General features: G+C 69.9%; 105 protein-coding genes and 3 pseudogenes (1 of these 108 cut by a window edge). 54 read left to right on the top strand and 54 right to left on the bottom strand.

Annotated elements, in window-relative coordinates:
* The 3 genes from ACTMTI_RS16950 to ACTMTI_RS16940 all read right to left on the bottom strand — a co-directional run.
* Positions 1–413, bottom strand: partial view of an ABC transporter permease gene (locus tag ACTMTI_RS16950; RefSeq protein WP_441121309.1) — the 5' portion only. It extends 376 nt beyond the left edge of the window; only the first 413 of its 789 coding nucleotides appear in the window; the start codon lies at positions 411–413; its stop codon lies off the left edge, out of view.
* Positions 406–1,101 (bottom strand): ABC transporter permease, encoded by a 696-nt coding sequence (locus tag ACTMTI_RS16945; RefSeq protein WP_441121308.1) that lies wholly within the window; start codon positions 1,099–1,101, stop codon positions 406–408. The genes ACTMTI_RS16950 and ACTMTI_RS16945 overlap by 8 nt, the downstream gene beginning before the upstream one ends.
* A 235-nt stretch (positions 1,102–1,336) precedes the next feature.
* On the bottom strand, positions 1,337–2,167 hold the full coding sequence (locus tag ACTMTI_RS16940; RefSeq protein ID WP_441121307.1) for a helix-turn-helix transcriptional regulator: 831 nt from the start codon (positions 2,165–2,167) through the stop codon (positions 1,337–1,339).
* A gap of 117 nt (positions 2,168–2,284) precedes the next feature.
* Here ACTMTI_RS16940 and ACTMTI_RS16935 point away from each other — a divergent pair, with 117 nt between their 5' ends.
* Positions 2,285–4,012 (top strand): glycoside hydrolase family 35 protein, encoded by a 1,728-nt coding sequence (locus ACTMTI_RS16935; protein WP_441121306.1) that lies wholly within the window; start codon positions 2,285–2,287, stop codon positions 4,010–4,012.
* 103 nt (positions 4,013–4,115) lie between these two features.
* Here the strand turns inward: ACTMTI_RS16935 and ACTMTI_RS16930 are convergent, their stop codons facing one another.
* Together ACTMTI_RS16930 and ACTMTI_RS16925 are read right to left on the bottom strand one after the other, a co-directional pair.
* Entirely contained in the window at positions 4,116–4,952 is an 837-nt protein-coding gene (locus ACTMTI_RS16930) for a siderophore-interacting protein (protein ID WP_441121305.1), read from the bottom strand.
* 87 nt (positions 4,953–5,039) lie between these two features.
* On the bottom strand, positions 5,040–5,912 hold the full coding sequence (locus tag ACTMTI_RS16925; RefSeq protein WP_441121304.1) for an alpha/beta hydrolase: 873 nt from the start codon (positions 5,910–5,912) through the stop codon (positions 5,040–5,042).
* Between the two features lie 471 nt (positions 5,913–6,383).
* Here ACTMTI_RS16925 and ACTMTI_RS16920 point away from each other — a divergent pair, with 471 nt between their 5' ends.
* The 3 genes from ACTMTI_RS16920 to ACTMTI_RS16910 are packed head-to-tail and all read left to right on the top strand — an operon-like array spanning position 6,384 to position 8,234.
* The gene (locus tag ACTMTI_RS16920) at positions 6,384–7,307 is read left to right on the top strand and encodes a TauD/TfdA family dioxygenase (protein ID WP_441121641.1); all 924 of its coding nucleotides are present in this window, start codon (positions 6,384–6,386) and stop codon (positions 7,305–7,307) included.
* 49 nt (positions 7,308–7,356) lie between these two features.
* Positions 7,357–7,731, top strand: coding sequence for a metalloregulator ArsR/SmtB family transcription factor (locus ACTMTI_RS16915; protein WP_441121303.1), 375 nt, complete (start codon positions 7,357–7,359; stop codon positions 7,729–7,731).
* A complete protein-coding gene (locus ACTMTI_RS16910; protein ID WP_441121302.1) occupies positions 7,728–8,234 on the top strand; it encodes an SRPBCC family protein in 507 nt (168 codons plus the stop codon). The genes ACTMTI_RS16915 and ACTMTI_RS16910 overlap by 4 nt, the downstream gene beginning before the upstream one ends.
* A gap of 18 nt (positions 8,235–8,252) precedes the next feature.
* Here the strand turns inward: ACTMTI_RS16910 and ACTMTI_RS16905 are convergent, their stop codons facing one another.
* Genes ACTMTI_RS16905 through ACTMTI_RS16885 form a run of 5 tightly spaced genes read right to left on the bottom strand, consistent with a single transcriptional unit; the run spans position 8,253 to position 15,175 of the window.
* A complete protein-coding gene (locus ACTMTI_RS16905; RefSeq protein WP_441121301.1) occupies positions 8,253–10,904 on the bottom strand; it encodes a sugar-binding protein in 2,652 nt (883 codons plus the stop codon).
* A 15-nt stretch (positions 10,905–10,919) separates the two neighbouring features.
* Positions 10,920–11,720, bottom strand: a complete 801-nt coding sequence (locus ACTMTI_RS16900) for a carbohydrate ABC transporter permease (protein WP_441121300.1) — start codon at positions 11,718–11,720, stop codon at positions 10,920–10,922.
* The gene (locus ACTMTI_RS16895) at positions 11,717–12,595 is read right to left on the bottom strand and encodes a carbohydrate ABC transporter permease (protein ID WP_441121299.1); all 879 of its coding nucleotides are present in this window, start codon (positions 12,593–12,595) and stop codon (positions 11,717–11,719) included. Before ACTMTI_RS16895 ends, ACTMTI_RS16900 begins: the two co-directional genes overlap by 4 nt.
* A 2-nt stretch (positions 12,596–12,597) precedes the next feature.
* Positions 12,598–13,974 (bottom strand): ABC transporter substrate-binding protein, encoded by a 1,377-nt coding sequence (locus tag ACTMTI_RS16890; protein ID WP_441121298.1) that lies wholly within the window; start codon positions 13,972–13,974, stop codon positions 12,598–12,600.
* Between the two features lie 4 nt (positions 13,975–13,978).
* Complete coding sequence (locus tag ACTMTI_RS16885; RefSeq protein WP_441121297.1) at positions 13,979–15,175, bottom strand: carbohydrate kinase family protein; 1,197 nt, start codon at positions 15,173–15,175, stop codon at positions 13,979–13,981.
* Between the two features lie 132 nt (positions 15,176–15,307).
* On the opposite strand from ACTMTI_RS16885, the gene ACTMTI_RS16880 reads away from it, so the two are divergent.
* Together ACTMTI_RS16880 and ACTMTI_RS16875 are read left to right on the top strand one after the other, a co-directional pair.
* Positions 15,308–16,066 carry a DeoR/GlpR family DNA-binding transcription regulator gene (locus ACTMTI_RS16880; protein WP_441121296.1) on the top strand — a complete coding sequence of 253 codons (759 nt, stop codon included), beginning with the start codon at positions 15,308–15,310 and terminating at the stop codon, positions 16,064–16,066.
* Positions 16,067–16,076: 10 nt separating this feature from the next.
* On the top strand, positions 16,077–17,432 hold the full coding sequence (locus tag ACTMTI_RS16875; RefSeq protein ID WP_441121295.1) for a 6-phospho-beta-glucosidase: 1,356 nt from the start codon (positions 16,077–16,079) through the stop codon (positions 17,430–17,432).
* Between the two features lie 166 nt (positions 17,433–17,598).
* Here the strand turns inward: ACTMTI_RS16875 and egtE are convergent, their stop codons facing one another.
* From egtE to egtA, 5 genes are all read right to left on the bottom strand, one after another.
* Positions 17,599–18,867, bottom strand: coding sequence for an ergothioneine biosynthesis PLP-dependent enzyme EgtE (egtE, locus tag ACTMTI_RS16870; protein ID WP_441121294.1), 1,269 nt, complete (start codon positions 18,865–18,867; stop codon positions 17,599–17,601).
* Positions 18,868–18,989: 122 nt separating this feature from the next.
* Complete coding sequence (gene egtD, locus ACTMTI_RS16865; RefSeq protein WP_441121293.1) at positions 18,990–19,970, bottom strand: L-histidine N(alpha)-methyltransferase; 981 nt, start codon at positions 19,968–19,970, stop codon at positions 18,990–18,992.
* Between the two features lie 21 nt (positions 19,971–19,991).
* Positions 19,992–20,711, bottom strand: coding sequence for an ergothioneine biosynthesis protein EgtC (gene egtC, locus ACTMTI_RS16860; RefSeq protein WP_441121292.1), 720 nt, complete (start codon positions 20,709–20,711; stop codon positions 19,992–19,994).
* Position 20,712: 1 nt separating this feature from the next.
* Entirely contained in the window at positions 20,713–22,005 is a 1,293-nt protein-coding gene (gene egtB / locus ACTMTI_RS16855; RefSeq protein WP_441121291.1) for an ergothioneine biosynthesis protein EgtB, read from the bottom strand.
* Positions 22,002–23,225 carry an ergothioneine biosynthesis glutamate--cysteine ligase EgtA gene (gene egtA / locus ACTMTI_RS16850; protein ID WP_441121290.1) on the bottom strand — a complete coding sequence of 408 codons (1,224 nt, stop codon included), beginning with the start codon at positions 23,223–23,225 and terminating at the stop codon, positions 22,002–22,004. Before egtA ends, egtB begins: the two co-directional genes overlap by 4 nt.
* Before the next feature lie 683 nt (positions 23,226–23,908).
* Between egtA and ACTMTI_RS16845 the strand changes: the two genes are divergently transcribed.
* Together ACTMTI_RS16845 and ACTMTI_RS16840 are read left to right on the top strand one after the other, a co-directional pair.
* The gene (locus ACTMTI_RS16845; protein ID WP_441121289.1) at positions 23,909–25,516 is read left to right on the top strand and encodes a DUF1996 domain-containing protein; all 1,608 of its coding nucleotides are present in this window, start codon (positions 23,909–23,911) and stop codon (positions 25,514–25,516) included.
* 236 nt (positions 25,517–25,752) lie between these two features.
* A complete protein-coding gene (locus ACTMTI_RS16840; protein WP_441121288.1) occupies positions 25,753–26,226 on the top strand; it encodes a hypothetical protein in 474 nt (157 codons plus the stop codon).
* Between the two features lie 97 nt (positions 26,227–26,323).
* Here ACTMTI_RS16840 and ACTMTI_RS16835 read toward each other — a convergent pair whose 3' ends face one another.
* From ACTMTI_RS16835 to ACTMTI_RS16825, 3 genes are all read right to left on the bottom strand, one after another.
* Complete coding sequence (locus tag ACTMTI_RS16835; protein ID WP_441121287.1) at positions 26,324–29,236, bottom strand: DUF4132 domain-containing protein; 2,913 nt, start codon at positions 29,234–29,236, stop codon at positions 26,324–26,326.
* Between the two features lie 12 nt (positions 29,237–29,248).
* Positions 29,249–29,506, bottom strand: coding sequence for an anti-sigma factor family protein (locus tag ACTMTI_RS16830; protein ID WP_441121286.1), 258 nt, complete (start codon positions 29,504–29,506; stop codon positions 29,249–29,251).
* A gap of 81 nt (positions 29,507–29,587) precedes the next feature.
* Positions 29,588–30,214: an RNA polymerase sigma factor gene (locus ACTMTI_RS16825; RefSeq protein ID WP_441121285.1), complete on the bottom strand. Its 627-nt coding sequence runs from the start codon at positions 30,212–30,214 to the stop codon at positions 29,588–29,590.
* A gap of 144 nt (positions 30,215–30,358) precedes the next feature.
* On the opposite strand from ACTMTI_RS16825, the gene ACTMTI_RS16820 reads away from it, so the two are divergent.
* The 3 genes from ACTMTI_RS16820 (at position 30,359) to ACTMTI_RS16810 (ending at position 33,719) form a co-directional block, all read left to right on the top strand.
* The gene (locus ACTMTI_RS16820) at positions 30,359–30,892 is read left to right on the top strand and encodes an NUDIX hydrolase (protein WP_441121284.1); all 534 of its coding nucleotides are present in this window, start codon (positions 30,359–30,361) and stop codon (positions 30,890–30,892) included.
* Positions 30,893–31,076: 184 nt separating this feature from the next.
* A complete protein-coding gene (locus ACTMTI_RS16815; RefSeq protein ID WP_441121283.1) occupies positions 31,077–32,195 on the top strand; it encodes a hypothetical protein in 1,119 nt (372 codons plus the stop codon).
* Positions 32,196–32,522: 327 nt separating this feature from the next.
* A complete protein-coding gene (locus ACTMTI_RS16810) occupies positions 32,523–33,719 on the top strand; it encodes an FAD-dependent monooxygenase (RefSeq protein ID WP_441121282.1) in 1,197 nt (398 codons plus the stop codon).
* Positions 33,720–33,812: 93 nt separating this feature from the next.
* On the opposite strand, the gene ACTMTI_RS16805 is transcribed toward ACTMTI_RS16810, so the two are convergent.
* A complete protein-coding gene (locus ACTMTI_RS16805; protein WP_441121281.1) occupies positions 33,813–34,832 on the bottom strand; it encodes a YeiH family protein in 1,020 nt (339 codons plus the stop codon).
* Between the two features lie 87 nt (positions 34,833–34,919).
* On the opposite strand from ACTMTI_RS16805, the gene ACTMTI_RS16800 reads away from it, so the two are divergent.
* On the top strand, positions 34,920–35,828 hold the full coding sequence (locus ACTMTI_RS16800; RefSeq protein ID WP_441121280.1) for a LysR family transcriptional regulator: 909 nt from the start codon (positions 34,920–34,922) through the stop codon (positions 35,826–35,828).
* A gap of 482 nt (positions 35,829–36,310) precedes the next feature.
* A complete protein-coding gene (locus ACTMTI_RS16795; RefSeq protein WP_441121279.1) occupies positions 36,311–36,502 on the top strand; it encodes a hypothetical protein in 192 nt (63 codons plus the stop codon).
* Positions 36,503–36,658: 156 nt separating this feature from the next.
* Here the strand turns inward: ACTMTI_RS16795 and ACTMTI_RS16790 are convergent, their stop codons facing one another.
* On the bottom strand, positions 36,659–37,900 hold the full coding sequence (locus ACTMTI_RS16790) for an FAD-dependent oxidoreductase (protein ID WP_441121278.1): 1,242 nt from the start codon (positions 37,898–37,900) through the stop codon (positions 36,659–36,661).
* Positions 37,901–37,994: 94 nt separating this feature from the next.
* Here ACTMTI_RS16790 and ACTMTI_RS16785 point away from each other — a divergent pair, with 94 nt between their 5' ends.
* Positions 37,995–38,774, top strand: a complete 780-nt coding sequence (locus ACTMTI_RS16785) for a TetR/AcrR family transcriptional regulator (protein ID WP_441121277.1) — start codon at positions 37,995–37,997, stop codon at positions 38,772–38,774.
* Between the two features lie 156 nt (positions 38,775–38,930).
* On the opposite strand, the gene ACTMTI_RS16780 is transcribed toward ACTMTI_RS16785, so the two are convergent.
* Positions 38,931–39,287 carry a hypothetical protein gene (locus tag ACTMTI_RS16780; RefSeq protein WP_441121276.1) on the bottom strand — a complete coding sequence of 119 codons (357 nt, stop codon included), beginning with the start codon at positions 39,285–39,287 and terminating at the stop codon, positions 38,931–38,933.
* A 14-nt stretch (positions 39,288–39,301) separates the two neighbouring features.
* Here ACTMTI_RS16780 and ACTMTI_RS16775 point away from each other — a divergent pair, with 14 nt between their 5' ends.
* Both ACTMTI_RS16775 and ACTMTI_RS16770 read left to right on the top strand, forming a co-directional pair.
* Positions 39,302–40,453, top strand: a complete 1,152-nt coding sequence (locus ACTMTI_RS16775; RefSeq protein ID WP_441121275.1) for a hypothetical protein — start codon at positions 39,302–39,304, stop codon at positions 40,451–40,453.
* Positions 40,454–40,594: 141 nt separating this feature from the next.
* Complete coding sequence (locus tag ACTMTI_RS16770) at positions 40,595–41,032, top strand: hypothetical protein (RefSeq protein WP_441121274.1); 438 nt, start codon at positions 40,595–40,597, stop codon at positions 41,030–41,032.
* A 923-nt stretch (positions 41,033–41,955) separates the two neighbouring features.
* On the opposite strand, the gene ACTMTI_RS16765 is transcribed toward ACTMTI_RS16770, so the two are convergent.
* Entirely contained in the window at positions 41,956–42,411 is a 456-nt protein-coding gene (locus tag ACTMTI_RS16765) for a hypothetical protein (protein WP_441121273.1), read from the bottom strand.
* A gap of 252 nt (positions 42,412–42,663) precedes the next feature.
* On the opposite strand from ACTMTI_RS16765, the gene ACTMTI_RS16760 reads away from it, so the two are divergent.
* Positions 42,664–42,906, top strand: a complete 243-nt coding sequence (locus tag ACTMTI_RS16760; protein WP_441121272.1) for a hypothetical protein — start codon at positions 42,664–42,666, stop codon at positions 42,904–42,906.
* Positions 42,907–43,123: 217 nt separating this feature from the next.
* Here ACTMTI_RS16760 and aceA read toward each other — a convergent pair whose 3' ends face one another.
* Positions 43,124–44,407 (bottom strand): isocitrate lyase, encoded by a 1,284-nt coding sequence (gene aceA, locus ACTMTI_RS16755; RefSeq protein WP_441121271.1) that lies wholly within the window; start codon positions 44,405–44,407, stop codon positions 43,124–43,126.
* A gap of 238 nt (positions 44,408–44,645) precedes the next feature.
* Here aceA and ACTMTI_RS16750 point away from each other — a divergent pair, with 238 nt between their 5' ends.
* From ACTMTI_RS16750 to ACTMTI_RS16740, 3 genes are all read left to right on the top strand, one after another.
* Entirely contained in the window at positions 44,646–46,118 is a 1,473-nt protein-coding gene (locus ACTMTI_RS16750; protein WP_441121270.1) for a helix-turn-helix domain-containing protein, read from the top strand.
* A 60-nt stretch (positions 46,119–46,178) separates the two neighbouring features.
* A complete protein-coding gene (locus ACTMTI_RS16745; protein WP_441121269.1) occupies positions 46,179–47,105 on the top strand; it encodes a glucosyl-3-phosphoglycerate synthase in 927 nt (308 codons plus the stop codon).
* 175 nt (positions 47,106–47,280) lie between these two features.
* Entirely contained in the window at positions 47,281–48,489 is a 1,209-nt protein-coding gene (locus ACTMTI_RS16740) for an acyl-CoA dehydrogenase family protein (RefSeq protein ID WP_441121268.1), read from the top strand.
* A gap of 165 nt (positions 48,490–48,654) precedes the next feature.
* Here ACTMTI_RS16740 and ACTMTI_RS16735 read toward each other — a convergent pair whose 3' ends face one another.
* From ACTMTI_RS16735 to ACTMTI_RS16725, 3 genes are all read right to left on the bottom strand, one after another.
* Positions 48,655–49,305, bottom strand: coding sequence for an NADPH-dependent F420 reductase (locus tag ACTMTI_RS16735; RefSeq protein ID WP_441121267.1), 651 nt, complete (start codon positions 49,303–49,305; stop codon positions 48,655–48,657).
* Between the two features lie 360 nt (positions 49,306–49,665).
* Positions 49,666–50,502, bottom strand: a complete 837-nt coding sequence (locus tag ACTMTI_RS16730; RefSeq protein WP_441121266.1) for a hypothetical protein — start codon at positions 50,500–50,502, stop codon at positions 49,666–49,668.
* A gap of 521 nt (positions 50,503–51,023) precedes the next feature.
* Positions 51,024–51,494, bottom strand: coding sequence for a hypothetical protein (locus tag ACTMTI_RS16725; RefSeq protein ID WP_441121265.1), 471 nt, complete (start codon positions 51,492–51,494; stop codon positions 51,024–51,026).
* Between the two features lie 608 nt (positions 51,495–52,102).
* Between ACTMTI_RS16725 and ACTMTI_RS16720 the strand changes: the two genes are divergently transcribed.
* Positions 52,103–52,771, top strand: coding sequence for a Type 1 glutamine amidotransferase-like domain-containing protein (locus ACTMTI_RS16720; protein WP_441121264.1), 669 nt, complete (start codon positions 52,103–52,105; stop codon positions 52,769–52,771).
* 36 nt (positions 52,772–52,807) lie between these two features.
* Here ACTMTI_RS16720 and ACTMTI_RS16715 read toward each other — a convergent pair whose 3' ends face one another.
* Together ACTMTI_RS16715 and ACTMTI_RS16710 are read right to left on the bottom strand one after the other, a co-directional pair.
* Complete coding sequence (locus tag ACTMTI_RS16715) at positions 52,808–53,134, bottom strand: transposase family protein (protein ID WP_441121263.1); 327 nt, start codon at positions 53,132–53,134, stop codon at positions 52,808–52,810.
* Between the two features lie 455 nt (positions 53,135–53,589).
* The gene (locus ACTMTI_RS16710) at positions 53,590–54,204 is read right to left on the bottom strand and encodes a TetR/AcrR family transcriptional regulator (RefSeq protein WP_441121262.1); all 615 of its coding nucleotides are present in this window, start codon (positions 54,202–54,204) and stop codon (positions 53,590–53,592) included.
* 79 nt (positions 54,205–54,283) lie between these two features.
* On the opposite strand from ACTMTI_RS16710, the gene ACTMTI_RS16705 reads away from it, so the two are divergent.
* From ACTMTI_RS16705 to ACTMTI_RS16695, 3 genes and pseudogenes are all read left to right on the top strand, one after another.
* Positions 54,284–54,694 carry an organic hydroperoxide resistance protein gene (locus tag ACTMTI_RS16705; RefSeq protein ID WP_441121261.1) on the top strand — a complete coding sequence of 137 codons (411 nt, stop codon included), beginning with the start codon at positions 54,284–54,286 and terminating at the stop codon, positions 54,692–54,694.
* Positions 54,695–55,050: 356 nt separating this feature from the next.
* The gene (locus tag ACTMTI_RS16700; RefSeq protein WP_441121260.1) at positions 55,051–55,452 is read left to right on the top strand and encodes a helix-turn-helix domain-containing protein; all 402 of its coding nucleotides are present in this window, start codon (positions 55,051–55,053) and stop codon (positions 55,450–55,452) included.
* A gap of 713 nt (positions 55,453–56,165) precedes the next feature.
* A pseudogene (locus ACTMTI_RS16695) lies at positions 56,166–56,501 on the top strand (hypothetical protein); the annotation flags it as partial.
* 104 nt (positions 56,502–56,605) lie between these two features.
* Here ACTMTI_RS16695 and ACTMTI_RS16690 read toward each other — a convergent pair.
* Positions 56,606–56,722: pseudogene (locus tag ACTMTI_RS16690) on the bottom strand (cation:proton antiporter regulatory subunit); the annotation flags it as partial.
* 455 nt (positions 56,723–57,177) lie between these two features.
* Positions 57,178–57,855: a helix-turn-helix domain-containing protein gene (locus ACTMTI_RS16685; RefSeq protein WP_441121259.1), complete on the bottom strand. Its 678-nt coding sequence runs from the start codon at positions 57,853–57,855 to the stop codon at positions 57,178–57,180.
* 129 nt (positions 57,856–57,984) lie between these two features.
* Between ACTMTI_RS16685 and ACTMTI_RS16680 the strand changes: the two genes are divergently transcribed.
* The 4 genes from ACTMTI_RS16680 (at position 57,985) to ACTMTI_RS16665 (ending at position 60,701) form a co-directional block, all read left to right on the top strand.
* On the top strand, positions 57,985–58,827 hold the full coding sequence (locus ACTMTI_RS16680) for a universal stress protein (RefSeq protein ID WP_441121258.1): 843 nt from the start codon (positions 57,985–57,987) through the stop codon (positions 58,825–58,827).
* Between the two features lie 107 nt (positions 58,828–58,934).
* On the top strand, positions 58,935–59,270 hold the full coding sequence (locus ACTMTI_RS16675; RefSeq protein ID WP_441121257.1) for a hypothetical protein: 336 nt from the start codon (positions 58,935–58,937) through the stop codon (positions 59,268–59,270).
* A gap of 151 nt (positions 59,271–59,421) precedes the next feature.
* The gene (locus ACTMTI_RS16670; protein WP_441121256.1) at positions 59,422–60,072 is read left to right on the top strand and encodes a potassium transporter TrkG; all 651 of its coding nucleotides are present in this window, start codon (positions 59,422–59,424) and stop codon (positions 60,070–60,072) included.
* Complete coding sequence (locus tag ACTMTI_RS16665) at positions 60,039–60,701, top strand: potassium channel family protein (RefSeq protein WP_441121255.1); 663 nt, start codon at positions 60,039–60,041, stop codon at positions 60,699–60,701. The genes ACTMTI_RS16670 and ACTMTI_RS16665 overlap by 34 nt, the downstream gene beginning before the upstream one ends.
* 153 nt (positions 60,702–60,854) lie before the next feature.
* Here ACTMTI_RS16665 and ACTMTI_RS16660 read toward each other — a convergent pair whose 3' ends face one another.
* From ACTMTI_RS16660 to ACTMTI_RS16630, 7 genes are all read right to left on the bottom strand, one after another.
* A complete protein-coding gene (locus tag ACTMTI_RS16660; RefSeq protein WP_441121254.1) occupies positions 60,855–61,523 on the bottom strand; it encodes a response regulator in 669 nt (222 codons plus the stop codon).
* Positions 61,520–64,060: a DUF4118 domain-containing protein gene (locus ACTMTI_RS16655; protein WP_441121253.1), complete on the bottom strand. Its 2,541-nt coding sequence runs from the start codon at positions 64,058–64,060 to the stop codon at positions 61,520–61,522. Before ACTMTI_RS16655 ends, ACTMTI_RS16660 begins: the two co-directional genes overlap by 4 nt.
* The gene (locus tag ACTMTI_RS16650) at positions 64,057–64,917 is read right to left on the bottom strand and encodes a potassium-transporting ATPase subunit C (protein WP_441121252.1); all 861 of its coding nucleotides are present in this window, start codon (positions 64,915–64,917) and stop codon (positions 64,057–64,059) included. The genes ACTMTI_RS16655 and ACTMTI_RS16650 overlap by 4 nt, the downstream gene beginning before the upstream one ends.
* On the bottom strand, positions 64,918–67,044 hold the full coding sequence (kdpB, locus tag ACTMTI_RS16645) for a potassium-transporting ATPase subunit KdpB (protein ID WP_441121251.1): 2,127 nt from the start codon (positions 67,042–67,044) through the stop codon (positions 64,918–64,920).
* 2 nt (positions 67,045–67,046) lie between these two features.
* Positions 67,047–68,708 (bottom strand): potassium-transporting ATPase subunit KdpA, encoded by a 1,662-nt coding sequence (gene kdpA / locus ACTMTI_RS16640; RefSeq protein WP_441121250.1) that lies wholly within the window; start codon positions 68,706–68,708, stop codon positions 67,047–67,049.
* Positions 68,708–68,797 (bottom strand): potassium-transporting ATPase subunit F, encoded by a 90-nt coding sequence (locus tag ACTMTI_RS16635; protein WP_441121249.1) that lies wholly within the window; start codon positions 68,795–68,797, stop codon positions 68,708–68,710. Before ACTMTI_RS16635 ends, kdpA begins: the two co-directional genes overlap by 1 nt.
* A 445-nt stretch (positions 68,798–69,242) precedes the next feature.
* A complete protein-coding gene (locus tag ACTMTI_RS16630; protein WP_441121248.1) occupies positions 69,243–70,391 on the bottom strand; it encodes a DUF418 domain-containing protein in 1,149 nt (382 codons plus the stop codon).
* A 266-nt stretch (positions 70,392–70,657) separates the two neighbouring features.
* Between ACTMTI_RS16630 and ACTMTI_RS16625 the strand changes: the two genes are divergently transcribed.
* Positions 70,658–71,365 (top strand): MarR family transcriptional regulator, encoded by a 708-nt coding sequence (locus ACTMTI_RS16625; RefSeq protein ID WP_441121247.1) that lies wholly within the window; start codon positions 70,658–70,660, stop codon positions 71,363–71,365.
* 294 nt (positions 71,366–71,659) lie between these two features.
* Here the strand turns inward: ACTMTI_RS16625 and ACTMTI_RS16620 are convergent, their stop codons facing one another.
* Positions 71,660–72,355, bottom strand: a complete 696-nt coding sequence (locus ACTMTI_RS16620) for a DUF998 domain-containing protein (protein ID WP_441121246.1) — start codon at positions 72,353–72,355, stop codon at positions 71,660–71,662.
* Between the two features lie 63 nt (positions 72,356–72,418).
* Between ACTMTI_RS16620 and ACTMTI_RS16615 the strand changes: the two genes are divergently transcribed.
* The 3 genes from ACTMTI_RS16615 to ACTMTI_RS16605 all read left to right on the top strand — a co-directional run bounded on the left by ACTMTI_RS16615 (position 72,419) and on the right by ACTMTI_RS16605 (position 74,312).
* Positions 72,419–73,081, top strand: a complete 663-nt coding sequence (locus ACTMTI_RS16615) for a TetR/AcrR family transcriptional regulator C-terminal domain-containing protein (protein ID WP_441121245.1) — start codon at positions 72,419–72,421, stop codon at positions 73,079–73,081.
* A 295-nt stretch (positions 73,082–73,376) separates the two neighbouring features.
* Entirely contained in the window at positions 73,377–73,742 is a 366-nt protein-coding gene (locus ACTMTI_RS16610; protein WP_441121244.1) for a hypothetical protein, read from the top strand.
* Positions 73,743–73,991: 249 nt separating this feature from the next.
* Complete coding sequence (locus tag ACTMTI_RS16605) at positions 73,992–74,312, top strand: hypothetical protein (protein ID WP_441121243.1); 321 nt, start codon at positions 73,992–73,994, stop codon at positions 74,310–74,312.
* Positions 74,313–74,434: 122 nt separating this feature from the next.
* Here ACTMTI_RS16605 and ACTMTI_RS16600 read toward each other — a convergent pair whose 3' ends face one another.
* On the bottom strand, positions 74,435–75,268 hold the full coding sequence (locus ACTMTI_RS16600) for an alpha/beta fold hydrolase (protein ID WP_441121242.1): 834 nt from the start codon (positions 75,266–75,268) through the stop codon (positions 74,435–74,437).
* 106 nt (positions 75,269–75,374) lie between these two features.
* On the opposite strand from ACTMTI_RS16600, the gene ACTMTI_RS16595 reads away from it, so the two are divergent.
* Entirely contained in the window at positions 75,375–75,827 is a 453-nt protein-coding gene (locus tag ACTMTI_RS16595; RefSeq protein ID WP_441121241.1) for a MarR family winged helix-turn-helix transcriptional regulator, read from the top strand.
* A 138-nt stretch (positions 75,828–75,965) separates the two neighbouring features.
* Here ACTMTI_RS16595 and ACTMTI_RS16590 read toward each other — a convergent pair whose 3' ends face one another.
* Positions 75,966–76,562 (bottom strand): cysteine hydrolase family protein, encoded by a 597-nt coding sequence (locus tag ACTMTI_RS16590; RefSeq protein WP_441121240.1) that lies wholly within the window; start codon positions 76,560–76,562, stop codon positions 75,966–75,968.
* A complete protein-coding gene (locus ACTMTI_RS16585; protein WP_441121239.1) occupies positions 76,559–77,815 on the bottom strand; it encodes an MFS transporter in 1,257 nt (418 codons plus the stop codon). Before ACTMTI_RS16585 ends, ACTMTI_RS16590 begins: the two co-directional genes overlap by 4 nt.
* Before the next feature lie 126 nt (positions 77,816–77,941).
* Between ACTMTI_RS16585 and ACTMTI_RS16580 the strand changes: the two genes are divergently transcribed.
* Positions 77,942–78,883 (top strand): LysR family transcriptional regulator, encoded by a 942-nt coding sequence (locus ACTMTI_RS16580; protein WP_441121238.1) that lies wholly within the window; start codon positions 77,942–77,944, stop codon positions 78,881–78,883.
* Positions 78,884–79,154: 271 nt separating this feature from the next.
* Here the strand turns inward: ACTMTI_RS16580 and ACTMTI_RS16575 are convergent, their stop codons facing one another.
* The 3 genes from ACTMTI_RS16575 to ACTMTI_RS16565 form a co-directional block, all read right to left on the bottom strand.
* A complete protein-coding gene (locus tag ACTMTI_RS16575) occupies positions 79,155–79,892 on the bottom strand; it encodes a VOC family protein (protein ID WP_441121237.1) in 738 nt (245 codons plus the stop codon).
* Between the two features lie 179 nt (positions 79,893–80,071).
* Positions 80,072–81,283 (bottom strand): MFS transporter, encoded by a 1,212-nt coding sequence (locus ACTMTI_RS16570; RefSeq protein ID WP_441121236.1) that lies wholly within the window; start codon positions 81,281–81,283, stop codon positions 80,072–80,074.
* A gap of 2 nt (positions 81,284–81,285) precedes the next feature.
* On the bottom strand, positions 81,286–82,053 hold the full coding sequence (locus ACTMTI_RS16565) for an SDR family NAD(P)-dependent oxidoreductase (protein ID WP_441121235.1): 768 nt from the start codon (positions 82,051–82,053) through the stop codon (positions 81,286–81,288).
* Between the two features lie 55 nt (positions 82,054–82,108).
* On the opposite strand from ACTMTI_RS16565, the gene ACTMTI_RS16560 reads away from it, so the two are divergent.
* Together ACTMTI_RS16560 and ACTMTI_RS16555 are read left to right on the top strand one after the other, a co-directional pair.
* Positions 82,109–83,065, top strand: a complete 957-nt coding sequence (locus ACTMTI_RS16560) for an ArsR/SmtB family transcription factor (RefSeq protein WP_441121234.1) — start codon at positions 82,109–82,111, stop codon at positions 83,063–83,065.
* Positions 83,066–83,083: 18 nt separating this feature from the next.
* Positions 83,084–83,140, top strand: a pseudogene (locus ACTMTI_RS16555) (hypothetical protein); the annotation flags it as partial.
* Here the strand turns inward: ACTMTI_RS16555 and ACTMTI_RS16550 are convergent.
* Both ACTMTI_RS16550 and ACTMTI_RS16545 read right to left on the bottom strand, forming a co-directional pair.
* On the bottom strand, positions 83,133–83,462 hold the full coding sequence (locus ACTMTI_RS16550) for a hypothetical protein (RefSeq protein WP_441121640.1): 330 nt from the start codon (positions 83,460–83,462) through the stop codon (positions 83,133–83,135). The pseudogene ACTMTI_RS16555 and the gene ACTMTI_RS16550 overlap by 8 nt on opposite strands.
* A gap of 101 nt (positions 83,463–83,563) precedes the next feature.
* The gene (locus tag ACTMTI_RS16545; protein WP_441121233.1) at positions 83,564–84,676 is read right to left on the bottom strand and encodes a MerR family transcriptional regulator; all 1,113 of its coding nucleotides are present in this window, start codon (positions 84,674–84,676) and stop codon (positions 83,564–83,566) included.
* Between the two features lie 477 nt (positions 84,677–85,153).
* On the opposite strand from ACTMTI_RS16545, the gene ACTMTI_RS16540 reads away from it, so the two are divergent.
* A complete protein-coding gene (locus ACTMTI_RS16540) occupies positions 85,154–89,035 on the top strand; it encodes a metallophosphoesterase (protein ID WP_441121232.1) in 3,882 nt (1,293 codons plus the stop codon).
* Between the two features lie 45 nt (positions 89,036–89,080).
* On the opposite strand, the gene ACTMTI_RS16535 is transcribed toward ACTMTI_RS16540, so the two are convergent.
* A complete protein-coding gene (locus ACTMTI_RS16535) occupies positions 89,081–89,212 on the bottom strand; it encodes a hypothetical protein (RefSeq protein ID WP_441121639.1) in 132 nt (43 codons plus the stop codon).
* Positions 89,213–89,285: 73 nt separating this feature from the next.
* Between ACTMTI_RS16535 and ACTMTI_RS16530 the strand changes: the two genes are divergently transcribed.
* The 11 genes from ACTMTI_RS16530 to ACTMTI_RS16480 all read left to right on the top strand — a co-directional run bounded on the left by ACTMTI_RS16530 (position 89,286) and on the right by ACTMTI_RS16480 (position 102,354).
* Positions 89,286–90,239 carry a HupE/UreJ family protein gene (locus tag ACTMTI_RS16530; RefSeq protein ID WP_441121638.1) on the top strand — a complete coding sequence of 318 codons (954 nt, stop codon included), beginning with the start codon at positions 89,286–89,288 and terminating at the stop codon, positions 90,237–90,239.
* Between the two features lie 179 nt (positions 90,240–90,418).
* Positions 90,419–90,631 carry a hypothetical protein gene (locus tag ACTMTI_RS16525; protein ID WP_441121231.1) on the top strand — a complete coding sequence of 71 codons (213 nt, stop codon included), beginning with the start codon at positions 90,419–90,421 and terminating at the stop codon, positions 90,629–90,631.
* Between the two features lie 230 nt (positions 90,632–90,861).
* Entirely contained in the window at positions 90,862–92,484 is a 1,623-nt protein-coding gene (locus ACTMTI_RS16520) for an ABC transporter substrate-binding protein (protein ID WP_441121230.1), read from the top strand.
* Positions 92,481–93,437, top strand: a complete 957-nt coding sequence (locus ACTMTI_RS16515) for an ABC transporter permease (RefSeq protein ID WP_441121229.1) — start codon at positions 92,481–92,483, stop codon at positions 93,435–93,437. Before ACTMTI_RS16520 ends, ACTMTI_RS16515 begins: the two co-directional genes overlap by 4 nt.
* Positions 93,434–94,351, top strand: coding sequence for an ABC transporter permease (locus tag ACTMTI_RS16510; protein WP_441121228.1), 918 nt, complete (start codon positions 93,434–93,436; stop codon positions 94,349–94,351). Before ACTMTI_RS16515 ends, ACTMTI_RS16510 begins: the two co-directional genes overlap by 4 nt.
* A 46-nt stretch (positions 94,352–94,397) precedes the next feature.
* On the top strand, positions 94,398–95,429 hold the full coding sequence (locus ACTMTI_RS16505; protein ID WP_441121227.1) for an ABC transporter ATP-binding protein: 1,032 nt from the start codon (positions 94,398–94,400) through the stop codon (positions 95,427–95,429).
* The gene (locus ACTMTI_RS16500; protein ID WP_441121226.1) at positions 95,416–96,210 is read left to right on the top strand and encodes an ATP-binding cassette domain-containing protein; all 795 of its coding nucleotides are present in this window, start codon (positions 95,416–95,418) and stop codon (positions 96,208–96,210) included. The genes ACTMTI_RS16505 and ACTMTI_RS16500 overlap by 14 nt, the downstream gene beginning before the upstream one ends.
* A 50-nt stretch (positions 96,211–96,260) precedes the next feature.
* Entirely contained in the window at positions 96,261–97,967 is a 1,707-nt protein-coding gene (locus tag ACTMTI_RS16495) for an asparaginase domain-containing protein (RefSeq protein WP_441121225.1), read from the top strand.
* 160 nt (positions 97,968–98,127) lie between these two features.
* Positions 98,128–99,768: an amidase gene (locus ACTMTI_RS16490; RefSeq protein ID WP_441121224.1), complete on the top strand. Its 1,641-nt coding sequence runs from the start codon at positions 98,128–98,130 to the stop codon at positions 99,766–99,768.
* Between the two features lie 141 nt (positions 99,769–99,909).
* Positions 99,910–100,677, top strand: coding sequence for a GntR family transcriptional regulator (locus ACTMTI_RS16485; protein WP_441121223.1), 768 nt, complete (start codon positions 99,910–99,912; stop codon positions 100,675–100,677).
* Between the two features lie 72 nt (positions 100,678–100,749).
* Entirely contained in the window at positions 100,750–102,354 is a 1,605-nt protein-coding gene (locus ACTMTI_RS16480) for an MDR family MFS transporter (protein ID WP_441121222.1), read from the top strand.
* A gap of 28 nt (positions 102,355–102,382) precedes the next feature.
* Here ACTMTI_RS16480 and ACTMTI_RS16475 read toward each other — a convergent pair whose 3' ends face one another.
* Positions 102,383–103,246, bottom strand: a complete 864-nt coding sequence (locus tag ACTMTI_RS16475; protein WP_441121221.1) for a substrate-binding domain-containing protein — start codon at positions 103,244–103,246, stop codon at positions 102,383–102,385.
* A 601-nt stretch (positions 103,247–103,847) separates the two neighbouring features.
* Here ACTMTI_RS16475 and ACTMTI_RS16470 point away from each other — a divergent pair.
* Complete coding sequence (locus tag ACTMTI_RS16470) at positions 103,848–104,975, top strand: AI-2E family transporter (RefSeq protein ID WP_441121220.1); 1,128 nt, start codon at positions 103,848–103,850, stop codon at positions 104,973–104,975.
* A gap of 33 nt (positions 104,976–105,008) precedes the next feature.
* Here the strand turns inward: ACTMTI_RS16470 and ACTMTI_RS16465 are convergent, their stop codons facing one another.
* The 5 genes from ACTMTI_RS16465 to ACTMTI_RS16445 form a co-directional block, all read right to left on the bottom strand.
* Positions 105,009–105,854 (bottom strand): cytochrome c biogenesis CcdA family protein, encoded by an 846-nt coding sequence (locus ACTMTI_RS16465; protein WP_441121219.1) that lies wholly within the window; start codon positions 105,852–105,854, stop codon positions 105,009–105,011.
* A gap of 25 nt (positions 105,855–105,879) precedes the next feature.
* Positions 105,880–106,455, bottom strand: a complete 576-nt coding sequence (locus ACTMTI_RS16460) for a TlpA family protein disulfide reductase (protein ID WP_441121218.1) — start codon at positions 106,453–106,455, stop codon at positions 105,880–105,882.
* 35 nt (positions 106,456–106,490) lie between these two features.
* Positions 106,491–107,069: a carboxymuconolactone decarboxylase family protein gene (locus ACTMTI_RS16455; RefSeq protein WP_441121217.1), complete on the bottom strand. Its 579-nt coding sequence runs from the start codon at positions 107,067–107,069 to the stop codon at positions 106,491–106,493.
* Complete coding sequence (locus tag ACTMTI_RS16450) at positions 107,069–107,662, bottom strand: TetR/AcrR family transcriptional regulator (RefSeq protein WP_441121216.1); 594 nt, start codon at positions 107,660–107,662, stop codon at positions 107,069–107,071. The genes ACTMTI_RS16455 and ACTMTI_RS16450 overlap by 1 nt, the downstream gene beginning before the upstream one ends.
* Before the next feature lie 123 nt (positions 107,663–107,785).
* Positions 107,786–108,457 carry a TetR/AcrR family transcriptional regulator gene (locus tag ACTMTI_RS16445; RefSeq protein WP_441121215.1) on the bottom strand — a complete coding sequence of 224 codons (672 nt, stop codon included), beginning with the start codon at positions 108,455–108,457 and terminating at the stop codon, positions 107,786–107,788.
* A gap of 39 nt (positions 108,458–108,496) precedes the next feature.
* On the opposite strand from ACTMTI_RS16445, the gene ACTMTI_RS16440 reads away from it, so the two are divergent.
* Genes ACTMTI_RS16440 through ACTMTI_RS16420 form a run of 5 tightly spaced genes read left to right on the top strand, consistent with a single transcriptional unit; the run spans position 108,497 to position 113,500 of the window.
* Positions 108,497–109,927: an MFS transporter gene (locus ACTMTI_RS16440; protein WP_441121214.1), complete on the top strand. Its 1,431-nt coding sequence runs from the start codon at positions 108,497–108,499 to the stop codon at positions 109,925–109,927.
* The gene (locus tag ACTMTI_RS16435) at positions 109,924–110,922 is read left to right on the top strand and encodes a saccharopine dehydrogenase NADP-binding domain-containing protein (protein WP_441121213.1); all 999 of its coding nucleotides are present in this window, start codon (positions 109,924–109,926) and stop codon (positions 110,920–110,922) included. The genes ACTMTI_RS16440 and ACTMTI_RS16435 overlap by 4 nt, the downstream gene beginning before the upstream one ends.
* Entirely contained in the window at positions 110,919–112,136 is a 1,218-nt protein-coding gene (locus tag ACTMTI_RS16430; protein WP_441121212.1) for a DUF418 domain-containing protein, read from the top strand. The genes ACTMTI_RS16435 and ACTMTI_RS16430 overlap by 4 nt, the downstream gene beginning before the upstream one ends.
* Positions 112,137–112,170: 34 nt before the next feature.
* Entirely contained in the window at positions 112,171–112,890 is a 720-nt protein-coding gene (locus ACTMTI_RS16425; protein ID WP_441121211.1) for a DsbA family protein, read from the top strand.
* Positions 112,871–113,500 (top strand): vitamin K epoxide reductase family protein, encoded by a 630-nt coding sequence (locus tag ACTMTI_RS16420; RefSeq protein ID WP_441121210.1) that lies wholly within the window; start codon positions 112,871–112,873, stop codon positions 113,498–113,500. Before ACTMTI_RS16425 ends, ACTMTI_RS16420 begins: the two co-directional genes overlap by 20 nt.
* A 48-nt stretch (positions 113,501–113,548) precedes the next feature.
* On the opposite strand, the gene ACTMTI_RS16415 is transcribed toward ACTMTI_RS16420, so the two are convergent.
* On the bottom strand, positions 113,549–113,770 hold a 222-nt coding region (locus ACTMTI_RS16415), incomplete at its 5' end, for a C40 family peptidase (RefSeq protein ID WP_441121209.1).

The raw sequence follows: 113,770 nt of genomic DNA, 5'->3' as shown, positions 1-113,770 counted from the left end.
CGCCCGTCGACACCGAGCGCGGCGACGGCGTAGCCGAGGACGAGACCCGCCTGCACGATCCGCCCCAGCTTGTTGGCGTTGAAGCGGTCGGTGGCGAGCTGGATCCACGCGCTCACCGGCCGGATCAGGAACGTGTCGAGCGTGCCGGCCCTGATGTGCTGGCCGACCCGGTCGACGTTGCTGACGAACATGTCGCAGATGGTGAAGGAGATGCTGGCGGCTCCGTACAGGAAGAGGACCTCCTCGCGGGAGAACCCGCCGAGGTCGGTGGTGTTGGCGAAGACGACCAGGATGACGGCCACGTCGAGGGTCGCCGTGACCAGGCCGCCCACGTTCATCAGCCAGAACGAGAGCGGGTAGGCCGCGGCGGCCCGGATCCACGTCCAGGCCAGCAGGAAGTACGTCCTAACCACCCTGGATCACCACCTTGTGGCGGATCGCCCGGGTGCCCAGCGCGCCGAGCCCGAGCAGGACCGCGGCCCACAAGACCTGGAAGGCGAGCGTCTCCAGGACCGGGGCCTTGCCGAGGTAGAGATCGGTGGGCAGCTGCACCATGGCCGCCCACGGCAGCACCGCGGCCAGGTCGCCGAGCCAGCCGGGGAAGATGTGCAAGGGCACCATCATGCCGCTGAAGAACGTGGTCAGGACCAGCGACGCGACCGCCACGCCGCGGTCGTCGACCAGCCAGCAGACCGACAGCGCGACCAGGTAGCGCCAGCCGAAGCTGACCACGACCGCGATCGCGAACCCCGTCAGGAACGCCAGCCACCGCCCGGGATCGGCGGGCACGACGATGCCGAACAGCGCCGCCCCCAGCAGCATCGGCGGGATGCCGCGGACGAGGAACAGGTAGGCGGCCCGGCCGAGGTCCTCGGCCAGCGACCACAGCTGGAGCGAGGCCGGGCGGACCAGGTCGAGCGCGATGTCGCCGCTGCGGATGCGCTCAGGAATGCCGAGACCACCCCCGAACAGCTGCATCGGCCCGATGAACGCCTGGGTGACGAAGCAGAAGGTGATGGCGTCGGTCAGGTCGTAGCCGGCGAGGCCGGGGCGGGCCTGCCAGAGTTCGATGAGGAGGTAGGCGCGCAGGACGCCGAACACGCTGTTGGTGAACGCGCCGGCGAGCGCTGCCCAGACGTAGGTGGAGTGCTTGCGGAAGCCGTACCGGACGAGCCGGGCGTAGAGGGGGAAGGTTTTGCACCTCCGGTGTGTGAGGACACGGACACGCGCCGTGTCCGGACCCGTGCACGGGTCCGCCGATGGAGAGCATGGAATTATGCGTCGCGGCGGCAGCGGTCCGCAACGGGATAAACGCAGTGCAGGGCCGGCCAGGACGCTACGACCGCGGGAAACCTCGATACTGCTGGGCCCGGAACTCGCTGGGCAGGAGGCCGGCGCGGCGGGTGAACAGCCGGGTGAAGTAGGCGGGGTCGTCGTAGCCGACACGCCGGGCCACTGCGGCGATGGGGAGATCGGTGGTGGCCAGCAGGTCCTTGGCCTGGTTGAGCCTGACCGACAGCACGTAGTCCTTGGGGCTGAGCCCGGCCAACCGCCGCACCGCCCGGCGCAGCTCGGCCAGCGGCATGCCGAGGCGGCGGGCGTGCTCGGAGATCGGGACGGGCAGGCACGCGTTGCGTGCCAGGCTCTCCAGGATCGGGTGGCCGAAGGGGTCCTCGTCGGCGCGGGCGTGCCGCAGCGCGACGAGCACCTCGTGCACGATGGCCGACGTCTCGACCTCCAGGTAGGGGCCGCCGCGGCGGACCGTTTGTGCGATGCGGCCGATGGCGTGCACGGCCGGCTGGGCGGTCGTGAGCGGCGTCACCGGACGTTCGGGATCGACGAAGCCCAGGTCCTGGTAGGCGTGCGCGGCCGGTCCCGCGAAGTCCACGAACCACTCGCTCCAGCCGGGGGCGCGCGGTGCGTAACGGTGTTCGACGCCGGGCAGTAGCCAGATGACCGCGGGCGCCTCCACCTCGGCGGGCGGCCCGCCCGCGTGCGAGAACCAGCCCGAGCCCTCGTCCACGACGACCGCGACGTGGTGGGGCAGGACGCGCGGTCCCACCGTGGGCAGCATGCCCTGCTGGTGGCCGACGCCGAGGCAGACCAGGCCCAGCCGGCGGTGCCGGGGGTCTGGTGTGAGGTAGCGCATCCACTGCTGGAACGCCATCGGTTGGTTCTCCCAGCGCACACGTCAAGTCCAACAAGGGCCGAAGGTTTGTCCATGGCCGGCCGCCGCCCGCTCGGCCAGGCTTGAGACCGCGAAATCTTATCCAGAAGAGGACAAATGCGTAATTTCACGATAGAAGCGGGCGCGTTCCGCCTGGACGGTGAAGAGTTCCGGGTCCTGTCCGGGGCGCTGCACTACTTCCGCGTGCACCCCGAGCAGTGGCGGCACCGCCTGGCCATGCTCAAGGCGATGGGGCTCAACACCGTCGAGACCTACGTACCGTGGAACCTGCACGAGCCCCGTCCCGGCGTCTTCGACCGGGTGGCAGACCTCGGAGCCTTCCTGGACGCGGCGGCCGAGCACGACCTTCTGGCCATCGTGCGGCCGGGGCCGTACATCTGCGCCGAATGGGACAACGGCGGCCTGCCCGCCTGGGTCACCGGCCGGATCCGGACCAGCGACCCCGAATACCTCGCGCACGTGGACCGGTACTTCGACCGGATCATCCCCGAGGTGGCCGGACGCCAGGTCACCCGAGGCGGCAATGTGATCATGGTGCAGGTGGAGAACGAGTACGGCTACTACGGCACCGACCGCGCCTACCTCCGCCACCTGGCCGACGGATTGGCCGCCCGTGGCGTCGAGGTCCCCCTCTTCACCTCCGACGGCCCCGGCGACGTGTTCCTGACCGGCGGCACCCTGCCCGGTGTGCTCGCCACCGTGAACTTCGGCTCCGACCCGGAGACGGCCTTCGCCACGCTGCGCGCGCACCGGCCCGGCGATCCGCTGTTCTGCATGGAGTTGTGGGGCGGCTGGTTCGACCACTGGGGGCAGCAGCACGTCGTGCGCGACGCCGGGGACGCCGCCGACGTGCTCGATCGCGTGCTCGCGGCAGGCGCCTCGGTGAACCTCTACATGGCGCACGGCGGCAGCAACCCCGGCACCTGGGCCGGGGCGAACCGGGCGGGCGAGATGGCGACCGGTGAATGGCGGCCGATCGTGACGTCCTACGACTACGACGCGCCGATCGACGAGCGCGGCGCGCCCACGGACAAGTACTGGCGCTACCGCGAGGTGCTCTCGCGCTACGCGAAGGACCTGCCGGACGTGCCGCCCACGCCCGCGACCCTGCCGCCGGCGACGTTCGCGCCCACCGCGTCGGTACGGCTGCGCGACGCGCTGGAGGCGATCGCCCTGCCCGAGGTGACGGCCCCGGCCCCGCCCTCGTTCGAGGATCTGGGCCTGGACCACGGCCTGGTGCTCTATCGGATGACCGTGCCAGGGCCGCGCGAGCCGTACCCGCTGACCGTGCCGGACCTGCGCGACCGCGCCCACCTGTTCGTGAACGGCGAGCTCGTGGCGGTCCTGGAGCGGGACCGGCCCGCGCCGGAGGTGCGGGTGCCCGGGAACGCCACCGTGGAGCTGCTGGTGGAGTCCATGGGCAGGCCCAACTACGGGCCGCTGATGGGTGAGCGCAAAGGGCTGCTCGGCGGGGTGCTGCACCAGCAGCAGTACCTGCACGGCGGCACCGCGACACCGATCCCCCTGCGCGACGTCTCAGCGGTGCCGTTCCGGGAGGAGGTGACCGGCGAGGCCCGCTCGTTCTTCCGCTGCGAGCTGGACGTCGCCGAGCCCGCAGACGCGTTCCTCGCGCTGCCCGACTGGGGCAAGGGGTACGTCTGGGTGAACGGCGTCCTGCTAGGCCGCTACTGGGACAAGGGCCCGCAGCGCACCCTCTATATCCCGGCGCCGCTGCTGCGGGCCGGCCTCAACGAGATCGTGCTGCTGGAGTTGGATCGGCCCGGCACGACCCTGCAGCTCCGGCAACGGCCGGACCTGGGCTGACGCGCCGGTCCATCTGGTCACGCCGGCGCAGGTTCCCCAGCGGAGCTTGTGACCCGCCTGGACGGCGGCGACGCCAAGGTGCCGAGCTGAGGGGCCGACGGCCTCAGGAGGCGATGGCGGCCGCCTCTTCCGCATCGACCTGCTGGTTCCAGTCGCGCTTGACCGCGCGCCAGCCCTCGTCGTCCACCCCGGCACGCCAGTAGCCGGAGATCGACAGCTGATCGAGGCCGATCCCCCGGTCGATGCGCAGGTGGCGGCGGAGCTGCTTGACGAACCCGGCCTCGCCGTGCACGAACGCGTGCACGGCGCCGTCCGGGAACTCCAGCCCGCGTACCGCGTCCACCAGCGCCTCGCCCACGGGACGGCCGCCCCGGTGGAGCCAGGTGACGCGCGCGTCGGCGGCCGTGCCGAGTTTCTGCTCCTCCTCGGGCCCGTCCACCTCCACCAGGACGTGCGCCAGCACGCCTTCCGGCAGCGCCTCCAGCGAGGCCGCGATGGCCGGCAGCGCGCTCTCGTCGCCCACCATGAGGTGCCAGTCCGCCGCGGGGTCGGGCGCGTAGCCGCCACCGGGGCCGAGCAGGTAGACGACGTCCCCGGGCACGGCGCGCTCGGCCCACGGCCCGGCCAGTCCCTCGTCGCCGTGGACCACGAAGTCGATGGTCAGCTCGCGGGTGTCCGGGTCCCAGGCGCGCACGGTGTAGGTGCGCAGCCGCGGCCACAGCTCGCGCGGCATCGTCTCCCGGCACGCCTTCACGCTGAACGGCTGGGGATAATCGGCACCTTCGACGAGAAAGACGATCTTCACGTAGTGGTCGGTCAGGCCGTAGGTGGCGAAGTCGGCCAGCCCGTCGCCGCCGATCACGACGCGGACCATGTGCGGCGAGAGCCGCTCGGTCCGCAGCACGACACCCCGATGATGATCTGCCGGCTTCTCAGCCATATGGGAAGGCCCCCTGACGAATTTAGGTATACCTAACCTTATCGTCTGCCGGGCGTGCCTCGCCAGTCGTACCGGATCGGCGATCTATCAGGCGGCCGCCGTGTCATCCATCGACGCGGGGCGGGCGCCCACCGCGCGCAGGAAGCGCGCCATGTGCCGGAACGCCAGCCGCGCCTCGGGCAGCACGTCCGCCAGGATCGGGAAGACATGCGGCATCCGGTCCCATTCCTCGTACCAGACCGGCACCCCGTGGCACCGCGCCCGCTCGGCCACCCGCCTGGCCTCGTCCCGCAGCACTTCCGTCGAACCGGTCACGATCATGAGCGGCGGCAGCCCGGTGAAGTCGCCGTGCACCGGCGAGACGAGCGGATCGCGCGGATCCAGTCCCGAGGTCCACCGGCGCGCCAGCCAGCGCACGCGGCTGGCCGGGAGCAAGGGGTCCTGCCAGCGGTTGCCGCGGCGCGGGGAGTCGGTCAGGTCGGCCCACGGAGACAGGCAGATCGCCGCCGCGGGCAGCGGGCGCCCCTGGTCGCGCAGCGCCAGCAGGGTCGCCAGCGTCAGATGGCCGCCCGCGGAGTCCCCTGCGAAGATGATGTCCCCGGGGGCGTGGCCGCGGCGCAGCAGGCAGTCATAGGCGTCCAGCGCGTCGGCCAGCGAGTCCGCCAGCTTGTGCACGGGGCCCTGGCGGTAGTCGAGGGCCAGGACCGGCCGCCTGGCCGTCACCGACAGACGCCAGGTGATCGACCGGTGCGTACGCGGGGAGCAGGAGAAATAGCCTCCGCCGTGGAAGTAGAGCACCGCTTTGCGCTCGTCGAGCCCCTGACCGCCGCGCACCCACTCACCACCGCACGACGAGAAGGCGGCGGGCACGATGGTGACGTGCGCCGGATGGGGCACCTGGATCAGCCGCGTGACATCGCCGAGCATGGCCGCCCCGACCAACGCGAGGTGATGGCGCATCAGGAGGCTGGAAACCGGCTTCAAGGTCCCGCGCATCAGGCTGGTCAACGCACGGGCCTGCCAGCTCAAGGGGTAGCCCGGAACCACATCCCCATCGATTTGCATTATTTGCCCTCCGATGACCTTCTTCCCCTCTTGGCCATCGTCCTACCGGCCAGTAAGTATCTCGTGCCTTACGGGGATATTTCGGCGTTGTGTCGGGCTGATGGGCGTCATCGCCCTCTTCTGCCCCGCCAGAGCCAACTTTCACAAAACTTTCCCGCCGCCATGCCGTATCGGGAGACGAAGGGCGGCTCGCGTTGCCGGGCGCTGACCTTCCTCCCCGCTGCCGAGCCCGCTGCTCAGCCGGAGGTGGGGCGTGTTTCCGCTCTCGGAGAAGACGTTCCGCCGTGGGCGATGAGGCGGTGCCGCGACCGAGCCAGGAAGGCATGGTGAGGAAACGGACTGACCCGCGGAGAGGCGGTGGCTCGGATGGTGGCCGTGGAAATGCTGGGCTCGGGGGAGTGGCTGGGAGCGGAGATCCGCGACAGCGACGCCTGGAAAGTGGTGCTCGACGAGAGGCACCGGCAGGAAGTGCTCGACGCGGTCCGGGCGGTGGAGGCTGACGAGATCGACCGGAACGCGTTCCCGCTGCCGGCACTGGGGCCGGTCCTGCGGCGGGTCCGGGACGAGCTCGTGGGCGGTCGCGGATTCGCGCTGATCCAGGGCGTGCCCGTCGGCGCGATGAGCGAGCGCCAGTGCGAGATCGCCGCGCTCGGCCTGGCCGGCCACGTCGGCGCGATCGTCCCGCAGGGACCCGGCGGGGAGCCGCTGATGCACGTGCGCGACACCGGGGCCGACCCGTCCCGCGGTCAGACGCGCAGCTACCAGCACAGTGGCCGGCTCGGCTATCACAGCGATCCCACGGACATCGTCGCCCTGCTCTGCCTGCGCCCCGCGAAATCCGGCGGGCTGAGCGCCGTCGTCAGCTCCGTGGCGGTGCACAACGAGGTGGTGCGGACGCGCCCGGACCTGGCCGAGGTGCTCTACCAGCCGTGGTGGCACGACAGGCGCACCGGTGACGGCCCCGACAGCTTCTACACCAAGCCGATCTGCACGCCGCGCGCCGGCGGCGGCGTGTCCATCGCCTACGGCCCCGACTACATCCGCTCGGCGCAGCGTGGCGCCTGCGTGCCCCCGTTCACCCCGGCGCAGGAGGAGGCGATGGACCTCCTCGACCGGCTGTCCGACGACTCCCGGTTCGCGCTCACCATGGACCTGCGTGAGGGCGACATGCAGTTCCTCGACAACCACGTCGTCCTGCACAGCCGCACCGCTTATGAGGACCACCCGGAGCCGGAGCGCCGCCGCCATCTCCTCCGCCTCTGGCTCGACGCCGCACGATCGGACCGGTGAACGCCCGGACCCCTTGGCAAACACGTAACCAGTAGGTTACGTTTCTTGGGTGGACGAGATTGCAGGGGCCATCGCGGACCCGGTGCGGCGGAGCATTCTGGTGATGCTCCGGGATGGGCGGCTCTCCGCCGGAGAGGTCGCCGAGCGGTTCTCGATCAGCCGGCCCGCCGTGAGCCGTCACCTGCGCGTGCTGAGAGAGAGCGGGCTGGTCCGCGCCGAGCTCGTCGGCAGGCAGCGCTTCTACATGCTCGATCCCGAGCCGTTCACCGAGCTGGTCGCCTGGCTTGTCCCGTTCGTCCGGCCCGCCGGGTGGGAAAACCGCCTCGACGCGCTGGAGACAGAGGTTTACCGAACCCGCCGCGAACGCCGCCACAACGGCCCCGGCACCGCCACGGCGGACGACAGGAAGGAAGGCACGGCATGAGCCCTCGCCCCACCGGCAGGCTGTTCGGGACGAGCACGGGAAGCGATCTCGTGCTCGTCCGGACCTTCCGCGCGCCCATCGAGGACGTGTGGGCCAGTGTCACCGAGTCCCACCGCACGGCCCGCTGGTACGGGCCGTGGGAAGGCGAGGCCGGGCCCGGCCGTACGATCAAGGTGCAAATGCTGTACGAGGAGGAGCAGCCCTGGTACGAGCTGCACATCGACGCGTGCGAACCACCGCGCCGGCTGGCCGTTTCCGCGCTCGACGAGTTCGGCGCCTGGCGGCTCGAGTTGCTGCTGTCCGAGACGGACGGCACGACGGAGCTGCGGTTCGTGCAGCACCTCGACAGCGTGGACGGGCTCGGCGAGGTCGGCCCCGGCTGGGACTACTACCTCGACATGCTCGCGGCCGCCTTTGACGGCTCGCCCCAGCCGGACTTCGCCGACTACTACCCCGCGATGCAGCACTACTACCGAGACCTGTCCGCGGGAACCGGCGACTGAGCTCCCGCGGAGCGGCCCTCAGCGCACCCGGACCTGGGAGGCCGCCGTCCCCCCGCCGGACGCCTGCCAGCCCGCCACCACCGCCGGGGAGGCGGCGAGGGCACGGGTCAGGGCCACGGTCACGGTCGTCGTCCCCTTGCCGGAAACGGTGACGACGCGGCTGCCCGCCGTCCCCTGAGCGTCGCGGACGAACAAGTGCGCCTTGCCGGCGGCCCCGGCCCGCAGCGTCACCTTCACCGCGTCCTGGCCGCGCACGGCGGAGATCACCCGGCCGCTCTCCGACGCCTTCGCCGCCGGCCCGCCCGCGAGCGGGACGTGGATCCGGACCGCCTGCTCCAGCGACTGCGGGGAGTCCAGGCTGGACAGGGCGGTGTCCGGGATCACCGGGTCGGGGACCGGCCGGTCCGCGGGCGGCCGGTAGCCCGGCAGCGTCGCGACGCCCCACCGGTACGGGTCGCCCTGCACGCCGCCCCACGTCGACCAGCCGATCCGGGTCTGGCCGGTCTTGTTCTGGGTGTCGGAGTCGTACACCAGGATGTTGAGGCCGAGGTGCGCGGGATCGACGGCGCCGGGCAGGAGCTCCATCGGGATGGCCAGCTCGACGGCGTACTCGCCGGCGGACACCTTGGAGGCGATCCGCACGCTGGTGGCCGGGCCCTGGCGGTTGTCGGCGTCGCGCAGGGCGCACGGCGGCCCTTCGGCCGTCACCGGCAGCACCGCCGCCTTGAACGTCGTGGAGGTGTTCTCGGACGTGCCGCGCGGATCGAGGGTGACCTCCACCGAGTCGGTACGCCAATGCCGCTTGCAGTCGGCGCCGGCCAGCCGCGTGCCGAGCACGTCGTCCTTCACCTGGACCAGCGCGTACAGCGTGTCGTCGCGCCAGGCGAGCCGGGCCGTGCCGGAGCAGTCGGCCGCCGACGCGCACGCGGCGCCCTCCCACAGGCGGGAGAGGTCCAGCGCGGGCCCGGCGTATTCGCCCTCGCCGGCCACCCCGTCGACGGTGAGCTCTGTCGTGGCCTGCGGGATCGAGGCCGCGGGGACGAGCTCCAGCGCGGGCCGGCCGGTGACCGTGCCGTCCACGGTGATGGTGTAGGCGTAGTCGCCGCCCTCGTTGGAGGTTTTCAGCGAGGGGTCGGAGTTGGTGACGGTGAACGGCACCGTCGTCGAGGCCCCCGCGGCCAGGCCGCTGTAGGCCGCCTCGGTGCGGTCGGCGGTGAACCCGGCGGGCAGGTCGATGCGTACGGTGCCGGACCGTGTGGCGTCGCTCACGTTGGTGACCACGACGCCGACCTGCCGGGAGCCGCCGGACGGGAGGGTGAGCACCGGCGTGACCAGGCCGCGCAGCTGCTCCACGCCCAGCTCGGCGACCCATTTCTCGTACTGGGCGACCTGGGGGAGGAGCTGCTGCCCGCCGCGCACGGCGGGACCGGCCTCGACCTGCCGGTCGGTGTAGCCGCCGCCCCGCTCGGTGGTCAGCACGGCCCCGATGCGGGCCCGCCCGGCGGCGCCCTGCGGCGGCGTCACCGTGAACGCCGCCGACCCGGCGCGCCCGGGAGCGATCCTGCCCAGGTCGCCGGAGCCGCTGACCTGCCAGCCCGCGGGCACGCGCAACGCCGCGGACGAGCGGCCCAGCGCCTCACGAGGCGGCGCGGCCGCGGTGACCTCGACGCTGAACGACGTTCCCGGGCGGACGTCGAAGGCGCTGGTCCGCAGGCCGAACCGGGTGCCGAGCGGTACGGCGCCGGGCGATCGGGTCAGTGCGCCGTCGAGGATCGCCGTGGGCGCGGCCGCCGCCGCGGTGCCCGGCTCGGGAACCGGCACCCGGGCGTCCACCTGCGTGAAGAAGTCGCAGCCGAGCTGGTTGGGGTCGGCGGGCACGTCGGGGAAGACGGCCCAGCCCTGGGAGGCGTACGTGCGCTGGGCCTCACGCTCGATGGCGGCCCACGTCCGGCCCTGGCCCTGCGAAGCGCGCCCGCTCCACACGCCGTACACGTTCTGCGCCGGGTTGGCGGGACGGAACGTCGCGGCGCAGGACGGCCCCGTCTGTGAGGTGCCGCGCGCCCCGCCGGTGAGCAGGCGGGCGGGCGCGAAAGCCCGCAGTCCCTCGCGGGTGATCTGCTCGGGGAACGCCTTGGGGTCGGCCGCCGCGTAGAAGGCCTGGATGGCCAGCCGCGCGGCCTGCTGGTGGTTGCCGTGGTTGCCCGGCGTGGGAGCCGGGTCCATGGTCAGCAGGATCTCGGGCCGGGTCTGGCGGACGATCCTGACGACCTTCTCCAGGGTGTCGCCGCCCCAGACCTGGTCGGTCAGCGGGGCGCTCACCGTGTAGTAGAAGTCGACGTCGTCGAGGTTGAACACCTCTTGCACGCCGGCCTTCGCCACCGCCGTCCGCTCCTCGGACTCGCGCAGCAGGCCGAGCGCCGGTCCCTCCTCGGGACCGACGGCGTTGCCGCCGCCCTCGCCCCGGGTGACGGTGACGACGCCGGTCCGCACGCCGTGGTCCTCGTTCCACTGGCCGAGCGTCGACAGGGTGAACGCCTCGTCGTCAGGATGCGCGCCGACGAACAGCGCGTCGAGGTCCACGGGCGAGTCCGCGTGCGAGCCGGCGGGGGCGGCGGGGGCGGGTAGGACGGCCAGTACGGCCGCGGCGGCCAGAACCATGAAAGTGCGCACGGAACCTCCGGAGGTCTACTCGCGGACTGCCCCCTGGAGCAGCCCGCGCACGAAATGTCGCTGGAGGAACAGGTAAAAGAGCACGACCGGGGTCGCGACGATGACCGAGCCGGCCGCGAGCAGGGTGAAGCCGGAGGTGTACTGGCCCTGGAAGAAGGCCAGCCCCAGCGGCGCCGTCCGCAGCGACTCGCTGGTCACCATGATCAGCGGGATCAGGAACTCGTTCCACGTCCACATGAAGACCAGCACGGTCAGCGTGACGACCGCGGGCCGGGCCGGCGGCACCAGCACCTGCCACAGGATGCGCCAGGTGGAGGCCCCGTCGATGCGGGCCGCCTCGACGATCGCGCGGCTGGAGGCGCGGAAATACGCCCGCATCCAGAACGTGCCGAACGCCACCGACAGCGCCACCTGCGGCAGCGCGACCGACCAGAACGTGTCGATCAGGCCGAGCGTGCGCAGATCGAAGTAGAGCGGTACGGCGATGGCCTCGCTCGGCATCATGATCCCCAGCATGAACAGGTAGAACAGCACCGACTGGCCGCGAAAGCGCATCGTGCCGAACGCGTACCCGCTCATGATCGACAGGATGACGCTGACGACCACGACGAACGACGACACCGCCAGGCTGCTGCGCAGATAGGTGTCGAACCGGCCGATCTCCCACGCCGCCGTGAAGTTCCCGAGCCCGGCCGTGCCGCCGCTGTCGGCGGGGCCGAGCGCGGCCGCCAGGATCGTCACGATGGGGAAGAGCGCGAACCCGGCGAACACCGACAGGATGACGTAGTTGGCCACCCGCTCCCCGCGCGAGATCACGAGACCCTCCTGTCCGCGAACCGGTTGATCCCGAACGAGATCGCGAAGATGACGACCGTCAGGGTGACGCCGATGGCCGCCGCCGAGCCGACCTGGCCGAGCCCGAAGGCCCGGTGGTAGACCTCGTACGACGGCACCGACGTGGAGTCGCCCGGCCCGCCCCGCGTCGTGACGTACACCAGGTCGAACGTCCGCAGCGCGGCGATCACCGTCAGCGTCAGGGCGACCGCGATCTCGCCGCGCACCGACGGCAGCGTCACCGCGAAGAACTCCCTGACCGCGCCCGCCCCGTCGAGCCGCGCCGCCTCGTACAGCTCCGCCGGGACGCGGCTCATCCCCGCCAGCAGCAGCACGGTCACCAGCCCGCTCTCGAACCACGTGCCGACCACCCCGACCGCCGGCAGCGCGAAGGTGTAGTCGCCCAGCCAGCCCCGCGTCAGCGAGTCGAGCCCGAGCGCGCCGAGCAGCGCGTTGAGCGTGCCGTCCGGGGCGTACACGCGCCGCCACGCGACCGCCACCACCACCATGGCGATCACCTGCGGCAGGAACACCACCGTGCGGAAGAACCCCAGCCCGCGCACCTTGGCGTGGTTGAGTATCGCCGCCAGCGTCAGCCCGATGACCAGCGGCCCGGCCGCGTAGAACACGATGAGCACCAGGGCGTGGCCGAAGGCGGCCCGCAGCCCCTCGTCCGCGACGATCGCGACATAGTTGTCCAGCCCGGCCCACCGGCCGAGGGACAGCCCGTCCCAGTCGTACAGCGACAGCTGCACCGCCCGCCCGATCGGGTAGAGCAGGAACACCGCGTAAACGGCGAAGGCGGGCAGCAGGTAGAGGTAGGCGACGCGGCGTGGCTCCCCGGGAGGCCGGGCCATGCTCACCCGTTGCTCTCGGCGAAGGTCTTGTAGTCCTTCTCCAGCGTGGCCAGGAACTCCTGCGGCGTCGCCTTCTTCGCCAGGAGGTCCTGCAACGCCGCCCCGAGCGTGTCGGCGAACGTCGGGGTGGCGTAGTCCAGGTACGGCACCAGCCCGTTCTTCGCGGTCACCGTCCCGAACGCGGTGAAGACGTCCTGCTGCGGCCCCGCCGGCACGGTCTGCTTCCCGGTGTCGGCGACCGGCAGGTTGCCGGTGCCGGTGAGCACCTTCATGGCGTCCGCGCTGGTGATGAAGTCGATGTACGCCGCCGCTGCGTCCGGGTTGGGGCTCTTGGCGGTGATGGCGAACGGCAGCCCCGTGCCGCCGGTGGCGACCGGCGCGGCGTCGGGCGTGCTGCCGGGCGGCAGCATGAAGCCCAGGTCCTTGCCCAGGTTCTTCTGCAGGTCGGCGAGCAGCCAGGTGCCCGCGATCAGGAACACCCCCTGGCCCTTGCCGAACGCCTGCCACGCCGGGTCGTAGCCCTGGCCGTTGAAGCCCTTGTTGAAGAAGCCCTTGTCGGCCCAGCCGGTGAGCTGCTCGGCGGCCTGGGTGTTCTCGGGCGTGTTCCAGGAGGCGCCCTTGCGGCCGAAGGCCAGCGTGCTGATCTGATCGGCGGGCACGAGGCGGCTCTGCACGGTGCCGAACACGTGGATGGCCGGCCACTTGTCGAGGTTGCCGAGCTGCATCGGCACCTCGCCGGCCGCCTTGGCCGTGGCCAGCGCCGTCTCGAAGTCGGGCCAGGTCTTCGGGGGCCGCAGGCCCAGCTTGGCCAGCTTGGCCCGGTTGTAGAAGATGCCGACGACCTCGCCGACCTGCGGCAGGCCGTACAGGTTGCCCTCGCCGAACAGCTTGCCGTCGGCGCTGTAGCGCGAGTACCGCAGCACCGACTCCGGGTAGCGCTGCTTCCATCCGTACGCCTCGGCGTAGGCGTCCAGCGGGCGGAGCTGGCCGGCCTTCACGAACGCGCCCATCGACGAGCGGCCGTTGTTGGCCTCCACCACGTCGGGCGGCTCGTTGCCGCTCAGCGCCAGGCGCAGGGTGGTGTTGAGATCGTCGAAGGAGCGCGAGACCCGGTTGAGCTTGATGTTGGGGTATTTGGCCTGGAAGGCGGTGTTGAGCTGCGTCATCTGGGCGGCCTGCCCGCCGCGTACCTCCTGGTCCCAGACGGTGAGCGTGACGTTGCCGAGGGCCGCGGCGTCGGTGCGCACCGCGCTCGGCTGCGCGGACGACGGCGTGGGCGGGGCCGAGGAGCCGGGCGCGCACCCGGCCAGGGCCACGGCGCCCGCGACGAGCACGGCGATCGTCATGGAACGGCGTGGCTGTCGCGTCGGGGGGATCATGGCGTTACTCCTTTTGCGCAGGCACGCGAGGCGTGTCCGGGTCCTCGGGCTCGTCGGGGCGCTTTGCTGATGCCTGGGAGGCCGTCCCCACGTCGGCGTACCGGGCGATGGTGGCGGCCGCGCGGCGCACCGCGCCCACCGGGACGCTGGGCACCAGCCGGTCGAGGAAGGCGTAGCGGCGGGCCAGCGAGCTGCCGTAGGCGCCGCTGCGGCCGGCCGCGGCCCGCACCTCGTGCCACCAGTCGGCGATGTCCCCCCACCCCGGGGCGGCCAGCGAGCCGCCGAACTCCTGCACGGCCAGCGCCGCGCAGACCCCGGCGAACGCCAGCCGGTCGGCCAGCGGCCAGCGGGACAGCGTGCCGAGCACGAAGCCCGCGCCGAAGACGTCGCCCGCGCCGGTCGGGTCGAGCGCCGTGACCCGCGGCGCCGGCACGAACGCCTCCTCGCCCGTCACGGAGTCGATGGCCATGGCGCCGTTGGCCCCGTCGGTCACCACGGCGAGCGGCACCTTGTCGGCGATCGCGTACAGCGCGTCGCGCGGGGTGTCGGTGCCGGTGTAGGCCATCGCCTCGGTCGCGTTGGGCATGAACGCGTGGCAGACCGAGAGCTGGTCCAGCAGCGACCGCGACCAGGCGCCCGACGGATCCCAGCCCACGTCCGCGAAGATGAGCGCGCCGTCGCGATGCGCCAGCTCGGCCCAGTTGGACGCGGCGCCGGGCGTGCCGAGCGGCTCCTTCGGGGAGAGCGTCACGATCACCGCCTTGGAGCGGGGCGGCGTGCCGATCATCTCCGACGCCGGCATGGGGGCGGGGTGGCCGTGCGTCACCATGCTGCGGTCGCGGTCGACCGCCATGGAGACCGTGACCGGCGAGTGCCAGTGCTCGAAGCGCCGCGACCTGGACAGGTCGACCGACTCCTGCTCCTCCAGGGTGCGCCAGCAGAAGTCGCCGTAGTCGTCGTCACCGAACGCGGCGGCCAGCGACGTGCGCAGGCCCAGCCGGCTGGTCGCGATGGCGAGGTTGGCGATGCCCCCGGGACACGAGCCCATGCCTTCGGCCCAGATCTCGGTTCCGGCGGCGGGCATCGCGGGCAGACCAGTGAAGATGATGTCCAGGAAGACCGTGCCGGCCAGGAACACGTCGAACTGCGGCCCCTCCGGGGTCCGTTCGCCGGCGAGAGGGTCGTACGCCTGGACAGCCACGGGTATGGATCCTCCTCGACACATCGAGATGTGCGCAATCTTGCACGTTTACTCGCTCACTTCAAGTGTTTCGCGCGAGCAGGTGGAGCAAACTGCTTACTCATGCGCGAATATGACTGATACACTCCGAGCGTGCTTCAGCGCCTCAGGCATGCCGAGATCATGCGCCGCGTCCGGCTCTCAGGCGCCACCAGCGTCCGCGATCTCGCCAGCCAGCTCGGCGTGAGCCCGTCCACCATCCGCAGGGACCTCGAGGTGCTCGACCGCGACGGCACGCTGCGGCGCGTCCGCGGTGGCGCGCTGGCCGGCGTCGACGCCGACGCCGAGCGGCCCTTCGCCGCGGTGGCGGCGGTCGACGAGCAGGACAAGGAGGCCGTGGCCGAGCGGGCCGCGCAGCTCGTCGGCGACGGCGACGTGATCCTGCTCGACATCGGGACGACGACGATGCGCCTGGCACGCAGGTTGCGCGGGCGCCGCGTCACCGTGGTCACCTCCAGCCTCGCCGTCGTCGACGTGCTCCGTGCCGATCCGGAGGTCGAGCTGCTGGTGCTGGGCGGCATGGTGCGGCGGCCGTACCACTCGCTGGTCGGCGTGCTGACCGAGGCGGCGCTGAGCCAGGTGGTCGCCGACCGGGTGTTCCTGGGGGCCAGCGGCGTACGGCCCGACGGGCAGCTCGTCGACACCACGCTCGCCGAGGTGCCGCTCAAGCGCGCCATGATCGCGGCGGCGGAGCAGGTGGTGCTGCTCGTCGACCGGCACAAGTTCCCCGGCACCGGCGCCCTGCGGGTGTGCGGTCCCGACGACATCGACGTGATCGTCACGAACGCGGGCGCCGACGAGGCGACGCTGCGCACCTGCGCGGCCGCGGGCGCCGAGGTGCTGCTCACGTGAAGGGGTGCCGATGAGACTGGCCGTTCTCGGGGGCGGGGGCTTCCGGGTCCCGCTCGTGTACGGCGCGCTCCTGCGCGACAAGGGCAAGCCGCGCGTGGAGGAGGTGGTGCTCTACGACGTGTCGGCCGAGCGGCTGGAGGCCATCGGGCACGTGCTGCGCCAGCTCGCCGCCGGGCACGAGGCCCCGCCCGAGGTGCGGATCACCACCGACCTGGACGCCGCGCTGCGGGGGGCGTCCTTCGTCTTCTCGGCCATCCGTGTCGGCGGCCTGGCGGGCCGCACCGCGGACGAGCGGGTCGCGCTGGACCTGGGCCTGCCCGGCCAGGAGACGACCGGGCCCGGCGGCATCGCCTACGGCCTGCGCACCATCCCGGTCGCGATGCGCGTGGCCGAGCGGGTCGCCGCCCTCGCGCCCGAGGCCTGGGTCATCAACTTCACCAACCCGGCCGGCATGATCACCGAGGCCATGCGGCAGGTGCTCGGCGACCGCGTGATCGGCATCTGCGACTCGCCGATCGGGCTGATCCGGCGCGCCGCCGCGGCGCTCGGGCTCGACCCGGCCCGCGTGTCGCCCGACTACGTGGGGCTCAACCACCTCGGCTGGCTGCGCGGCCTGACCCACCAGGGGCGCGACGTGCTGCCAGACCTGCTCGCCGACGACGCGGCGCTGCGGCAGGTCGAGGAGGCCCGCGTCTTCGGCGCCGACTGGGTGCGCACGCTCGGCGCGCTCCCCAACGAATACCTCTACTACTACTACTTCACCAGGGAGTCGGTCGCCGCGATCTCCGGGCAGACCCGCGGCGAGTCCCTGCTGAGACGGCAGGACCGCTTCTACGCGACCGTGCGCGCCCGGCCCGGCCAGGCCCTCGCCGAGTGGGACCGGACCCGCAGGGAGCGCGACGCCACCTACATGGCCGAGGCCCGCGACACCGCCGCCGCCGGCGCGCGCGACGCCGCCGACCTGGAGGCAGGCGGGTACGAAGGCATCGCGCTCGCGCTCATGGCCGCCATCGCCCGCGGCGAGCCGTCCACCATGATCCTCAACGTCCGCAACGGCGCCGCCGTGCCCGGCCTGCCGGCGGACGCGGTCGTGGAGATCCCGTGCGCGGTGGACGGCGCGGGCGTCCGGCCGTTGGCCACCCGTCCGCTTCCCGGTCGCTTCTTGGGCCTGGTCCAGCAGGTGAAGGCGGTGGAGCAGACGGCCATCGAGGCCGCGCTGACAGGCTCCGCGCGGTTGGCCGTGGCGGCGTTCGCGCTGCATCCGCTGGTGGACTCGGTGGCGACGGCGCACAAGCTGCTCGACGGCTACCGGGCCCGCATCCCGGAGCTGGCCGCGGTGTTCCCCGGCCGAGCACCCGCCGGCTAGCGCGGCACGCGGGCCGGTCCCGTCAGCCGCACGCTCCGGTGTGGCGTCGCGCCTGGCGTTCCCCGGCGGGGGCGTCGCGCCTGCCGTTCCCCGGCGGCTCGCACGGCCAGCCTGATGCGGTGTCTCGCCTGCGCCGAGGAGACCGGCCGCCGTGGAACCGCAGGGCTCACGTCACGCGGTGGAGGACACGGGCCAGCGTGTGCAGGGTCTCCGCGGGCGTGCCGGGCGGCGGGGAGACGCGGAGCACGGGTTCGCGCAGGTCCAGCGGCGCCCTCTCGATCGGCACGACGTTGACCAGCAGGGACGCCGCGGCCGCGCGGGCGGCGGCGTGCTCGGCCGTGTCACCCGGCGGGGGCCGGAGCGTGACGAGGGCGGACGGCTCGTCGAGCGGCTCGGCCACGCGCCAGCCCCCGGCCCCATCCAGCACGGCGCGTGCCATGCGGCCCAGATCGGCAAGGTGCGCGTGGACCGCCGGCGGACCGAGCGCGTGGTGCTCCACCACGGCCACGCCCAGCCCGACCCGCGCCGCGACGGCGGCCTCCGAGCTCTCATACCGAACCGCGCCGGGCCGCGGCACCGGCCCGCCTTCCGGCGCCGCGCGCTCGCCGCCGTCCGGCGTCGCGTGCGGATGACCGTCCCACGGCATCGCGCGCCCGTCGCCGTCCGGCGCCGCGCGCTCGTCGCCGTTGGCCGGCGGCGGTTCGTTCCAGAGGTGTCCGCCGAGCGTGGGGGCCGGGGCGTCCATGGCGGGCGTGAGGCCGGGAACGATCAGGAAGCCGACGCCGCGCGGCCCGGCCAGCCACTTGCGCGAGGTCCCCACGTACGCGTCGGCGCCCGCCCCGCGTACCTCCACGTGCCCGAGCGATTGACAGACGTCCAGCACGAACGGGACCCCCGCCGCCCGGCACAGCGCCCCGATCTCTCTGGCCGGCTGCACGACGCCGCGATGGGAGCCGATGTGCGAGACGACCACCAGGTCCAGCCCCGCCGCCAGCCCGGCCCGCAGTCCTTCCAGGTCGAGGCGCGCATCGCCGTCCACCGGCAGTTCGGCGAGCCGCCAGCCGCGCCGGGCGGCCAGGCGGCGCAGCAGCATCAGCGTGCTGCCGTACTCGGTGCGCGGATAGCCGACGCGGCTGCCCGGCGCCAGCCGCCACCCGCCCAGCAGCGCCGCCATCGCCGCCGTCCCGCTCTCGAGGAACGCCACGTCCTCCGGACCGGCGTCGACCAGCGCGGCCAGGGCGGCCTTCGGCGCGGTGAGGTCAGGGGCGGCCGCGTAGCCGCCGCGCTCCCGTTCCAGCCGCAGATGCGCCGTGACCGCGTCGAGCACCCGGTCGCTGGGCACGTTGCAGCCGGCCGCGTCGAGATGCCCGGGCGGCGCCACACTCCGCGCCGCCCGCCACGTCTCGCCGATCGGCGCCGTTCCGGCGGTCCCCACCTGGCTCGTCGCGCCGATCCGCGTCCCCGCTGTCTGTCGCGTCGCGCCGATCCGCCTCGTCCCCGCTGCCTGTCGCGTCTCGGCGCTCCGCGCCGTACCCGCCGCCGGCCCGGTCTCGGCGTTCACGCTCCGGCCAGGACCAGGGTGAAGTCGCCGGCGGGGTCGGTGTAGCGGCGGCGCACCTCGAAGCCCGCGGCGACGAGCTCCTCCCGCAGCCCATCCGGCCGGAACTTGGCGCTGATCTCGGTCCGCATCTCCTCCCCTTCGGCGAAGTCCACGATCAGCCCGAGCCCGCCGACCCGCACCCGCATGTCCCGGCTCGCCCGCAGCCGCATCTCGATCCAGTCGTGCCGCGCGTCGTACACCGCCACGTGCGCGAACGCCTCCGGGTCGAAGTCCGCCGCCAGGTCCCGGTTGATCACCCGCAGCACGTTCCTGTTGAAGGCCGCCGTCACGCCGGCCGCGTCGTCGTAGGCCGCCACCAGCCGCCCGGTGTCCTTCACCAGGTCGGCCCCGAGCAGGAACGTGTCCCCCGGGCGGAGCGTCGCGCGCAGTTCCTTCAAGAAGACCCCGCGGGCATCCGGTTCGAGGTTCCCGATCGTGCCGCCGAGGAAGGCCACCATCCGCCGGCCGGTACGCGGCAGCAACGCCAGATGGCGCTCGAAGTCGGCGCACACCGCCCGCACGTCCAGCCCCGGGAAGCTCCCGGCCACCCGCCGGGCCGCGGATTCGAGGGTGACCGCGTCCACGTCCACCGGCGTGTACGCGCGCAACGTGCCCGCCGCGGCGAGCGCCTCCAGCAGCAGCACGGTCTTCTCGCTGGTGCCCGAGCCCAGCTCGACCAGCGTGTCCGCACCGCAGGCCACCGCCAGGTCCGCGGCCCGCGCCTGCAAGATGGCCAGTTCGCGCCGGGTCGGGTAGTACTCGGGCAACCGGGTGATACGGGAGAACAACTCGCTGCCCGCCGCGTCGTAGAACCACTTGGGCGGCAGCCACTTGGGCGACGCCGTCAGCCCGGTCCTGACGTCGGCTTCGAGCGCCTGGCGCAGATAGTCACGGTCAAGATGGTTGATCACATGCACGGTCGACTGGCTGACAGGCACAGAGCCTCCTGGGGATAGAGATCACAACGGCTGGACGCGTACGTCCGTCTGGGTGACGATCAGCAGGCTGCGCTCGGGCACGGCCTGCCAGCCGGGCAGGTTGTCGAGCGGCTCGCTGGCCACCCGCACGCCGTCGTGCAGCCGGTGGTAGAAGAGCGTGTCGCCCCAGACGGTCGCGGCGATCGACGTGCCGTCGCAGGCGAGCAGGTTGAGACGGGCGCCGGGGTCCTTCTCCCCGGCGCGGACGACGACCTCGGTCAGCGCCTCGCCCAGGCCGAGCCCGGCGCGCCCGTGCAGGAACACGGCGGCGGCGACCCAGGCGGCATCGCACGAGCTCTCCGCGCGATCGGGCAGGTCGTCGGCGAGGTCGCGGAGCGCGTCCCTGGTGACGCGCCCGTTGTGGCTGAGCAGCCACTGCCGGTCGGTGAACGGCGCCGTGGCGCTCTCCTCGATCGGCATGCCGACGGTGGCGCAGCGCACGGCCGCCAGCAGGCAGGCCGAGCGGGCGATCTGGGCGAGCGCGGGCAGGTTGGCGTCGGCCCAGATGGGCACGGTGCGGCGATAGCGCACCGGTTCGGGGCGGTCGGGGTCGTACCAGCCCATGCCGTACCCGTCGGCGTTGACCAGGCCGTGCCGCTGGTGGCGGGGCGCGTACGACTGCTTGAGCAGGCCGTGCTCGGGTTCGTGGATGAGTGAGGTGAGCGGGCGGGCGGTGCCCAGCCAGGCCGCGTGCCTGCACACCTCAGACCAGCTCCGAACGGGCGCAGCGAAAACCGGTGAAGATCTGCCGGCGGATCGGGTAGTCCCAGTTCCTGAACGTGGTCCGCACCGCCGCCGGATCGGCCGCCCACGAGCCGCCGCGCAGCACCCGGTATTCGTGCCCGAAGAACACCTCGCTGTACTCCTTGTAGGGGAAGCTGCGGAAGCCGGGGTAGGGCTGGAACCAGGAGGCGGTCCACTCCCACACGTCGCCCACCATCTGCTCGGCCCCGTACGCGCTGGCCCCGGCCGGATAGGCGCCGAGCGGCGCGGGACGGGCGGCGCGGTGGCCCAGGTTCGCCCGGTCCGGGCCCGGATCCTCCTCACCCCACGGGTACCGGCGGGCCCGCCGGGCCGCCGGATCCCAGCCGCAGGCCTTCTCCCACTCCGCCTCGGTGGGCAGCCGCTTGCCCGCCCAGCGGGCGTAGGCGTCGGCCTCGTACCAGCACACATGCTGAACCGGCTCGTCCATCGGGAGGGGCTCGGTGCGGCCGAAGCGGCTGCGCCACCAGGTGCCGCCATCCTTGGCCCAGAACAGCGGGGCCGAGGTGCCGCTCCGCTGCCGCCACTGCCAGCCCTCGGGCGTCCACCAGCGCGGGTCGTCGTAACCTCCGTCCTCGATGAACGCGGCGTACGCGCGGTTGCCGACGGGGAGCCGGTCGATCCAGTACGCGGGCAGGTCCACCCGGTGGGCCGGCCGTTCGTTGTCGTAGGCCCACGGCAGCGTGCCGGTCCCCATCAGAAAGGGGCCGGCGGGAACGTACACCTCCTCGGGGCCCGCGCTGCGGCCCGGCGGCAGGTCGCCCTCGCGCACCAGCCCTGGCTGACCGGACAGCTGCAACGTGGCGAGCATGGTCTCGTCGTGCTGGTGCTCGTGCTGGATCACCAGGCCGAACACGAAGCCGTCGCGGTGCAACGGGGAGGGACCGTCCAGGTCGATCGCGTCCAGGACGTCGAGCACCCGCCCGCGCACGCCTTCGATGTAGCGGCGGGCCTCCGCCGGGCCCAGGATGGGCAGGGTGGGACGGTCCTTGCGCGGATGCTTGAACGCGTCGTAGAGGTCGTCGATCTCGGGGCGGAGCGGATCGATGCCCGCAGCCTCGCGCAGCACCCAGAGCTCCTCGTAGTTGCCGACGTGCGCCAGATCCCACACCAGCGGCGACATCAGCGGCGAGTGCTGGCGTACCAGCAGGTCGTCCTCCGCCTCCGTGTAGGCGAGCGACCGGTCCCGGACCGCGATCAGCTCGGCCGCGATCCGTTCCTTGAAGTCGTTCATTTCGGTCCTTCGTCGTTCAGCCAGGCCGGGACGCGCTGCCCCGACACGAGGTCCATCAGGTCGGCCGCGGGGGAGCGGCCGGTCGTCACATGCCGGTCGGCGAACGCGGCCACCTCGCCGACCAGGCCGGGGCCGGCGCCGAGGCGTGGCAGAGCCTCCAGCGCGGCGCGGAAGCACGCCTCGGCGGCCGCGCGCAGCCGCGGGTCGGCCAGCCCGCACCGCGCGGCCACCGCCCAAAGCCCCTGGTACGGCTCCACGGCGGCCAGCGCCGCGGCGGCGGCGCGGTCGTCGGTGACGAGGGCGTGGGTCACCGCCACGCACACCGGCCAGGTCGCCGGATGCTGGGCGTCGAGGTAGCGGATCTCCAGCCAGCCCCGGGGCCGCACCGGGGGGAAGACCGTCGTGGCGTGGTAGGCCAGATCCTCGGCGGTGGGCCGGCGCTCGCCGCCGCCTTCCAGCCAGTCGCGGAACGTCGAGCCATCGCGGACCGGGCGATAGCGCTCCTCGCCCTCGCGTACCAGCATGAGCCGGGCATCCAACAGATATTCCGCCCAGTCCGCGGCAGGGTCGCCCGACGCGGGCACGGGCGCGGTCCTGGTGCGGTCGAGGCGATCCCAGACGGCCTGGCGGCCCGACATCCAGCCGCATGGCCGGCCGCCGCTCAGCGGCGAGTTGGCGAAGGCCGCCATCAGCACGGGACCGAGCGCGTGCGCCCGCTCCCACCGGATCGCCGGGCGCTCGCCCAGGTCCAGGTTGATCTGGATCGACGCCGTCGAGCACATCATCAGCGGCCCGTACGGCTCGCCGAGGAACTCGGCCATCGCCTCGTAGCGGGGCAGGCGCAGCTGGCGGCGGGCGGGCCGTACCGGGTCGAGGCCCACCCCCGCCAGCGCCAGTCCCGCCGCTCGCAAGGCGTCGCGCACCGCGGCCACATCGGCGGCCAGGCCGGCCACCGTGTCCGGCAGCGGGCCCGCGGGGCCGGACAGTTCGAGCTGGCCGCCCGGCTCGAATGTCACCCGGCTGCCGCCCGGCAGCGCCGGCAGGGCGCGCTCGACCCTGGCCAGCGGGACGTGCCCGGCCGCCTCGGTGCTGTCGAACACCAGGAACTCCAGCTCGACACCCACTTGGTCGGCGGCGGCTGGACGGAAGCAGCGGCGCGCGTAGTCCGCCACCTCCGAGGCATCCCGCAGCGGCGTGCCCTCGACGGTCAGCCCGATCATCGTCTCCCCTTCGCGTGGCGCACGGGTCTATAGACCCGCGAACCGCGCGAGCGTTACGGGCGATTTTTCGCGTAGCGGATGGGACGTGACCGGAACTTCGCCAACCAGCCCATCCGGTACGGCGCCCTCGTGGCGTTCTCCACGGTGCCGCGTCATGGGAGACCGCGCTGCCGGGGCGATCCTGGCGCGCTCGCGTTCGGCCGGGCGGCGGCCACCTCCAGGGCCCACACGGCCACCGATAACGGGGTGTCGGGGAGACCCCGCCAATCGTTCTCGCGTGATCACGCTTGGTGGTCAAATCTTACGAATTTCGTGAAGTGAATGTTCGGCTGACCCCTCACAGCAGTCGGGCGCGTATCTGCGCTCGAAGGCGGATGTCCCGTCGACCTACAGGCTCAGGCGGCCGCCTGGGACAGAGCCTGAGGGCCGGGTCGCATCTGCAGGCAAAGAGAGGGATTGTGATGAGACACCAAAATGGCTCACGGTTCCGCAGAAAGACGGCGGCCATGCTCGCGGCACTGGCTGTCACGTGGGGTGGCCTCACGGCCGGCGCCGCGGAGGCGGCGGCAAGCGGGGCATCCGGCACGGCCTTCGCGCCGACCATCGTCTGCCCCTCTGTGGCGGACAGGGTGGGTCAAGTCCCCGCTCGCGCCCAGGCGGAGGTGCAGAGGAACCTGCAGCAATTGGAGAATCAGATTGCTGAGGCGAATCGGCGGCTGGCGACCTCGGCGGGGCAGGGTGGCCCCAACTTCGTGCAGAACGCGATCCTTGGCCCGCTGCGGGACAAGCGGGTAGCCGCCATCCAGCGGATCCAGATCGCCTTCCAGCGTGTCGGCGCCCAGCCACCGGCCGGCCTGGAGGGCCTGGCCACCTGCGCTGTGCAGGATGACGGGACCGGGAACAACGACGGGGACCAGAACGACGGGGACCAGAACGACGGGGACCAGAACGACGGGGACCAGAACGACGGGGACCAGAACGACGGGGACCAGAACGACGGGGACCAGAACGACGGGGACCAGAACAACGGGGACCAGAACAACGGTGGTGCCGCCGGCCAGATCGTCTGCCCCTCTGTGGCGAACAGGCTGGGTCAAGTCCCCGCTCGCGCCCAGGCGGAGGTGCAGAGGAACCTGCAGCAATTGGAGAACCAGATTGCTGAGGCGAATCAGCGGCTGGCGACCTCGGCGGGGCAGGGTGGCCCCAACTTCGTGCAGAACGCGATCCTTGGCCCGCTGCGGGACAAGCGGGTAGCCGCCATCCAGCGGATCCAGATCGCCTTCCAGCGTGTCGGCGCCCAGCCACCGGCCGGTCTGCAGGGCCTGGCCACCTGCCAGCTTGGTAATGGCGACCCCGGGAACGGCAACAACGACGGCAACGACGGGAACGACGGGAACGACGGCAACGGTGGGGACCAAGCCAGGGGGCCCGTCCCGGAGGACTTCGTCGACATCCGTTCGGTGCAGCCGAACGTGAGAACCCCCCGCACACAGCAGAACGGATCCAGGGGAACCTTCAGCGTGGACTGTGGGCGCAACGAGGGGCGGATCTTCAACTCTGACAACGTCATCGTGGCGCCCGGCGTGCCCAACGGTGCGCAGCACACGCACGACTACGTGGGGAACGAGTCCACCAACCACCGGTCCACCAATGAGAGCCTGGCAGCGGCCGGCACCACCTGCCGCAACGGTGACAGGTCCACGCACTACTGGCCCGTGCTGAGGGCGCTGGGTCAGCAGGAGTTCGACGCCAACCAGCGAGGTGGCGGGCTCGACCTGAACGTCGGCAAGATCCTCACCCCGGTTTCGGTGCAGATCACTTTCAAGGGCAACCCGTCCAGCAAGGTAGTGCCGGCTCCGCGCTTCCTCCGCATCATCACCGGTAACGCCCGGGTCGGCGGGGCCGAACCCAACGCCGGGTGGACCTGCACCGGCTTTGAGAATCGCCAGTTGACGGACAAATACCCGCTCTGCCCGCGAGGTAGCAGGCTCGTGCGGATCTTCGACTTCCAGAGTTGCTGGGACGGCGCCAACATCGACAGCGCCAACCACCGGACCCACGTCACCTTCCCGCAGGCCGACGGTAGCTGCCCGCAGGGCTTCCAGCCCATCCCGGCACTGGAACACCGGCTCGTCTACAACGTGCCGCAGGGCCCCAACTTCGCCGTCGACGGCTTCCCTGAGGAGCTGCACAAGCCGATCACCGATCACAGCGACTTCATCAACGTGATGACGGAGGAGCAGATGCAGCAGATCGTCGACTGCATCAACAGCGGCAGGCGCTGCCGCTGACTCGAATGAAGCAGGGTTCCGCATAGAAGAGGAGGCTCGGTACGGCCAGGCGACTGGCCGCGCCGACCTCGTACGCGGCCTATCAGGAAGTGGCCGGATCCGGCGGTGAACTACGACCATGGCGCCCGCGTATCGCTAAGAGGAAGGCCAAATCAGCTATGGGAAAGGGCGAGATCGTGGCTGGCTTCTCCCACCCGCGATGCGCTCGGGGCGCCGCGCCAGAGACTGCGGCGCGGGTGACCGGCGTCGTCATGAGGCGCGATTACGGAGGCATCGTCCTGTCGCTGCTGGCCATCGCCGCGGCGCTCGCGCTCACCGGATGCGGCGTGCAGGCCGAGGCGAAGAGCGGGCCGAAGCCGGCGGTGAGCACCGCCGGCTCCAGCGAGAAGACTCCACGGACCTATACCGTTCAGCAGTTGGCGGCCGCCATCGGCTGCACGGCCGAGATCACCCTCAAGGCCATGGATTACCGGCAGGGGGAATGCACGCGCGACGGGGTCGCCTATGTGTTCCTCGACTTCGATACGGCCGAAGGCCAGCGCGAGTGGCTTGACTACGCCGAGATGTACGGTGGCGTCTACCTTGTGGGCGATCGATGGGCGCTGGCGGCCGAGTCCAAGTCCTTCATGCAGGAATTGAGCAGGAAATTCGGGGGTACGGTCGAAGAACGTGGCCCTGACGGCTCCGCCCCGTCCCCGAGCTCCTACTGATGCATGTCGACGTCGCCTCCGCTCGCAAAAATCACGCGATGGCCGTCGCCGTTTCCCGACGCCACGCCTGTGACCAGGTCAAACCCGTCTGCTTTGATCAAGCCCGGAGCTGGCGGCTGATGGAGGGGTCGGTGATGGCGGTGTCGTTCGCCAGGAGGAAAGCCTTGCTGAGGATGAGCGCCAACCGGCCGTCCTCCTCGAATGGCAGGAACAGTCCGGCGTGGGGGTCGCCTGCGGAGACGATGCACAGGTAGGCGTCGTTGGGTTCCATCAGGATGTTCGCTGATCCCAGGTGGATCTTGTAGGTGCGTAGATCGCCCCGAACCACCAGGAAGCGGTCGGTTATGGTGCACCGGTCGGCGATAGCCGTACGTCCGATCAATCGAGACAGCGCGTCGCGGCGCACCTCGGCCGAGGGCGGCAGCGCCGCGAAAGAGCTGGTCCGCCAGTAATCCTGCAGCCGGTCCGGCCCGTGGTCGGCCCACCGGGGATCGACCATGATCGAGGTGACGGCCACGAACAGGTCGACGTCCCGCATGGCCTCGCTGAACACCAGCGCCGGGACCTCCGCCAACGGCGCCTGGTCCCACCGGCCCTCGGCCAGCCGGTGGAAGCGGACCTGGTCGGTGACCGCGTAGCCCTCGTCGTACAGGCCGTGGCTCAGTGTCACCCGCCACCGTCCGCCCGCCATCACCCGCTGGGCGTCCCCCTCGTGGCCGCCGTCCCACTGCCCCAGGAAGTCGGAGGCCCAGCCCCGATCCTTGAACAGCGCACGGAGCCTGCGGTAGTCCACCACGTGCCCGGCGAACCGATTGGAGTAGGTGCCGGTCGCCTCCTCGGCGGGGGTGAGCAAGTAGATTTCGCGGAAGGCCTGCTTGAACGGCTGGCGCAGCTCCTTGCCCTGCACCACCTCCCGCCAGGTGCGCACCTCCTCCTGGGACGCGCGGGCCGGATGCCACAGCCGCACCGGCAGGTCCGGCACGGTCAACCCCAGCTCGCCGCGCCACACGCCGGGCGAGACCTCGAACTCCCAGATCAGCCGATCGGTGACCGAGCGACCCTCCAACTGCCGGTACGGCGGAACCGTCTCGCCGGCGTACCCGGCTTCCAGTGCCCTGATCAGGGTGGCCTGCTGCTGCCGGGTCTGCTTGGCCAGCTCGCGCAGCCGCTTGACCTCGTCGGGGTGCTCCCGCCTGACCGCGGCCGGGACCGCCTTCAGTTTCTTGTCCCCGTGCCACCACGACAGCTCGACCACGCCGTCGGTCGAGATCACCGCCGTGTGCTCGCCGACGGCCTGCCGTACCCGCCCGTCGGGCAGCCGGAACGCCACCTCCAGCCGGTTGGCCAGGGCGGGCTCGATGCGCTTGAACTTGCGGTCCAGTTGCTTCGACACCCCGGCGTGCCGGGTGGCCCGGCGGGCGGCGCGCAGCGCGGAGATCGCCTCGGGAGTCGGGTGCTCCTCCGCCGCGCGGGCGATCTCGAACAGCACTCCTTGCGAGGGCAGGGTCTTGGCCTGGGTGGGCGCCACCGCGATCCCGCGCAGCAGCCTGTCCAGCAGCTCGGGCAGCCAGGGTTCGTCCCGGAAGAGCGCCAGCCGGACGGCGCGGCCGATGGCCGCCTTCTCCCCGTCCTCGAACGCCTTCTCCGCTTTGTAGGGAATCTCGCCGGCGTGGATCGCCGCGACGCGGGCCTCGGCCATCTCCAGAGCCGTCCGGGCGAAGTCCAGGTAGCCGGGCAGGCCGCTGAGCCATTCGACCACGCCGGGCAGCTGCGGGGTGCCGTATGGCGGTTCCCGCACCGCCTCGGCGAACAGCGCCCGCCGCTCCACGTCCCAGCCGAGCAGCACTTCCATCTCGGCGACCGCGATCGGCCCGCGCACTTCGGCGTGCCGGGAGCGCACTTCGGCGTCCATGCCCGCCAGCCCCGCCGCCACCAGCACGGAGAAGGGTTCGCCCGATCGTCTGTCGTCCTGCAGCAGGAATTCGACCAGCTCGCGGGCCGGTGTGACCATCCGCTGCCTGACCTGCTCGTCGAGCGCGTACCGCGCCGCTATCGAGCTGCCGACGCCGGCCTGGACCTGCGCGACCAGCCCGACGCTCAGCTGGGAGGCTTCGGGCCAGTAGCTGGGATCGTTCGCGGTCCCGGTGAGCAGATTGAACAGGCGCTGCGCGAGGGGGGAGAGGTGCATGCCGATGGTTCCTGTCAGAGGTGGATCTGGCGGGCGATGGACGGGTCGGTGATGGTGGCGTCGGCGGCCAGGAGGAACGCCTTGGACAGAACGATCGACAACATGCCACCGTCCTCCTCGAAGGGCAGGAAGACCCGATCGCCGGTGCCGCGGGGGACGATGCACAGATAGGCGTCGTTGGGCTCCATGAGGATGTTGCCCGAGCCGAGATGGATCTTGTACGTGCGCAGGGTCGCCACGGACAAGCAGGAACCGGTCTTCCAGGGAGCAGCGGTCGGCGATGGTCAGGCGGGGCAGCAACCTGGTCAGGGCGTCGCGCCGGACCTCGGCGGTTCCGGTCAGGTCGCCGAAACTGTAGGACTGCCAGTATTCGCCGGTGCCGTTGGGGTCCAGGCCGGTGGAGGTGACGCCGACGGCCAGGTCAGCGTCGCGCAGCGCTTCCGACAGGATGAGCGGCGGCACTTCGGCCAGCAGGATTGTCTCGCCGGCGGAGGTGAAGCGGAGGTCGCCGCTGACGCAGATGGAGGCGGTGTTGCCGTAGCCGTCGCGTTCGTAGGAGTGCTCGTCCAGGTGGAAGTCCCAGGCGGCGGTCAGGCCGTCGGGCAGCTCCTTGGTGGCGGTGCACCAGCCGGACCCTCCGGCGCCGTCCCAGTGGCCCAGGGTCATGCCGGTCCAGCCACGCCCGGTCAGCAGCGCCTTGGCCTGGCCGTACCGGAGCAGGTGGTCGAACAGGCCGAGGTGCTGCGTGCCCTGGCCGGGGGCGACGAGCCCTGACCGGCTCGAGATGATGACCAGGTTATGTACCGGTGAGGCCGAACTCACAGCTTCCCCGCCTCATGACCGGTGCCGCTCGCGGAAGGCGGCCAGAAGCCGGTCGCGGGTGCCGGCGGACAGCTTCTCCGGGGTTTCGCGGTCCCCCCGAGGCAGGTCGCCGAGGGCGCCGATGGTCGCGCGGAACTGCTCGACGTAGCGCGCACACCCCTCGCAGCAGGTCAGATGGGTCTGTACGCCGTCGCGCTCCTGCCGGTCGAGGGCGTCATCGAAGTAGGCGGTGATGAGTTCCACCAGTTCATCGCAGGTGAACCGCTTCACGACGTCGAACCGCCCTTATCTCTGAGAATGAACCGTTTCACTTATTGTGGCCGCTGAACGGACCGGATGGGGGTACGCGAGCTATTCTGGCTGCTTCACGGCCTCGAAGTAGTCCGCGAGCCGATCGCGCACCGTGGCGCGGGCACGATGCAGCAGGACCCGCTGGTTGGCCGGGGAGATCTCCAGGAGCGCGCACACCTCGTCGGAGGTGCATCCCTCGACGTCGCGCAGGGTGATCACGATGCGCTGCCGCGGCGGCAATCTGGCCAGGGCGGCGGCGATCAGCTTGCGCACCTCCGACGCCAGCGCCTCGCTCTCGGGCGTCGGCCAGAGCGCGGGGGGCTCCTGCCAGCCGCCCGGCGGCACCGGGCTCGCGGTGAACCCCGCCTCCTGGTCGAAAGAGCTCCACGGCAGCGTGCGGCTCTCGCGCACGACGCGCTTCTTCGCGGTGTTGATCAGAATGCGGTAAATCCAGGTCTTGACCGAGGAGCGGCCCTCGAAGCCGTCGATCCCGCCGATCACCGCCAGCCAGGTGTCCTGGACGATCTCCTCCGCGGAGTGGTCGGTGGACACGTAGGATCTCGCCACCCGCAGCATGCCCTGGGACCAGGTGTCGAGCAGCACCGCGAACATCGCCTCATCGCCGGCGCGCAGGGCTGTGACGACGACGTCATCCGGGGGTAGCCCTCCGCCCGTGAAAGACCCCACAATCTCTTCCCCTCCGGTCGAGCGCTGGGACGACACCGCCCCAGGCTAATCTCTCCCTCCGACGTTTCCGTGGCGCCGCCGGGGCCCGGCCGCGTTGTGCGTATTCTCGGAGGGCATGTCCCGGCGAATCGGTGAGGAGCATCCATGCGGCGCTCGGAAAGGCTGCTCTACGCGGCGAACGGGGTCGATCTCCGGGTCGCGGACGTCGAGCTGACCGGTGGCGGGCATGTGGAGCGGCCCTTCGTCCGCACGCCTCCGGCCGCCGGAGCGGTGGTCTTCCATGGCGGCCGGGTCTTACTACTGTGGCGGCACCGTCTCATCACCGACACGTGGGGATGGGAGATCCCGCTCGGCGAGATCGGCCCGGACGAAGAGCCCGAGCAGGCCGCGGCCCGCCACGTGGAGGAACAGACCGGCTGGCGGCCGGGGCCCCTGCTGCCGTTGATCCGGACCCGCCCGGGCGGCGACGTCGCCGACTGCGACCACCTGATCTTCGTCGCCCACCAGGCATCCCCCGGGGCCGCACCGGCCGCCGGCGCGGATGGGGAGCGGGCCGAGTGGCAGCCGACGCTGGACATCCAGCGGCTGATCGGCGAGCAGGCCATCACCTCGGCGACCACCTCGGCGGCCCTGCTGCATTTCCTGGCCGACCTCCTGCGGGCCCGCCCATCACATTAGGCGGGGCCTGAGGCGGGCGGCCCGCTCACGCGACCTCGTACCCCATCCATGATCGCGCCTTTGACCGCGAACAAGCGCACAAGCCGTGCCGCAGCGGCACACGCATCGGGCGCTATCGCGCCGCTGGAGGACTTGCAGCGGTCCGCCAGTGAGCTTCAAGAGCGCCCGCTTAGCCTCGTGCCCCATGCGAAGAGTGGGGGCGGCGCTGACGGCGCTGCTGGTTCTGACAGGGTGTGCCCGAGAGGCCGCCGACACCGTGGTGGAACGCCCGAAGGGCGCGCCGTCCCCGGCCGTCTCGGGAACGTCCGATGCCGTGAGCGGGCTGCTGGACGCGCTGGCGGACGTCTCTGGCGAGGGACCCGCCGCCGCGTACGTCGAATACGGCGAACCGGCCTGGTGGCGCGGCCTCGGCGTCAGCGGCGGCTCCGGCGACGGCCGCCGCTGGCTGCCTGCGGCCGGTTCCGGCCTCGGGAGCCTGGCCCACGCCTCGGCGCTACTGCCGAAGGCCACCGGCATGACGCCCGAGGCGGGCACGCGGGCGATCTCGATCGGCGTGCCACCGAAGCAGGCGTTCCGGTTCGACGGCGGCGTCGATGCGAGCGCCGTACGGGCGAAGCTCACCGCCCTCGGAGCCAAGCCCCGCCACCTGGGCGGCCACGACGGGCTCTCCTTCGCCCCGGGCGCCGAGATCAACCTCTCCCGCACGATCGTCCCGGGGGTGACCAACCAGCTCAACCAGGTCGTAGTCACCGACGCCATGGTGGCGACGGCCTCGGCCCCCGGGCCGCTGGCGGCCGTCATGGGAGGCAGGCCCTCGCTGGCCGACAGCCCGGATCACGCCGCCGTGGCCGCCTGCCTCGGCGATGTCGCCGCCGCCACGATCATGGCCTCGCCGGCGGCCGGCGCCGTCACGCTGTACGGCGTGGGGCTGCGCCGCCCGGCCACCCTGAACGACCGGCCGGTCAACGTGATCTGCGTGTTGCCCGCCGCGTCCGCCGCCGCCGACGTCGAACAGGCGCTGACGACCCGGCTCACTCCAGCGGGGAGCACGCGCAACGGCGGTACGTACGGCGAGCACGCACCGGAGATCGCCCACGATCGGGTCCCGTCCGGCGGGCGCACGGTGCTGCGGGCAGCCCTGACGCTGAACGACAAGACAGACGTGCTGTTCGCCAACCGGCTGCTGTACCAGGGCGAGCTGGAGGCGCTGACCGCCCCGTCCCGGCCAGGCGCCCCCGCGCAGGCGGTCGCCCCGTCCCGGTCCGGCACCCCCGCACAGGCGTTCGCCCCAGGCCCGTCCTGACCGGCTGCCCGCCGTAGGGGGACCTGGCGCGTGCCGCGGCTGGGGAGGGTCCGGCTGCGGCCCGCGCCGTCGCCCTCCCCACCACCGCACAGATTCCTGTCTCCGGATGTACGGCAAGGCCGGGCTCCCGCTCTCGCCGACCCATCGGTGCAGCGCATGGGGGATGGTCGCCGCGACCGCCGGGCCGGCGCCTGATCGAAGCCTGGCAAGCGATATCGGCGCTACCGCGAGGGCTGATCTGGGGGTGATTTATCCCTCAGGTGGTGCCAAAGCGGTGCGATCATTTCACAATGAGGGTCTGCCTAAGGGGGCAGATCGGGGGGTGCTGTGGCGTTACGGGTGGCGATCGTGGGCGGGGGGCTCGGCGGGCTGGCGACGGCGCTTCACCTGCGCCGGGCCGGCGTGGACGCCGTCGTGTACGAGCAGGCGCCGGTGCTGCGCGAGGTCGGTGCCGGGGTGATGATCGCGCCGAACATGGTGCGGCTCATCAGGCGTCTCGGCTTGGGGGACGCCCTTGCCCGGTGCGCGGTCTGGCTGGAGGCGGCGTGGGAGTACCGGCGGTGGGAGGACGGGGAGGTCCTCTACTCGCAGCCGATGGGAGAGGCGTGCGAGCGGATGTACGGCGCCAATCTGCACACCGCGCACCGCGCGGACCTGCTCGCGATGTTCCAGAGCGCGCTGCCCGCGGAGACCGTTCGCCTCGATCACCGTTTCGTGGCGCTCGACCAGGACGACGCGGAGGTCCAGTTGACCTTCGCGCATCGGACGGGCGGCGTGACGAAGGTGCGCGCCGATGCGGTGATCGGAGCCGACGGCATTCATTCGGCCGTCAGACCGTTGATCGTGACCGAGGTGGAGCCGCACTTCTGCCGCCTGAGCGCCTTCCGCGCGCTGATACCCGTAGAGAAGGCGCCCGAGCACGCACAGCGGAAGGTTCAGTCGATCTGGCTCGGCCCCGGGCGGCACGTCGTGCACTATCCCGTGTCGGGCGGGCGGCTGGTGAACGTCGTCGCCATCGTGCCGGCCGGTGAATGGCTTCTCGAGTCGTGGACGGCGGACGGCGATCTGTCCGACTTCGCTGTCGAGTTCGAGACCTGGGACGAGAGGGTGCGGCAGTTGGTGGCCGCCGCTCCGAGCACGAAGCGATGGGCGCTCTACGACCGCAGCCCGCTCGAGCGGTGGACGAGCGGCCGCGTCACCCTGCTCGGGGACGCCGCGCACGCCATGCTGCCGTTCTTCGCCCAAGGGGCCGGGCAGGCGATGGAGGACGCCGCCGTCCTGGCCCGCTGCCTGCGCGAGTCCGACCGCGATTCGGTGCCGAAAGCGCTGTTGTCGTACGAGGAGACTCGCCGGCCGCGTGCCGGCAAGGTGCAGCTGATGAGCCGGGGCCGGGCGGAGTACAACCACATGCCGGACGGGCCCGCGCAACGCGAACGCGACGCCGGACTGCGCGACGGGGACATCCTCCGGCACAACGCCTGGCTGTACTCCTACGACGTGGACGCCGAGCCCCAGCCGCGCTGAGGCCAGGTCCCGGCCCTGCTGACACGTGCCGGGCCCCGGTCCGCGGAACGCGACCGGCGCCGGGGCGTCCGGACCGACGGCCTCGCCGGCCTGTCAGAGTTGGCCGGTGAAGACCTGCAGGAGCAGGCCGGTCGTGCCGACGGCAATGCCGAGGAGGCCGCCCAGCAGGAGGGAACGGGCGCCCGAGCGGCGGGTTCGGGCGGGGTCGAGGGTGAGGCCGATCCCGGTGAGGGCCACGGTGATCAAGAAGCTGCCGGCCCACGACAGCGCCGGGAGCCAGGACGCCGGGATCGCGCCGGTGGCGGCAAGCGCCGAAGCGGCCACGAATGCCACGATGAACAGCGGGAACGCGCGCAGGAGGCCGGCGCGGCCGGGCGGGCGCGCGGCGGGCGCGCGGCGGTCGCTCCTGTGCCGCCACGCGTGCAGGGCCAGGCAGATCGGCACGATCATCAGGCTGCGCGCCAGCTTGACCACCACGGCGTGCTGGCCGGCCTCGCTCCCGTACGAGTACGCGGCGGCCACCACCGAGGACGTGTCGTTGATCGCCGTGCCCGCCCACAGCCCGAAGCCCTGCGGCGACAGCCCGAGGAGGCGGCCGAGCAGGGGATAGACCAGTACGGCCAGCACGTTGAACGTGAAGATCGTGCCCATGGCCTGGGCCACGCGCTCCTGGGCCGGGCGTGCGACGGCCGCGACGGCCGCGATCGCGGAGGCGCCGCAGACGCCGGTGCCCACTCCGATGAGCAGGCGCGTCTCGGGGTGCAGGCGCAGCAGTCCGCCCAGGAGCCACGCCCCGGCGAGGGCGATGCCGAGCGTGCCCAGGGTGACGGGGAGCGCCGCACCTCCCACCCCCAGCACCTCGGTCAGCGGCAGCCCGAGGCCCATGACCACGATCGCCGCCTGCAGCACGTGCCGGCCGGCCACGGCCGATCCCGGACGGCAACGCTCGAAGGCCGCCGGCTCCGAGCGGCGCAGCGCCCAGCCCGCTGCCACTCCGGCCAGGATCCCGAACACCGGGCCGCCGACCAGCGGGACGAGCGAACCGAGCCCCGTCGCGAGGGCCGCGAGCGAAACGGCGAGCGCGAGACCAGGAATCACACCTCGATGGCCCATGCCGTCTCCTTTCGCCTAGGACCACGATCAGCGCAGCGGGCCGACCTCGGTAGAGAGGAAATCCCGAGAACCCCATAAGCTGGACTTATGCCTCTGCCGCCGGGAACTCCGGACTTGGACGTCCTCGACCTCCTGGTATCGGTCGCCGAGACCGGTAGCCTCGGTCAGGCCGCGCAGCGGCACGGGATCAGCCAGCCGGCCGCCAGCATGCGGATCACCGCGCTGGAGCGGCGGCTGCGGTTGGTGCTGCTGGAGCGCGGACCCACCGGATCACGGCTGACGACCTCGGGCGCGGCGGTGGTGACCTGGGCGCTGCCGGTCCTGGACGCGGCGCGGGCGCTCGTCGACGGCGTCACCGCGCTGCACACGGAGGGCACGGGCAGGCTGCGGGTCGCCGCGTCGATGACGATCGCCGATCACCGCGTCCCGGGATGGCTCGTCGCCTTGCGCGCGCGCTCGCCCGAGGTGCGGGTCGCGCTGCAGGTCGGCAACTCGGAGCACGTCGCGTCCCTGGTGCAGGGCGGCTCGGCGGACCTCGGATTCGTGGAGGGACCGGGCGCCCCTCGCGGTCTGCGCAGCCGGGTGATCGAGTCCGATGAACTTGTCGCAGTGGTGGCGGTGGGGCACCCGTGGGCCCGGCGGCGTGGCCGGCTGTCCATGGCCACGCTGGCCGGCACACCCTTGATCATGCGCGAGCCGGGCTCGGGGACACGTGAGGCGGTGTGGAGAGTGCTGAGCGGCGTGCGGGAGCCGGCTCCCCCCGCCGCCGAGCTCGGCTCCACGGCGGCGATCAAGGCCGCGGTCGTGGCGGGGGAGGCGCCGGCGGTGCTCAGCCGCCTCGTGGTACGGGGCGAGCTCGAGGACGGGCGGCTCGTCGCGGTGCCGCTCGACGCCGATCCGGCACTGTTGCGCAGGTGGTTCCGGGCGGTGTGGCGTCCGGAGGCGCCGCCGTCCGGCCCCGGTGCGGCCCTGCTCGCCATCGCCGTCCGCCGCTGAGCCCCGTCCGCTGTCGCCGGTGATCGTGGACGTACGGCGAGCGCGCCGGATGCCGGCGACTGCCGGACCGCGCCGGGTAAGGGGCGGATCACGCGGATCTTCAGGTGTCCCGGTTCGTCCGGTTCCTGGAGTGGGCGGCTGTCCCGGTTCGTCCGGTTCCTGGAGTGGGTGGCGCCTATTGCTTAGAGCGCTTACATAGCCAATCCAAGAGGCGTTTGTACCGGTGACGCTCACGCTGCGCTCTGGCGGCTTGTGTGGCTGCAGTTCGCTCCGCTTCTGTCCGCTCCTTCAGTGCGCGCACCACTCGGGTTGCAGTCAAATCAATGTCAGCGATGAATCATGCGGGGTTGCCGAGGCGAAGGCCCGGCAACTCCGCGCTTTGTTTCGCGTGCGACGTCGTGACCTGGAGGTGAGGGCAATGGCAGACCTGGCGCAGGAGTACCCACTTGAGAATCAGCGGGATCTCCTCTTGCGTTTTAAGGTTGCTCGATGCAATCCCGGCTGACTACCGAGCTCACGAATTGCTGCGTCGACATCCGATCGCGCTGGGCAGCATGGTCATCCGCCACGTCAACGCCTCCGTCGAGGCGGCGCGTGCCGGTTACAGGAGCGCCGCCGTCGATCTGAAGGATCATCTGCCGCCGCATGTTCTGTCGCAGGTTTTCCGCTGTTGATGCGAATTTTTTTGCCGCTATTGGCGGGGCATGGAATACTTCGGCCCCACCCGGCAGGCCAGGCGTCTGGGCGGGGGGCGAGGTGGGAACTTTCGGATGCGGTGCCTCGTCACCGCTGCGTCCATTGGGTCTGTTTCGGACGTGCAGGCGGCTCGATCACAACGCGTTCGGTCGGCGGGCGTAGGCGGGGGCGTGTTCGGGGCGGGGGCCGAAGGCGATCAGCTTGGAGGGGATGCGGCGGAAGGCGGGGAAGAGGCGAGCCGCCATGACGATCGGCTTGGGCGGGCCGACCCGCTTGCCGGCGAAGGCGGGGGCGAACATGACGCGGTGCAGCAGCAGTTGGAAGCGCTGGACCAGGACGGTCGGCCGCCAGCGGCGCTTTTGCACCTTGGCCAGGTCAGCGGTCGTCAGGGTGCCGTTCTGGAGGGGCTCGGCCAGGAGGGTGGCGGCGGCCACGGCGTCCTGGATGGCCAGGTTGATGCCCATGCCGCCGGCGGGTGACATGGCGTGCGCGGCGTCGCCGATGAGGAGCAGGCCGTCAATGTGCCAGCGGGGGAGGCGATTGAGCTTGACGTCGAGCAGGTGCAGGTCGTCCATGCTGCGGATGTGCTCGACGCGGTCGGCGTACTGGGGCAGCAGTTGGGCGATCTTCTGGCGGAAGCGCTCGACGCCTTCGGCGCGAAGCCGGGGGTCGACGCCCTTTCTGGTGAAGTAGGCGATCTGGTAGAAGTCCTCCCGGGTGAAGCTGAGGGCGATCTGGTCGCCGTTGAACTCGCCGACGAGCCGGGCGAGCTGGTCCTGCTCGTCGGCGTGTCGCGGCAGCCGGAACCACCAGGTGTCGAAGGGGACGGGGTACTCCTTCGGGGAAAGGCCGGCCTCCTGGCGCAGGGTGGAGTGGCGGCCGTCGCATGCCACGGTGAGGTCGGCGCGGATCTCGCCTTCCTCGCCGTCATGGGTGCGGTAGCGCACGCCGGCCACCTTGCCGTTCTCCTTGATCAAACCGGTGGCGGCGGTGTTCATCCGCAGCGTGAACGACGGTTCCTTGGCGGCTTCGCCGGCCAGGAAGTCGAGCAGGTCCCACTGGGGGATCATCGCGATGTAGTTGTAGGGCGCGGGCAGCGCGGCGAACTCGCTCAGCTGCACCCGGCCGCCGTCGGGCAGTGGCGCTTCCAGGTCTCCCAGCCGGTTCTGCGGCAGCTCCCGGAACTTCTCGCCCAGACCCAGCTCATCCATGAGCTGCACGGTGGAGGCGTGCACGGTGTCACCGCGGAAGTCGCGCAGGAAGTCGCCGTGCTTTTCCAGCACTGTCACCTGGATGCCGCCTCGGGCCAGCAGCAGGCCGAGCACCATGCCGGCAGGGCCGCCTCCGCTGATGACCACAGTTGTCTTTTCGGTCATGGTTCGGGCCTTTCTCCAGGAGATCGAATGACCTCGTTGCAGAGACAATATTTGAGACAGTGCCAGATGTCTAGTAGTCTTAAGTTTCATGACGATGGACATGTTGCAAGACCTGGTAGAGGCGGCCGTCCGGGCGGCCAGACAACGCGGCCAGGACGTCGCCGAGGTGCCGCTGACCGCTATCGCCGCAGCCGCGGGCGTCTCCCGTAGCACCCTGCTGCGCCGACTGAACGGTTCGCGCGCCACCCTCGATGAGGCCGTGCGCGCAGCGGGCATCGACCCTGGCGGCCGACTGCCGGTGCGGGAGCGCGCCATCGAGGCCGCAGGCCGCCTGATCGGCGAACGTGGACTCGGCGCGCTCACCCTGGACGCGGTCGCCGCCGCGGCCGACTGCTCCCTGCCCACCCTGCACACGGTGTTCCAGGGCCGAGACGGCCTGCTGGCCGCGGTCTTCGACCGCTATAGCCCCGTGCTGGACGTGGAGGCGCTGGCCGCGGACCCGCCCGAGCACATCGAGGAGACCATCCGCGGCATCTACCGAGCGTTGATCGCCACGTTCGGCCAGGAGCCACGGGTCATGCCGGCGCTGTTCGCCGATGTCCTCGCCCGCCCCGCCGGCCCGGCCCGGCAGATCCTCGAACAAGCGACACCGCGCATGCTGCAGGGCGTCGGCACGCTGCTGTCCCGCGAGATAGCGGAGGGTCGCCTACGCGATCTTCCCATCGCCCTGCTCATTCAGATGATGATCGGGCCGCTGGTCCTGCACATGCTGCTCCGCCCTGTCCTGGAGGCATCTATCGGCCCGGACCTGCCGCCGATCGAGGAATCCGCCGCCGTGTTCGCCGCCGCCTTCCTCCGCGCCGTCACGCAATGAACCGTCTCCCCCGGATTCGGCGCATGCCGCGGCCGCAACCTGTTCGACAGCCTTGCGTTTAAGGTTGCTCTCTCGAGGTTGATCACGATTGGGTGGCGGAGCGGCACGCCGGTGTGACACGAGGACGCCATCGTCGATCTTCTGTTCTGCGAAGAATCAAAGATCCAAAACGATGGCCGTGGGGTCCAGTATGACGGTTACGCCGCTGGGTACGGGAGTGGCATCGACGAGAAGTTCCGAGGCCATCGACAGGCTGCGGGAGTTCCGGGCAGGCTGGTACGACTGCTTGACCAGCCGCAAGGACGCGTTGTTCGAGCTCACCGACGCGGTGTTATCGGCGCCGATGATCACTTCGCTGCCGTATCTGAGTCTGGAGCCGGTCTTTCGCCGCAGTTGGGGCAGCTTGTATGACGGGCTGGCCGCGGGCCGCATCGATGATGATCGCGTGCCGGAGTTGCTGGTGGCGGCGGGGCCGAGGGATTGGCCGTTGACGTTCGCGATCGATGCCAGCACCCATCCGCGCCCATATGCCGAGACCAGCCCCGGGACGGGAGTGGCATCACCTGTCCGGGCCGGGCGGGATGGATGGCGGGGTGCCCGGCTGGGCCTGGCAGCATGTCACCCAGCTCAACCTTGATCACGATTCGTGGGTCGCGCCAATGGACGCCGTCCGGGTTGCCACCGGGGGTCCGGCCCAGACGCTGGCCGCGGTCGGGCAGATCCGCGCCCTGGCCGGGTGCCTGCGCGCGGCCGGACGCACCGGGCGCAAGCTATTCGTCCACGATGCCGGTTACGACCTGGCGGTGCTGGCCTACGAGCTGCATGGTGAGGCCGATGTGAACGGCGAGCACACGGCCCGCTGCACCGACCTGCCCGCCGACACCCATCACCGGTTGTGCGGGGTGCACACGGTCAGCGGCAACGACGACATCGAGTTGCTGGTCCGCATCCGCAACGACCGGCTGCTGTATCGTGACCCACCGCCGCGCGAGCCGGGCAACGCCGGCCGTGCCGGACGTCCCCGCCGCCACGGCGAACCCTTCTCCTGCGCCCGCCCCGACACTCATGGCGAGCCCGACCAGCAACTGACCCTCCACGATGGGCTTTACGGCCAGGTCACCGTCACCGCCTGGGGTGGCCTGCACCCCAAGCTGGACAAGAAGGACCACTTCGCCCACCGGGCCGAAACGCCGATCCTGTCCGGCACGGTCATCTGCGTCCAGGTGGAACGGCTGCCCGGCGGTCGACGTGCCACCCCTAAGCCGATGTGGCTGTTCTGGTCCGGCCAAGGCATCCCTGACCTGGAACGATGCTGGAGATCATATCTCCGCAGGTTCGACATCGAGCACTACCTGAAATTCCTCAAGAGCGTGCTCGGCTGGACCCATATGGCGCTGCGCCATCCCGAACAGGCGATGCGCTGGACCTGGACCCTGCTGGCCGCCTACACCCAGCTCCTGCTCGCCCGCCACCACGCCCAAGATCAACGCTACCCTTGGGAACGGCGCCACCACCGCAGACTATCTCCGGGACGAGTCCGCAGGGATTTCCCCCGACTGCTGATCACCTTGGGCACTCCCGCTACCCCACCGAAATCCTCCACGGCCGGTCCTGGACGCCCCAAGGGCCGTACCAGCACCCCAGCTCCACGCCACCCAGCACTCAAGAAGTCAGCTTGATCACCTTAAATCGCAAGTCTCCTGGTCGAGCACCGAATCGAATATCTGTTCCATGGGCTCTGGGTGGAGAGCGGTAACGCCGACGAGGTGTGCGAGCTTCTTCGGGTGGACCCTGATTCGCGCCGGGAGTGCGGCCTCGAGATGGCGACGGAGACATTCCAGAGCTCGTCCGAGGAGATGGTCTGGGCAGGCGCGCACGCGCCCGGGTGGACGCACATCCTCGCCTCCGGCCTCTACCCGTACCATCCCGCCATACGGAACCTGGGAAAGCGGCGCGTCCTTGAGATTCGCTACAACGACCACCTCAGGGACCTCGAACCGGTGAACCTCTACTACGACGGAGAATATGTCGGAGACGTTACCCCGCCGTACGAGGAAGGCGGGTATATGGAACTCCCCGACTACCGGCCGTACGCGAGCGGGATCGCGCTCGGCGGTCCTCACGACCTCGGACGGTGCCTGCACCTCATGTTGTGCATGGTCGGCCGGATCACCGGGCGTTTCCTCGACCGGAAATGGTTCACCGCGACCCGGGCCCTCCACCGGATTCCCGAGGGGACCTGGCAAGAGTCCTGGTGAAGCCGGAGGAGGAGGGCGTTGAGCGTGGCGGACCCGAGACCGGCCAGGTTCTGGTGTTGTGGCCGCCGCCGCCTCACTGCGGGAGGCGATCGTGACCTATCAAGGGCCAGACGCATCTGGCGTGGCCGAAATCAACTTGTACTTCTTGCACCAGGCGGCGGTCACCGGGTCACCCCCACGGGCGTGGGGAGCGCTGCCCCGGACCCTGACCACTGGGCCGGACCGACGGGTCACCCCCACGTGGGGGTGAGCCGCCGTTCCACCCGCACCTCCTGTCCGCGTCCCGCGTGGAGGTGAGCCGATCAAAGAGACGATGATCAAGGCGGGCTGGCGCCGGTTCCCGCGCCGGGGGCCGGAGATGTAGGCCCGGCTCATAGGGCCCGTTCAAGGGCCGTACCACCAGTTTGTGGTGGGTGGAGGCAGGAGCGGTGCGGCGGGAGATCTACATTGACGTGCCGCGCGTCGGGGAACCGACGACCGGGCGGGACGTGGTCGCCGCCGGAGCGTACGCGATGTGGATCCACGGGGCGGGCATGAGTACCGGCGCGGCAGTGGCCACATCGTGCGGGCGCGTGCGGGACGGCGGCCGTTCCTACTGGAGGCCCTGCGAGCAGTCTTCGGCTGACGAGGTCTCCGAGCTAAAGGTTTGGTCGCACCGGTTAGGGCTGAGGTGGGCCAGGCGAGCGAGGCAGAGGGCAGCAAATGTAGCTGACTCCCCGCGAGGTCGATGTAAGCGGCTGCTCCCGGAGGACAGTCGTACCCATGCCGGGTTCAGTACGAAGTCGAGCCTCCCGGGGAAGAGCCGAAACGTCCCCCGGTTCTTGCCTATTTCTGATTTCAACCGTGAGACCACGGGCTCCGGCGAAGGAGACGTTTCCCGTTTCCCGCACCGGAGCGCGATTCTTGTCAGCGGTCAGCGTTGTTCAACTCAGGTGACAGGAAACCCCCTTGGGGCTGAAAGCCTCGTACGGGCCGGCTGTCGTGGTCTTCTTCAATTTTCCGTCAATGTACATCTTCTTGGTGATCGTGTACCGCTTCTTTATTCCCTGCGGGTAAGCTCGGTATACCTGTCCACCCTTGGTGAACGGCCGGGAATTGCACTGCGCCGTCACCGTCACCGAAGTGCCTTCACTCCAGCCGAGCTGAGCGGCAACTGCCCCGCGTGACATGTTCAGACCGAGTTGAATGGTGCGCGTGACGGAGAATGATTTTGAGATCGAGCAGGTGCCGCCGACTCCGGCGGAGCAGCTTGCCAGTACTTTGTTGAAGTTCACCGCAGCCGTATAGGTCCTCGACACATTGACCGTATGTTTGAACTTCGGGATTCCTGGGATCGGTTCAGCGGCTGCGCTGGGCGCCGCGAAGACGCTGAGCGCCATGGGAACGAGAGCGCCGGCCAGCGCGGTTACCCATCGTCGCGTTCGGGCCACGGGAAATCCTCTCTTCCGGGACTATGTGCGTATGCCCGATAGTCCTTGTCCGACAGTTCCGGCCTGACAACCTCTGTCTGATAGCCGAACCTGCATGTTCGGGATGCCACGCTAGACGAGGCCGGTATATCGCCGGTATGTCGCAGTCGAGCGCCGTCGCCTCACGCCGCGCCGCTGAGGATCGCGCGAGACTTGGCGGCGATGGCGGTGAAGCTGCTCGGCGGTGGCGAGCTGGCGAAGGCCGAGGCGACGGCACGGGTGGGCCTGCTGCATGTAGAGCTGGCGATAGACCCCGTCACGCTCGCTCGCCAGGGCCCGGATCTCAGCCGTGAGGTCCGGGTCTTTGTCGTCTCTCCCAACCGACCCATGATTCATGGGTCGGCCATGATCGAACCAATGATCAAACCAATGAGGGTTGGCTTCCGTCCCAACTTCGACCCATGAAATCCCATTGAAAAGCTACGAAGGACTGCAGTCGATTACCAGCCGATACCAAAACCGCGCCGGGCAAGGAGTGATCATGCGATCTTCCGGTGCCCGGTTTCCAGAGCGGGTGGCGCGCACAAAAGTGGGCCGCGCCAGTGCTGGGGGGAGACTGGCGCGGCCCATCGCCGGGGGAACCATCCCATGCCCTGGAGGTGGCCGGCGAGATCAGGGGGATCTAGTGGTTGAACTGCTCTTCCTCGGTGGAGCCGCGCAGCGCGGTGGTCGAGGAGTCGGGTGCGACGGCGGTGCTGACGAGGTCGAAGTAGCCGGTGCCGACCTCACGCTGGTGCCGGGTGGCGGTGTAACCGCGCGCCTCGGCGGCGAACTCGGCCTCCTGGAGTTCCACGTAGGCCGTCATGCCGTCCGACGCGTAACCCTGCGCGAGGTCGAACATCCCGTAGTTCAGGGAGTGGAACCCGGCGAGGGTGATGAACTGGAACTTGTACCCCATGTGCCCCAGCTCTCGCTGGAACTTGGCGATCGTGGAGTCGTCCAGGTGCTTCTTCCAGTTGAACGACGGCGAGCAGTTGTAGGCGAGTAGCTGGTCCGGGTACTGAGCCTTGATCGCCTCGGCGAACTCGCGGGCCACGTCCAGGTCCGGCGTGCCGGTCTCCATCCAGAGCAGGTCGGAGTACGGCGCGTAGGCCAGGCCGCGCGCGATGCACGCCTGGATGCCGTTCCTGACCCGGTAGAAGCCCTCGGCGGTGCGCTCGCCGGTGGTGAACTCCTGGTCGCGCGGGTCCACGTCGCTGGTCAGGAGCGTCGCGGCCTGTGCGTCGGTCCGCGCGATGATCAGCGTGGGGACGCCGCAGACGTCCGCGGCGAGGCGGGCGGCGTTCAGGGTCTTGATGTGCTGGCCGGTCGGGATCAGCACCTTGCCGCCCAGGTGGCCGCACTTCTTCTCGGAGGCGAGCTGGTCCTCCCAGTGCACGCCCGCGGCACCGGCCGCGATCATGCCCTTCATCAGCTCGAAGGCGTTCAGCACCCCGCCGAACCCGGCCTCGGCGTCGGCCACGATCGGCGCCAGCCAATGCGGGCTCTCGATGCCCTCCGACCAGGTGATCTGGTCGGCGCGCAGCAGCGCGTTGTTGATGCGGCGCACCACGGCGGGCACGGAGTTGGCCGGGTACAGGCTCTGGTCCGGGTACGTCTGCCCGCCCAGGTTCGCGTCCGCGGCGACCTGCCAGCCGGACAGATAGATGGCCTTCAGCCCTGCCTTCACCTGCTGCACGGCCTGGTTGCCGGTCAGGGCGCCGAGGGCGTTGACGTAGTCCTCGGTGTGCACCAGGTCCCACAGCCGCTCGGCGCCGAGCCGGGCCAGCGTGTGCTCCTCCTGGACGCTGCCGCGCAGCCTGATCACCTCTTCGGCGCCATAGGTGCGCTCGACGCCCTCCCAGCGAGGGTCGCCCTCCCACTCGTCTCGCAGCTGCTCCGCAGCTCCCTTGAGGCGATCGATCATGTTCACTCCTTGTGTCGTCCCCTGGGTGCTTACGCCGAGTTTCTGCCCTGGGCGCTCGCCCCCATAGACGGAATCATGGAGAAGATTCGCGAAAGTTTCCGTTATGTCCATTACTGGCGGGTATTCAGTGCAGAAGAAATCGCCAGTTTTACCGTTGGACTAGACCAATCGGCGGACTGCTGCGCGAGGGGGGTCGGGAGGCTAGAAGATGGGCCGAATTTCTGTCTAAGATTCAGACATGGGGTCCTTGCTGGGTGAAGAACCGCTGTCTTTGACGCAGGAGCTTGATCTCATCGCGTTTGGCCAGCGCCTGCGCCACCTGCGCAAACAACGCGGGCTCACCCTGTCCGACCTGGGTTCGCGCGTCGGCCGGGCGCCCAGTCAGCTGTCGCTGCTGGAGAACGGCAAGCGCGAGCCCAAGCTCTCGCTGCTCAAGTCGCTGGCCTCCGCCCTCGGCGTACCTGTCGAGGAGCTGCTGCGCCGCCAGCCGCCCAACCGCCGGGCCCAGCTCGAGATCGCGCTGGAGGAGGCGCAGCGCGACCCCCTCTACACCGGCCTCGGCCTGCCGCGGCTGAAGGTCTCCACGCGCGTGCCGAACGACGTGCTGGAGCACATCCTCGGCCTGTACGGCGAACTGCGCGCCAGGCAGGCCCGCGGCACCGCCACCCCGGAGGAGGCCAGGGCCGCCAACGCCGAGCTCCGGCGCAGGCAGCGCGAGGTGGGCAACTATTTCCCCGAGATCGAGCAGGCCGCCGCCAAGGCCCTCGACGCGGTCGGCTACCGCACCGGCGCCCTGTCCCAGAGCATGATCCAGAGCCTGGTCACCCACTTCGGCTACACCGTGCACACCGCACAGGACCTGCCGCGATCCGTACGCTCCATCACGGACCTGCGCAACCGCCGCATCTACGTCAAGCACGAGCAGCTCGGCATGCACACCCCGCGCACGATCCTGCTCCAGACGCTCGGCCACCTCGCGCTCGGCCACGACAAGCCCCGCGACTTCGCCGACTTCCTGCGCCAGCGCACCGAGGCGAACTACTTCGCCGCCGCCGTCCTGGTCCCCGAGAAGGCCGCCGTGCTCTACCTGCAGGAGGCCAAGAGCGACCGGGCGCTGTCGGTGGAGGACCTGCGGGACGTGTTCGCGGTGTCGTACGAGATGGCCGCCCACCGCTTCACCAACCTTGCCACCCACCACCTCGGCCTCGTCTGCCACTTCGTGCGCAACGACGCCGGCGGCACCATCTACAAGGCGTACGAGAACGACGGGATCGTCTTCCCCGCCGACGAGCAGGGGGCCATCGAGGGCCAGCGGATGTGCCTGCAGTGGTCGGGGCGGCAGGTGTTCGCCTCGCCGGATCGGTTCTCGGTGTACTACCAGTATTCCGACTCGCCCACCGGCACGTACTTCTGCGTGGCGCACGTCGATCCGTCGCGCGAGCGGGACTTCGCGATCACTCTCGGGGTGCCGTACAAGGAGTCGCGATGGTTCCGGGGTCGCGAGACCACCAACCGCACCAAGTCCAACTGCCCCAACGGCGACTGCTGCCGCCGCCCGCCCGCCGAGCTGGCCGAACGCTGGGAGGGGTACGCCTGGCCGTCGGCCCGAGCCAACTCCCACGTGCTGGCCGCGCTGCCGCCCGGATCGTTTCCCGGAGTGGACGAGGCGGACGTCTACACCTTCCTGGAGCGCCACGCTAATAGCACATAAGCTGACATCTCGGATATTTCGGGTATTTGTGGCATAGGGGGAATCGGGGGAGGTGTCGCAATGCTGCCTGAGGTGCGCGGATGGTTGCGGCGCCGTACTTCGTCCGCGGCGGACTGGCCGCTGCGGGACCTGGTGGCCGCCAAGGGTCAGACCAGCGTGAGTGTGGTGCTCCCGGCTCGCGACGAGCGGGACACCGTGGGCGAGATCGTGGGGGTCATCCGGCGGGAGCTGGCCCGGCTCGTCGACGAGGTCGTGGTCATCGACTCGCGCTCCTCCGACGACACCGCGCGGGTGGCCGCGCTGGCCGGGGCCCGGGTGCACGCCCAGGACGAGATCCTGCCGCAGCTCGAACCGCTCGACGGCAAGGGCGAGGCACTGTGGAAGTCGCTGGCGGTCACCCGCGGTGACGTGCTGGTGTTCGCCGACGCCGACATCCGGAGTTTTCGCCCGTCGCTGATCTGCGGCGTGCTCGGGCCGCTGCTCGCGGACCCCACCGTCGTTTACACCAAGGGCTGCTACGACCGCCCGCTGAACGGCGCGCCCAACGGCGGCGGCCGGGTGACGGAGCTGGTCGCCCGCCCGCTGATCAATCTGCACTGGCCGCAGCTCGCGGGATTCGTGCAGCCGCTGGCCGGGGAGTACGCCGGGCGCCGCTCGGCGCTGGAGCGCGTCCCGTTCCTGACCGGGTACGGTGTCGAGCTCGGCCTGCTCATCGACCTGCTCGACCTGGCAGGGCTGGACGCGTTCGCGCAGGTGGACCTGGGTTCGCGCGAGCACGCCCCGCAGTCGACCGAGGCGCTGGGCGGCATGGCCTGCCAGATCATGCTCGCCGCCTGGTCGCGCCTGCAACGCCAGGGCAAAATCCAAGCATTTCATGAACCGTCCGTACGGCTGGCGCAGTTCCGGCGTGGGCCGTGCGGGCACGAGCTCACGAGCAGGGACATCGGCATCGCGGAACGCCCGCCCATGATCACCATTGCCGCCTGAACCCGCACCCTCGCGGCCGCCCCGGCCACCAGCGGCCGCCGGCCGAGCGTCCGGCTCGCGTACGAGGGAGCCGGGCGGGTCGTGAATCCGCACGCTCGAACCGTTCCTGCGGGGGGCTACCGATCGGTAAGGTGTTACCACCGGTAACGTCACGCGTGTTCGAGGAGTGCAGCACATGAGCGGGTTCTGTCCGGAGCTCAGTGACGACGTCGTCCAAGTACGTGACTGGGTGCACGAGTTCGCCCGCGACGTGATCCGCCCCGCAGGCGCCGAATGGGACGAGCGAGAGGAGACCCCCTGGCCGGTCATCCAGGAGGCGGCCAAGATCGGCCTGTATTCCCTCGACTTCTTCGCCACCCAATGGTTCGAGGAGAGCGGGCTGGGGCTGCCCGTGGCGTTCGAGGAGATCTTCTGGGGCGACGCGGGCATCGGCCTGGCCATCGTCGGCACCGGCCTGGCCGCCGCCGCCCTGTCCTCGAACGGCACCCCTGAGCAGATGGGGGAGTGGCTGCCGCAGATGTTCGGCACCGAGAACGACGTCAAGCTGGGCGCCTTCTGCGCCTCCGAGCCGGACGCGGGCTCCGACGTCGGCGCGATCCGCACCCGCGCCGTCTACGACCGCGGCGACTGGGTGCTGAACGGCGTCAAGACCTGGGCCACGAACGGCGGCATCGCCGACGTCCACGTGGTCGTGGCCGCGGTCGAGCCGGCCCTCGGCACCCGGGGCCAGGCATCCTTCGTCATCCCGCCCGGCACCCCCGGCCTGTCCATGGGCCAGAAGTTCCGCAAGCACGGCATCCGCGCCTCGCACACGGCCGAGGTGATCCTGGACGACGTCCGCGTACCCGGCTCCTGCCTGCTCGGCGGCAAGGAGAAACTCGACGTCCGGCTGGACCGCGTACGCAACGGCGAACGGTCCCGCGAGCAGGCGGCGATGCGCACGTTCGAGACCACCCGCCCGTCCGTCGCCGCGATGGCGGTGGGCATCGCCAGGGCGGCCTTCGAGTACGCCCGCGACTACGCCCGCGAAAGAGAGCAGTTCGGCCGCAAGATCGGTGAAACCCAGGCGATCGCGTTCCTGCTGGCCGACATGGCCACGCGCGTGGACATGGCCCGCCTGCTGACCTGGCGGGCCGCCTGGATGGCGCGCAACGGCAGGCAGTTCGAGCGGGCGGAGGGGTCGATGTCGAAGCTGGTGGCGGGGGAGACGGCGGTGTGGGTGACGGAGCAGGCGATGCAGATCCTGGGCGGCGCGGGCTACACGAGGGACCACCCTGTCGAGCGCTTCCACCGGGACGCCAAGATCTACACCATTTTTGAGGGCACAAGCGAGATCCAGCGCCTCATCATCGGGCGAGCCGTGACCGGCCTGCCGGTGAGGTAAGGATTCCGCAGGTCAGAGGGATGGCGTGGCCACAGAGCAGTTGTCGCGCCACGCCGGCCACGCCTTCCCCAGCCGACAGATCATCGGGCGTCAGACCCCAGTTCCGTCTCAGTTCTGCCTTACGAAGATCCGGGCCGCCGGAACCGCCGATCTGAAGACCGCCACCTAGCCCCGGGTCGGAGGAACCACCCGTATCCCGAAACCATACGAGCCGATCGCGCCGGCGATCCCCAGGAAGAGCAAACTGTAATGCTCCTGGCCCCGAGCGGTGGTGATGGCTCCCAGATCGAGCAACGACCCCGTAGACCAGCCCAGGTCATTCAGGAGCCCGCCGACCGTGCGTTTGGCCTCGGCGTCATCCCCTGAGAGGAAGAGCGTGCTCGGGCTCTCCAACGAGTCAGGCGCGCCCATGAGCCGTGCGTCGATGGTACAGAGCGTCTTGACCACCATCGTGTCCGGAAACGTTCGCTGGATTTCCTCACCGAGGCTCTCTCCAGGATGGGAGAGCGCGCCGTCCTCCGTGAAACCAACCGACACGTCGAGCAGCACCTTCCCCGCCAGGGCCGGGGCACCTATCTCGGCGAGCAGCGGCACGGACGCTGCGCCGGGTGTCGCGTTGACCACCACCTCCGCACCCACGACGGCTGAGGACGGGTCCACGATCGATACGTCCTCTCCCAGCGCAGCCGCCAGTTCCTCCCGCAATTCGGTGTCGGCCGACCGCCGCGATCCCAGGACGACGTCATGGCCGGCACCGGCCCAGCAGACGGCAAGTGCCCGTCCTACGTTGCCCGTTCCAAGAATTCCGATCTTCATGGCATTGACCCTATGGCGGTCTCGCCCGCCGCCGCCTCCCACCACAGCCGGGTATGCCATACGCCATTGGTCGTAGGACCTTGCACGCGGCGCAAAACCACCCGCTGGGGCGAACCTCCCCCACACCCGCCTGGCGCCGCTGTCTACCCGACAACATCCGCCCGTTGCGCGATACGAAATCGCAGACTGTCACACAATTGGCGCTGACAACTGTGTGACAGGAGTGCAGCAACACCCTCCAACTAGAAGCATCCCCGTGATCAAGGGGATGCCTCTGTTTGAACTACTTCGCCAACAGCGTCTCCCTTCGCGGGAGGGGCGGGGCGCTCTTTGTCGTTTCTAGCTAGCACCCAAGGATCGCTAGTCGCCAGCGACGACGATGGAAAATACGCGGTCGGGGCGGCCGATGGACGACCAGGAAACCCCGAACCCGTTGTACCGAAATACAGTCCCGTCCCCACCCACGCGATACACCGTATCGTCTGTGACCGCGCAGGATCCACTCTGCTCCCCGATACGGTCCCAGTTGCCCGGCGTGCCCTGATACCGGAATACGCCACTCGCATCAAGAGCGGTGACGAATAGACCGAAGCCTCCAGCGAAAATTTGGGCGACACCACCAGGCGGGCCGCCAATGTCGTCCCACGAGGTTCCGACGCCTGTGTACTTGAACACCTTGGTGCCGAGAGGGTCCGATCGATAGACCGTATCCGCGATTGCGTACGCGCCCCCCTCAGGGCCGATGTGTTCCCACTCGTTCGGATTGCCGGTATAGAGGAACGTTTCACCCTGCAGATTGTCGGGCATCTGCGCCACTACACGGGAACCTGCTGCTGCCTCAAGAAACGCAGAGCCGCCGACCTTGCTCCAGAGTGGCGTGGAGCCCTCGAAGCCATCGAACTGGAGTACCTGACTACCGTCTTGAGTTGTCTTGTAGACCGTGTCATCGGAGATGGCGTATGTCGCACCACGCTCGCCCATGGAGAACCAGTCAAAGGGGGTTCCGCTATAGCCGAGTATGGTACCCGTTTCGTCGCCGGTGCCCCCAACGATCATCCCCCATCCCCCGCCAACAGTCTCGCCGACGGTAACCTCTCCTCTGATCTGGGTCCAGGAAGTACCGGAGCCGTTGTACCGATGCACCCCGTTGATACGGTCCAGTGCGTCGATAGTTACCGCGTTAACAGTAAGGGCCACGGATCTCTCCGTTCTCGCAAGGAGGACACCCGTCGTTCAGGGCATCACGCTAATCACAGCATCGCTTTCATGGCCATGATCAGCAACCCCGACGCGCACTGGACTTCTACGGACTGTCCCGCAAGGCTTCCTTGTGGACTCGTTTGTCATGGTGTGAACTTGTTGATTATATTTACCCGTTTAGCGGCCTTGATGCGTTATAGATCTGTTCGTAGTCTGACGTTTCCGGGATAACTTGGATCGGCCATATATTAACGGTGACTCAAATATGTACTTGTCATTGCCGTAACTTCAGGCCTTGTGCCTATCGTGACCGCAGCCAATTCGATGGCGTAGCAGCCGGGGTCGATGAGCGAGCCAGAGGGCGCAGCTAGGACATATGGTTTCATCATCACGGCAGGTGAACACCTCTTGTGGATGTCACCGTCGGCAACCACGCCCGGCCATAGGGCGTTTGGGAACAAGGGGAAGCCCTGCGCAGGATCAGTTCCGAGGTGCGGTCCTGGCGGCTACGCCGAGCATCAGATCAGGCCGCCGGGGTGCCGGTCGGCGAGGTAGACGCGTCCGGCCTCGGCGTCGCGAGAGGAGAACAGGTAGCGGATCCAGGCCTGCTGCTCGTGCAGGATGGCGCCCATCTCCCACACGCAGTAGGTCCCCTTGGCTGTTTCTCCGAACGGGATGAGCTCGAACCCCGCTGCATCCTTGAGATAGGCCGTCTCCCACAACTCGTTGTCGTTCAGCCACGTGCATACGAGCAGGAGATACGCGTCCCCGACGCGGTGCAGGATGACGAAACCGAGGTCGCCCGCCGGAGTGATCCCGCTGATCTCTGCCCGGAGGAACTCGCGTGCCTCCTTTCGTACCTCCTCGCCGATCTCGCGGTCCTCCCGGTGGAGGTCGTACCACTTGAAGCGGACGCCGGGCAGTTCGAGGCCTTCGCCCGCCGAAAGCCGCTTGCGCACATGCGTGTAATCAGAGGAAACACTCGTCATGGCTCGACACTAGGCGCGCAGCGGGGCCCGGTGCCGATAGCCACTTCCGATCATTAACGGCAGACCATTTCGCCGCTTTCGAGCCGAGCGGCTCGGGGCCGCACACCCGCTGATCAGCAAAGCGTAAAGCCCTTGGGAGAAGTGGTCTCGTCTAGAGATCACCTTCAGAGCCAGAGGTAAGGAGCAAGAAACGAGCCTTGTCCGAGCGGCGGCGGTGGTGCTCCAGGGCTCCGGCGTAGTGGAGTTTTGTCCCTGTTTTTAGATCACGTGGATCGTTCGTCTGACGCGGCGCCATCTGCTTGCCAGATTTGACAACGGTCGCTGAGAGGGAAGGTCGATGTTCGCGAGTTTCGACTCCACTCTCGGTGGAGCGTCGTCGACGGTGTGGGCCGGGGGCGGGGTCTGGCGTTCGGTGCGAGTCCGCCGCGACGCTGGTACTGCTCGCCGGCTTGCCGGACCCGCGCTTACCGGGCCCGCAGGGTTGACATGACGGCTACGGACCTGTTGCTTTCCACGTCATGGTCGTTTGCCCCCAGCAGCGATGAGTCTCGCGTTGGTCCCAGGTCTACACATCACACCGCTCCATCGCACTCGAATCAGGAGGCATCTTGAAGCTTCTTCTCACGTCCGGGGGCGTCACGAACACGAGCATCCGCGATGCGCTGGTCGACCTGCTGGGCAAGCCGATCGCCGACTCCAGTGCCCTCTGTATCCCTACGGCGGAGTATGGCCACCCCATGTGCACGCCGGCCTCAGCCTGGCGCTTCATCGCGGGACAGACCCCGGGACCCATGTGTGACCTGGGCTGGAAGTCGGTGGGCATCCTCGAGCTCACCGCACTGCCCAGCATCGGAAAGACCCGCTGGGTCCCCTGGGTCCGGGAGGCTGACGTCCTGCTGGTGGACGGCGGCGATGCGACGTACCTGTGCCACTGGATGCGGCAGTCCGGGCTGGCGGATCTCCTGCCGTCGCTGCCCGAGACGGTCTGGGTGGGGGTGAGCGCCGGAAGCATGGTGATGACCCCCCGGATCGGTGACTACTTCGTCGAATGGACGCCGCCTACCGGAAGCGACCGCACCCTAGGGGTCGTCGACTTCTCGATCTTCCCGCACCTGGGACACGAGCTCATGCCGGGAAACACCATGGCCGAGGCTGAGAGATGGGCCGCCGACATCGCGGGTCCGGCGTACGCCATCGACGACAAGACGGCCATCAAGGTGACCGACGGCACCGTCGAGGTCGTCTCCGAGGGGCACTGGAGGTCCTTTTCCTCCTAGCCACCGGCGCCAGGCGCGAGTGAGCGAGGCGCCCTCTCATGCCGCAGATTGCGTGCGCTGCGGCCATCCGGTCATGCCACATTCCAAGCGAGAGCCCGGACGTCGCACGGTTGATTCGTCCGGCGGCTGCCATGCCCGGCTCAGCGGATCCCGCCGGACGCCGAGAGCGGTCATCACCTGGGCGGGAGCATCGGCGATCCACTCACCGATCGCGGTGAACGAGCGCGCGCCGGCCAGCACGGCAGCCGCGGCACCGGCCAGTAACGACGCCAGCGCATGCCGGAGGCCACGTGGATCACGGGGGTCGGGAAGTCGCTGGAAGCACTCCAGCAAGTTGAGGCAGTCGGCGGCGGAGGCGGCCACCGGCCCGTGCTCGGCCAGTTGGCCAAGGGCAGCACCGATCGACGATGATGAGGAGACAGGCACGGTCTTCTCTGGTGATCATTAGGCGTCGAGAATGTCATGATCTCGAAGGTCGTGCCCGTTCTCGTCCTCAGAGGAGTTTCCAGGGGCCCCTCCGGCAACCCCGGAACAGTCACTCCACGAAACGGACACTCAGACTGTTACCGATACTTCGCCGTGGTCCCGGGTGGTGCTCTTGGGCGCCGCCGGCGTTGACCATCACGGCACCGACGCTGTCGGCCACACCACCGCCGCCTTATGAGCCAGTCCAGCAACTGCTCGGCGGTTAGTCGCACAGGCCTCTGGTCCCTCTGTCGCGTACGTCGCCGAGCGGGCCGGGCGGCGGGGCACGCCACACGAAGGGCGGGTCGGCGTCACCGACGCGACCCGCCTGGCGGCCGGCCGATCCGGTGCGGCTATTCGTGGTCGGCCACAGTGTCTGCCGCGGCACGACCAGCCGGGCCGACCAGGATCCTGTCCAGTGCGTCGCGGAGCGCGGCTCCGACGGTGGCGACATCGTCAAGGTCGAAGCCGACCACGAGCCCGTCTCTCAGCAGCATGAGGATGTCGGCGGTGCGTTCGGCGTCGGGATGGCCCTCGGCGACCAGCAGGTCGCGGTACGAGTCGCGGGTCCAACGCCGGTGCTCGTCGATGGTCTGCCGGACGGGATGGGCGGGGTCGGGATATTCAGCGGCGGTGTTGACGAAGGGGCAACCTCGATAGGCGGATCCGGCACCGAACTCGGACATGAACGCGAAGATGGCGAGCAACGTCTCGCGGGGCGAAGCGGCGCGCAACCGAACGGCGAGATCGCGCTGCAGCCGGCTGTGCTCGGCGATGTAGGCGCGGACGAGGTCGTCCTTGCTGGGGAAGTGGTGATAAAAGGTGGCCTTGGCCACGCCCGCCTCGGCGATGATCCGGTCGATGCCCACCGTGTGGACGCCCTCGGCGTAGAACAGGCGCGCGGCCGTGTCGAGCACACGGGCACGCGCCGGGCTCTGGCGGCGACCTTCCGATGTTTCTGCGCTCACTCCTTGACCGTACCAGACAGATCTGTCTAGGCTTACGCTTCAGATAGACAGACAGGTCTGTATAGAAGAAGGGCAGCACATGAACATCTACACCGCCATCGCCTCCTCCGCCGGCCGTGACGCCCGCGCCGTTTCCTCCGATGGCAAGCTCGACGTCAGGCTCGCCCTGCAGAAAGAGCTGGGCGGCAATGGCAATGGCACCAATCCCGAGCAGCTCTTCGCCGCCGGCTACGCCGCCTGTTTCGCCAGCTCCATGCAACTGGTGGCCGGCCAGAAGAACATCGATGTCTCCGACGCCTCCGTCACCGCCGAGGTCGGCCTGAGCCCCAACGGCAACGGCGGCTACCAACTCGACGCCACCCTGCGCGTGGAACTGCCCGACAACCTCTCCGCCGACGCGGCTCGCGAGCTCGTCGAGGCCACCCACCAGGTGTGCCCGTACTCCAACGCCACCCGCGGCAACATGCCGGTCAACCTGGTGATCGAGTAACCGGAAACCTCATCGCGGATGGCCGGGTCCCGGTCCTGATCGCCCGACGCCGCACGGCCCGTAGTGCCCGGCTGAGGTCGTGCGGGCGGGCCTGGCCCTCGTCAAGATGGTGTTTTGGAGGGGCCTCCCAGGTCCCCGTGATGCTGTGGTCGGCGCGGTAGGAGTCGAAGCCGCAGTGGGGCGTCAGGGGGTGAATCGGAGGGCGACATGTTCTTCTCGGCGTACTTCCCGGCGAGGGCAGCGGCTCCAAACATCACTGCAGCCGGCGCCGCTACGACCGAGCCCGCAGCACCAGTGGCGCCAGCGATGAGAGAGCCGCCTTCCAGGGCTAACTTGGCGTTTTCAAGGATTCCCTCGTGCAGGTCAGGAAGAATGGTCGCATCGTCGAGTCGGTGCGGGAGCTGGCGGTCTCGACGGGCCGCTCGTCCGGATTCGTGCATAGGCTGCTGGTGGAGGCGGGCGCGTTGCTGCGGGCGCGGGGCCGGGCGCGGCGAGTGAGCTGCGCCTGGGCGATCAGCGCGTCCCGCGACTCCTTCTGCTCGTTGATCGCCTGTTGGACTTTTCAGGTAGCCGGCGAATTCGTCAGACGCCTTCTGGAACTTTTCGGCGCGAGGGGTGAGCTCTGTGACAGGGGCGCTCGCCGCGAGCCGCTCTCTTGTTCGCGAACGGCGCCGGATGATGAAGACCGTCACCGCAGCCGCCACGAGGGCAACCACTACCACGATGGCTGTGCGTACCCACGATCCGCTGTTCGCTAAGGCCACGATCGAGGCCAGTCCCACGAACCCGCCGAAGATCGGGAACATCCAGGAGCTCCGCTCAAGCGGATGAGGGTCGCGGGGCTGTTCTCTCATCCTCGCATTGCACAACATCGCCAGATGGCGCGCCACCGATGCGATCAGACTGCGACACGCCCACGAGCTGGGGCGCGGAAGGTGTCCGCCGCGTCTTAGCTGATGCTGTTCACCCAGATACCGATGGGGACGGATAAGGCCGCGGACAAGAGTACGCCTGCAAGGAAGAAACCCATTTCGCGGCGCCACGCGGCACGGATGGTGGCCTTCGTCTCGTTGACCAAATCTGGCGGACAGTGGCGGCTGAAGAGAAGAAGTAACCGAACTTCAACAGACAGTCGCTGAAGATCGCTAAGAGCGGGACATAATCAGGTTATGTTCCGCTTCGTGTGTTACCGTCACGAGTGATCCACTTCCCTCATGAAAGTGCTCTCATGAGCAATCACAGGGATCACGCTTCGGAACCGACGGGGCCGTCTTGCACGGTCCAGCCACCCAACCCCTGGAACCGATCGATCCGGACAACCCATAGCGCCGGCCATCGACTGAGATCTTTCCCAGGGCCCTCAGGACGAGTCCACGTACGGCGCCGTTATGGGGTGTGAGGATGGTGCAGATCTCCTCCGGCCCACAGTTGGCGGGATCGACGCCGGCGGCCCGTTCGTGGAGCGGCGCAGATGGCGGGCAGTTCGGCGATGCACTGCTCCACCTGCTACAGGTGGGCGTTGATGAGGGCGGTGACGTGTCGGCAGGGCGGCTGGCCGCCATTCATAGACCGGGCGCCCGGCGACCCCCTCGCCACCAGGCCCAGCCGTGACGGGCTGCTGTCCCGATCGGTGCTCGCCCGAATCCAGATCCGCTCACTCATCGTCAGCCTGCTGGTCGTCGCCGCCGTCGAGGTCGCCCGGCGGCTGGGCTGGGACGACACCCAGGTCAGGACCCAGGCCGTGCTCACCCTGGTCTTCGCCCGGCTCACCCTCGCCCACGTGGCCAGAGCTCGCCACTGGACGTCCGAGCACGGCTGGTGGCGGGGCCGGGCGGTGCTCCTCGCGGTCCGGATGATCCGCGTCACACCCGCGATGCCGTCCTGGGTACCGACCACCACCAGAACGTCACCAGACCGCAACACCTGGTCGGGACCGGGCGAAGCGATCACGTCCTCACCCCGTACGATCGCCACCACCGACGCGCCGGTGCGGGTCCGCGCTCGCGTGTGCCCCAACGGACGATCCACATACGGCGAACCGGGCGTCACCCTCACCGGTTCAGTGCTCAATCCAGGCACCTCCCGGGTCAGGTCCGCGAACCGCTCGGCAATCCGCGGCGCACCCAAGATCTGGGCCAGCGCGTCGGCCTCCTCCTCGTTGAGCCGGAACAGCGGCCTGCCCACATCCGGGTCACCGCCGACATAGCCGACCACCTCGAACTCGCCCGTCCGCCGAGCCACCACGCCGATTCGATCCCCCGCATGGGTGGTGAACTCAAACCGCAGTCCTACACCCGGCAACAGCACCTCGTTCACGTCCGTGCAGCCATCATCACGGCAGGTGAACACCTCTTGTGGGAGGACACCGTCGGCGACCACGCCCGGCTATAGGGCGTATGGGAACAGCCGAACGCGCATCGGCGACAGCGCGTTCCGCGGCAGGTACATTCCCTACCAGTGCCGCCGGCGTAGCCGGTCGTCCTTCAGCGGGCGTCGATGCGCCGGCCGGTGATCTGGTGCGGGACGATGCGGATGTAGAGGGGTCGGTCGCCGCCCGCCCACGGGGTCACGTGAGCCTCGGCGACCTGGTCCACCTCGTTTTCCGGCACGTGGTGAGCGGAGCCCTGGACCAGGACGCTCCAACCCTGCCGCATGGCCTCGTCGATCCGGTCCACCTCGAAGCCGATCAAGATCTCCACCCCTTTCCGCCCGGCGCGCAGGTCCTGGTCCATGGGCCCGCCGTAGGCGGTACGGAAGACGATGGCGCCGTCGTGGACCTTGTAGTTCACGGGCAGCACGGTGGGCCCGTGGGAGCCGTTGAATGCCACCCGGCCGATACCGCCCGGCGCGATCAGGCGCAGGCATTCCCGGGCGTCCAGGACCCGCAGGGCCGGGTCGGCGGCAGCGATGCCTGGGCCGGGCGGGTGGTCGAGGCCTCTGTCGAGCAGGTCCTGGGGTGTGCTCTCCAGGGCGGCGGCCAGCCGGATCACCGTACCTGTCTCCGGGACGTCCGCGTGATCCTCCAAGTACTGGAGGCGTCCGGCCGATATGTCCGTGCGGTCGGCGACCTGCTCGCGGGTGAGGCCGAGCCGGTCGCGGTGATGGCGAATGCGGCGTCCGAAATCGCCGGTGCCTGTCATGAGCGTGTCCTCCCTGGTCATGGTCCTGAAGCTACCCACTGGCCCATGCGGGAGACAGGGTCCTTCGGCCCATGCCGGACTGACCTCCGGCCCTGCAGCGAGCTGGCGTGGGCGCGGTCCGATGGGTAAGTGAACGAAGGAGGACACGACATGATCATCGTAGGAGTGGACGGCTCGGTGACCGCACGGGCCGCGGTGGAGTGGGCGGCCAACGACGCCTTCCGCATGCGGGTGCCGCTGCGGATCGTGCACGCGGTGGACCGCACCCCGTACCAGATCGACAGATACCCCAACCCGTCCCTGCCCGATGCGCTGTTGCGTGAAGGGCGGAGGATCCTGCGCGAGGCCGAGGCGCTCGTGCACGAGCGCCGGCCCACGGCCGAGGTCACGACGCAGGAAGTGGCGGGCGCGCCCGCCACGGTCCTGCGCGAGCAGGCCAAGGACGCCACTGAGATCGTCATCGGCAGCCTCGGGCTCGGCGGGTTCGCCGGCGCGCTGCTGGGATCGGTCAGCACGCACGTGGCCGGACACGCGCGCTGCCCGGTCGTGGTGGTGCGCCCCGAGCACCGGCCGGTGCACGGGGAGATCGTGGTCGGGGTCGACGACTCGCCGGAGTGCGAGCCGGCGCTGGCCTACGCGTTCGAGCAGGCCAAGCTGCGCGGCGCCACGCTGCGGGCCGTGCACGCCTGGCAGTTGCCGGTGCATGCCTTCGCGCCGGAGGCCGCCTACGACATGGACGAGGTCCGCACGGCGCAGCACCAGGTCGTCCGCGACCGGCTGAACGCTGCCCGCGAGGAGTATCCGCAGGTGACGGTCGTCGAGGACGTCCATGCGGCGCACCCCGTGGATGCCCTGGTCGCGGCGTCCGGGCAGGCGGATCTGCTGGTGGTGGGCTCTCACGGGCGCAGCGCCATGAGGTCGATGCTGCTCGGCTCGGTCAGCCGGGGCGTACTGCACCACGCCCACTGCCCGGTGGCGGTGGTCCGCTCCTAGGAACCGCCGGCAGATCGAGGACCTTGGCCCCCGACACGCGGGACGTTCGCCGTTATGATGCAGGGCCGCCGAGGAGGAGCGTAGGAGTGGAAGTGAGGAGGCATGTGATGTCGATCGAGGTCAAGGACGTCATGGGCCGGGTGGCCATCGCCGTGCTGGAAGATGCGTCGTTCGCCGACATCGTGGCCGCAAGCGGCGCCCTGGTCCTCGGCGACGCCATCGAACGGCTCGAACGCCGCGGCATCACGGTCTTCGTCTCCGGCATCCGCGACGGCCACCACCAGCCCCTGGAAGCCCTCGGCGTCATCGCCCGCCTCGACCAGGCCGGCCATGTCTTCACCACCACCCCTGAAGCCATCGCCGCCGCCCGCGACCGGCTCGACCACACCGGCATCCTGCCCGCCACCACCGGCACGAGCGGCCGCACTTCACACGACACCTGAACCCGCGCTCTCACCGCCCCAAGCACGCCTGTCCGGCGAACCCGGCCGGGCCTGCGCACCCGGCAACGCGGCAGGCGGCGGCCACAACCAGGTCGCGCCAGTCGCCGCGGTTCTCACCAGGATCACAGCCGGGGTAACGCTGGTCCTGCTGGTGGTCGGCACGCTGGTCATCCTGGCCACCGAGTGGCGCAACCCCGCGACGTCGGGCAGGCTGGATGATCCCGGCAAGCTGCTGGCCGCCTTCTTCGCCGGCGTGATGCCGCGCACGGCCGGGTTCAACAGCCTGGACATCGCCCAGCTGTATCCCACTAGACTGCTGGCCACCGATGTGCTGATGTTCATCGGCGGTGGCAGCGCGGGCACCGCGGGCGGCATCAAGGTCACCACGTTCGGGCTGCCGGCCTTCATGATCTGGGCCGAAATGCGCGGCGAACCGCGTGTCAACGTCGGCCACCGCCGCTTGGCCGAAAGCGCGCAGCGGCAGGTCATCTCGATCACTGCGATCAGAGTCGGCCTGGTCGGGGTCGCCACCTACATACTGCTGGCCTTGACCCCGCATAGCCTGGACCAGGTGCTGTTCGAGGTGGTCTCCGCATTCGGTACGGTCGGACTGTCGACCGGGATCACCGCCGACGCCGCCGCCCGCCGGGCACCTGCTGTTGGTGCTGCTCATGTTCGTCGGCCGGATCGGGCCGCTGACGCTGGGCTCGGCGCTCGCGCTGAAGGAGCGCGCTCGTCATTACGAACTACCCGAGGAGCGTGTCATCGTTGGCTGACAAGAAGAGCGACGCGGTCGTGGTGATCGGGCTGGGCCGGTTCGGCAGCTCGCTGGCGCTGGAGCTCGTCCGGCGCGGCACCGAGGTGCTGGCCATCGACCATCGGCCCAAAGTGGTGCAGAGCCTGACCGGGCACCTCACACAGATCGTCACCGCCGACTCCACCGACCTCGACGCGCTGCGCCAGCTTGGCGTGCCCGACTTCCGCCGCGCGGTGTGCGCCATCGGCAGCGACATCGAGGCCAGCATCCTCACCTCCTCGCTGCTGGTCGAGCTGGAGATCGACGACATCTGGGCGAAAGCGATCAGCAGGCAGCACGGCCAGATCCTCGAACGCCTCGGCGTCCAGCACGTCGTCTTCCCCGAACACGACATGGGGGAGCGCGTCGCCCACCTGATCAGTGGCCGGCTGCTGGACTACATGCAGGTCGACGAGCACTTCGCGATGGCCAAGATCCGCCCGCCCAAGGACTACGTCGGCATCGAGCTCGGCCGCTCCGGCCTGCGCCGCAAACACGGCGTCACCATCGTGGCGGTCAAGCCCTCGAACGAGGAATTCACCTACGCCACCGCCGACACCGAACTCGCCTACGGCGACGTCATCATCGTCTCCGGCAGCCCTGAACAGGTCGAACGGTTCGCCGAACTGCCCTGAAGCTTCGCGAGAGCATCTGGCGGCGATGATCGCGGGCCACAGGCCGGCGTACCAGCCGGTCACTCCTGGGCCCGCCGGCTGAGGCGACCACCACCCGTTCACGGGCCTCCCAGGTCCCCGCGATGCTGTGGTCGGCGCGGTAGCAGTGGGGCGTCAGGGGGTGAATCGGTAGCCCATGCCGGGCTCGGTGATGAGGTGGGCCGGGTGGGCGGGGTCGCGTTCGAGTTTCTTGCGGAGCTGGGCCATGTACTGGCGCAGGTAGTGGGTTTCATTGGAGTACTGACTGCCCCAGACCTCGGTCAGCAGGTAGCGCTGGGGGATGAGCTTGCCGGGATTGCGCAGCAGGATTTCCAGGATGTGCCATTCGGTGGGGGTGAGTCGCATGCCGCCCGAGACGGTCTTGCCGACTAGATCCACCGTGTGGTCGCCGATCTCGATGCTGGCCAGTTCGGCCTCCTGGACAGCGGAGCGGCGGGAGACGGCGCGGATGCGGGCGAGGAACTCCTCGATGCTGAAGGGTTTGGTCACGTAGTCGTCGGCGCCGGCGTCCAGGGCGTCGATCTTGTCCTGGTTCCCGGCTCTGCCGGACAGCACAACAATCGGAACCTTGGTCCAGCCACGCAGGCCGTGGATGACGTCCACGCCGTCGATGTCGGGCAGGCCCAGGTCGAGCACGACCAGGTCGGGGTGCCACTCAGCGGCCTGGCGCAGGGCGGAGGCGCCGTCGTCGGCGACCGCGACCTCGTAGTGGCGGGCGGCCAGATTGATGCGCAGCGCGCGCAGGAGCTGGGGCTCGTCGTCGACGACGAGGATCTTGGTCATGGGGTCACCGCTTTGGACGAGATGGGCATCTGGATGATCATGGTGAGGCCACCCCCCGGGGTCTCCTCGGGGGTGAGAGTGCCGCCCATGGCCTCGGTCAGCCCACGTGAGAGCGCGAGCCCCAGCCCGACGCCGGTGCCGTTCCCCCGGTCGCCGAGCCGCTGGAACGGCTGGAAGACCCGCTCATGGGCCTCCGGCGGGATGCCAGGTCCGCGATCGATGACCCGGATCTCCACCACATCCTCGTGCCAGCTGGCGGTGACCAGCACCTTCTCGCCTGGCGGACTGTAGCGCACGGCGTTGGCCATGAGGTTGACCAGTACGCGTTCCAGGAGCGCGGGATCCGCGATGATCTCCGGCAGGTCGAAGGAGATGTCGCCGTCGATGCGGTCGCGCAGTGGGCCGAGGTCGTCGATGGCGCGGGGGACGATCTCCTCCAGGGCGATGGGCTGGAGTGTCAGGCCGAGGACGCCGGCCTGCAGGCGGCTCATGTCGAGCAGGTTCTCCACCAGCCTGTCCAGCCGGTCCAGGGACTCGTCGGCGGTGGCCAGCAGCTCCTCGCGGTCCTCGGCGGTCCAGTCGACGTCTCGGCTGCGCAGGCTCTCGACGGCGGCCTTGGCGGCCGACAGCGGGCTCCGCAGGTCGTGGCTGACGGCGGCCAGCAGCGCGGTGCGCATCTTGTCGGCCTCGGCCAGGGGTTTGGCCTGCTCGGCCTCCTCCTGCAGGCGTTCCTGGCGCAGCGCGACGGCGGCCTCGGCGGCGAACGCCTCCAGCACCCGCCGGTCACTGGCGTCCAGCAATCTCCCCCGCGAGGCCAGCACCAGTCGGTCGCTGATCTTCACGTCGGTGTCGGCCACCGCGGGGCTGGTGCACGGCGCCGCTCCCGACGTGGCGACGATGCGCCACGCGGCGGGCTGGGAGGTGTCGTCCGGGGTGGGCTCGCCGACGCGTTCGAGCAGGGTGACCGAGTCCAGGCCGAACGTCTCACGCAGCCGCCCAAGCAGCGAGGCCAGCGCGGCCTCGCCGCGCAGGACATGCCCGGCCAGGGTGGACAGCACCTCGGCGTCGGCGCGGGCGCGGGCGGCCTCTCTGGTACGCCGTGCCGCCAGGTCGACGATCGCGCTGACCGCGGCGGCGACCAGGACGAACACGACGAGGGCGAGGAAGTTCTCCGGGTCGGCGATGACCCAGGTGTGAAAGGGCGGAGTGAAGAACCAGTTGAGCAGCACGACCCCGCCGACCGCCGCAGTGATCGCCGGCCACGTGCCGCCGATCAGGGCGACGCCGATGACCAGGCACAGGAACAGCAGGATCTCACTGGGCAGCGAGATCACGTCCCGGAATGGGACGAGCGCGGCGGTCAGCAGCGGCAGGCCCGCCACTGCCAGCCCCCACCCGGCGAGCCTGCGCTTCCTGGTCAAGGCCGCTCGGGCGCGTTCGGGCCGCCTGCGGCCCTTCTTGGCCTCCTCGTGGGTGACCAGGTGCACGTCGATGGGGCCGGAGAGGGCGGCGGTCTCCACGCCGACCCCCCGGGAAAGGATCTGGGCGAAGCGGCCGCGCCGGGAGGCGCCCAGTACGAGCTGGGTGGCGTTGACGCCGCGGGCGAAGTCGAGCAGCGCGCGCGGGATGTCGTCGCCGACTACCTGGTGGTAGGTGCCGCCCATGCTTTCGGCCAGGGCGCGCTGGCGGGCCAGGTTGGCCGGGTCGCCGCCGGCCAGCCCGTCGGAGTGGGTGACGTGCACGGCCAGCAGGTCGGCGCCCTTGGTGCGGGCGGCGATGCGGGCGGCCCGGCGTACCAGCGTGTCGCCCTCCGGGCCGCCGGTCAGCGCCACCACCACACGTTCGCGGGCCTCCCACGTGGCACCGATGCCGTGGTCGGCGCGGTAGCGGTCGAGCTGCTCGTCCACCTTGCCCGCCACCCACAGCAGCGCCAGCTCGCGCAGCGCGGTCAGGTTGCCGACGCGGAAGTAGTTCGACAGCGCCGCGTCCACCTTCTCGGGGGCGTAGACGTTGCCGTGGGCCATGCGCCGGCGTAGGGCCTCGGGGGACATGTCGACCAGCTCGATCTGGTTCGCGCGGCGTACCACCTCGTCCGGGACGGTCTCCCGCTGCGGGATGCCGGTGATCTGGTGGACGACGTCGTTGACCGATTCCAGGTGCTGGATATTGACGGTGGAGATCACGTCGATGCCGGCGTCGAGGATCTCGTCGATGTCCTGCCAGCGCTTGGCGTTCTTCGAGCCGGGTACGTTGGTGTGGGCCAGCTCGTCGATCAGCGCCACCTTCGGCCGGCGGGCGATGACCGCCTCGGCGTCCAGCTCGGTGAACGTGGCCCCGCGATAGACCAGCGTCTTGCGGGGGATGATCTCCATACCCTCCACGAGGGCGGCGGTGCGGGCGCGGCCGTGGGTCTCGACGAAGCCGACGACCACGTCCCGGCCCCGTTCCAGGCCGCGCCGGCCCTCGCCGAGCATCGCGTACGTCTTGCCCACCCCGGGGGCCGCCCCGAGGTAGACCCGCAGCCGGCCCCTCCTCATGACCGGTCCAGCGCCAGGTTGAGTTCGAGCACGTTGACGGCCGGCTCGCCCATGAAGCCGAGGGCGCGCCCGGTGGTGTGCTCGGCGATCAGCGCTTCCACCCGCTCGACCGCGAGCCCGCGCTCCTCGGCCACGCGGGGCGCCTGCAGTTCGGCGTAGGCGACGGAGATGTCGGGGTCGAGGCCGGAGCCGCTGGCCGTGACCGCATCGGCCGGCACCGCGGGCGTACCCGCGTCGCCCCTGACGGGCACGGTCTTCCCGGCGGCGTAGTCTTCGCCGGGCTTGGCGCACTCGACCTTCAGCCCTTGGTAGGTGGCGATGAAGGGGGTGGCGGGGCAGGCCTGGTTGACGCTGACCGCGCGATCGGGGAACACCTTCAGCACCGCGCCCACCCCGTCCGGCGTGCAGTAAGGGCGGGCGCCGCTGACGCCCTCCAACTCCCCGACCGCCTTGGACCGGGCGCAGACCTGGGTGAGCAGCGACTGCTTGCCATCGTCCGGGTTGCCCTCCTCGTCCTTGGCACCGGGTACCGGCAGCGTATCGACCACGTCTTCGGGCCCGAGGTTGCTGGCGCTGGTCGCGGTCGGGTCGTAGCCGTCACCGGCCGCCGAGGGCCGCGACTGGAAGTATTTCCTGACCGGGTTGCCGTCGGCGTCGGTGAAGGACTGGCCGATGAGCGCGCTGCCGACGACCTTGCCGTCCTTCTCGACCAGCGAGCCGTTGGCCTTGTCGTTGAACAGCGCCTGGGCCACGCCGGTGGCCAGGAGCGGGTAGATGATGCCGGTGACCACCGTGAGCACGAGCAGCGCGCGCAGCGCGGCCACGTGCTGGCGGACCCAGCTGGGCATGCGGTCCATTTATGACATCCCCGGAAGGAACTGGATCAGCAGATCGATGAGCTTGATGCCGATGAACGGTACGACGATCCCGCCGAGGCCGTAGACGTACAGGTTGCGTGACAGCAGCTTGGCGGCGCTGGACGGCCGATACCGCACGCCGCGCAGCGCCAGCGGGATCAGCGCGATGATGACCAGCGCGTTGAAGATCACCGCGGCCAGGATCGCCGACTGCGGGCTGGCCAGGCGCATGATGTTCAGCGCGTCCAGGCCCGGGTAGACCGCCGCGAACATGGCCGGGATGATCGCGAAATACTTGGCGATGTCGTTGGCGATCGAGAACGTCGTCAGCGCGCCGCGGGTGATGAGCAGCTGCTTGCCGATCTCGACGATCTCGATGAGCTTGGTCGGGTTGGAGTCCAGGTCGACCATGTTCCCGGCCTCCTTGGCCGCCGACGTGCCGGTGTTCATGGCGACCCCGACGTCGGACTGAGCCAGGGCGGGGGCGTCGTTGGTGCCGTCTCCGGTCATCGCGACCAGGCGGCCGCCGGCCTGCTCTTTCTTGATCAGCGCGAGCTTGTCCTCCGGGGTGGCCTCGGCCAGGAAGTCGTCCACCCCGGCCTCGTCGGCGATGGCCTTGGCGGTCAGCGGGTTGTCACCGGTGATCATCACGGTGCGGATCCCCATGCGGCGCATCTCGTCGAAGCGCTCCCGCATGCCGTGCTTGACCACGTCCTTGAGATGGATCACCCCCAGCACCCGGCCTTTCTCGGCCACGACCAGCGGGGTGCCGCCTGAGCCGGAGATGCCGTCCACCATGTGCCCGACCTCGTCGGCCGGGTGGCCACCGGCATCGCGTACCCACTTCATCACCGCGGTGGCCGCGCCCTTGCGCACCTCGCGGCCGTCCAGGTTCACCCCCGACATGCGGGTCTGCGCGGTGAACGGCACCCATTCGGCGTGGGCCAGCTCGCCCGGCTGCCGCTCGCGCAGCCCGTAGGCCTGCTTGGCATAGACCACGATCGAGCGGCCCTCCGGAGTTTCGTCGGCCAGGCTGGACAGCTGCGCCGCCGCGGCCAGCTCCTGCTCGCTCACGCCGGGCACGGGGACGAACTCGCTCGCCTGCCGGTTCCCCAAGGTGATGGTTCCGGTCTTGTCCAGCAGCAGCGTGGAGACGTCCCCGGCGGCCTCGACGGCGCGGCCGGACATGGCCAGGACGTTGCGCTGCACCAGGCGGTCCATGCCGGCGATGCCGATGGCCGACAGCAGTGCGCCGATCGTGGTCGGGATCAGGCAGACGATCAGCGACACCAGCGCGATCCCGGTCACGCCGTCGCCGGTCAGCGCCAGCGAGTCCGGCACACCCGGGTTGATCTCCTTGGAGTAGATCGCCAGCGGCTGCATCGTCGCCGTGGCGACCAGGAAGATGATCGTCAACGCGGCGAGCAGGATGTTGAGCGCGATCTCGTTCGGCGTCTTCTGCCGGTTCGCCCCCTCCACCAGGGCGATCATGCGGTCCACGAAGCTTTCGCCGGGCTTCTGCGTGATCTGGACGATGATCTGGTCCGACAGCACCTTGGTGCCGCCGGTCACCGCCGAGCGGTCGCCGCCGGACTCGCGGATCACCGGCGCGGACTCGCCGGTGATGGCCGACTCGTCCACCGAGGCGATGCCCTCGATCACGTCGCCGTCGCCGGGAATGACCTCCCCGGCCTCGACGATCACGTAGTCGCCCTGCTTGAGCCCGGGTGCGGCGACGACGTCCCACCGGGTGTGGTCGTCCGGATTTTTGAGGCGGCGGGCGGTGGTGTCGCGCTTGGCGGCGCGCAGGGTGGCGGCCTGTGCTTTGCCGCGGCCCTCGGCCACCGCCTCGGCCAGGTTGGCGAAGATCACGGTCAGCCACAGCCATGCGACGATGGCCCAGGCGAACCAGGACGGGTCGGCGATGGCGAGGACGGTGGTGAAGACCGCGCCGATCTCGACGATGAACATGACCGGGTTGCGCCACATGGTGGCCGGGTTGAGCTTCTTCAGCGCGTCCGGCAGCGATTTGATCATCTGTTCGGGGTCGAGCAGGCCGCCGCCGACCCGGCCGCTCTTTCCGGGAGTCGGCGCCTGGCCCGGTGATTCGAGCATGTGCGTTGACATCTCTAGCGGATTCCTTCCGCGAGCGGTCCGAGCGCGAGGGCCGGGAGGAAAGTGAGGGCGACCAGGATGATCGTCACGCCGACGACCAGGCCGACGAACTGCGGCCGGTAGGTGGGCAGGGTGCCGGCGCTCTCGGGGACAGGTGTCTGCCTGGCCAGCGAACCGGCCAGAGCCAGGGCCAGGACGATCGGCAGGAACCGGCCGAAGACCATGCCCAGGCCCAGTGTGGTGTTGTGGAAGGTGGTGTTCACGCTGACGCCGGCGAAGGCGGAGCCGTTGTTGTTGGACGCGCTGGTGTAGGCGTACAGGATCTCCGACAGACCGTGCGGACCGGAATTGAGCATCGCCGCGCGGCCGGCCTCGGTGCCCATCGCCACCGCCGTGCCGACCAGCACCAGCACCGGGGTGACCAGGAAGTACAGCGAGGCCAGCTTGATCTCGCGGGCGCCGATCTTCTTGCCCAGGTACTCAGGGGTGCGGCCCACCATCAGGCCCGCCACGAACACCGTGATCACGGCCAGGATGAGGATGCCGTACAGACCCGCGCCGACCCCGCCCGGAGCCACCTCGCCGAGCAGCATGTTGAAGATCAGCATGCCGCCGCCGAGCGCGGTGTAGGAGTCGTGGAAGGAGTCCACCGAACCCGTCGACGTCAAGGTGGTGGAGGAGGCGAACATGGCCGAGTTCGAGATGCCGAAGCGAACCTCGCGGCCCTCCATCGCCGCGCCGATGGCCTGCGGCACCGTGCCGCCCGCGCTCAGCTCGGCCCAGTTGGTCAGCACCACGCTGATGGTGAAGATGCTCGCCATCACGCTCACGATCGCGTACCCCTGCCGGTTGTCGCCCACCATCCGGCCGAACGTGCGCGGCAGGCTGAACGCGATCACCAGCAGCAGGAAGATCTCGAACCAGTTCGTCCACGACGTCGGGTTCTCGAACGGGTGGGCCGAGTTGACGTTGAAGATGCCGCCGCCGTTCGTGCCCAGATCCTTGATCGCCTCCTGCGACGCGACGGCGCCCGGGGTGAACGTCTGCTCGCCGCCGGTCAGCGTCGTCCACGTGCTGTGATCGGCGAACGTCTGGATCGCGCCGCCGGCCACCAAGACCAGGGCGGCGACGAACGCGATCGGCAGCAGGATGCGGATCGTGCCGCGGACCAGGTCCACCCAGAAGTTGCCCAGCGTGTCGCTCTTCTTGCGGGCGAAGCCGCGGACCAGGGCGATCGCCACCGCCATGCCGACGGCCGCGGAGACGAAGTTCTGCACGGCCAGGCCCGCGGTCTGCACCAGGTGGCCCATCGCGGACTCCCCGGAGTACGCCTGCCAGTTGGTGTTGGTGACGAAGCTGACCGCGGTGTTCCAGGCCAGCGCGGGCTCGACCGGCTTCATCCCGAGGGACAGGAACAGGTGGCTCTGCAGGCGCTGCAGGCCGTACAGGAACAGGATCGACACCATCGAGAACGCCAGCACGCTGCGCGCGTAGACGCCCCAGCGCTGCTCGCCGTCGGGTTGGACGCCGAGCAGCCGGTAGATCACCCGCTCGGCGGCGTTGTGCCTGGTGCCGGTGTAGACGCGATACATGTAGTCGCCCAGTGGTTTGTAGCACAGGGCCAAGGCGAGCAGCAGGGACGCGATGAACAGGATCCCGGCCAGAGTCGAGGACATCAGAAACGCTCCGGGAACAGCAGCGCCGCGACCATGAAGATCACCAGGCCGGCGACCGCGACGAGACCGGCGGCGTTGACGGCGCTCACAACCGCTCCACCGCCCGCACGACCAACCCCAAGACCACGAAGACCGCGATCGTCAGGGCGACGAAGACGACGTCCGTCATCCCCACTCCTCAATCTGGACTGGTTCGTTTCCGCCGCCCCTGTCCGGGCGGCTCAAAGGCAAGCAAATCCTGAGATTTGAGGGGTTTGGCCGTTCTTGACGGGATCCATACGGTCGCGGCCCAAATATTGATGGCATTTCTACGCCCCGGCCCCGAGAGGGCCTGTTCGGCATGTCGGGGCCTATGCCGTCATCGGCCCATTGCCGCTCGGGAGCCGTCAAGACGGGCGGCTCGGCGCCATGATGACCTGCGTGATCAGACGCGCCTGACCCCGGATCCCGGGCCACAAGTACACCGGGGCTGTGCAGGCATCGGATGATGGGATCGGCGCGCCGCAGGCCGCTGCACGCGCCAGGTTTTGGTCTTCACGCCACCGTGCGTGAAGATCTGGGGCGGGAGCGGTACGAGAGCCTGCGGAGCAGCACCTCGGCGGGGCCGCGGTAGCCCGCCACCCGCATCCCCTCCGCCAGCAGGATCGACACCAGCCAGACGCCGATGGCCAGCCCGAAGGTGAGGGCGAAACTCATGTTGTCGCTCAGGCCCAGAGTGAACGGGTAGAACAGCGTCACCCACACCACCGATTGGAACAGGTAGAAGGTCATCGAACGCTGACCCAAAGCGGCGAGTGCCGTGGTGACCCGGCCGCCCCGGACCTTGATCGCGACGAGGCCGATGGCGGCGGCCAGGCCGATGCCGCCTGCGTATCCGGTCAGGTCGTGTGCGATCGCGACGCTCCAGCCGACGGTGACCGAGGTGTTCGTCCACGCGCCGGCGGCCAGCAGGGCGGCGGGGAGCCTGCCGATGACGGCTATGGCGATGAAGATCACGGTGACCCGGGCCAGCAGCGGCGCGTGCCGTTCGGGCTCGTCGAGGATCCTGCGCCTGGCGGCCCAGATTCCCAGCAGCATGCCCGGGACGACCATGATGGTGGAGATGGCGGTCTCCACCGGCCACGTCGGGATGCTAGCCACGACGTGGGCGCCGAAGGTGGGCTCCATGAACTGGGCCATGGTGACGGGCCCGGCCTGGGCCTGCACGCTCTGCCAGGCCAGCAGCAGCGTTGCGGGGATGAGCGACAGGAGGCCCGTCCACAGAAGTACCGAGTCCCGCGCTCGTACGAGAGGGGCGAGCACCAGCAGTATCATCCCGTAGACCGCGATGATGTCGAGCGGTACGAGCAGCACCGAGTGGGTGAAGCCGATGGCGATCAGCCACCAGGCCCGCCGCCGCATCAGCTTCCTGATCGAGATCCAGTCGCTGCCTCGGGCCTGCTGACGGTGGGCCAGTTGGCCGAGCCCGTAGCCGAACAGGAACGCGAACATGTCGCGGGCCTGGTTGTCGGCCAGGAGGGACTTGATGAACTTCGCGGCGGTGTTGAGCGCGGCCGGGCCGATGTTCCCATCGCTGACGAACGCGGGCGCGTGCGCCAGGGCGATCAACAGGAGCATGACGCCACGCGCTAAATCCGGCGCGAGTGATCTCGCGGTCACGCTGGTGGGGGCGGTCAGGGTCATGCCGATTCCATCCGTTTCCTAGACGCCGAGTCGCGATAGTACGCGTTTATTGCTCGGCAAACGCTAGTTTGCCTTCATGATTTAGTCAACGTATGCAGCAGCTCATTATCCCGTTCTTCCTGGTAAATCAGATAAAGATTTGCAATGACTATGTAGGCGAATGCAAGAGATGTCACGGCTTCTTGCAATGATGTGCTCGCGAACGCAATACTGTTTTCCCGGCACTCAGCCGGCCGAGGATGACGAACAGCGGGAGGCGACTACCGATGCCGGGAGGCAGGCTGACCTACCAGGACCGCCAGCACATCGCCAAGGGCCTGGCCGAAGGCCTCACGTACACCGAGATCGCCAGAAGCCTGCAACGGCCGATCTCGACCATCACCCGCGAGATCGCTCGCAACGGGGGAGCCGGTGGCTACCGTGCCGACCGGGCGCAGCAGGCGACCGCGGGCCGCGCCCGCCGGCGCCGGCCCACCTCACCGGCGCCGCCACCGGCCGCCGACGCGCACGGCCGCGACCCGCGAGCGGTCCGCGACCTGGAGGAGCAGTTCACCGGGTCACTGATCCAGACGGGGCTGTCACGCATGACCGCTCGCGTGCTCACCTGCCTCTACACCACCGACAGTGGCAGCCTCACCGCCGCCGAGCTCGTCCGGCGTCTTCAGGTCAGCCCGGCGTCCATCTCCAAGGCCGTCGGCGAGCTCGAACAGCAGGGTCTGATCCGGCGTGAACGCGACCCGCGCCGACGCCGCGACCGGTACGTCATCGACGCGGACGTCTGGTTCCAAGGCTGGCTCGTCAGCGCCCGGCAGAACGCTGTGCTGGCCGAGCTCGCCCGCAAAGGAGCCGAGGTCGTCGGCGCCACGACGCCGGCCGGCGCCCGGCTGAAGGACGTCAGCCAGTTCTTCGACCACGTGGGCCGCCACATGATCCAGGCAGCCGAGGACTGGCGACAGGCCTCCTTTGCCAAGTGAACGACCAACCGTTAGTCGCTGTCCGACGAACTTGGTGAAGATCTCCACGAGCCGAGCGACCCCGGCAGGCCCACGCCGCCATCACGCGGGCTGTCCTCGTCACCACCCTTGCCACACCGGCGGCGACCGCGCTTCTCGCGACCGTGCTGGACACCTGGACGCTGCTGATCGGCCCCGGCCTTGGCCCAAGTCGCGCGCCGAGTCAGAGTGCGGAGCCCCTGCTCATGGCAGATCGGCGGCCGTTCGTGTGATCGCGTACATGGGCGGAGCAGTTGTCGTCTTGGGCGCCGGGGGTCAGTGCGTGTTCGACGACAGGCCGGTCGCCCCGCCCACCCGGTCCAATGCGATCGTGCTTTCCCGGCGTAGCCGTACCGCCAGGAGCGAAGCCCACCCCCAGCCCACCAAGGCCACGAGGCGAAGCAGGAGGCTCAGGGGTTGTGAGTTCTCACCGCGCTCCGACAGCACGCCGGACAGCATGTAGATCGTCGGCAGTGCCGCCCCGGTGACTGCACACGAGACCGCCCATCGTCGCTCGCCCAGCGCAGTGAACCGCCGGGTGAACACGAAGCAGGCCGCGATCAGCGAGACCACCACCACAAAGAAGCCGACCCCGTGCAACACGTAGCTCATGCCGGCGTCGGTGGGCACGCCGGTCGGCGCTCCCTGCGGATAGCCCCACCCAGGGGCGGTGCGGAAGAGCCCCGCGATGACTAGACCGGTTCCGAAAGCGCCCATCAGCAGTGGTCCCCACGTCCCACCGCGGCCGGGATGCAGCATGCGCCGCATCCCCACCGCGAACGCGACGTACAGCAGTCCGGTGACCACGAAGTTGGCGATCTGAATCCAGCCCAGGTCGCCCAAGCTCAGCAGGCTGAGCGGCTGCCGCCGGGGGTCGAAGCCGGGACGCGTGTAGTCCTGGATCAGAACCAGAACGATGAACAGCGGGCCGGCGACAGCGCCGCACGCCAGTAAGGACCTGGTCAGCCACATCTTCCGCCTCCTTAGCAGTGCTAAGGCCATCATGCTGCCTTAGCGCTGCTAAGCTGTCAACCGATGAGCGAGACCAAGCGCCCGGCACTCAGCAGGCACACCCTGATCGAAACGGCGCTTCGCCTGCTCAACGAAGTCGGCCTCGACGGGCTGACCGTACGCAGGCTCGCCACCGAGCTGGGCGTGCAGTCCCCGGCGCTCTACTGGCACATCCGCACCAAGCAGGAACTGCTCGACGGCATGGCCGACGCGATCATCCTGGCCGCCGGGATGGGCCCGCCCCGCGAAGGCGAGAGCTGGCAGGACTGGCTCACCGGCCGAGCTCACGCCTACCGGGCCTCGTTGCTCGCCCACCGCGACGGTGCCCGCCTGGTCGCCAACGCGGCCAGCATGAGCCCGGCGACGATCAGACTGTTCGACGAGGAGCTCACCGCGCTGGTCGCCTGCGGGTTCACCCCACTGCTTGCGCTGCGTACGATCGGGAGCTGCACCAGCTACATCAACGGCTTCGTCCTCCGGGAACAGGCCGAGCGGCAAGAGAGCGCGGACGAGCCGTCACAGCGGCTCGCGGCGGTGACCGCCCTACTGGAGCGCGGAACGGATGCCACCTTGCTCCTGGCGATCCGCGAAGGCGGCAGCACGCTCGGGGACGAAGCCTTCGACCACGGCCTTCGCACCCTGATCGACGGCACGGCCGCCGCGCTCCAGCGCTCCAGCGCCCTCTGACACCTGGCTCGTTTGGCCCGCGGAGACCTGACGCTGGAGGAGCACAACCTCAAGGGCTCCCACGCGTACGGCAAGCGCACGATCAGTGCGAGCTCGGTCGAGAACTATCTGCACATCGCCCGCTGACCCATCCCCGCGCACTCAGAACGGAGACATCGACATGATCACCGCCGTCCATACCGCCACGGTCAGCAGGGGTGTTGCCCTGAGATCATCTCGCGGTCGCAGACGGCTCTGGGAACACGCTCCCAGAGAGAATCCTCCAAGAGGCCGAAGAAACTCGGAGCACGGGAAAGTGGCGCCGCACCCGGACCGCAGGCTCGGCCCCGGCCGGCGGCGGATCCTCGCGGCCACCTTCGCCACCGCCGCCGACGCCACCGCCCGCCGCAATCCGCACGCCTTCTACTACTTCGGGCGGCCGAACGAGCCGGGGCTGCGCGGCGGCCAGGTCACCTTCGGTCAGGACATCACGCTCGACGGGGTGCGGTTCGTGCGCGACCTACGGGTCAGCGGCCCGATCATCTTTACCCCGGACGGCCGCGCCACCGCAACCCTCACGGCCGAGACCGGCGGACGCACCCACGAGGTGAAGCTGACCTGGACGGCGTTCTCCACCCGACCAGCCCTGTCCGGCACCTTCGACGGCGTCCCCTTCGACTAGGCCATATGCCGAGGATCCCACGAGACGGGCCGATGACCTTGGTACCGTCCGGTCCAGCCGGCACGGCCCCGGCCGCTCTGCCGCGAGCGCGCTTGTGTGCGGGGTGAGCCAGCTCATCGCGGTCACGCTGGTACTGATGAGGACCGCTTCGGTTTGGTCGCTTCCTGGGTTGGAGATGGTCACCGGCCGGCGCGGTCCAACCTGATTTGCGCCATATGACGCTGCATGGTTCGTCTATCCTCCACAGCTATGGATCTTCGAGGCAAGACCGTCGTCGTGGCCGGCAGGTTCCGTACCGAGTCCGTCGCGAAGCTGAGGATGCGGCTTCAGGGGGCTGGGGCGAGCGTCGTGGACGAGGTGCCGCGGACGGGCGGGCGGATCGCCGACCCCGCCGTCGGACCTGCCGCGGCCCTGGTGGTCGCCGACGAGGACCGCCTGGACTCTCCGGACGACCTCGACGCCGTTCTGGCCTGGACCGTCGACCGCCGCTTCTCCTGGCCTGTCCGCTGGGGCGGTCTCGACGTCGTCGCGAGCGTCGAGGCGGCGTCCGCTCTCCTTCGTCTGGCCTGAAGGGGCGCACCAGCCGCCCGGCCCTGAGCGGCCCGATGCCGCCACCAGAGGCTTGAAGCGCGTCGTCAACTCGGTCGGATCGGGGTGGAGACTGACATGGTGTCTCCGTGAAAGCGGAGAGATCAGGCGTTCTGCAGAACGCGGCAGAGCTGGGCGGCGTAGGCGCGGGGGTGGGTGGTGTTGCCGTTGTGGCCGCCAAGGAACTCGTGCAGGTCGGTGCCGAGCAGGTCGGCCAGTGCGACGGCGCACTTGTAGTCGAAGACGGTTCGCGGGGTGGTCTGTCCTGCGACCGGGACGATGCGGGTCGGGGCGGTGGTCAGGGCGGCGACATCGATGGTGTCGTGGAGGATGGCAGTGAAGTCGTGCTCGACGAAGAAGTCGAAGTTGCGCGTCCGCTGGGACGTCATCGGCTGCGGGGTGAGGCCGGCTTCGGCGTCGGGGTTGGCGGGGTCGATGCCGAGCACCTGGGCGACCACCTTGAAGGTCGCACCAAGGCCGTCCCTGCGGTGGATCTCCTGGATTTCCCGCAGTTCCGCCTCATGGTGGGCGCGCTGTTCGGCGGGGAGCAGGCGCGGTGTGACCGGCTCGTGCGCGATGAGCATGCTGATCTGGCCGGGGTGACGCAGGGCCAGGTGGAAGCCGATCGAGGCGCCGAGGCTGCAGCCGAGCATGAGGGCGGGTCCGTCGGTGAGTTCGGCGAGCAGGTGGTGCACGTCGTCGGCGTGCTGGGCGAGGGTCACGCCCTGCGCGGGGTCGGTCAGGGTGCTGCGGGACAGGCCCCGGCGGTCGTAGGTGATGACGGTGTAGGCGTCGGTGAGCTGGTCGACGAGGTCGGTGCTGCGGCCGGCGTCGCCTTCGCCGCTTTGGGAGATCAGCAGCGTCGGACCGGTGCCGCGCACTTCGTAGTGGAGGGTGGCGCCGGGGACGGGCAGGTGGCCGGTGGTCATGGTGGTCATGGCGGGTCCTTCGCTGAGGGCTGTGTTGCCTTGGGCACGATCACCGTAAAGCATCAATTCTGATGCATCAACTTAGATGCATCTTCTCTGATGTATCTTGGGTCGCATGAACGGAGTCGACCTGTTCCTGCTGGGCCGCACGCTGATGAAGATCGGCGAGGAAGCGCTGCCTACCGAGGGACTCGGCGAGCAGCCGGCCAATGCCCGCACGGTGCTGATCGTGGTGAGCGATGTGCGCGCGCACCCCGGATCGGCGGTCGGCGAGATCGCCTCCCGCACCGGCCTGCCTCAGAGCGCGGTGTCGGCGGCCATAGCCCGGCTCCGCGAGGCCGGTGCCGTCATCACCGAACCCGACCCCCGCGACCGCCGCCGACTCCTCATTCGGCCCGCACCCCAGATCTCCGACCGTGTGGGGCAGGTCCGCGCGACCTCGATCGACGCCGCCCTGGCCAAAGCCCTGGACACCACCGACCCTCAGCAGGTCGCCGAGGTCACCACCTTGCTGGAGAAACTCGCACGGCACCTGGCTCCGCAGGCGCTCACCCGCCTGCGCGACTGAGTGGCCCTGCACCCACTCAGCCTGTCACCACTCGACTCCGACGACTGGACACGCCCTGGACAGACCCATTCCTTGAGTTCCTTTGGGCCTGTTCGGCCTCTCTAGCGGCCATGCCACGCAGGGCGGGCGCGGTTGGCGTCAGTCAGCCCGCAGGAGGGTGTGCAACTCGGCGGTTTCGAGGATGTGGGCCCGTGCGGGAAAGACCTGATGGAGCAGGACGTCGTGCGCTTCGGGGTCAGGGTCGGCGACGCCGTCGGCCAGGACGTAGAGCTGGTAGTCGCGGTCGGCCGCGTCGAGGACGGTGGACAGGACGACGCCGCTGGTACTGATGCCCGCGATGATCAGAGTCGTGATGCTGCGTTCGCGCAGCCGCTGATCGAGGTCGGTGGTGGATAGGCCGCCGTAACGGATCTTACGCACGATGATGTCTCCGTCCTGGGGAGCGAGACGTTCGTGGATAGCGGTGTCAAGGTCTGCGTGGTGCATGAGACGGTGCTGGGCGATCGGTGCGAAAGACCTGTTGGTGGGCGGGATCGCAGCCCAGTCGGCCTCGGTGAAGCCGACCCGGACATAGGCGATGGTGCCGCCCCTGGCGCGAACGTCGGCGATTGCCTTTTCCATGCGTCCCAGCAGGGCTTCACTGTCGCTTTCGGGTAGCAGCGCGAGGATCGCGGGCTGATAGTCCATGACGAGCAGGGCGGTGTGCGCGGGGTCGAGCGCGGGGGTGGTGCTCATGCGAGTGTTTGCCTTTCTGGTGGCGCCTGTCCGGCGTTCTGCAGTTGGAGCGTGCGGTCGTGTCGAGGAAGGAGGAGCGAGGTCGCCAGGAGCAGGAGACCGGCGATCGCGATCGCGGTGCGGGGACCGGTGAGGCCGGCCAGCGGGCCCCACACGCCGGTCATGGCCGCGATGGTGGCTTTACTGGTGATCGACCAGGCAGACAGCGTGCGGACGACCCGGTCCGACGGGAGCTGTTCGAGCCGGTAGGTAGCGAATACCGGGTTGAACACGCCCATGCAGGTGATCAGCCCGAGTTCGACGGCGATGACGAGGAGGAGCCCGGTGGGGCCGGGGTGGATGAAGGCCAATCCGAGTGGCCAGCACGCGCGCAGCGTCCCGGCGGTGAGCATGACCTTGTGTTGTCCGAACCGTGCGAGGAGCGGGCGGGCCAGCCGCGAGCCGATGAGGCCGCCGATGCAGGGGACGCCGAAGGCGAGGCCGTACTGCCAGGGTGCGAACCCGAGTTCGCCGAGCATGAGGACGGCGAGCAACGGTAAGGCTGCCATGATCAGGCCGCTGACCAGGACGGTGTTGAAGAACAACGGGCGCAGCGCCGGGCTGGCGAGGATATAGCGCCATCCCTCCAGCAGGTCGCCGACTCCAGGCCGGGGCGGTGTGGCGGTTCTCTCGGGACGTGGCTCCCGCCCGCCGATGGCGCGGATCCCCGCGGCCGAGAGGAGGAAGCTGGCCGCGTTGGCCGCCACGCTCGTCACCGGGCCCACCAGCCCGATCGCGGCGGTGCCGAGCGGCGGCCCGAGCGCGGTGGCGGTCCAGGTCGTGGCCTCGAACCGCCCGTTCGCAACGAGCAGGTCCTCGGACGGGACGAGCGCCTTCAGGCATGCTCCGCTCGCAGCGGTGAAGGCGATGTCGGCCGCGCCGACAACGACCGCCACAACCAGGAGCTGAGCGAAGCTCAGCCAGCCGAGCACGTAGGCGGCGGGAACGCTCATCAGCGCCGCGAACCGGATCAGGTCCATCGCGATCATCACCGGCCGTTTGCGCCGGAACTCCACCCACGGCCCGAGCGGCACCGCGACCACCGCCCCGACCGCGAGCCCCGCGGCGGCCAGAACCGACACCTCGGTAGGCCCTGCGTCCAGAGCGAGAATCGCGATCAGGGCGAACGCGTCGAACGCGAGCCATGTGCCGAACGTGCTGACCGCATATGCCGCCCAGAACCACCTGAACTGCCGCCCCAGGGACCTTCTCAACGCGCACCCCGCCATCTCTAGGAAACAACCACTCGTTGATTTGAGAGATCAAAACGCGCAGCTAGTAGGCAGGTCAAACAACCAGCCGGCCGAAGGAACACAACTATGAGTTGTGCGCTAAGGTCGGTGGCTGTGGATCTCGATGCTGTGCGCACGTTCGTCGCCGTCGTGGACACCGGCCAGTTCCAGGAGGCCGCCGCAGATTTGTCGATCACCCAGCAGGCCGTCTCCAAGCGCATCGCCGGGCTGGAGAAGGACCTCGCCGTGCGGCTGTTCACCCGCACTGCGCGCGGGGCCCGGCTCACCATCGACGGGCAGGCGTTCCTGCCCCACGCGCGCGAGCTGCTGCGCGTCGCCGAGCGCGCGGTCGCGTCCGTGCTGCCCGGCAGCCGTCCGCTGCGCGTCGACGTGATCGCCTCACGCAGCGCGGCCTCGGGCCTGATGCGCGGCTTCCACCGGGCGCACCCCGAGATCGAGCTCGACGTGGTGATGCTGTTCGATGTCGAGACGGCCGTCGCCGCCATTCGGTCCGGCGCGATCGACGCGTCCTTCCGCGCCGTCGGCGTGCCCGGCCGACCCCTTCCTGAGGACATCGAGTCCGTCCGGGTGCTCGACGAGGCGCTCCAACTCCTCACCGGGCCCGCCCACGCGCTGGCGGGCGCCCGGTCGTTGACCGTTGCTCAGCTCGCCGGCCACCGGATCTGGATGCCCGGCATCGTCCCCGGCACCGAGTGGGCCGCCTACTACGACGATCTCGTCGCCGAGTTCGGTCTCACCATCGAGGCGACGGGCCCCAACTTCGGCTCCGACGCGCTCCTTGACACCATCGCCGACACCCCGGCCCTGGCCACTTTCATGGGCGAGCAGACCCGCCTGATCTGGCCTGCCGACCACGGCCTGCGCCGCATCCCGGTGACCGGCCCGACGCCCGTATACCCGCACTCGCTCCTGTGGCGCCGCGACAACCCCCATCCAGGGCTGGCCACCCTCCGCGCCTACCTCGCCGCCACAACGGCCAGCCACGACGCTGCCGGGATCTGGACGCCGGGCTGGGTGATTCCGCGCTGAAACGCCGCCGCGTCTGCGACCATGGCCAGGCGCGGGAACGCTATGGAAGATCCGAGGAACTCAACTCAAGCTGCAGCAGCCACGCGCGGCGCGAACTTCTGCGATTTCACGGCGAGAAGCGGCCCCACTTCGCTGCCGAAGATGGCCGCCGCCAGCCGCAGGTCGACGTCAGGACAGCGCAGGCCGGACGGCGATGGCCTCGCTGTACGGGAAGATGCCGACGACGCCGCCGAGGAGCCGTTGTACGAGCCGCAGGTGAAGAAGCTTTGCGTCAGCCCCGTCCGAGGACGCAGAACTCGTTGCCCTCCGGGTCGGCCAGGACCTTCCACGGAACATCGCCCTGGCCGACGTCGGCGGCGGTGGCGCCCAGAGCCCGTAGCCGGGCTACCTCCGCCTCTTGATCCTCAATGGGGTACGGCAGCAGGTCGAGATGGACGCGGTTCCACACGGTCTTCACGCCGGACGTGCGAATGAACTTCAGATACGGGCCGACACCCTTGGCGGAGCGCAGCAGCGCATGATCGTCGGTGACCTCGTGCAGGGTCCAGTCCATCGCCTCGTCCCAGAACCGGGCCATGGCCCGCGGATCGGCGCAGTCGACCACCACCGCGGCGATCGGCCCGGTGTCCCGGTAGATCGATCGAGGCTCCAGCACGCAGAACACGTTGCCCTCCGGGTCGGCCAGGACTGTCCACGGGACGTCGCCCTGGCCCACATCGGCGGGCGTTGCACCGAGCTTCTGCAGGCGCGCGACCAACTCCGCCTGATGGGCGGCAGAGGTGGTGGCGAGGTCGAGGTGCACGCGGTATTTCACCGTTTCGGGGTCCGGGACGGTGACGAGATCGACGTAGAAGGCGTCGGGGTCCGGCCAGGCGAAGCCCTCGGGTTCGAGGTTGGTCACGCCGGGTCCCTCACTGGAAACACCCCAGCCGAGCGCCTCCGCCCAGAACCGGCCGAGCGCCGAGTCATCCCGGGCCTTGATATTCACCTGAACAAGTCGCAGCGCCATGCCGCCGATCATATGCCTGGGTAGTTGGGCGTTATGAACGAGCCAGTGGGCCATACGCCACCCCCGGCCCGCGGACGAAACCGTCGGCGCTTCGCTCCGGGCGCTCCACGTTGATCTGCGGCCCGGCGACGGCGGGTTGGCGGCGACGACGAAGGGCCGGAACGCCCAGGACTGAACCCTCACGGGCGACCGCGGGAATCTCCCTCGTTCACGAGAATGTCAACGAGACGGAGTCTTCGGCCGTACACCGCCATGAGGTGACAGGCCAGGGCGAGTGTGGCGAGCAGCGCCACGAGCGCGCACACCCCCGGCCATCCAGCCTGGCCGTAGGCGCCTGTCCCGAGCCAGGAACCCGCGGCGCCGCCGACGTACGCGCAGGCCATGTAGGCGGTGCTGAGCCTGCTGCGGGCCTCGGGACGCAGGCCGTAGATGCGGACCTGGTTGGCCACCATCCCTGACTGCATGGCGATGTCGAGCAGCAGAGATCCGCACGCGAGCCCCGCCAGGCCCAGCGTCCCGCCGAGACCGCCGATCGCGAGCACAGGCGAAGACGCGATGACCGCGATCAGGCAGACGAGGTTGACCGTGTCCGGCCCGCGCCGGTCGACCTGGCGTCCGGCGATCGGCGTGCACAACATCGTCGCCGCGTTGACCAGGGCGAGCACGCCGACCGCCGACGCGCCCAGGCCGTAGGCCGGACCGGTCAGCAGGAGCGTGACGCCGGTCCAGACCGCCGAGAAGCCGGCGAAGACCGTGGCCTGGTAGAGACAGGAGCGGCGCAGCTCCGGCTCGGTCCGCAGCAGACGGAGCGGCTCGGCCAGCAGCGCCGGATACCGCTGTGCCGACGGCGGGGTGGTCGTCGGCAGCGCACGGAGCAGGAAGAGCGCGACGATCAGGACGAGTGCCGCCGCCACCAGGTACGGCGCGCGCCAGCCCAGCCACTGGGCGAGAGTCCCGCCGAGCGCGCGCGACAGGAGCATGCCGCCCAGCGCCCCGCTCAGCAGCATGCCGCTGATCATCCCGCGGCGGTCCTCGCTCACCAACCCGGCCGCCATCGGGCCGATGATCGGTGCGACCACGGTCGTGACGCCGACGAACACGCCGGCGGCGAGCAGCGGTCCCAGCGTGGGCGCGCTGCCCGCTGCGAGGAGCCCCAGGCCGGTGAGGACCAGCAGGCTGACGATCAACCGGCGGTGCGGGATCCGGTCGCCGAGCGGCACCAGCAGGACGATCCCGGCCGCGTAGCCGAACTGCGTCGCGGTCACCACCTGTGCCGCCACTTCGGGGGCAACGTCCAGGTCGGCCGCCACCGAAGGGCTGACGACCTGGGGGAAGTAGACGTTGCCGACCGCCACTCCGCAGGCCAAGGCCAGCAGCAGGATCAGGGCCATGGTCAGTCCACCGGTCCGCCGGCGACGTAGACGACCTGGCCGGACACGAACCCTGCCTCGGGGCTGACCAGGTAGGAGGCGGTGTGTGCGATGTCCTCCGGCTGACCGACACGGCCGACCGGGATGGACTGGGCCGCGACGCGCTGGTACTCGGCGAACTCGTGGCCGAGCCGGCGGGCCGAGGCCCTGGTCATGTCGCTGACGACGAAGCCGGGCGCGATGGCGTTGGCGGTGATGCCGTGCCGGCCGAGCTGAAGGGCCAGCGACTTGGTGAAGCCGATCAGACCGGCCTTGGCGCTGCCGTAGTCGACCCGGGCGGCGTCGCCGACTGCCGAGATGCTCGACACATTGACGATCCGCCCCCACCCGGCCTCGAGCATGTGGGGGACGACGGCCCGGGTGAGGAAGAACGGCCCGCGCAGGTTGACCCCGAGGACCGTGTCCCACTGCTGCGTGGTCAGCTCCACCAGATCGGCCCGCGGGCCGATCCCGGCGTTGTTGACCGGCACCGTCGGCGGCCCCAGCTCGGTGGTGATGCGGGCGACGGCGTCGATGACCGCGGCCTCCTCGGCGACGTCGGCGGCGACCGCCATTGCCGATCCACCCCCGGCGATGATCATCTCAACGGTGCCGGCGCAGTCGGCCTCATCCAGGTCGATCACTCCGATCGCCAGGCCTTCGCACGCCAGCCGCCCGGCCACCGCGGCGCCGATGCCGCGCGCCGCCCCGGTCACGATCGCGGTGCGCTGTCCGTGAGTTGCAGGTGTCATGCCGCAAGCCCAGCGCCTCGGCGTCGTGCCGCCAATTGATGTAGCGTATAGCTTAATGATCAGCTACGAGCTCGGCGTCGAGGACCTCGCCGACACCCGGTTCGCGATCTCACCCCTGTCCGAGACGGTCACCAGCCTGCGGGTCCTGCGTGACCCCGGCCTGCACGTGTTGCATCTGCCGTGGCGCAGGGCGGTGCTCGGCGAACTCGACGCGACCGATGTCGATCCGCTGGTGTCTCTGGTCGGGGAGAAGCTCGCCCTTCCTGACTTCCTGACCCCTCGACCGACGACCTTCGCGCCGACGTTCGACGAAGAACTGTCCCTCGTCCGGCAGACGGCCCCGGAGCTGGTCCGCCGTGACCTGCCGGCCGCGCTCATCCACGGGCCGATCCCCGCTGACGACGCTTCCGCCGTCAGGTTCCGCGACGCGGCCTGTGAGCTGCTGCAGCGCTACTGGGAACTGGCCATCGAACCGGCCTGGCCTCAGATGCGGCGGGTACTGGAGGCCGACATGACGTACCGGGCGCGGCGACTGGCCGTGGGCGGCGCACGGCTGCTGTTCGCCGACATGCACCCGAACCTGCGCTGGCATGAGGGGGTGCTGTACATCTCCAAGATGATCGGCCGGCACCATGTCGCGGCGTCCGGCCAGGGACTGTTGCTGATGCCGTCGGTGTTCGCCCACAAGCCCGCCCCACCGGTCAGTTCGCAGGAACCGCCGAGCTTGGTGTACCCCAGCCGTGCCGTGGCCACGCTATGGACGCCGCCGCCGGCCCCGGACGCGACCGCACTGACCGCGTTGCTCGGCGTGCCCCGCGCCAGGTTGCTCCATCTGCTCGAGGAGCCGCTGCCGACGATCGAGCTCGCCCGCCGCCTACGAGTCACCCCCAGTGCCGTCTCACAGCACTTGCGCGTCTTGCACGGCACGGGCCTGGTCACCCGGGCCCGTGCCGGACGACAGGTTCTGTACCGCCGCACCGCGCTCGGCGACCACCTCGCCGACCCTCCTTGAGCGGCAACGCACCGGCGGATCTGGGACTTCTCCCGCGACGGCGTCCGGCGCAGCGTCGAGGACTCCCTCACCCGCATGGGTGTTGACCGCATCGACCTGCTCTTTCTGCACGACGCCGAAGAACACCCTGGCAGGCGACCGACATCATCAGGATGGGGACGGAGCGCCCGCCCAGCGCGGCGTGGGTCCACAAGGCCGCGTACGTGAAAGCGAGGCCGATGTGGGCCGCCAGCAGCACTCTTCGCCGGTCCATGACGTCGGCGAGGGCACCGGTCCATAGCGCCGCCACGACCAGCGCGACGAACGACACCGCGCCCGCAGCGCCCACGGCTGCCGAGGAGCCGGTCACCGTGAACAGCTGGGCCGGTACAGCGACCACGCTGAACGAACCGCCCACCGCGCAGACCGCGGATGCCACCCACAGCCGCCGGTAGGCCGCGATGGCCAGCGGGCGGCGGTCAACCGTCCAGGCGTGGAGTGGCCGGGCCGTTGACCTGGTCACTGCCCGGTGCCGCCGGCGTCGGCCGCGGCCGGTGTCTCCAGGCTCACCACGTCGGCGACGACGCAGGCGATGTTGTCGGGGGCGCCGGCGGCGTACGCCCGCGCGATCAGTTCGTCGAGCACTTGCTGGGGTGCACCCGGGCCGGTCAGCACCTCGCGCAGCGATTCGTCCGGTACGACGGTGGACAGCCCGTCGGAGCACAGCAGGTACCGGTCACCAGGCACGGCCCCGTGCAGAGACAGTTCGGGTTGGCCCCCGCCCGTACCGGTCAGCGCTCGGGCGAGCAGCGAGCGTTGCGGATGCGAGGCCGCTTCCTCCGCGGTCAGCCGGCCTTCGTCGACCAGCGATTGCACGTAGGTGTGGTCATGGGTGATCTGGAACAGCTCGCCGTCACGTACGAGGTACGCCCGGGTGTCACCGATGTGCACCAGCGCCAGCCGGGAACCCGACCACAGCAGTGCGGTCAACGTGGTGACCGCCTCACCCGACGGCGTCGACGCGGCGATTTCCCCGATGGCCCGGTCGGCCTCACCTACTGCGTCGGTGAGGGCGCCGAGCAGGCCCTCAGCCGGTACCGCCAGGGTCTCCAGCGGTTTGAGCGCGTCGACGGCCGCTGCGCTCGCGAGGTCCCCGCCCGAGCCGCCTGCCCCGTCGGCCACCGCGAGCAACCGGGGGCCGGCGTAGGCGGTGTCCTGGTTGCTCGTGCGCACCAGTGCCGACTCTGACCGGGCGGCGTAACGGATCCCGAGTATGGTCGCCGTCTGTTCCACGGTGCTTCCTCTTCCTGACAGATAGTCGACGAGGAACGTGGCCAACTGCTCGCGGGCGGCGGTTTCGGCCAGCACCTGCTCCCAGTAGCCGGCGATCTCTTCGGCCGCCGCGCTCGCCGGCAGGTCGCACACCCGCCGGATACGCGCCAACGGCATGCCCAGCCGCCGCAGCCAGGCGATCAACCGGGCCCGCTCCAGTTGCCCCGGATCGTAGAACCGGTATTCGGACTCGCCGTCCACCGCGGCCGGCCGCAGCAACCCGAGTTCGTCATACAGCCGCAACGCCTTCGGCGACAGCCGCGCGGCCCGGGCGAACGCCCCGATCGTCAGCAGCCGCACCACTCCTCCTCGTCCGGCCACGGTGGCCGGTGCCGTCGATGCTGCAGCTTCACCCAAGGGGAAGGTCAACACTGTGACGATGACACCTTCAGTCACATGCCGGAAGTGATGATCACAGGCCTCCTGCACGATGCCTGCCGGAGACACCCACAGCGCCGCCTGCTCGCCGCACCACCGTGTACTGAGCAGCACTTTTTCCGGTACGTGCCTATTAGTTCGACTTGTGACCTACTTGTTCCTGTCTCGTGACAGATATCCAGAATGACGCGATAGTTCCAATTCTCTTCAGCCTCTGCATGCACAACGTTCACTCGTGAGATCCAGTGTGTCCGCCCGAGAGTAAGCCGCCTGATCGGTTGCTTATGAACGTCATGGAAGGAACTGCGTCTGATGCAGCCAATGGCAGCACGAAAGTTGTTGGGCGGCTTATGGAATCGAGGACGGCTCGCCACGGCCGCCGCCGTCGCGGTGTTGCTCGTGAGCAGTCTCGTGACGGCGGCGTACGCCGACCCGGGACCCGGGGAACAGGATCGCGGACGGCCCAGCCCGACGCCGACCACTTCCCAGACCCCTCCGACCCTTACCCCCAGCAGCGGTTCGTACCTCGAGGGCACGGTGAAGGTCGCGGCAGTCCCGGCCGCGGCCGGTGACAGCGTCACGCAACTCGCCGTCGACGGCACCGCGCTCGACGCCACCCGCACGGTGGGCGTCTCCAAGCTCCGCTTCGACGTCGGCCCGAACTCGACGGAAGCGCAGTACCGCAGCTACGTGCTGGTCAACGGCGCATACCGGACCGACATCGGCAACTTCGTGAACGAGCGGGCGACCATCGAGGTCCCGAACGAGCACCTCGTCAAGGGGGAGAACACCGTCGAGATCGTCCTCGGGGCGATCCAGTCCTCCTGCGGCCTCAACTACGACGACTTCGTGCTGTCCGATGTGGGCCTCGAACTGCTCGGCGAGGTCGCGGACGGCGAGGACAACCCCTACACCCTCTCCTTCGGCGACGGCAGTTGCGGCACGAACACCTCCCTGCTGAAGCGCGCCACGCTCAAGTTCTTCACCCAGTCCGACCCGCAGGGCACCACGGGTCTCACCGCGGACGTGGACACGACGACGCTGGCCAACGGCGAGCACGCCATCACCGCCACGACCGCGGCCGGGGTGACCGTCAAGAACACCGTGACCGTGAACAACGCTCCGGCTGGGGCACCGCGGCTGCTACCCACAGACGGCACGCTCGTGGCGGGCACCAAGCCGGTTTTCGCGATGGTCCCGGCCGGCGGCGCGGGCGGCGTCGCGTCCCTCACCGTCGATGACGCCGAACCCGCCACGAAGGCCACGCTCGGCAACGGCGCCGCGATGTTCAGCTTCGACGTGGGCGCGGACTCGATCGACGACAAGTTCGACAACTTCCTGCTCGTCAACGGCAAGCGCATCGACCTGGGGGGCTCCTGGCTGAGCCGGCGCGTGACCGTCGCGGTCCCGGCCCGGTTCCTGGTGCCCGGCGACAACACGATCAAGGTCGTCACCGGAGACTACAAGGAATCCTGCGGTAACAACCGCGACGACTTCACGATCGCGAACCTCGCCCTCGCCCTCGACGGCGCCACCGTGACCGGCCAGGACATCAAGCCGTCGTACGACATGGGCGACGGCACCTGCGGCAGCAGCCAGACCGCTCTCCATGAGGTCGCGCTGCGTTACACGATCGACGCCCCAGCGGTGCACCTCATCGAAACGCTCGGCTCGGGTAACGCGACCCTCAGCTTCAACGTGGGCGGCAACGCGATCGAGGCGCGCTACCAGAACTTCGTGCTCGTCAACGGCCAGAAGGTCGTGCTCGACGGGGACTTCGTGAGCCGGCGCGTCGACTTCACGATCCCGAACGAGTTCCTCGTGCCGGGCTGGAACACGATCGACTTCGTGGCCGGCACCTTCCCGACGTCGTGCGGCAACAACCGCGACGACTTCGCGATCTCGAACATCGCCCTGACCCCGGCGCAGGGCACGGCGTCCGGCCAGATGCTCAAGAGCTCGTACGGCATGGGGGACGGCAACTGCGGCGACACCGTGAACCCGCTGACCGAGATCGACCTCGAATTCCTGGTGGACGCGCCGGCCCGCGGCCTGCGCGCGGACCTCGACACCACCGCACTCAAGGACGGCAAGCACACCATCGCCGCGAAGTCGGTCACGGGCGAGGTCGCCACCCGCCTGCTGATCACCGACAACTCGGCGCCGGCGGTCGCCAAGAGCGTGCCGGCCGCGGGGGAGAGGATCACCGCCTCGGTCGTGCTGGACGTCAAGCTCGAGGACGCCTCCGGCGTCGTGTCCGGACCCGACGTCAAGCTCGACGGCCGGCCGGTCGCGCTGGGCGCCCAGGTGGGCCCCGGTTTGCAGGCAGGTAAGCACACCTTGGCCGTGACCGGCGCCGACGGGCTCGGCAACACCACGACCCGCGAGATCGTGTTCGAGTCCGCGGGCATCCCGGACGTACCCACCGAGCTGACCCCGGCGTTGGGGACCGTCGACGTGTCGGATCCCGTCACGCTCTCGGCGAAGGTGGCCGAACCCGACGGCGGGCCGGTGAAAACGACGTTCTCCGAGGCCGAGATCCTGACTCCGAACCAGGTGTTCCAGGGCACGGCCGAGTCCGTCCCCACGACCCTGCAGGTCCGGGGCGAGAAGCGCGTCAAGGCCGAAGGGCTCGAGCCCGCCGACGGCAAAACGCTCGACGCGCCCGCCGGCCAGGAGGTCACGTACCAGCGGTACGACGTCCAGGTGAAGGGTCACGCGGACTCCCCGGTCCTGCGCTGGGAGGGCGTCATCGACCCCGAGCGCCTGGCGTCGCTGCGGGTGTGGAACACGAAGACCAAGGCGTGGGACCTGCTGACGAGCACCCGTGGCGCCGCCGCGGGCAAGACCGTTCTCACGGCCGTCGTCGACGGGGAGTACATCGACAAGCAGCAGGTCCACGTCATGGTGACGGGCGAGGACCCGTTCGCCGACGACATCGAGCCCGGCGACCCGAACGGCTTCGCCGACCCCGCCACCTACGACTTCTCGATCGTGCACTTCACCGACACCCAGTACATCTCCGAAGGCGCGGTGGAGCAGGAGACCGCCGAGGAGCGCGCGGTGTGGGAGTCGGCCTACGCCGGCATCGTCAACTGGATCAGCGCGAACAAGGACCAGCGCAAGATCTCGTACGTCGCGCACACCGGCGACATCATCGAGAACAACATCCGCAAGCCCGCGGACGAGGCCATGCAGCGGCAGGTCGCCGGCGAATTCGAGGTGTCGTCGAAGCAGCAGCGCGTGCTGGACGACGCGGCCATCCCGAACGGCGTGATCGCCGGCAACCACGACAACCAGTCGGGCACCGAGACCGGGCCGGACGCGACCTACAACAAGTACTACGGCCCCAGCCGGTATCAGACGGCGTCGCAGGGCTGGCAGCACGCCAAGTACGGCGGGCCGTGGAAGGAAGGCGACAACCAGAACCACTACGACCTGTTCTCCGCGGGCGGGCTGGACTTCGTCGTGGTCGGCCTGTCGTACGGCGTGACGAGGGAGGAGGCCGAATGGGCCGACTCCGTCTTCAAGAAGTTCCCGGGCCGTAACGGCATCCTGCTCTCGCACGACTACATCGTGCCGAGCACCAAGCCCGACGGGCGCGGCGCCGGATTCGCGGCACCCGACGGCTCGATGCTGTACAAGACGGTGGTCGAGAAGAACCCCAACGTCTTCCTCATCCTCGCCGGGCACGAGCACGGCGTGGGCACCAACGTGAAGCCGAAGGTGGGCCAGATCGGCAACGGCGTCGTCGAGCTCCTGGCGGACTACCAGTTCTACACGGTGTCGGCCGACCGTCTCGGGCTCACCGAGATCGGCGGATACAACCCGGCAGACCAGCTCCAGTTCGGCGCGAGCTTCTTCCGGCTGCTGCAGTTCGACGTCAAGCGGGCGGAGCTGAGCGTGGACACCTACTCCCCGCTGCTCAACGACTTCGGCGCCACCGAGTTCGACCCGATGCGCCGCTACAACGGGCTCGAGGACAACATGGTGCTGCCGGTCGATCTCACCTCCCGCACGACGAGCTTCCAGACCGACTCGCTGGCGCTCTACAAGCCCACCCGGATCATCGGCAAGAGCACGGTCGCGTCGGGTCAGGTCGCCTCGGTGACCTGGGACCGCCTCAAGGACAACACGGCCTACGCCTGGTTCGTCACGGCACGCTCCGCGGGCGGCGGCATGACCGCCTCTGAGCCGAGCGTCTTCGTCACGAAGGACGAGCACGGCCGCCCGGGCACGTGGGGACCGGACTCGCCCATGTACCACTGGTTCCGACGCTGATCACCGCCTGACCAATCGCCGCCCCGGCCGGGTCCGGGGCGGCATTCATCCCGATCTGGAGAAACGAGACATGCCCCGCAGGAGCTGGCTGTCCGCCGTCGTCCTCGCCGTCATCCTCGGCGGCGTGCTGGCCGACCTGGTGCACCCCGCTCCGGCGGCGGCGCACGAAGCGACCACGACCGCCCACGCCGAGGTGACCGGTACGGGCACGAACGTCAAAGCCGTGCTCGACCTCGAGTACGACCTCCTTATGAAGTCGGCCTGGCTCTACGCGGAGGCCTATGCGGCGAAGGAGCGGACCGAGCAGCTCCGGCAGCTCAAGATCAACCGCGCCGCGGTGATCGAATATGTCACCGGCCGCTTCGCCGTGGCGTACGACGACAAGCCGTGCGCGCCCACGACGGTGGGCGACGCGGACGTGCGCGTCCGCGGCAAGGCGGCCTTCGCGGTGCTGACCCTCGCCTTCACCTGCGAGGGCGGGGGCGGGGGAGCCCACGCGATCTCAAGCGCGCTGTTCCCCGATGCCGAGAGCTTCGTCCACAGCACGGAGACGATCGTCCGGTACGACCTCGACGGCAAGAAGGGCTCCGCGGTCCTGGCCGCGAAGAACCCGACGCTGCGGATCGGTGAGCGCCAGGCCTCGAATCAGGTCTGGGATTTCCTTCTGCTCGGTGCCGAGCACCTGGTGTTCGGCCTCGACCACATCCTCTTCCTACTCGCCCTGCTCATCGGCGCGCGCCGCTTCCGCGACGTCGTCATCACGGTTTCCGCCTTCACGGCCGCCCACAGCATCACGTTCCTCCTGGCGGCGATGGGCGTCGTGGACGTTCCGGGAGAGATCGTCGAGCCGGTCATCGCAGTGTCGATCACGGTCGTGGCGCTCGCCAACCTCTGGGGCCGCCAGGAAGACAGATTGGGCAAATGGCGGCTGCCGGTCGTCTTCGCCTTCGGCCTGGTGCACGGACTGGGCTTCGCGGGCGCGCTGGACATCGACGAGAGCGGGTCGTGGGACCTGCTCCTGTCGCTCCTCAGCTTCAACCTCGGCATCGAGGTGACCCAGCTCGTGATCATCGCTGTTCTCTTCCCGCTGCTGCTTCTGCTGCGCCGGACGCCCGCGGCCCGGTGGGCAGTGGCCGCGATGTCGGCCCCCATCGTGGCGGTCAGCCTGTACTGGTTCTTCGACCGCATCCCGCTGCCGCTCTGACGCGGCTGCCACGCCAAGAACCACAGCTCGACCACACGTCGGTACCTCTCGGACGGCCTGGGCGATAGAGTTCACCCGTGCGTTGATCTTCCGGGCGGCGGCCAAGTACCGCCGCGGACGGCGCGGGCGACCCGGGCAAGCGGGCCGCCCCGACAGGCACCGGGTTCCGTACGGCCGGAATGCCCGGCTTCGAGCGCTACGCCCTCGCCCGCGCCAGGATCGTGCTCGACTTGCCCGGCTGGGACACCGGCATGTTACTGGACGCCGCGGACCGCATCTCGGGAACGGGAGACGTGCTCCTGCAACGGCGCCTCTTCGCTCATGTCGAGGCGGCGGCCCGCGCGCCGGGCACGGCGCGGTGCTGGACGCATGGGGCGAGGACCTCGACCTGATGCGACCGTTCGACGATCACCACCAAAGGTGAGGGCTCGGGCGTATCGGTCCCCTGCGGGAGGTGGGGTGTGGCTCGCCGGGCCGTCACACGTTCCGGCCGCGGCCAGGCTGGTGTAGGGCGCCGTAATAACCCCCAAACGGCGCATTACATGAGAAACACGAAAGCAATCGGTCAGACATACCTCGTCCTTAGCTTTCCGGCAACTCGCAAGTTATCGGAGAGTGCGCCGTGAACGGTCCTAGATCCCGCACCCTGATGTTCCGCGGCCAGGCCGCGCTCCTGGTCACCCTAGGCTCCGTGCTCGCCGCCTGCGGCAGCACGACAACCACGGAGAAGTCCTCGCCCGGCGGAACACTGATCGTGGGGATGGAATCCGAGGCCGACATCCTCGACCCGCCCCGTACGGGAAGCTGGGTCACCACCCGGGTCTTCCACCAGATCTTCGAAGGCCTCGTCGACGAGGACCTGTCCAAGCCGTCCAGCGAGGTGCCCATCCCGCCGCTCAAGCCCATGCTGGCGGAGTCCTGGACGGTCTCGCCGGACGCCAAGACCTACACCTTCAAGATCCGGCCGGGGGTGAAGTTCCACGACGGGACGGAGATGAACGCCGCCGCCGCCGAGTTCAACATCCGCCGCATGTGGGACAAGAAGTTCGAGTTCTACGACGTCAAGGCGGCCGGCAACAGCGGCTACGTCTGGCAGCACCTGGTGTCGATCGAGACCCCGGACCCGATGACCCTGGTGCTGAAGATGAAGCAGCCGTTCTCAGCCTTCCTGCGGCTGCTCACGCAGGGCGGCTACAAGGCGATCATCAGCCCCGCCGCCATCCAGAAGTACGGCAACGACGGCGTCGCCGACCATCCGTTCGGCACCGGGCCGTTCACCTACGTCGGCCGGCAGCGGGGGCAGCACATCACCCTCGTCCGCAACGAGGGTTATTGGGGCACCAAGGCCAAGCTGGCGAAGGTGATCTTCCGCCCGCTGCCCGACACCTCCGCCCGGGTCGCGGCGCTGCGCGCCGGCGAGGTCGACATGATCGCCGTGCCGTCCCCGGACAGCATCGCGAGCCTGAAGGCGGCCGGATTCAAGGTGTCCGAAGGCGCACCGCCGCACCTGTGGTTCCTCAACCTGAACCTGCACGACGGGCCGACCAAGAACCTCAAGGTCCGGGAGGCGATCAACCTGGCCATCAACCGCCAGGGGATGGCGAGTGAGCTGCTGAAGGACACCGTGACCCCGGCGCAGAGCATCCTGCCGCCCGGTAACTCGGCCGCCGTCATCGACCCCGACGCCTACGGCTACGATCCGGAAAAGGCCAAGAAGCTGCTGGCCGAGGCCGGCTATGCCGACGGCTTCTCGACCACCATCACCACCTCGGTGTCCGGCTCGGGGCAGATCCTGCCGGTGCAGATGGCTGAGTACATCCAGCAGGACCTGGCCAAGGTCGGCATCACCGCGAAAATCGACGCCACCGAGTGGATCGCCTACCTGACGAAGTGGTCCAAGGGCCTGCCGCCGGGGACCTCGATGGCCCAGATGTCGTGGGGCATGAGCTCGCCGTACTGGCTGTACATCCTCAACTCCTCCACCCTGCAGGCGCCGAACGGCGCGAACATCAGCAAGTACAGCAATTCCAAGCTGGACGCGCTGATGCAGCGAGCGGCCACCGCCAAGGACGACCAGACCGCCGATGAGCTGTGGAAGCAGGCGGTGAAACTGGCGCAGGCCGACCGGGTCGTGGTTCCCGTGGTCAATGACAAGTCGCCCTACGCGATGAGCTCGAAGGTCACCGGATTCGTCTCGCCCAGCGAGGAGTGGTACGACCTCGCCCCGGTGTCCATCGGCTCATGACCACCTTCCTGTTGCGGCGGCTCGCCTCGACCGTCCTGGTGCTCCTCGGGGTGACGATCCTGGTCTTCCTGATCATGCAGATGGTGCCGAGCGATCCGGCGCGGGTCATCCTCGGGCCCACCGCGCGGGCGGAGGCCGTCGAGGCGCTGCGTCACCAGATGGGCCTGGACCGGCCCCTCGTGGTGCAGTACCTCAGCTATCTCGACGGTCTGGTCCACGGTGACCTGGGCAGCTCGCTGTCGCTCAGCATGCCGGTCATGAGCCTGATCGTGCCCAAGCTGATGAACACGGTGATCCTCGCGTTCGGGACGCTGGCGATCTGCGTGCTGCTGGGCGTTCCGCTCGGCATCCTGGCCGGCACCCGCCCGGGCTCGTTGCCGGACAGGATCGCGATGGGGGTGTCGGTGGCGGGCGCGAGCGTTCCGGTCTACTGGGCGGCGCTCGTCGTGATCAGCGTGTTCGCGCTGGACCTCGGGTGGTTCCCGACCTCGGGAATGCAGGACGTGCGCGAGCCGGGCGGCCTGCCCGACCTGCTGACCCACCTGGTACTGCCCGCCGCCACCACGGCGGTGGTCCCCACGGCGATCATCGCCCGGCTGACCCGGGCCACGATGATCGAGGCCCTGCAGCAGGACTCGGTACGGATGCTGCGCGCCAGCGGCGTCCCCGAGCGCCTGATCATCTGGCGGCACGCGCTGCGGAACATCCTGCCCTCGGTGGTGAACATCATCGGCCTCCAGGTGGGCTACCTGCTGGGCGGCGTGATCTTCACCGAGGTGGTGTTCAGCTGGCCCGGCCTCGGCGAGCAGCTCTACATCGCCATCACGGCGAGCGACATGCCCGTCATCCAGGCCGGGGTGCTGTTCATCGCCGTCGTGTTCGTGATCGTGAACCTGCTCGCCGACCTCGCGGTCGCCATGCTGAACCCCCGGACGAGAGGAGTGGCGCGATGACCTCGGCCGCACTCGAGAACGAGACCACGGCCCCTCCGGCCGGTCGCGTCGCAGCCCCCAGGCGGCGTTCCCGGCTGCGGATGGCGCTGCGCGCGATGGCGCGCAACAAGCTGGCGGCGGTCGCGGCCGTGCTGATCCTGGCGGTCATGGCGGTCTCCGCCCTCGCCCCGCTCATCGCGCCCTTCGACCCGCTCGTGGGCGACACCGGCCGGCGGCTCGCCCCGATCGGCACGCCAGGCCACCCGCTCGGCCTCGACGGGCAGGGCCGGGACGTGCTGTCCCGGCTGATCTGGGGTGGCCGGTACTCGCTCACCGTGGCGATCGTCCCGGTGCTGTGCGCGGTGCCGGTGGCGCTGCTCATCGGCATCGGCGCCGGATACTTCGGCGGCCGCGTCGGCGACGCCGCGATGCGCGCCCTTGACGTGGTGTTCGCCTTCCCGCTGGTGCTGCTCGCCATCGCGATCGCCGCGGTGCTGGGCCCCGGACTGCGCAACGTGATGCTCGCCATCTGGGTGACGCTGATCCCGTACATGGCGCGCGTCGTCTACACCTCCACCGTGCAAGAGGCGCAGAAGGAGTACATCGAGGCGGCCAGGGCGGCCGGCGCGACCCAGTCGCAGGTGTTGCGCGGGCAGTTGCTGCCGAACGTGCTGTCGCCGCTGGTGGTGTACGGCACGACGCTGTGCGGAGTGATGATCACCACGGCGGCCGGGCTGAGCTTCCTCGGCGTCGGCGTGACCCCGCCGGCGCCGGACTGGGGGGTGATGACCTCCGACGGGCGGGAGGTCCTGCTCGAAGGGCATCCCAGCGTGGCGACCATCCCCGGGCTCGCCATCCTGGTCGTCTCGGTCGCGTTCAACCTGCTCGGTGACGGGATCCGCGACGCACTCGACCCGCGAAAGCAAACCGGATGACCGGCCGTCACGCGCCGGTCCGTGCATTCCAGGCGCAGGAGAACCGATGACGGACCCCATCCTTCGCGTCGAAGGACTGAAGACGCATTTCACCACCGAACGCGGCGTCGTCAAGGCCGTGGACGGCGTCGACTTCGAGATACCCCGCGGCGGCATCCTCGGGATGGTCGGCGAGTCCGGCTCCGGCAAGAGCGTCACCGGCCTGTCGATCCTGCGCCTGCTCGGCACGCCGAGCGCCAAAATCGTGGGCGGACGCATCATCTTCGACGGCGAGGAGCTGCTCGCCAAGAGCGAGCGCCAGATGCGCGCCATCCGCGGCGCCCGGATCAGCATGGTGTTCCAGAACGCGATGACCAGTCTCGACGCGTTCTTCACCATCGGCGACCTGCTGGTCGAGGTGATCCGCCTGCATCAGGGTGTGACCAGGAAGGAGGCGGTCGAGCGGGCCGTGCGCGCGCTGGAGCGGGTGCACATCCCCGACCCGGCCCGGCGCCTGAAGAACTACCCGCACGAGCTCAGCGGCGGCCAGCGCCAGCGGGTGGTGATCGCGCTCGCCCTGGCCTGTGAGCCGGACCTGCTCATCGCCGACGAACCCACCACGGCCCTCGACGCCACCGTGCAGAAGCAGATCATCGAGCTGCTGCTCGAGCTCAACGCCGAGCTGGGCACCGCGATCCTGATGGTGACGCACGACTTCGGCGTGGTGGCGAAGCTCTGCCGGACCGTCGCGGTGATGTACGCCGGCCGGATCGTCGAGCGCGGCGACATGAAGACCGTGCTGAGCGCTCCCCGGCACCCGTACACCCAGGCCCTGATGCGGTCGGTCCCCAGGCTGCGCGCTGAAGGGGCCGGCGGGAACGGAGAGGACTCCCGGCGGGCGCGGCTGTTCGAGATCGGCGGCGCGCCTCCCGTCCCGATCGAGCTCGGCGTGGGGTGCGCCTTCGCCCCGCGCTGCGTCCGCGCGACGGAGGACTGCCGGTCGGCCGATCCGCCGACCGCCGGCTTCGGCGGCAGCCACCAGGCCGTCTGCCACCTGTACGCGGAGACCGGAAGCGAGATGCAGCATGCCGGGACGTGATGTGCTGCTGCAGACCCAGGACCTGCGCAAGGTCTACGTCAGGCAGGGGCTGTTCGGCAAGGGCGACGACCTGGTCGCGGTGCACGGCGCCACCTTCGACATCGAACGCGGCGAGACATTCGGCCTCATCGGCGAATCCGGGTCCGGCAAGACCACGATCGGCCGGATGCTGCTGCGGCTGGTCGAACCCACCAGCGGGTACAGCGAGTTCGACGGGTACAACCTGCAGCAACTCGGCGCCCTCCAGTTCCGCCGGCTGCGGGCCCGGATGCAGATCGTGTTCCAGGACAACGGGTCCGCCTTCAACCCCCGCATACCAGTGGGACGGCAGATCGCCTTCCCCATGCGCCGCTTCGGGACCTGTCCCCGCCCCGAGATCCCCGGCCGGCTCGCCAAGCTGATGGAGGACGTGGGACTGCACCCGGACCAGGCCGATCGCTACGTCCACGAGTTCTCCGGCGGGCAGCGTCAGCGGCTGGGCATCGCCCGGGCGCTCGCCAGCGAGCCGGACTTCCTGGTGCTCGACGAGCCGACCTCCGCCCTCGACGTCTCCGTCCAGGCGCAGATCCTGAACCTGCTGAAGGACCTGCAGGAGAGCAGGCGGCTCACCCTCCTGCTGATCACCCACAACCTGTCGCTGGTCCGGCACATGTGCGACCGGGCCGCCGTGCTCAGCAACGGCCGGATCGTCGAGATGGGCGCGGTGAGCCGGTTGTTCTCGGCGCCCCAGACCGAGGAGACCCGCCTCCTCCTCGACGCGGTACTCGAACCCGCCAAGTGATCGTCGTTCTCCCTCTCCACCCCCACTTCCACCACCTTGGAAGGACTGCCATGGCCCGACCCCGCATCGCGGTGTTCTCCGGACCCACCGCGACGATCGGCAACAGCCCGCCGCTCGTCACCTCCAACAAGGCCCGTGCCCAGTACGGCCTGCCCCTGGCCACTCCGGACGGCGCTTCCCCGCGTTTCGACCTGCTCCGCCCGCAGCGGATCGCCGCTCCGGTGACCGTGTACGTGGAGGCGTACACCGCGCACCCGCTGGAGAAGGACGCCATCGAGCTGTACGCGGCGCCGGACGGCTGGCTGGACGCGCTGGGCGCCTTCAGAGAGAGCGAGCCCGCCGGCGGCGGGACGCCCGTCTACGTCCTGACGATCAGTCCCGAGGACGGCCTGTACCCGCTGCCCTACATGGCGCGCCAGGCGGACGGCTCGCCGTGGGAGGACGCGACGACGCATCCGTTCGCGGCCGTCGGGTCCTCGCGGCAGACCTTCTACCCCGACGCCAGCCGCATCTACGAGGAGATCGACCGGCTCGGCGTCGGCGGCGACGGCAACCCTGTGGCGCTGTCGAACATGGTGGACTTCGACTTCTACCGCGCCGCGCCGCCCGGCGGCTACACCAAGGGTCTGCCGGCGGCCTCGCGCACCGACACCGGTGAGGGCGACATCGCGCCGGAGTCCCTCGGCGAGGACTACTACATCTACTACCCCCACCACCTCAGCCGGGAGCCGACGCTGACGGCGCTGGTCAGGGCGACCAACATGGTGCAGAACGCCCTGTCCGGCGGCGACTACATCGGTGCCCAGTGGCTGGAGGGCAGTCCGACGACCGAGGAGAGCATGTACTGGCTCGGGCTCGTCATCGACACCACGGTGCCGCTGGTCGGTCACGCGGCGCAGCGCCCGCACCAGACGCTCAGCGCCGACGGCGACCGCAACATCGTGGACGGCGTCAAATTCATCACCTCCGGAGCGGCGATCGACGACACCGGACGGGATCGGATCGGGTCGGTGATGGTCGTCGACGAGATGGTCTACTCGGCGCGTGAGGTCACCAAGGTCGACGCCCGTCCGGGCGGGTACGAGGTGGCCGGCGGGCACGGCGGCGTCGTGGCCGACATGGGCGGCTACGGGCCGCCGCAGGTGACCTACGTCCCCAACCGCAAGCACACCTACCGCTCCGAGGTGCGGCTGACGGCGCTCCCCGGCACCGTCACCGGCGTGACCGGGTCGCTGCGGGACGGTGTCACCACCATCGAGGTGCCGGTCAAGGACGCCAGGGGCGACCTGCTGGCGTCGGCGATGCCGCTGGTCACGATCACCAAGTACAGCAGGTACTCCTCCCTGGAGACCGGTCCCAAGGGGGACCCCGACCCCGCCGGCGAGGTGGAGATCATCGCTCGCATCGCGTCGAATCTCGTCGCAGCCCCGCTGTCCGGCTTCGTGGGCGAGGGCATGTCGCCCTACGGCTCGGCCAACCCCACCACGAACGCCGCCCTGCAGGTCGCGATCTTCTCCGGCATGCCGGTGGTGCGGGTCGGGCGCGGGAACACCGGCGGCATGGCCTACAAGCAGGACCCGCTGTTCATCTCCGGCAACAACCTGACCTCCACCAAGGCCAGGATCCTGCTGATGGCCGCGCTCCTGAAGCTCGGCGCCCTCCCTCCGGCCGGCGACCCGTACAACCCGACGGCTGACGAGATCGCGGCGGTCCTGGAGCTCACCCGCCAGTACCAGGAGATCTTCGACACTCACTAGCGGGCTGCCCACCGGCGTTCGCACGCCGGGCGACCCGGCACGCCCGTCCACTCTTTGCCGAATCCCCTCTCTCCTGAATACGCCCAGGTGAACGGCCCTGCCGCGCACGTGCAGCAGTGCACGGCAGGGGGCGGCTCACCGGAACACGACGAGGACGCGCGTGAACTGTTCAACGATCTCCGAGGCGGCGGCCGCCCTTCGCGGGGGCGAGGTGACCTCGGTCGCTCTGACCCAGGCGGCGCTGGCCGCCGCCGACGCCCATGACGAACTCCTGGGGGTGTTCCTGCGCCGTTTCGACGAGACGGCGCTGGAGGCCGCGGCCCGGGCCGACGCGGAACTCGCCGCAGGGGTCGACCGTGGCCCGCTGCACGGCATCCCCCTGGGCGTCAAGGACATCCTGGCGACCGTGGAAGCGCCGGCGACGGCGCAGAGCCTGGTGCTGGATCCGGCCTGGTCCAAGCAGATCGCGGACGCGCCCGTCGTCGCCCGGCTGCGCGCCGCAGGGGCCGTCATCGTGGGAAAGACGACCACCTTCGAGTTCGCGATCGGTTTTCCCGACCCGGACAAGCCATTCCCCATCCCGCGCAACCCGTGGGACCCGGCGCGCACCCCCGGCGGCTCCAGCGCGGGCACGGGTGCCGGCGTTCCCATGGGCATGTTCCTCGGCGGCCTCGGCACCGACACCGGCGGCAGCGTCCGGATGCCCGCCGCGTTCTGCGGGATCACCGGGCTGAAGGCCACCTTCGGACGGGTGCCCAAGTCGGGGTGCGCGCCGTTGGCGTACACGCTCGACGGCATCGGCCCGATGGCCCGCAGCGCCCGCGACTGCGCCCTGATGCTCGCCGTGATGGCGGGCGCCGACCCGACCGACCCCTACAGCTCGGCACGGCCGGTGGACGACTACCTCGGCGGCCTCACCGGCGACCTGAGCGGGCTGCGGATCGGCGTGGACACCGCGAGCTGGGCCGGTGGCGACGTCGACCCGTCGTGGCCGGACCTGCTCTCCGGCGCGCTCGCCGTGCTGTCGGAGTGCGGCGCCACGGTGGTCGACGTCGTGCTGCCGCTGTACGCCGAGCTGGTGACCGCACAGTCCGTCACGATGGCCGCCGAATCGGCCGCCTATCACCTGCCCGACCTGCCCGGTCGCTGGCCGGACTACGGGGTGGGCGCCCGTGCCTACTTCGGCGGCGGTCTCACCCTGGGCGCGACCGACTACGTCCAGGCGCAGCGGGTCCGCCGGGTCGGCCAGAAGGCGATGGCCGAGCTGTTCGCGCAGTGCGACCTGGTGATCAATCCGGCCAGCACGATGCCCGCGTTCGTCATCGCCGACACCGACCCGGTGCGGCCGTTCGCCACCCTGCGCGGCCTGCACACCCAGTACTGGAACTCGGTGGGGAACCCGTCGATGTCGGTGCCGATCGGCTTCTCCGCCGAGGGGATGCCGTTCGGGATGCAGATCAGCGGCCGGCCGTTCGACGAGGCGTCCGTGCTCCGCGCCGGGGACGCCTACCAGACGCGCACCGACTGGCACCTGCGCCGGCCCTCCGCGGCCGCGCTGTCCGGCGCGAACCTCCCACGGCACGCCGCGCCGCCCGTCCGCAGGCAGGACGTGCCGCTCGCGGACGCCCGGCTCGCCGCGGTGCGGCACCTGCTGACCGGCGCCCGGGTGAACCCGGACGAGGCGGAGATGCGGGCCATCGCCGAGGGCTTCGATCAGCTGCGCCCGGCGGTCGGCGCTCTGTACGACATACCGGCCGTCAGGTACGAAGATCCCGCGCTCGGCTTCAGCGCGCTGCTCTGAACGCAGCGAGCGGCACATCCGCGCCGACAGCCACAAAAGGGCTGTTCAGCACCTTCTTAACCGGACCTTAACCGGCCGATCGTCGCCTCGAAACCGGCGGTCGTCACGTTGCTGCTTGCAGGGGGTAGTGCAGGGAGACGCATGAGACGACCCATCGCCGACGAAATCCGCTTCCGGAAAAGCCGCTCGCTACCGATCCGATCCAACAACTCCGTCCGCCGGACCTACGACCTGCTGCGGTCGACGCTCCCGGCCATGGGCCAGGACGCCGCCCTGTCGGAACGCGAACTGGCCACCGCCTTCTCCGCCAGCCGCAACACCATACGTCTGGTGTTGCGGCTGATGGCCGCCGAGGGCCTGGTCACCCGGGGGCCGAAGACCGGGACGACCGTGGCCTCCTCCACGGTGCTGGCCATCGGAGAGCTGTTCCCGCTGTCGCAGTGGAGCATGGGCCGCCCGCTGGTGGGCAAGACCCTGGAGGTCAGGGTCATTCCCGCGTTCGCGGCGATCCGCGAGCGGCTGCGGCTTCCGGAGGGCTCGTCCGTCACCGTCGTGGAGGGCCTGGTGCTCGACGACGGCGTACCTCTGGCGATCTTCGTCAGCTACGCCGTCCTGACCGGCGAGCAGGCCGGAGAGCTGCGAGAGAGCGAGCTTTCGGTGATCTCCTATCTGGAGGACCGGCTCGGCGTGCGGATCGTGCGGAGCGACACCGTCATCGCGGCCCTGACCTCCGACGAGCAGACGGCGCAATTGCTCGGCATCAAGCCGGGAGCGGTGCTGCTGTCCATCGAGGACCTGCTCCGTGACGACACCGGACGTCCCTGGGCGGTCTGCCAGATCCGGTGTCGCGGCGACCGCGCCGTCTTCTCCGCGCCCGACCGGCGGCGGCACGCCGCACCGGAGGACTGACCGCCGAGCGGCGCAATACGGCAGGAACGCCGCCGACCTTTCCCCGTGACGCCTGAGCTGTCTGCTTTGTCCGTGACACCAGGTGAGTTCTCGCCCCACGAACCGCCGGATGTGCCGGCCGCCGCCCCTCCGGTGACCGCCGGCACGGGGCCTCCGGCACTCCCTCGACCGGCCTCGGCACGCGGCACCGGACTTCGCTCGGACCGCGGGCCCGTGCTCGGCGCGCTGATGCTCTGCATCTCGCTGGTCGCCCTGGACGCCACGGGGATCGCCGGCGCCGTTCCGTCGATGGTCGGGGACCTCGGCGGCTTCTGGCAGTTCCCGTGGCTGTTCTCGGCGTACCTGCTGACGTCGGCCGTCACCGTGCCGATCTACGGCAAGCTCGCCGACCTGTTCGGCCGCAGATCGGTGCTCTACTTCGGCATCGGCGTGTTCCTGCTGGGCTCGGTGCTGTGCGGATTGGCGTGGAACATGCCGGTGCTCATCGTGTCCCGCGCCGTTCAGGGCATCGGAGCGGGAGCGCTGCTGCCGATCAGCATGACCGTCCTCGGCGACCTGTACGACCTGAAGGAGCGCGCCGCCGTGCAGGGATACCTGTCCAGCGTGTGGGGCGTCGCCGCGGTGATCGGCCCAGCGGTCGGCGGCTCGCTGTCGCAGTACCTGTCCTGGCGATTGATCTTCCTGATCAATGTGCCGGTGGGCGCACTCGCGCTCTGGATGCTCGCCCGCCACCTCCATGAGCGGATCACGCCGCAGCGCCGGCGCATCGACTACACCGGCGCCGCGCTGCTCACCGCCGGCTGCTCGCTGGTCATCCTCGGCCTGCTGCAGGGTGGCGTGGCGTGGAGCTGGCGATCCACGCCCAGCATCGCCGTGCTGGCCTCGGGCGCGGCGCTGCTGGTGGCGTTCGTGCTGTTCGAGCGGCGGTCGCCGGCGCCGATCCTGCCCCTGTGGGTGTTCACCCGGCGCAGCCTCGCGGGCGGCAACCTCAGCGGGCTGATCGTCGGCGTGATGCTGATGGGCCTGACGTCGTACGTGCCGGTGTACGTGCAGGGCGTCCTCGGACACGGGGCGATCATGGCGGGTGTCGCGCTGGGCGGAATAAGCATCGGCTGGCCGCTGTCGTCCTCGATGTCGGGCCGCCTCTACCTGCGCATCGGCTTCCGGGGAACCACCCTCATCGGCAGCGTGCTGGTCTTCGGCGGAGCGCTGATGGCCGCGCTCCTCGGCCAGGACACCGGCGTGTGGGCGATGGGCGCGGCGTCCCTGACCGCCGGGGTCGGGCTGGGGCTGGTGGCCACCTGCGCCTTGGTCTCCGTCCAGTCCGCTGTCGGGTGGGCGGATCGCGGTGTGGTGACCGCGAGCAACATGTTCTGCCGGTCGCTGGGCAGCGCCGTGGGGATCGCCGCCTTCGGGGCCGTGGCCAACGCCACGCTGATGGACCGCCTGTCCCGGATGCCGCCCGGCCTGGACCTTCCCTCCGGGCTGAGCGCGGCGGGCGACACCCTGCTGAGCCGCCCCGAGCTGCGCGACTCCGCGGCGGGCGCCTTCGTGGAAAAGGCCCTGTACGCCGCCGTCCACGATGTCTTCGCCGGCCTGGTGATCGCCGCCGCCATCGGCCTGGCGGTGGCCCTCCTCATCCCGCGCAGGATCCCACGCCCTCGCGAAGTCCCGTAGCCGGCGAAGAGACCTTCGCGACAACGCCTCAGAAGGTCCAGAACTCCTGAGCGTTGTCCTTGGTCGCCATCTTGATGGGGACTGCCACGGTCTTCGGGATGGTCTCCCCCCTGGCTGCCTTGATGGCGTCGTTCACCGCATGCCAGCCGAGCAGCCTCGGCTGCTGGGCGACGGTGGCGGCCAGCGTGCCTGCCTGCAGCGCCTTGATCCCCTCCGGCGTGCCGTCGAAGCCCACCACCTTGACCTGCGACCCTGCCTTTTTCCCGAGAGCCTGGATCGCGCCCAGTGCCATTTCGTCGTTGCTCGCGAACACGCCTGTGATGTCGGAGTGACGCTGCATCAGGTCCGCCATGGCGTGCTGGCCCACGGCCCTGTTGAAGTCGGCCGGCTGCCTGGCGATGACCTTGATTTTCGGGTACGCGGCGATGCCGGCGGTGAAGCCCCGGTCGCGGTCGCGGGAGACGGAGGCGCCGGCCGTACCCTGGAGCACGACCACGTTGCCTTTTCCGCCGAGTTGCTTGGCCAGCTCCTGGGCACCCAGCTTGCCCCCGGCCACGTTGTCGGAGGTCACGGTCTGCGCCACCGCGGCGCCGTTGACACTGCGGTCGGCCGCGATCACCGGGATGCCGGCCCCACCGGCCGCCTTGACCGCCGGGGCAACCGCGTCGGAGTCGACCGGGTTGACGATGATCGCCTTTACGCGTCCTTTGGTGAAGTTTTGGATCTGGCCGGCCTGCTGGGAGGTGTCGTTCTGGGCGTCGGTGACGGTCAGCTTGACCCCGGACTTCAGCGCAGCGGCCTCCGCTCCGTCGCGGAACTGGATGAAATAGGGGTTGCTCAGCGTCGACACCGACATGCCGATCGTGAGGCTGCCCGGGGATTCACCGCTCATGGGGGAACCGCAGGCGGCTACGCCGACCGCGCCACCGATTATGACAGTTGCGAGAATTCGCATGATCTTTCTTCTTACTGGTTCGTTGACCTGCGCTGTAGGTGTCGACCAGGACCGCGAGCGCGATCACCACACCGTGCACGGCCCGCTGCCGGAAATGCCGGGACCAGCAGCAGGGTCAGGGCCGTTGTGCGGGGCGGTCAGGATGGACGCCCCGGCGAATGCGCCGGGCGCCCGGTCCTTCCCCCGTCGGACAGGCTCGCGTGTCCGACACGACGGCCACGATCACATCGGCTCCTGGCCGGCCGCCTACCGCTCGGCCGCGGCCCGACGGCCGGCCGACATGATCCGGCCACCACCGCGAAACCGCTGGACAGAGTGTATGTGAAGAGGGTCATGCCGTGGAACTTGAGGCCCGGCAGCGGGCCGGCCGACTTTACCTGTCCGGGCGTCTTGCGCGGCGGTGATGCCTGGTCTCATGCCGGCGGGGTAGGGGCAGCGCGCGCCTCATCCGCTCCCGAGGAGGCGGTGTGGCGCTCGCTGATCCGGAGGTCGCATCGTGCCACGACGACTAGATGAGTCCGCCACCGCAGGGAGCCAGGTGAGCGCGCGCGACCGGTCACCCGCTGGTTGGGCCGCCGTACCGGGCCCGCTCCGCACCGGCGCCGCGACGAGCGCCTGCCTGCTTGTCGCGGCCGCCGCGATCGCTCTGGTGGGGTGGGTGCTCGTACGGCTGGCCACCGTGACGCTGGCGGTGACGGCCGCGCTGTTCCTGACCGCGTTGCTGTATCCGGTGGCGGCGTTCCTGCGCCGGTTGCACGTCCCCCGGGCGCTGAGCGCGCTCGCCGGGCTGCTCCTGCTCGTGCTGGTGGTGGCCGGACCGCTGACTTTGGTGGCCAACCAGGCGATCGCTCAGTTCGATGATCTCCGACGCCAGCTACTGGCGGGGCTGGACCAGCTGCGCGCCTTCCTGATCTCGGGCCCACTGAACCAGCAGCAGCTGAACGCGGCAATCGAGGACGTGACAGCGGCCCTGCAGGGTGCCGCGCCCGATCCCGTCGCCGGCGCGATGACCACGCTACAGACGCTCGCGGCCATGGCGACGGCGCTGGCGTTGCTGTTCTTCTTCCTGCGTGACGGAGCCGGCATGTGGGAATGGATCGTGCGCCGCCTGCCTGCCCGCCGCCGCCGGCGCGTGGACGCGGCTGCCCGTGCCGGGTGGCGGACCCTGGTCGCCTACGTGCGAGGAACGATGGTGGTCGCGGCGGTCGACGGCATCGGCATCGGCCTCGCACTGGTGCTGCTGCAGGTGCCGCTCGCCCTGGCCCTGGCTTTCCTCACCTTCCTGTTCGCGTTCGTGCCCATCGTCGGTGCGATCATGGCCGGCGCGGTGGCCGTGCTGGTCGCTCTGGTGAGCAACGGAGTGACTGATGCGCTGCTGGTCCTGGCGGCGGTCGTCATCGTTCAACAGCTGGAGGGCAACCTGCTGGAGCCGGTCATCATCGGTAAGGCCGTACGTCTGCACCCCGCGGTGGTGCTGGTGGCCGTCACCGGCGGGACCTTGATAGGCGGAATCGCGGGCGCGGTCGTGGCCGTCCCCCTCACCGCGGTGGTCTATCGCGTCGTCGAACGAGGCCTGTCCTTCGTCGATCATGATCGGGTCGAGAAGGCCATGGAACCGCCCACGCCCAAGCATCGCGGGGATCAGCAGCCCCGTCCTCAGGCATAGCGGCCATCGTCCGGCCGCGCTGAGGAACGCGGGTCAGCCGCCCTTGGCGGATCTGAGACGTCGCAGCCCGAATGTGACCATGACCAGTACGGCCAGCGCGAGGGCGATCCAGCCCACGCCGAGGCCCTCCAGCCAGCCGGTGATCGCGCCCTGCACGGCGGTGGCCGCGTCGATGACGGGATCCTCGGTGGCGGCGCCGGAGAACACCCGCAGCTCGTACCAGCCGTAGTAGGCGACGTACAGCCCGGCCAGGACGAGCAGCGCGCCGCTGGTCCTTGACACGTACGGCAGCAGCAGCCGCAGCCGGGCCACCGCTGTGGCCCGGGCCAGTGCCACGGCCAGCGAGAGCAGCGCCACGACCAGGCCCATGCCGATCGCGTACGCCACGAATACGGCCAAGCCGCCGAGCGCGCCGCCGGTGGTCAACGAAGCCGAAGTGATCGCCAGGAAAGGTCCGGCCGTGCAGGACAGGGAGGCCACCGCGTACGACAGGCCGTAGCCGTACAGCGAGATCGGCGAAGTGGTGACACGCCCGGTCCCCAGAGCGGGCGTGCGCAGCAGCAGCTCGCGGCCGGTCAGCAGCCAGGCACCCAGCCCGAGCAGGACCACTCCGATGGCGATCGTGACCCACGGCAGGTAGCGGCCGACCGAGATGGCCAGCGGGGTGACGATGAGCCCGAACAGGCCGAAGACCGTGACGAATCCGGCGGTCATCGCGGCCGACAGCGTCAGCGCGCGCAGGAGGGGCCCCCGGCGGGAGCCGCCCTCATCGGAGATCAACAGCGTCAGGTAGACCGGGAGCATGGCGAACCCGCATGGGTTGAACGCGGCCACCAGGCCGGCCGCCAGGGCCAGCGCGAGCGGCAGGTCGGCGCTCATTGCGACAACTCCGACATGGCTCCCACTACCCGGCCAGGAGCTTTTGCAGGTGCCCGGTCAGGCTGTCCTTGCCGAGCGGGCCGGAGGCTTTCTCGGTGGAGCCGTCTGGCTTCATGAACACGAACGTGGACTGCGAGCTGACGCCCAGCTTGGTCCAGACTGCGCCCTTCTCGTCGGACAGCTGGACGATGTTCCCGGTGCCGGTGCGCTGGACGAACTCCTTCATCGCCGCCTCGGTGTCCAGACCCGCGACCCCGACGAACGTCACGTCCTTGAAGGTGCCGGCGGCGGCTTTGACCGCGGGGGCCTCCGACATGCACTTGGGGCACCACGGCGCCCAGAACCAGAAGACCACCGGCTTTCCGGCCAGGCTGGTGCCGTCGAAGGTGTCGCCGTTCAAGGTCTTGGCGGTGAACTCCAGTGCTGCCGGTACGGTGGCCGACGCCGTGGCGGGCGGGGGCGCCTGGGTGGCCGACAGCGGCGCCGTGCTGTCGGCCGGACCGGCCGCCGCATCGTCCGATCCGGCGGCACCGCACCCGGTCAGCAGCAGCGTCGCAGACAAAGTGATGGCCGCGATACGGGCTGCGCGAACGTTGATCATGCGAACAGCGTAGGGGCGGATCGGCCGCCAAGACCTTACGAGGCGATGACCTCTCCGCCCGGTACGTCGCGGGTCCACTCCTGGTCCTGCCACGCCGGGTCCAGCGGGGTGTGGGCGATGTGGTTGGTGTAGTTCGACAGCGTCTTCATCCCCACGCCGAGCACGATGTCCAGCACGTGCCGGCGCGTGTAGCCGGCCGCCAGGAACGCCTCGATCTCGGCGTCGCCCACCCAGCCGCGCTCGGCGACCATCGCCCGGGTCAGCCGCCGGGCGGCCTCCAGCGCCGCATCGTCCAAGGGCTTGCCCGCCCGCAGCGCCGCCACCACCTCCGCCGGAACGCGGGCGCGCAAGGCGAGCGTGGAGTGCGCCGCGACGCAGTATTCGCAGCCGTTCTCCACGCTGGCGGTGATCCACACCACATGCTTGGCCGGTCCCGGCAGTGAGGACTTGCCGAACTGCTCGGCCAGCGCGTTGTAGCCGGCCAGCAGCTCGGGCGACTCGGCCATCACGCCGTTGAGCGTGGTGACGAAGCCCATGCGCTTCTTGGCCGCCTCCAGCATCGGGCGCGCCGCCTCGGGGGCGTCGCTCTCGTCGTACACCGTGAAATCGATCATCACTTCTCCTTGGTGAGGGAATCCAGCACGGCACGCACGCCGGTCAGCAGCTCGGCCGCCTCGGCGCCGCCTCGCGAGCGCAGGTTGACCCCGTAGGCCAGCAGGGTGAGCGCCTCCGCTTCGGCCTCCAGGTCCAGACCGGGCCGCAACCGGCCGTGCCCGCGAGCCGCCTCCAGCGCGGTGCGCATGGCCGAGCGCAACGCGCCGTGGTGGTCGTCCAGTGCCTGCCGTACCTCGGGAAGATCGCGCCCTGACGCGGCGTGCGCGTTGGTGACCAGGCAACCCCAGCGGGCGTGCTCGCCCGCGCAGCGGGCGGCCACCAGCTGCTCGAAGAACCCGATGATGGCGGGCAGGCCCCGCTCGTCGGCGGCCAGGGCGGCGAACACCGGCTGCGACTGCCGCTCCAGGTAGCGGCGCAGCGCGGCCGCGTACAGCTGCCCCTTGCCGCCGAAGGTCGCGTAAAGGCTGGAGCGGCTCAGCCCGGTCGCCTCGACCACATCGGCGATGCCCGTGGTGTCGGCGCCGCGCTCCCAGAACAAGCGCACGATGTGATCCAGCGCCACGTCGGGATCGAAATGCTTGACGTCCGGCATCCGCGAGCTCCTATCTTGGAACGACTATTCCAAGATAGCGTGAAGCGGCTTCCGTGAGCAAGCGCGGATGGCGGGCAGGCGTGCGCGGGGCGACAGCGCGCCCAGGCCGTTTCCGCGGCGCAGTCAAGAGGTGGCAGGCGGCGTCATGAGCAGGGCGATCAGGGCATCGGCGGCCCAGGCCTGCCACCGGGCGTGCTCCCATCCCCGGTTGCCCGCGAGAAGGTTGTAGGTCTCGGGGGAGAGGATCGCCAGGGCGATGTCGGCCGCGGCGTCGGCCGTGAGCCCGCTGCGCAGGGGCGCCTTGCGAGCCAGGGCTTCGGCGAAGACGCGTTGCACGGTGAGTCGCTGCTGGATGTTGGCGGCCCAGACCTCGGCCAGGTCGGGATCGGTCGTGGCGGCGCTGCGCACGACGTCCAGCAGCGGCGCGGCGCGCAGGTAGATGTCTCCGGCGCCGGCGACCTGGCGCCGTATGTGCCCGAGCGGGTCCGGGTCGGCGAGCGCTTGGTGCACCCATGGCCGTTCCAGCGTGGGGATGGGCTCGTCGTCGCCGGCGATGGCCAGGTCGAGGGCCGTGGTGAGGATGGCCCGCTTGGTGCCGAAGGCGTAGTAGACGGTCTGCTCGCTCACCCCGGCCTTGTCGGCGATGGCGGTGATGCTCGTGGTGGTGTAGCCCGCCGTGGTGAACAGGTCGGTGGCCGCGGCGGTGATGCGGGCGCGGGTGGATCGGGCCCGCGCGGTACGCCCGTCCTCCTTCTCGGGTGCGCGTCCGGCTCGGTGTCGTCGTGTTTCGCTCACGATTTGACTATAGCGTCACTATAGAAACATTCTTGTAGCGTGACTACAAAAACATGGGGCCGGGGTGGGCTCGCGGCGTTACTGCTGCTGACCTCGGTCGAGCTCGTGGTGTTCCTCGAGGTCTCCATCGTCAACGTCGCGCTCCCGACACTGGGCGTGGCGCTGGCGTTCACCGAAACCGGCCTGGCCTGGGTCGTCAACGCCTACCAGCTGACCTTCGGCGGCTTTCAGCTCGTCGCCGGCCGGGCCGCCGACCTGCTCGGCCGCCGCCGGATGTTCCAGGCCGGCATCGCGCTGTTCACCGTGGGGTCGCTGGTGTGCGGTTTCGCGCCCGACGCCGGCACACTGCTCGCCGGCCGGGCGGTGCAGGGCGTCGGCGCGGCGATCGTGGTCCCCGCCGAGCTGGCGTTGCTCGCCGCGATCTTCACCGAGCCCGCGGCCTACCGGCGGGCGTTCGGGGTGTGGAGCGCCATGGCGGCCTTCGGCGCCGGCTCCGGCGTGGCGCTGGGCGGGATCCTCACCCAGACGCTCGGCTGGCCGTGGATCTTCCTGATCAACATTCCCATCGGCCTGGTGGCGCTCATCGCGAGCCCGCGCCTGCTCCCCGCGGACCCGCCCCGGACGATCACCAGGCCGCGCCTGGATCTGGTAGGCGCACTCACCGGCACCGGATGCCTGCTGGCGCTGGTGTTCGTGGCCTCCGAACTCCCCGTACGTGGCTGGGACGCCCTCACCCTCGCCGCGACCACGGTCACCGTGGCGTTCGCCGGCGTGTTCGCGGTCAACCAGCGGCGCCACCCGCGGCCGATCCTGCCCCGCGGGCTGCTGCGCGAGCGCGAGGTGCGCGCGGGCACCGTGGCCAATGCGCTGGTGGGCGCCGCGCACGTACCGGCGTTCGTGCTGCTGTCGCTGATGCTGCAAGAGGTCATGGGATATTCGGCGATCGCCGCCGGGTTCGCCGTGCTGCCGATCGCGGTGGTCAACATGGTGACCGCCAGGACCGTGCTGCCCTGGGCGGTGGGGCGTTTCGGGACGCGCCTGGTGCTGGCGGCGGGCATGGGCCTGCTCGGCTCCGGACTGACCGGATACGCGATCTTCCTGCACGCCGGTGCCGGGTTCCTCACCGTCGTGCTGCCCTTCAGCATCGCCTTCGCCATGGGACTGCCGGCGGTCTTCGTCGGCTCCACCGCCTCCGCCGTACGCGCCGCGCCCGCGGACCAGCAAGGGGCCGCCTCCGGCCTGCTCAACACCGCTCAGCGGGTGGGCGCCGCGCTCGGCCTGACCGGCGTGCTGCTGGCCGCGGCGGCGTGGACCGGCTCCCAGGCAGACCCCGCGAGCGGGCTCAGGGCCGGATTCGCGATCGCGGCCGGCCTCGCGGTCCTCGGGATCGGCTGCGCCCTGGTCATGTTCACCCGCCGGGGCGCAGACCCGGCCACCACCCCGCGACCGCAAGGAGCGAACCGCCCATGAACACCATCCTCATCCTGGGCGGCTACGGCGCGGTCGGCCGCGAGGCGGCCGCCGCGCTCACCGGCCGCCCCGGCACGAACGTCATCGTGGCCGGACGCAACCCGGACAAGGCCCCGCCCGTCCCCGGGACCACGGCGATGCGGGTGGACGCCGCCGACCCCGCCGACCTGTCCCGGGCACTCGACGGGGCCGGCACCGTCCTCATGTGCGCGGAGATCGACAACGTTCGCGTGGCCCGCGCTTGCGTGGAACGCGGCATCCACTACGTGGACGTGACGGCCTCCCATCACCTGCTCGCCGGTCTCCAGCGGCTGGACGGACCGGCCAGGGAACGCGGCGCCACGCTCGCCCTCAGCGTCGGGCTGATCCCCGGCGTCACCAACCTGCTGGCGCGCGTCTGCGCCGAGCGCTCCGGGTCCCCGGACCTGCTCATCGGCGCGCTGCTGGGCTCGGGGGAGGCGCACGGGCCCGCCGCGCTCGCCTGGACGCTGGACGGGCTGGGGCAGCTCGAGGGCTCCTGGACGATGAGGTTCCCCGCGCCGTCCGGCGAGCGCACCGTGCACCGCTTCCCGTTCTCCGACCAGTACACCCTGCCCGGCACCCTCGGCGTGACCGCGGCCCGCACGGGACTGTGCCTGGACTCCCGTCTCGTCACCCGGCTGCTGTCCGCCGCCGGACGCCCGGCCGTCGCCCGCCTGCTCCGCCGTCCCCAGGTCCGCCGCCTGCTGCTCGGCGCGCTCGGCACGGTTCATGTCGGCGGTGACGGATTCGCCGTGACGGTGCGCTGCGGCACGGTGCAGGCCTCCTTCAGCGGACGGCGGCAGAGCCGCGCCACCGGGCGCACCGCCGCGCTGCTGATCCACCGGCTGCCCGGCCTCCCGCCCGGGGCCGGGCACATGGAGCAGCTCGTGGACCCGGTCGCCTTCCTGACCGAGCTGGCCGCCGCCGGATTCGACCTCGACCTCGGCGACGGCCGGGAGGGCAGGCCCGCATGACCGTCACCGAAGCCGCCCCCGGCACGCGGGTGCTGGCGCCCGATCTCGCCCGGGGCGGGATGCTCCTGCTCATCGCGGTCGCCAACACGCCCTGGTACCTGTGGGGGAGGGACCTGCGCCCCAGCACCATCCACCCGCCGGGGGGTTCGGCACTCGACCGGATCGTGCAGGTCCTGAGCATCATCACCGTGGACTTTCGCGTCTACCCGATGTTCGCGTTCCTGTTCGGCTACGGCATGGTGCAGGCCCTGACGCGCCGGCAGGCGGCGGGCCGATCGCTGCCCGCCGCCCTGGCGCAGCTGCGCCGCCGCAACCTGTGGCTGCTGATGTTCGGATTCGTCCACGCCGCGCTGCTGTGGCAGGGCGACATTCTCGGCGCCTACGGCCTGACCGGGGTGTTGCTGGCCCGGCTGTTCCTCCGCCGCGGCGACCGTACGCTGCTCACCTGGGCGATGATCGGCACCGGCCTGCTCACGCTGGCGACCCTGATCGGCATCGCAGGCGCCTACCTGGCCGCGATCGCACCCGAGCCGCCCGAGACGGTGGGTTACCTGGGCCTGGGGACGGCCGCCAGCGGGCAGGGCGACCCGCTCGCCGCCGTACTGGACCGCCTGGCCTTCTGGCCGGTGGTCACCGTCGGCCAGGGGCTCCTCGCGCTGACTCTGCCCGTCGCCATCGTGCTCGGCTTCTGGGCGGCCCGGCAGCGGATCCTCGAGCGGCCGCAGGACCACCTGCCGTTGCTGCGGCGGGTGGCGGCCGTCGGCGTCCCGATCGGCTGGCTGGGCGGCCTGCCGCACGCCATGGCGGTCATGGGATGGCTGCCGATCCCGGAGGAGTCGATGTTCGTCTTCGAGGTCACCCAGCTGACCACCGGCCTTCCCGCCGGGCTCGGCTACGCGGCCGCCTTCGGCCTGCTCGGGCATCGGCTCTCCAGCCGGAGGCCGGGGCCGGTCGTCAGGGGCGTCACCGCCGTGGGCCAACGCTCCCTGTCGGCCTACCTGGCGCAGTCGGTGCTCTGCGCCCCTGTGCTCGCCGCGTGGGGCTTCGGGCTCGGGGCCCACCTGCACAGTGCGGCCATCGCCGGCTACGCGGTCGCCGTATGGCTGATCACCCTTGCCGCAGCCCGCGTCCTTGAACGCCGCCGGCACCCCGGACCCGCCGAGACCGCGCTGCGACGGCTGTCGCGATCGAACCGCCCGCCCGCGCACCCATGAGGACACCTGTCCGCATCGATGAACAGGAGAACGAGTGTCACAGCAGGACCGGGCCGAGGCCCGGCGCACCAAGATAGAGGCCATCCGCGCCGACGACCAGCGCAAGGCGGCGCGCAGGAAGAACGTCATGATCTCCCTGTCGGTGTCCGGCGTGTTCGTCGTGGTGTTGGCCGTCTTGCTGGCGGTCAACGCTTTCCGTCCTGGGGCCGGCGCTTCCGGCGAGTCACGGCTGGTACGCGCGGACAGCCACCGCCTGCAGGTCGCCCCGGACGGCAAGGTGACGCTGGTGGAGTTCCTCGACTTCGAGTGCGGGGGCTGCAGGGCGCACTACCCCGTGGTGGAACGGCTGCGTCAGCAGTACGCCGGAAAGATCACCTTCGTGGTGCGGCACTTCCCGCTCGCCGCCCACTTCAACGCGATGCGCGCCGCCCGGGCAGCGGAGGCCGCCGCCCGGCAGGGCCGGTTCGAGGCGATGTACCGGCTGATGTACGAGACCCAGGATCGGTGGGGACAGCAGCGGGCACCCGCCGACGAGGTCTTCCGCGGTCACGCCAAGGCGCTCGGGCTCGACATGGACGCCTGGGACAAGGCCTACGACGATCCGGCCACCCTCGCGCGCGTCGAAAAGGACGCCGCCGACGGGGAAGCCCCGGGCGTCCAGGGCACCCCGACGTTCTTCCTCAACGGCACGAAGATCCAGCCTCGGTCCGAGGACGAGTTCAAGGCGGCCATCGATGCGGCGCTCGCCGGGTGACCGCGCGGCGCCGCCCGCGAACCCGCCCTTTCCCCGGCTGCTGCCGCGACTGCTCCTGATCGGCGGCGCCGTCGGACTGGTGGCATCGTTCGTACTCGCCGTCGAGAAGATCGCGCTGCTGAAGGACCCCGGCTACGAGCCGAGCTGCAGCATCAACCCGATCCTCGCCTGCGGCTCCATCATGCGGACCCCGCAGGCGGAGCTCTTCGGCTTCCCGAACCCGCTGCTGGGCATCGCGGGCTTCGCCGTCGTCACGACCGTGGGCGCCGCCCTGCCGGCCGGGGCCCGGCTCGCCCGCTGGTTCTGGCTCGGCATGCAGGCAGGCGTCACGGCAGGCGTCGTCCTCGTCCATTGGCTGATCTTCCAGAGCCTCTACGTCATCGGCGCGCTGTGCCCCTATTGCATGATCGTCTGGGCGGTCACCATTCCGGTCTTCTGGTACGTCACCCTGCACAACGCGACGACGGGGAACCTGCCCGCCACCGCGGCCGGACGACGGGCGGCGCAGGCCGCGGCCGGCTACCACACAGTGGTTCTGACCCTCTGGTTCCTCGGCATCATGACCTTGATCGCGGCCCGGTTCTGGGCGTACTGGAGCAGTCTGATCTGAGCCGGCCCGCAGGGATGCACGCCTCGATGGCCGGGTAGAGGGGGTCTGTCATGGGCGGACTGCGCCGAGCAGGCGGTTGCGCCAGTAGTCGTCGAGGTCGACGACTTTGACGACGTCTCCGGTCTGGGGTGCGTGGACCATTTTTCCGTTGCCGGCGTACATGCCCATGTGTCCCAGGCCTTTGCTGAAGAGGAGGTCTCCGGGTTGCAGTGCGTCCAGGGGGACGCGGCGGGCGGCGCCCCAGCTCCATTGGGTCCAGGTGGTGCGGGG

This window comes from Nonomuraea sp. H19, assembly GCF_052068215.1.
In the GTDB taxonomy this organism is placed as follows: domain Bacteria; phylum Actinomycetota; class Actinomycetes; order Streptosporangiales; family Streptosporangiaceae; genus Nonomuraea.
The sequence above is the reverse complement of the archived record's forward strand: the minus strand, read 5'-3'. Positions and strand labels throughout refer to the sequence as shown.

Coding starts and splice junctions, on each gene's coding strand:
- ACTMTI_RS16805 (WP_441121281.1), bottom strand. CDS start 34,832: ATGGGCCATCGAGGTGTGATTCCTGGTCTCGCGCTCGCCGTTTCGCTC.
- ACTMTI_RS16465 (WP_441121219.1), bottom strand. CDS start 105,854: ATGAGCGCCGACCTGCCGCTCGCGCTGGCCCTGGCGGCCGGCCTGGTG.
- ACTMTI_RS16765 (WP_441121273.1), bottom strand. CDS start 42,411: ATGGCGCTCAGCGTCTTCGCGGCGCCCAGCGCAGCCGCTGAACCGATC.
- ACTMTI_RS16890 (WP_441121298.1), bottom strand. CDS start 13,974: ATGATCCCCCCGACGCGACAGCCACGCCGTTCCATGACGATCGCCGTG.
- ACTMTI_RS16800 (WP_441121280.1), top strand. CDS start 34,920: ATGCCTCTGCCGCCGGGAACTCCGGACTTGGACGTCCTCGACCTCCTG.
- ACTMTI_RS16500 (WP_441121226.1), top strand. CDS start 95,416: ATGCCGGGACGTGATGTGCTGCTGCAGACCCAGGACCTGCGCAAGGTC.
- ACTMTI_RS16895 (WP_441121299.1), bottom strand. CDS start 12,595: ATGGCCCGGCCTCCCGGGGAGCCACGCCGCGTCGCCTACCTCTACCTG.
- ACTMTI_RS16930 (WP_441121305.1), bottom strand. CDS start 4,952: ATGGCTGAGAAGCCGGCAGATCATCATCGGGGTGTCGTGCTGCGGACC.
- ACTMTI_RS16595 (WP_441121241.1), top strand. CDS start 75,375: ATGAACGGAGTCGACCTGTTCCTGCTGGGCCGCACGCTGATGAAGATC.
- ACTMTI_RS16435 (WP_441121213.1), top strand. CDS start 109,924: ATGAACACCATCCTCATCCTGGGCGGCTACGGCGCGGTCGGCCGCGAG.
- ACTMTI_RS16515 (WP_441121229.1), top strand. CDS start 92,481: ATGACCACCTTCCTGTTGCGGCGGCTCGCCTCGACCGTCCTGGTGCTC.
- ACTMTI_RS16725 (WP_441121265.1), bottom strand. CDS start 51,494: ATGACGAGTGTTTCCTCTGATTACACGCATGTGCGCAAGCGGCTTTCG.
- ACTMTI_RS16820 (WP_441121284.1), top strand. CDS start 30,359: ATGCGGCGCTCGGAAAGGCTGCTCTACGCGGCGAACGGGGTCGATCTC.
- ACTMTI_RS16570 (WP_441121236.1), bottom strand. CDS start 81,283: ATGGCCCTGATCCTGCTGCTGGCCTTGGCCTGCGGAGTGGCGGTCGGC.
- ACTMTI_RS16650 (WP_441121252.1), bottom strand. CDS start 64,917: ATGGACCGCATGCCCAGCTGGGTCCGCCAGCACGTGGCCGCGCTGCGC.
- ACTMTI_RS16430 (WP_441121212.1), top strand. CDS start 110,919: ATGACCGTCACCGAAGCCGCCCCCGGCACGCGGGTGCTGGCGCCCGAT.
- ACTMTI_RS16760 (WP_441121272.1), top strand. CDS start 42,664: ATGGCGGTGAAGCTGCTCGGCGGTGGCGAGCTGGCGAAGGCCGAGGCG.
- ACTMTI_RS16565 (WP_441121235.1), bottom strand. CDS start 82,053: ATGACACCTGCAACTCACGGACAGCGCACCGCGATCGTGACCGGGGCG.
- ACTMTI_RS16525 (WP_441121231.1), top strand. CDS start 90,419: ATGCCCGGCTTCGAGCGCTACGCCCTCGCCCGCGCCAGGATCGTGCTC.
- egtB (WP_441121291.1), bottom strand. CDS start 22,005: ATGAACGACTTCAAGGAACGGATCGCGGCCGAGCTGATCGCGGTCCGG.
- ACTMTI_RS16920 (WP_441121641.1), top strand. CDS start 6,384: ATGGTGGCCGTGGAAATGCTGGGCTCGGGGGAGTGGCTGGGAGCGGAG.
- ACTMTI_RS16530 (WP_441121638.1), top strand. CDS start 89,286: ATGAAGTCGGCCTGGCTCTACGCGGAGGCCTATGCGGCGAAGGAGCGG.
- ACTMTI_RS16630 (WP_441121248.1), bottom strand. CDS start 70,391: ATGACCCTGACCGCCCCCACCAGCGTGACCGCGAGATCACTCGCGCCG.
- ACTMTI_RS16675 (WP_441121257.1), top strand. CDS start 58,935: ATGTCGATCGAGGTCAAGGACGTCATGGGCCGGGTGGCCATCGCCGTG.
- ACTMTI_RS16450 (WP_441121216.1), bottom strand. CDS start 107,662: ATGCCGGACGTCAAGCATTTCGATCCCGACGTGGCGCTGGATCACATC.
- ACTMTI_RS16560 (WP_441121234.1), top strand. CDS start 82,109: ATGATCAGCTACGAGCTCGGCGTCGAGGACCTCGCCGACACCCGGTTC.
- ACTMTI_RS16775 (WP_441121275.1), top strand. CDS start 39,302: ATGCCGAGACCAGCCCCGGGACGGGAGTGGCATCACCTGTCCGGGCCG.
- ACTMTI_RS16615 (WP_441121245.1), top strand. CDS start 72,419: ATGAGCGAGACCAAGCGCCCGGCACTCAGCAGGCACACCCTGATCGAA.
- kdpB (WP_441121251.1), bottom strand. CDS start 67,044: ATGTCAACGCACATGCTCGAATCACCGGGCCAGGCGCCGACTCCCGGA.
- ACTMTI_RS16745 (WP_441121269.1), top strand. CDS start 46,179: ATGCTGCCTGAGGTGCGCGGATGGTTGCGGCGCCGTACTTCGTCCGCG.
- ACTMTI_RS16420 (WP_441121210.1), top strand. CDS start 112,871: ATGCGGCGCTCGCCGGGTGACCGCGCGGCGCCGCCCGCGAACCCGCCC.
- ACTMTI_RS16505 (WP_441121227.1), top strand. CDS start 94,398: ATGACGGACCCCATCCTTCGCGTCGAAGGACTGAAGACGCATTTCACC.
- ACTMTI_RS16685 (WP_441121259.1), bottom strand. CDS start 57,855: ATGACCAGGGAGGACACGCTCATGACAGGCACCGGCGATTTCGGACGC.
- ACTMTI_RS16770 (WP_441121274.1), top strand. CDS start 40,595: ATGGCGACGGAGACATTCCAGAGCTCGTCCGAGGAGATGGTCTGGGCA.
- ACTMTI_RS16655 (WP_441121253.1), bottom strand. CDS start 64,060: ATGAGGAGGGGCCGGCTGCGGGTCTACCTCGGGGCGGCCCCCGGGGTG.
- ACTMTI_RS16455 (WP_441121217.1), bottom strand. CDS start 107,069: ATGATCGATTTCACGGTGTACGACGAGAGCGACGCCCCCGAGGCGGCG.
- ACTMTI_RS16790 (WP_441121278.1), bottom strand. CDS start 37,900: ATGACCGAAAAGACAACTGTGGTCATCAGCGGAGGCGGCCCTGCCGGC.
- ACTMTI_RS16875 (WP_441121295.1), top strand. CDS start 16,077: ATGAGACTGGCCGTTCTCGGGGGCGGGGGCTTCCGGGTCCCGCTCGTG.
- ACTMTI_RS16680 (WP_441121258.1), top strand. CDS start 57,985: ATGATCATCGTAGGAGTGGACGGCTCGGTGACCGCACGGGCCGCGGTG.
- ACTMTI_RS16785 (WP_441121277.1), top strand. CDS start 37,995: ATGGACATGTTGCAAGACCTGGTAGAGGCGGCCGTCCGGGCGGCCAGA.
- ACTMTI_RS16925 (WP_441121304.1), bottom strand. CDS start 5,912: ATGCGCCATCACCTCGCGTTGGTCGGGGCGGCCATGCTCGGCGATGTC.
- ACTMTI_RS16940 (WP_441121307.1), bottom strand. CDS start 2,167: ATGGCGTTCCAGCAGTGGATGCGCTACCTCACACCAGACCCCCGGCAC.
- ACTMTI_RS16495 (WP_441121225.1), top strand. CDS start 96,261: ATGGCCCGACCCCGCATCGCGGTGTTCTCCGGACCCACCGCGACGATC.
- ACTMTI_RS16935 (WP_441121306.1), top strand. CDS start 2,285: ATGCGTAATTTCACGATAGAAGCGGGCGCGTTCCGCCTGGACGGTGAA.
- ACTMTI_RS16660 (WP_441121254.1), bottom strand. CDS start 61,523: ATGACCAAGATCCTCGTCGTCGACGACGAGCCCCAGCTCCTGCGCGCG.
- ACTMTI_RS16600 (WP_441121242.1), bottom strand. CDS start 75,268: ATGACCACCATGACCACCGGCCACCTGCCCGTCCCCGGCGCCACCCTC.
- ACTMTI_RS16625 (WP_441121247.1), top strand. CDS start 70,658: ATGCCGGGAGGCAGGCTGACCTACCAGGACCGCCAGCACATCGCCAAG.
- ACTMTI_RS16590 (WP_441121240.1), bottom strand. CDS start 76,562: ATGAGCACCACCCCCGCGCTCGACCCCGCGCACACCGCCCTGCTCGTC.
- ACTMTI_RS16575 (WP_441121237.1), bottom strand. CDS start 79,892: ATGGCGCTGCGACTTGTTCAGGTGAATATCAAGGCCCGGGATGACTCG.
- ACTMTI_RS16485 (WP_441121223.1), top strand. CDS start 99,910: ATGAGACGACCCATCGCCGACGAAATCCGCTTCCGGAAAAGCCGCTCG.
- aceA (WP_441121271.1), bottom strand. CDS start 44,407: ATGATCGATCGCCTCAAGGGAGCTGCGGAGCAGCTGCGAGACGAGTGG.
- ACTMTI_RS16910 (WP_441121302.1), top strand. CDS start 7,728: ATGAGCCCTCGCCCCACCGGCAGGCTGTTCGGGACGAGCACGGGAAGC.
- ACTMTI_RS16740 (WP_441121268.1), top strand. CDS start 47,281: ATGAGCGGGTTCTGTCCGGAGCTCAGTGACGACGTCGTCCAAGTACGT.
- ACTMTI_RS16620 (WP_441121246.1), bottom strand. CDS start 72,355: ATGTGGCTGACCAGGTCCTTACTGGCGTGCGGCGCTGTCGCCGGCCCG.
- ACTMTI_RS16605 (WP_441121243.1), top strand. CDS start 73,992: ATGGATCTTCGAGGCAAGACCGTCGTCGTGGCCGGCAGGTTCCGTACC.
- ACTMTI_RS16735 (WP_441121267.1), bottom strand. CDS start 49,305: ATGAAGATCGGAATTCTTGGAACGGGCAACGTAGGACGGGCACTTGCC.
- ACTMTI_RS16705 (WP_441121261.1), top strand. CDS start 54,284: ATGAACATCTACACCGCCATCGCCTCCTCCGCCGGCCGTGACGCCCGC.
- ACTMTI_RS16460 (WP_441121218.1), bottom strand. CDS start 106,455: ATGATCAACGTTCGCGCAGCCCGTATCGCGGCCATCACTTTGTCTGCG.
- kdpA (WP_441121250.1), bottom strand. CDS start 68,708: ATGTCCTCGACTCTGGCCGGGATCCTGTTCATCGCGTCCCTGCTGCTC.
- ACTMTI_RS16750 (WP_441121270.1), top strand. CDS start 44,646: ATGGGGTCCTTGCTGGGTGAAGAACCGCTGTCTTTGACGCAGGAGCTT.
- ACTMTI_RS16510 (WP_441121228.1), top strand. CDS start 93,434: ATGACCTCGGCCGCACTCGAGAACGAGACCACGGCCCCTCCGGCCGGT.
- egtA (WP_441121290.1), bottom strand. CDS start 23,225: ATGATCGGGCTGACCGTCGAGGGCACGCCGCTGCGGGATGCCTCGGAG.
- ACTMTI_RS16815 (WP_441121283.1), top strand. CDS start 31,077: ATGCGAAGAGTGGGGGCGGCGCTGACGGCGCTGCTGGTTCTGACAGGG.
- ACTMTI_RS16475 (WP_441121221.1), bottom strand. CDS start 103,246: ATGAGCGGTGAATCCCCGGGCAGCCTCACGATCGGCATGTCGGTGTCG.